Here is a 111,133-nt window from a genome sequence, read left to right on the forward strand (position 1 = left end):
AGCCGTTACTGTTACACTTCCGGTGCTTCCTGCAAAACAAGATACATTAGTAGTCGTGTTAGTAGACGCTAAAGCCGTTGCCGGTTGCGTGATGGTTACACTTACGTTTGAAGTACATCCATTAGCATCAGTGATAACCGCGGTATAAGTACCAGCAGCTAAATTATTAGCTGTAAATGTAGTACCGCCATTAGACCATAAAATGGTATAAGGAGCCGCTCCACCTGTAGCCGTTACTGTTACACTTCCGGTGCTTCCTGCAAAACAAGATACATTAGTAGTCGTGTTAGTAGACGCTAAAGCCGTTGCCGGTTGCGTGATGGTTACACTTACGTTTGATGTACATCCAGTAGCATCAGTGATAACCGCTGTATAAGTACCAGCAGCTAAATTGTTAGCCGTAAATGTAGTACCGCCATTAGACCATAAAATAGTATAAGGAGCCGTTCCGCCTGTAGCCGTTACTGTTACACTACCCGTAGTTCCTGCAAAACAAGATACGTTGGTAGTCGTGTTAGTAGACGCCAAAGCCGTTGCCGGTTGCGTGATGGTTACACTTACGTTTGAAGTACATCCATTAGCATCAGTGATAACCGCGGTATAAGTACCAGCAGCTAAATTGTTAGCTGTAAATGTAGTACCGCCATTAGACCATAAAATGGTATAAGGAGCCGCTCCACCTGTAGCCGTTACTGTTACACTTCCGGTGCTTCCTGCAAAACAAGAGACATTAGTAGTCGTGTTAGTAGACGCTAAAGCCGTTGCCGGTTGCGTGATGGTTACACTTACGTTTGAAGTACATCCATTAGCATCAGTGATAACCGCGGTATAAGTACCAGCAGCTAAATTATTAGCTGTAAATGTAGTACCGCCATTAGACCATAAAATAGTATAAGGAGCCGCTCCACCTGTAGCCGTTACTGTTACACTTCCGGTGCTTCCTGCAAAACAAGAGACGTTGGTTTGTGTAATAGTCGCTTCTGGAAGACTTATATTTCCAATGGTTACTGAGGTAGTCGTTTGACATCCGTTTGCATCGGTAACCACTGCAGTATAAGTTCCTGTGGCCAAGTTAGTCATTGCAAAATCGGTACTTCCATTAGACCATAAAATAGTGTAAGGTGCAGTTCCTCCTGAAGCAGCAATCGTGGCTGTTCCGGTTGGAACTTGGCACGATGCATCTGTAATGACACTTGTCAAAGACAATGCACTATCTGCTTGAGTAATGATAACCGTAGGATTACTAGAACCCGAATTCTCGTCACTGTCATTAACCAACACGGTATAAGTTCCTGCGGCTAAACCTGTAAAAGTATAAGACGGACTGTCTGTTGTTATAACTAATACATTATTCAGATAATAAGAATATGGTGCTGTTCCTCCTGAAGTTGACAATGTGATTGTTCCGGTATTTTCACCGAAACACAATAGATTGGTCGAAACAATAGTAAAATCAAATCGCTCACAATTTGGACATGTTTCACAGTTTAAAAAGCCGTTATCTATGTTTCCATTATCAAAGTTTTCATTGATAGCGCTTGCCGCAGCATTCACCGCAGAAAATGAATAACCGGTTTCTGTACCTCCAATAATAGCATTAGCCAAGACCAAAAATTCACTGACAGTCATTCCCTGAAAAGGACCGCTGACAATTTCCAAATCCCCTAATAAGATGGTATTGGATGCAAAATTAGCATCATAGGCATCAAAACCTACATTCAATGTTAACGCGACTAACTGGCCGGCCAATACATTTCTATAGGTATGACCCGGATCTACTAAAGCTCCGGCATTCAAAGCCCTGGCAGGAGTGGCTGAAGGTAAAAAATCCGCAACGGCCTGTGAGGACGTTAAGGTAATCGAATTGGTTTCGCTCCCAATTCTAATTCCATCAGGAAAGGCTGCTTCGAAATTTGCGTCTCGATAACAGCCTGGATTGCCACCATGGCATTGGGTTCCCCATCCACCTTGTGTAAAGGTGGTGAAACCCTCACAAACTTGAGCTGAACTTTGAAAAACCCCAAAAAACATGCTTATAAATAAGCAATAAATTAATTTTGTTTTCATAATTAAACATTTAGAATTAACAAAATATTGACTATCAATATTTCTAATTTGCAAGCTCTTTTTCAAAAGAAAACAACGTATTATCGTTTAAATACATCATAAATCCGTTAATCAACATGTTTTTGGAAAACTGGTAATTCAGTTTACATTTTACATGTTTTTAAGAAGATTACTTGACAAAATTATAGGGATAAACTTTTAGAATTATTTTAATATATTTTATAATTCACACATGCCAAAATTCTGAATATCAATTATTTATAAATTTAAAATTCTGTGAATTATACAATTAAAACATTTTTTTATACAATAGTTTATATCTAAAATTGACTCATATTTGCAAGTAAACTGTTTAACAATGTTTAATTATGAACCTTAAAAGAATTTTCGGTGCCATACTTACCTTACTCGGAATAGCCAGTCTTATTTTTGCAGCCCAAATGTTTCTTTTAGCAACCGGAACAGAACGAGACATCAAATCACTAATTATATATGGTGTTTTAGGTTTAATCTTTTTTGTTTCAGGGATCAGTTTGGTAAAAACCACAAAAGACGAATCATAGGTAAACGCTGTATTTATTTGCTTTAGTACTAATACAGATTAAATAAAAAAAATCATTTATCCGATTACTTGATGGTAACCATTTTAAAGAGACTACCTTTAACAGATATTATTTCATAATCAAACTATTTGTGAAATGCTTATTTACCAAATATTTACCTAAACAAAAATCATGGACATCATTGAACTCGAAAAATCGAAATCACATATTATAGTTGAAATTATTCAGTATATACCTAATGCTGTGGTGAGTAAAACCATCATTAGAAAAACAACGGGTAACATTACCGCTTCGTCTTTTGATGCCGGTGAAGAACTTCAAGAAAAAACATCACCTTATGATAATTATATTCAAATTATTGACGGTGCTGCGGAAATTACGATTAAAGACTTAAAACATAGACTTACCTTAGGTGAAGGAATTATCATTCCGGCACATGCCCGACACAGTTTTAACGCTAATGAACAATTTAAAATGATTTCAACCATTATTAAAAGTGGTTATGAAGATTAGAAAATAAGTTTTATTTGAAAGTAAAGCATCATTTTTAGCAAAGCATAACCTCAGTTGATGTACCAGTACAAGAAAAGTACTTTAAAAAAATGACCGTTTAAAATGAAACTATACATTAAATATATGGTCAGTTTGCGTTGCAAAATGCTAGTTAAAACAGAACTGAAGAGTTTAGGCCTGCATTACACTTCCGTAGAGCTTGGTACCGTTGAAATCATGGAGAATATCTCTGATGAAAAACGCGAAAAATTAAGAAAGGTATTATTAGAATCTGGGCTTGAATTAATGGATGACAAAAAAGCCATGCTCATTGAAAAAATAAAAATTGTCATCACTGAAATGATTCATTACAATGAAGAATTACCTAAAGTAAACTACTCTGAATACATAAGCAAAATTATGGGATATGATTACACCTATTTGGCTAATGTCTTCTCCGAAGTAAAAGGAATAACAATCGAACATTATATCATTGCTCATAAAATCGAAAAAGTAAAAGAACTCCTGCTTTACGATGAACTCAATCTTACCGAGATATCCTATCGCATGAACTACAGCAGTGTTTCTCACTTATCCACCCAATTTAAAAAGGTAACCGGACTGACGCCAACCTACTTCAAAAATCTCAAAGACAAAAAGCGAAAATCGCTTGACGATGTGTGAATTATAATATTTAATCCCATCATTATACAACAAAGATTTGTTCTAAAAACAAACCTTTGCCTAACTGTATAAACCACACATTTTGAAACTCTACATAAAATACATGGTCAGCAATCGTTGTAAAATGATGGTAAAAGACGAACTAAAAAAATTAGGGTTACATTTTATCATAGTCGATCTAGGTGTGGTTGAAATCATGGAAAACATTTCGGCTGAAAAAAGAGAACTTTTAAAAGCCAATTTAATGGATTCTGGTTTGGAGCTAATGGATGACAAAAGAGCTATCCTTATCGAAAAAGTGAAAAATGTTATTATAGAAATGATTCATCATGCCGATGAGCCAATCAAAGTAACCTTTTCCGAATATTTGAGCGAAAAACTGAATCAGAATTACACCTATTTAGCCAACCTTTTTTCTGAAGTACAAGGAATGACCATTGAGCAATTTATGATTCTACACAAAGTAGAACGCATCAAAGAATTAATCATTTACGACGAACTCAACATCACCGAAATCGCTTGGAAAATGAATTACAGCAGTGTAGCACATTTATCAACCCAATTTAAAAAAGTAACCGGTTTATCGCCTTCGCATTTCAAATTATTAAAAGACAAAAGACGCCATCCAATTGAAGAATTGGGCGTACAATCATAATACAAAACTCATGAGCCAAACCCAAATATCAGAAAATAAAAATATCACAGACAACAACTTGTTTTCGGATCTGTTTGAAAATAGTCCTATCGGCATGACTTTTATCGATATTGAAACTTCAAAATTTCAATATGTAAATAAATCATTTCTGAAATGCTTTGGCTATACTAAAAGTGAAATTGTGGGCAAAATCTCTACTGAACTAGGCATTATTGATATTGAATTTCAAGAAAAAATGAGCTTACAGTTGAAAAATGAAGAAGATAAAAATAGCCTTGAAATTATTGCTAAAAATAAAAAAGGTGAACCATTTTGGTTTTTAGTATCCACTCAAGCAATGAAATATCATGGAAGTGACTGCTCACTTATTTCATTTATTAATATTACAAAACAGAAGAAAATAACAGCCGAATTAGTCATTGCCAATAAAGAACTGGCTTTTCAGAATGAAGAAAAAGAAAAAAGAGATTTTGAGAACAAAGAACTCGAAGCTTATAATTACTCCTTGAAATTAGCCTCTCATTATTCTTTAAGTTTAATCGAGGCAAGTCGAGACCCATTATTTACCATTAGTCCGGAAGGCAAAATCACCGATACCAATCAAGCTTCAGTTCGAGTAACAGGTGTTTCAAAAGAAAAATTAATTGGTTCTGACTTTTTTAATTATTTTACCGAACCCAAGCAAGCCAAAAAAATATATGAAGAAGTTTTTAAAAAAGGATTCGTAATCGACTATCCTTTGGTAATTACTGATGGCGAATTGGTGGATGTATTGTTCAATGGTTCAGTCTACAAAGACCTAAATGATAATGTAATTGGAGCGGTAGTCGTAGCTCGTGATATTACCGAACAAAAAAAAGCAGAAAAAGAATTAATCGAAGCCAAAACCTTTGCCGAACAAACGTCTTTAATTGCAGAAGAAGCTAAAATGATAGCAGAAACAGCGTATACCGATGCTAATGAAGCTGTAAAATCAAAGCAACAGTTTTTATCCAATATGAGCCACGAAATCCGAACGCCGATGAATGCCATTATTGGGTTTACCAAAGTGGTGCTCAAAACCGAATTAACCGCCAAACAAAAAGAATACTTAACCGCCATAAAAATGAGTGGCGATGCGCTAATTGTACTCATCAACGACATACTTGATTTGGCCAAGGTAGATTCCGGAAAAATGACTTTTGAAAAAACGCCTTTCAAACTGAAATTGTCTATCAAAGCGATGCTGCATTTATTTGAAACCAAAATCCAAGAAAAAAATTTAAAATTAATATCAAATTATGACGCTTCAATTCCGGAAGTTTTAGTGGGAGATCCGGTTCGTTTGCATCAAATTATTTTGAATTTAGTGAGCAATGCCGTCAAATTTACGAAAAGCGGAAAAATAACGGTCAGTGTAAAATTGGTTTCCGAAACTGATCATGATGTCGCCATACAATTTTCAGTTACCGATACTGGGATTGGAATAAGCGATACCAAAACAGAAACCATCTTTGAAAACTTTCAACAAGCCACCAGCGGAACGTCGAGAATATTTGGTGGCACTGGTTTAGGTTTGGCCATAGTAAAACAACTGGTTCAAGCCCAAAATGGAACCATTGATATAAAAAGTATTATCGGAGAAGGCTCTACTTTTAGTTTCGTACTCTATTTTGACAAAACCAACGCTGAGGCGGTTTTAGAACCTGAAATTACCGAAATCGACACCGAGATAAAAGACACTAAAATCTTAGTCGTTGAAGACATGGAACTCAACCAACTGTTGATGAAAACAGTACTTGATGATTTTGGTTTTGAATGTGATATTGCAAGCAATGGTAAAATTGCCATTGAAAAACTGGAAAAAAACACTTATGATATTATTTTAATGGATTTACAAATGCCTGAAATGAATGGTTTTGAAGCCACAGAATACATCCGGGAAAAATTAAAATTAACCCTTCCGATTATAGCTTTAACTGCCGATGTCACAACGGTTGATGTAGCCAAATGCAAAGCCGTCGGAATGAATGACTATATTTCAAAACCGGTAGACGAACGCTTACTGTTTAGTAAACTAATCAGTTTTATCAAAAAGCCAATTGCCATCATTGAAAATGAAATAATGGGAAATAAGCAAGTTCAAACCATCAAATATGTCGATTTGAGTTATTTATCCAAACTTACCAAAGCCAATCCGAAATTAATGACCGAAATGATTAACGTTTACATCCAACAAACGCCACCATTAGTTACCTTAATGAGAAAAAGCTATCAAGACAAAGATTGGACGTTGTTAAAAGCGACCGCGCATAAACTGATTCCTTCTTTTGCCATCATGGGAATCAATACTGAGTTTACCGAGTTTGCACAAAAAATTCAGGAATATACCGAGAAATTAGAACTTTCAATAGAGTTGAATGAACTGGTGGAACAACTGGAAAAAGTGTGCCATCAATCGCTTATCGAATTAGAAAATGAATTACTAAAATTAAAAATTTAAGTTATGAATGCTGAAAATAAAATTAAACTCTTCCTGGTTGATGATGATGCTGTATTTTTAAAATCACTTGAAATACAATTCTTAGAACATGCTGATTTTGAAATAAAAACCTTTTCTACCGGAGAATTATGTATTCAAAACTTAGACAAAAAACCTGATGTTATCGTCTTAGATTATCACCTCGATGGTGTAGTTAAAAATGCCATTAACGGGATGCAAACCTTAGATCAAATCAAGGAAATTAATGGTGGAATTCCGGTAATCATGCTTTCCAGTCAAGATAAAATTGATGTTGCCGTAACTTGTATGCACCACAAAGCTTTTGATTATGTTGTAAAAAGCGAAACGGCTTTTATTCGCATACAAAAAGTAATTTCTACAATATTCAAATACCAAAAAATGGAGAAAGAACTCAGTTGGTATATGGACCGAATGTAAAAAGATCGACTCCATTGACAATGTGTGAATTATAAAAAAGAACACCACAATAATATAACAACCTTACTATCTTTTCTATGCAACTTTGTATTAATAATAGGGTTCACTAATAGGCAAGACGTCTAATTAACACAAAGCAACATGGCAGCTACAAGAAACAAAATAGGCATTTGGATGGATCATTCCATTGCTCATTTGATGGAACATTCTAACAACCCATTTGAAATAAAAACCATTGAATCAGATTTTACCCATCAGGAAAAAATCAACAGTTTACTTAAGGGCCAAGATCACCTTCACAACAAAGAGCAACACTTACAATCTAAGTATTATAAAAAACTGATGACAGTGGTTAAAAAATATAAAGAAGTTATTCTGTTTGGACCAACCGATGCTAAAGAAGAACTCTTCAACGCTATCTCATCTGATAATCGTTTTGAAAACATCAATATCCAAGTCAAACAAACAGATAAAATGAACGCACAACAAAAGCATGACTTTGTCAGGGAGTTTTTTGCCAATAAATAATGCAAACACAAAAGGAAAGGAAAATGAAGAACAAAGTGACCAATCATTTAACAAAGAGTTTAAATTATCAAATTAAAAGAATGGTTGTCAACAAAAGTTACAACAAAAACCTGCTCTTGTGTGAAAAGTCAATTGAAGAACTAAAAAAAATATATTGGTACGAAAGAGAACTTTTGATTGCTATTCCGATGTTAATCACAAACGCAACAACATTCGAATTAGTCGAAATATTAACCGTTCACATGGTCTATTTAAGAAAGCACGTAAAAGAATTAGAAACAAAGTTTCCTTTCATCAATAAATTAGAAGTCCTGAGTGGCACAAATACAAAATAAATAGAATAAAATAACTGCGTCGAATAAATCATTTCGAAAATACTAGTAAGTACAAACGCAGATTAAGATTGTTTTGGTTGGTTTAATAAATGTGAGACCATTTATTGGAGTCCTGTTGCTCATACTTGCAACAGGGCTTTTTTTTTATGCCTTTAAAAATGTGTGAATAACACAAACTATAATAATTTTTGTATAACTCCAAAGCTTAAAATGTACATGACCTTTGACCTAAATAATTAAACAATTATAATATGAAAAAATTACTACTATTATTCTGTATATGCTTAGCATCTACACTAACCACAAAAGCCCAAACTGAAGACAAGAAATGGAACTTCGGACTTCATGGTGGTATGATTCAATATCATGGAGATTTGGGCAGAGATTGGTACAAAACAGACAAAACTGCTTATGGTTTTGCCGGTTTAACGGTATCAAGGTATTTATGGAAATATTTAGATTTAAATTTTCTATATACTCGCGGAACTTTAGGCTACGATAGTAGTGTTACCGGTTTTAAAAGTGATTATAGTTCAGCATCCATTAATTTAAGATTAAATCTTATCGGACCTGAATTTGCCCTTAGACCTTATGTATTTGGTGGTTGGGGTGGTATCCTTTTTGACAGACAATTAAATTTCCACAAAGAAAAAATCGATACTACTTTCCCCGTAGTTGGTGGCGGAATCAATTTCAGATTGTCACCGGTGCTTACACTTAACCTTCAGGAAACTTTCATGTTTACCAATAACGACCGCAGAGATGGTGTTGTTTCCGGTAAAAAAGACGACTTCTTGATGCACATGGCAGGTTTGACTTTCAATTTCGGAGAGAAAAAAGATGTCGATGGAGATGGTGTTTCAGACAATAATGACAAATGTCCGGATACGCCTGTTGGCGTTGCGGTTGACAAAAAGGGTTGTCCACTTGATAAAGATGGAGATGGTGTAGCGGATTATTTAGACTCTTGCCCGGACGTAGCCGGAAATGCACTAATGAATGGTTGCCCAGATAGAGACAATGATGGTGTAACCGATTTACAAGATCGTTGCCCTGATACCAGAGGAACTATTGCCTTGAAAGGTTGTCCTGATGCCGATGGTGATGGTGTTGCCGATTTAGATGATAAATGTCCCAATTCTCCTTCGGGAAGTAAAGTGGATATTAATGGTTGTCCTATGGATGATGATAAAGATGGTGTGATGAATGACGTAGACCGATGTCCAAATGCTTTTGGCCCTGCAAGTTTAAAAGGTTGTCCTGATACCGATGGTGACGGTGTAGCCGATATTGATGACCGTTGTCCAAATACCAGAGGAACTTTTGAAAACAAGGGTTGTCCTGAAATAGCCAAACAAGATGCGGTTAGAATCACTTATATCGGAAGTAAAATTTTCTTTGAAAACGGTAGCGATAAATTAAAAGTAGCTTCGTTGTCTTTGCTTGACGAATTGTCAAAAATTCTAAACAAATACGAAGGTGCTACGCTTTTCATCGATGGCCATACCGACAGCAATGGTTCAGAAGAATTCAATCAAGAACTATCGCAAAAGCGTACCAATTCGGTTAGAACCTATTTAATTGGAAAAGGTATTGCTGATAGTAGAGTGACTGCCACAGGATATGGCGAAACCAAACCTATTGCAGATAACAAAACAACACTAGGTCGTTCAAAAAACAGAAGAGTTGAATTGAGAACATCGTACTAAATTAACCTTATTTGCCCAAACCAATTAAAGGCTGTCCAAACCGGACGGCCTTTTTTAAATCTATTCCAAATGAATTACAAATCATTGAAAGTGTGAATAATGTAATTTATTGACAGATTTGTATAACAACCTTTTACTTAAAAAAAAGGAAATTTATAATTATAAAAAAACCTTTTTCACTAACCAAAATAGAAAAGGGATTTCACTAAACCTTAAAAACAAATTATCATGAAAACAATTTCAAAATTTCAAGTTCTTTTGCTAACCCTTTCAATGGCTACTGTTGTTCCTACATTCGCCAACAACAACCCAAACGAAAAAGCGCCAATTACGAACACTGTGGATGAAAAAGCGAAAGTAGACGCTATGATTAATCGAATAAAAGAAATCAGAGACATGGACAAATCTGATTTATCCAGAGCCGAAAGAAAAGCACTTCGCAAGGAAGTTAAAGACATTAAAGCTACCTTAAAAGCCAGTAATAATGGTGTTTATCTTTCTGTTGGAGCCATCATCATTATCATCTTATTATTGATTTTAATCTTATAAAAAACACCAATACCTACCATGTTAAACATAGTCAAAGAAGGCATTGTTCTTGAAAAAACCAAATTAGGTTTTGAGACAGAAGGCGTACTCAATCCGGCGGTTATCTATTCAGGTGACTATATTCATATGTTTTACAGAGCGGTAGCCAAAGGAAATTATTCTTCTATCGGCTATTGTAAACTGAAAAATCATATGGTAGTCGAAGAGCGCTTTGATGTGCCTGTTTTGTTTCCGCAATGTGATTATGAAAGTCATGGTCTTGAAGATCCTCGCATCGTTAAGATTGACGAGTTGTTCTATTTAACTTATACCGCCTTTGATGGTGTAAATGCATTAGCGGCACTAGCCACTTCAACCGATTTGATTAGTTGGGAAAAGAAAGGGTTAATTGTGCCGCAAATTGCATTTAAAGAATTTTATCGATTGGCTCAAACCAAAGGCGAAATCAATGAAAAATACCTTCGCTATAACGAACACGAAAGTATCAAAGAAAAAAAAGGGAAACCAGTATTTGTTTGGGATAAAAACGTGATTCCATTCCCAAGAAGAATCAACGGGCAATTACACTTTTTACACCGAATCAAACCTGACATTCAAATAGTCGCCGTTGAGGAATTGGAAGATCTTACCGCTGAGTTTTGGCAAAATTATTTTCTCCAATTTAACGACAATGTGATTATGACTTCTAAACACAAACATGAAATCAGTTATCTCGGCGGAGGCTGTCCTCCTATTGAAACCGAACAAGGCTGGCTCATTATTTATCATAGTGTTTATGATACGGTTAAAGGTTATGTGTATTGTGCTTGTGCTGCCTTATTAGATTTAGGGAATCCGCAAAAAGAAATTGGACGACTGCCCTATCCTTTATTCAAACCCGAATATGATTGGGAACTAAAAGGAGAAGTAAATAATGTTTGTTTTCCCACCGGTGCCATTACAGAGAATGATACTTTATACGTTTATTATGGTGCTGCTGATAAAAGAATTGCCTGTGCTTCTATGAGCCTATCCGAACTACTAAAAGAACTAATTTTAAACAGTATTCCCAATGAACAATAAAAGCCTACATACTACAACTTTACCGGGAATCCTATGTATTACCTCCTATCCGCCACGCGAATGCGGTATCGCTACCTATTCACAGGATTTGGTTTGCGCTTTAAAAAACAAATTTGGACAATCGTTCCAAATCAACATTTGCGCTTTAGAATACAAAAAAGAAGAACTATTGTACCCAAGTGAAGTCAAATACATTTTGGAAACAGACAATGAAGCATCTTACGGTGAGACTGCCAAACAAATTAATGAAAACCAAATGATTCAAATGGTTTTGGTTCAACACGAATTTGGATTATTCAGAAACAACGAAGACCATTTTCTGCAATTTTTAAAACAACTCAACAAACCTATAATAATTGCTTTTCATACCGTTTTACCTAAACCAAACGAAAGTTTAAAACAATTGGTAAAAAATATTGAAGCGATAGTACAATCCATAATTGTAATGACCAAAACCTCAGCAAAAATTCTTGTGGAAGATTATGCTATAGAAAACACTCCAATCGAAGTCATTCCGCACGGAACACACTTAGTAGAACATTTAGACAAAGAAACTTTAAAAGAAAAACACAATTTAAGCGGCAGAAAAATATTGTCTACTTTTGGTTTGTTAAGCTCCGGAAAATGTATTGAAACCAGTATCAGTGCTTTGCGAATTATTGTAAAATGCTATCCTGAAGTACTTTTTTTGGTCATCGGAAAAACACATCCCAACGTAGTTAAAGAAGAAGGCGAACGCTATAGAAATTCGCTACAAGAGAAAATTGAAGAAATACATTTGCAAGACAATGTGAAATTTATCAACCAATACTTATCACTTACTCATTTACTCGAATATTTACAGTTGACCGACATCTATCTCTTCACTTCAAAAGACAGAAATCAGGCGGTTAGCGGCACTTTTTCGTATGCCTTGAGTTGTGGTTGCCCCATCATTTCTACACCATTTCCTCATGCCAATGAAGTATTGCAAAATGAAACCGGCATTATAGTCGATTTTGAAAACCCAAAACAATTGGCTCGAAATGTTATTAATTTAATAGAAGACAATGAATTATGCTCCAGAATTTCGGCCAACGGAATCCATAAAATAGCCCCAACCGTTTGGGAAAACTCAGCCATTGCGCATGCTTTGTTATTTGAAAACCAATCAAAAAGCAAACTCACATTAGACTTCAAGATTCCTGACATCAATCTCAAGCATATCAAAAAATTGACTACAGATTATGCTATGATTCAGTTTTCCGAAATCAACCAACCGGATATTGAATCGGGTTATACTTTAGATGACAATGCCAGAGCTTTAGTAGCCATGTGCCAACATTATGAAATTACAAATGAAAAATCTGATTTAGAGTACATTATTCTCTATTTTAACTTCATTAAAGATTGCTTGCATGAAGAGAATTACTTTTTAAACTATGTTGACAAACATAAAAAATTCACCAAACAAAACAATGAAACCAATTTGGCTGATTCTAATGGAAGAGCAATATGGGCTTTAGGTTATTTAATTTCCAACAGTGATATACTGCCCGAAGAATTGATTGACGATGCCAAAAACATAATGAAATTATCACTGTCAAATGTCTTAAATATTCATTCGCCCAGAGCAATGGCTTTTATAATCAAAGGGATATTCTACTGCAATACCAAAAACAACAAAGCATCACACTTATTACTAATCAAACATTTAGCCGACAAATTGGTCCAAATGTACAAGCATGAAGCCAAAGAAAAATGGCAATGGTATGAAAGCTATTTAACCTACGGCAATAGTATTTTACCTGAAGCCATGTTGTGTGCTTACCTAACATTAGGCAACAATATTTATAAAGAAATTGCCATCACTTCGTTTGACTTTTTAATGTCTAAAGTTTTTACAGAAAACGGCATCAAAGTCATTTCTAATAAAGGCTGGATGAACAACAACGAAACAACACGGGAAGAAAAAATCGGTGGCGAGCAACCTATTGATGTGGCTTATACCATTTTGGCTTTGAGCAAATTCTACGATGCTTTTCACGATGATGATGATTTACAGAAAATGAAAATTGCCTTCAATTGGTTTTTAGGTAAAAATCATTTGAACCAAATTGTTTATAATCCTTGTACCGGTGGTTGTTATGATGGTTTGGAAGAAGATTATATCAATCTAAATCAAGGAGCAGAATCTACAGTAAGTTACTTAATGGCACGATTAACCATCGAAAAATATTTTGGTTCACAAAACACAAAGGAAACAGCAACTCACAAAACATCCGAAAACAAATGGCCAAAAACCAATAGACAATCACAATATGTTTCACTCTAAAAATACAAACCGATGACATTCCTTAAGAAGCAAAAACCGGCACCCAAAAAGCCTACGGTAAATAAAAACTCACCTATTGCTGATACCAGTAATAAATCGCCCTACTCTAAACAAAACATTAAAAAGAAATTCAACGAGTTTGGTGACAATGATTCATTATAAATTGTATTCTAACTAGATTTTAAAATTTATGATTAAAGGACTCAAAAATACATTTGAAGATACAGGCAACATCTCTTTGTTTACCCTAAGGTTTTTTAAAGAAGTATTCAAGCCTCCATTTCAAATCAATGAATTTATCCGACAATGTTATGTTGTCGGATACAAGTCGTTGCCTCTTGTTACCATCACTGGGTTTATCATGGGCTTAGTTCTCACAATTCAATCGCGTCCGACAATGGCAAAGTTTGGCGCCGAGTCGTGGTTACCCAGTATGGTTTCACTTTCGCTGATAAGAGAAATTGCTCCGGTAATCACAGCCTTAATTTGTGCCGGAAAAATTGCTTCGGGAATTGGTGCCGAATTGGGCTCGATGAAAGTAACAGAGCAAATAGATGCTATGGAAGTTTCGGCCATCAATCCTTATAAATATTTAGTCGTTACCCGAATTTTAGCAACTACCTTAATGATTCCCATCTTGGTGATTTTTGCCGATTTTGTTGGAATATTTGGCGGTTACATTGGTTATAATATTCATGGCACTATGAGTATGCAACGCTATTTTGTAGGTGTTTTTGAACACTTAGAATTTCTGGATGTGGTTCCGGCAACGATTAAAACCTTTTTCTTCGGTTTCTTTATCGGATTAATTGGTTGTTACAAAGGGTTTAATGCTTCCAGCGGAACAGCCAGTGTTGGTGTTGCAGCCAACTCAGCCGTGGTAACTGCCTCTCTTTCTATTTTCATTATTGATATGTTGGCTGTACAAATAACTGATTTATTCTTTTAACTATGGAAAGCAACACACCAGTTATAGAAATTGATAATTTACACAAAGCCTTTGGTGAAAACGAAGTGCTCAAAGGTGTTACTATCTCGGTAAACAAAAGTGAAGACTTAGTTATATTGGGGCGTTCGGGAACAGGGAAATCGGTAACCATCAAATGTATTGTCGGATTAGAAAAAGCCGATCAAGGTGCTGTGAAAGTCTTTGGCACCGATATAACAACCCTAAACGATACCGAGTTGAATCAAATTAGAACTCGTATAGGTTTTATGTTTCAAAATGGTGCTTTATATGATTCGATGTCAGTGCGACAAAACCTGACTTTTACATTGAAACATCACGAAAAAAATATTTCAAAAGAAGAAATAGAAACCCGAATTACTGAAGCCCTAGACAATGTAGGCTTACTAGAAGCAATAGATAAAATGCCTTCGGAACTTTCCGGCGGTATGCGAAAACGGATTGGTATGGCACGGACTTTAATCATCAAACCGGAAATTATCTTGTATGACGAACCAACCTCGGGATTGGATACTATCACCGCAAGGGAAATTAGTGAATTGATGGTTTCTGTTCAAAAGAAATACAAAACCACTTCTATCATCATTACCCATGATATGGCTTGCGCCAAATTAACCGGGAACCGAATCATGATTCTGAATGAAGGCACCGTCCATGCTGAAGGCACTTATACAGAATTAGAAAAAAGCAAAGATGCATGGGTTAGATCATTTTTTATATAATTTAAAAACAGTAGTTATGATGAAGAAATCAGGATATACATTAAAATTAGGCATGTTTGTCATATTAGGTGTTTTACTTTTTATAATGGCCATTTATTTCATTGGCAAGAACAAAAACTTATTTGGTGAAACCTTCGAACTAAAATCCTACTTCAGTAATGTAAGTGGTTTGAAAGTAGGCAACAATGTTCGATTTTCGGGTATCAATGTTGGTTCAGTAAAATCGATTGAATTTGTCTCAGACACTTCAGTAGTGGTATTAGTGGCCATCAAAGAAGAAGTACACAAATACATCAAAACAGATGCTATGGCCAGCATTGGTTCCGATGGATTGATGGGCGATAAAGTCCTGACCATTTCACCCGGATCAGCCTCGAAAGTGGTGGTAAAAAACAATGGTACAATTGCTTCAACCAAAGCGGTTGAAATGGAAGACATCATGCAAAGCATCAAAGTCAGTGTCGATAATGCTCAAGTAATTACCTATGAATTAGCGGAATTCACCTCTAAAATGAACAATGAAAACAGCATGCTGTCTAAATTGGTAAACGATGACAAAATGGGCAAATCTCTTGATGCCACTTTGGTCAATATGCAAAATGCTTCTAAAGGATTAAATGAGAATATGGAAGCCGCCAAAAGCAACTTTCTGTTAAAAGGTTATTTCAACAAAAAGAAAAAAGCGGAAGAGAAAAAGCTTAAGGAATTGGAAGAAAAAAAGAAAAAAGAGTTAGAGGCTAAGAAGAAAAAAGAACTCGAAGCAAAGAAGCTTTTAGAAGAAAAAAAGTAGCAAAAAATGAAAATTATGAAACATTATCAAAATATTATATAACGTAATGTTAGGGTTAAAACTTGAACTTTGTAATGCTAATAATCTACAATTAACTAAATACTTTTTAAAATGAAAAAGATAATTCTAATAATGGCCATTGTTGTTACTGCTATTTCATTTAATGCTTGTAGCAACGACAGTTCAGGTTCTGGTAGTTATGACTATAAAGTTAGACTAACCGATGCTCCCGGACCTTTTAGTGAAGTAAATATTGATATTCAAGCCGTTGAAGTAAAAGGAAGCAACGGAGAATTGGTTTTACTGAATACCAATGCCGGTATCTACAATCTGTTAGACTTTACTAATGGTAATGACACGCTTATCGCAACAAGTACTTTGAGTGATTCAAGAGTAAGCCAAATCCGATTGATATTAGGACCAAATAATACCGTAGTGTTAGATGGAGTAACTTATCCTTTAAGCACACCAAGTGCGGAGCAATCAGGTTTAAAATTATTGGTAAATCAAGATTTGTATGCCGATATTGACAATAGCATTATATTAGATTTTGATGCCAATGCTTCTATAATTGAAACCGGAAACGGAACTTTTAAATTGAAACCGGTACTAAGACCAGTACTAACAGCTATATCCGGGAATATCATCGGAAGTATAACTCCGGTCGGTGCTCTGGCCATGGTAACCGTTACTTCTTCTACTTCCCTATTGGTTTATACCAGTAATGTGGATGCCGAAGGAAATTTCAAAGTAACTGGCTTACCACCGGGTAACTACACCGTAACCATTACACCGGTATTGCCGTTACTTCCTGTAACACAAACTGATGTTATAGTTACCGCAGGAGTCAATACTAATGTTGGTATTGTAAATTTAGAATAAGTAAAAAATAATTTTTGTTCTTGAATTTTGAAAAGAGGTTGTTCTTTTTAGTAGCTAGTTAAAAAGTCATCAGCAAGAAATATTGTCCTCAAGAATTTGTTATTGCAAAATGATTTTATTTGAGATTAGTCAAACAACTAACATAGTAACAATCTCTTTTCATGTTCAAATCAATTGTCAAAAAAACTGTTTGCCTCAAAAACAAATAACAGTTAAAAGCACCAATAATTTGGTGCTTTTTTTAAAATCAAAAAAATTATGCTCAAAAAGTACTTTTTTATTCATTACCTATTTAAAATTTTACGATTATGAAAAAATTGGGCATCTACATCGACCAATCATCGGCCAATTTAATTGAGCTGACGATTGATATTTTAGAAAAAAAATCTACAAACTCCTTTGAAGAAAAGCAAACTCAAGAAAACGATGAAAAGCATATTGAGTTTAGGGAATCACATCTTCAAAATTATTACTTCAAAAAAATAAGCGAATACATCTTGTATTACAATGAAGTATTGTTGTTTGGCACATCAAATGCCATTACAAAACTTTTTGATATGATTTCTTATGACAATCGATTTTACAATATAAACATCGCCATCAAACCTACAGACAGATTGACTTACCAGCAACAAAATGATTTTGTTTCCGACTTCTTTCTGTTAGAACAATTGTAAATCAGCAGACTTAGCTTAGGTCATTTTCAAAGTAAATTAGTTTTGTGGAACAAGTGTGAATCTTGCAACTCTTACAATGAATTCTGTAAGACATTTGATTTTTAAATGGATTACCTTTATTGTATTAAAAAATTAACTAAAAACTAAAACATCATGAGCAATTTACTTTACACCATAGCCGTTGTACTACTGATATTGTGGGCAATTGGCTTTTTTGCCTATAGTGCCGGAAACATTATACACATTCTATTAGTTATCGCTATCATAGCTGTTATTCTTAGAATAATACAAGGAAGAAGACTTTAAAATACAAACCTTTAAAAAAAACATTATGAGCACAAACAAGTTAATATTAGGAGTTTTAGGAGGCGTTGCCATTGGTGCCCTAGCAGGTATTTTATTAGCACCGGACAAAGGGACTAAAACCAGAAGAAAAATACTAAAAAAAGGAAATGATTATACCCAAGACCTAAAAAACAAATTTGAGGATTTGTATAACAAGACCTCTAAGAAATTTGATGCTGTTATTGATAAAGCCGAAGATTTGGCAACAGATCATTCAGTAAAATAAGCATTAAATACTTATGGAAAACAAGGCAACAACTTTAGAAAATTTATTTGAAAAAGTAGAGCAGTATGGCAAAACTTCATTTGAACTTTACAAACATAAAGCCATTTATGAAATAGCCGCACTTACTTCTACCTTATCGGTTAGATTTATCCTATCTATAGTTGTTGCTTTGGTTTCCTTATTCTTTTCTATTGGCATAGCGCTTTGGTTAGGCGATGTTTTACAAAAAAATTACTATGGTTTCTTTATCGTTGGTTTTGGTTATGTTCTTCTTTGGGTTATTATTTTAATCTTTAGAAAAACTTGGATTAGAACTCCAATAAGCAATATGGTCATTAAGAGCATGTTACAAACCAACAACAAGCTTCCCTAATCTCTCTAAAAAGTAGTCATGAAAACAATTACACAAGAACAACTTTTGATGGAGCATATTGAGCACTTGCAAAAGAAACAAGATTTAGAGTTGCTCGAACTCAAATCACAGGTTCATAATTTAACCCAATCTTTAAATCCGTTAACACTCATCAAATCATTCTTTTCTCCAAGCGATGATGACTCCTCTGATTTTAAAAGTGATTTAATAAATACGGCAGTCGGTATAACTTCAAGGTTTTTAACCCGAAATAATTTTTTAAATCAATTTCAAACACCTATAAAAACAATGCTTAGCAATATCCTGCAAAGGTTTGTTAAATAAATTACAAGAATGAAAAGGTTAGCCCATAATATAAAGCTTACTACAACTAAGGAAAAACAAAGTCCGATAAGACTTGCTTACAGTATTTTGTTTTTAATGTCCTATTTAGTGGTCAGGGGATTTATTGATTGCGGAAACCTGTTTATCATTTCGCCACACCATCAAAAACAATAAAACTCCTCATTGCTGAGGAGTTTTTTATTTAACGAAAATCTCTTTCAATTGACCGATGATGTTACCGCTTCCTGAAATGGTGATTTCACCAATTCTATCTGCAATTTTTTCAACATATTCCATCTCTTTCAACTTCCACAACATTTCGTTTTCTTCCATCAATTTAGCCGTGTTCAACATGCTTCTTACTGTTGCAGTTTCTTCACGTCTCATGATACTGTTGGCTTGTGCTTTCTTCTCAGCTACTAAAACCTGATTCATGATTTCTTTCATATCACCAGGTAAGATGACATCTCTAATACCGGCATCAGAAACACTCAAACCCAAATCTTTAATTTTGGCATCAGAATCTTCCAAGATGCTGTTGGCCATTGCATCTTTTCTTACCAACAATTCATCCAAAGTAAAAGCACCCACAAAGGCTCTTAAAGCCAACTGCATGGTAACATACAATTGTTTCTCAAAGTCTTTGTTGTCTACCAAAGCTTTCATTACATTAACTACTTGGTACTTCACAAAGAAGTTGATACGCAATGCAGCTTTGTCTTTGGTCAACAATTCCTGACCGGAGATTTCCATTTGTTGTTGTCTGATATCAACGTTCTTTACTTCTACGGTAATGGCGTTATTCCAAAAGTAATAAGTACCGGCAGTCAATTCTTTAACAAACAAACCGTTTACATACAACAAACCTTTTTCAAAGTTCAATACGGTAAAACGTCTCACATAGGTTCTCAACTTAATATTTTCTAACAATACCATTGGGATTTGCTCTGTGATGTATACTTTAGATAAGTCTACTCTGGTAAAAGCATTCCAGTTAACACCTTTCCAAAACGCATATCTACCTGCGGTCAAGACTTCTTTAAAGTTGGCGTTTACGAATTGTAAAACCATTTCGTTATCCGCTACCTCGACTACTTCAATCATCTCGGCAAAATCTTTGTTTTGCAACAAGATATTCAATTCTACCGGTGGATAAAAAGCTTGGTTGGTATTGTAGACCAATACATTTTTGTTGCCAAACAACCAATAAACACCTTCTTTCAATACAGTAATCAATTTATCTCTTTCAAATACCAAACCCACTTGGTAGGTATTGATTCTAATTCTTTTCAACATAATTATTTATTTTAATATTCAACATTTTTTAAGTAAGAAAACTATTGGTCTTCATCCTCCAACAATGACGGAAAATAAAGCGTTACCCAATCCTTTGGAAAGGTGATGTACTGTTTTTAGTCCTTAAAATCAGTAGGCGATTTTAAGGGTAATCAAATACAAAAGCCAACCAAAATTTCAAATAACCAACTTTGCTTTCAGGTCTTATTGTGAGTGTAAAATTTGAACACTGATTCATTTTCACCGACAAAGACCAAATCGTCTTCTTTTGTGTCATCATTTTTTTTAGAGTTGATGTTCTCTAACAGCTACATTAAAAGTGTAGTACTCTACCAACTGAGTTACCTCGTCTTGAGGACGAGAGAAGGACTCGAACCTTCGCATTAACTATTGCTCTATCCAACTGAGCTATCTCATTCTGAATTGAGAACGGGAATCGAACCCGCGACACATAGTACTTATGGTGGATAGTTTTTTGGGAAACTACCAAAACCTCCAAATCAAGTTGTATAGTAAAACATAATGCTTCTCAGCAACATTCACCACAATAGTGCTATACAGAAACACCCAACAAGACTTGTTTAGTATCGTTTTAATCAGCAATCCATTGAATAACCGTTTCTAAGTAAGTTTTTCTGACTTCTTCAAATCGGGTAATATTGGGAATGTGATTTACTTCTAATAAATATTTATTACCATCGTTACTTATGATATAATCATTTCCAATCATATCCATCTGTAATACTCTTTTTATATGAATTGTATCTGCTAACAAATCTTGGTCTATTTTCATAAATCCGGCATTGTTAGGATGTATTGATTTTAACCATGTTTCGCCTTCTAGTTTTATCTGCCAAACTTTATCGCCAACGATCATAATACGAACAGCATCGCCTTCAAAAAAGGGTTCTATAGTAGCGGCATAATCGCTTTCCCACTGTCCTAAAAACCGATGTTTATTCTCTCCACAATGCCAATTTCCCCATTTGGCAACAGTATCTTCCAATACTTCAACCTCTGCACCTGCAGCAACAAATCCTCTTGGAGAACTAAACCTGGAATATTTCATCGCTTTAATTAAACAGGGAATTTTTAATCGGCAATCCAACATAGCGCTTGCATTAGGAAAACAAGGTCCACCCCAAATGACCAAACCAGTTATAAAATCAAAATCATTATCATAGATTCCGTAATACACAACTTTATCAACAGGTAGCATTCCTACACCTGACTCTTTCTCCATATACAGCACACCATTCTTAACCACAATTTTTGGAATAGATTGATGCCAAATAATAAGACCTGTATAGCTAGATTTAATGACTTGGTATTCTTCCCATTCAATACCTACTAAAGCTATTCTGTTGTAAGTTGTCATAACATTTCATTTTTTAAATTAAACTTCATTTCTTGTGGAACAGACTCGAGTTGAACGAGTACCTTCGGTGCTTCAGACCGACGTGCATACCACATACACCACTATTCCTTTTTTCGATTTGCCAGCCCCGATAACTATCGGGGGAACCTGAACAACAAGAGTCAAAATCTTGTATGCTAGCCATTACATCACAAATCTCTATGGTGGAAACAGTAAGATTTGCACTTACTCAGTTTTAAACACTTGTTTTACAGACAAGCCCAACTCTCTCACTTTGGCGTGTTTCCTTTAGTCTGGAAAGCAGGACCCAAACCTGTAGCCTTCCCAGTCACTCTCTTTACTGCACACTGCTCACCGAACACTGAACACTAAAAAAGCGGCTCATGCGGGATTACTCACTTCGCTTCTATTGTTTTCAATAGGAGTTCGTGAATGCTAAAGCATTTCGAACCCGCATCTCTCGAGAGACAGTCGAGAATCCCGATAGCTATCGGGACCAATGAGCCTTGTTCCTTTCTACAGAACTTTGTGCGATTCTGGCAGGATTTGAACCTGCAACCCTTGGGTTAACAACCCACCGCTCTACCGTTGAGCTACAAAATCTTTGATATTTTAAAGAGCTTTAACTTGTTAACGCTTCACAAACAGTCATTATAAGACATAAAAAAAGCACCTCGTTAAAGGTGCTTCATATCATCATACAAGATACTATTATCCTATGACTTGCCTATGCACCTGTTTTTTCTTATACCCAAAATCTGCATTCGGGTAAGCCAGTTGTTGCTCATTATCTATAAATACTATATTCATAATACTATCTTTTCTTTGTGTCTCACTATATCGTAAAATTGTTGTTCTCATAATTTCATTTGTTAGATCTGCTTATTGCAGTCTGCTACCTGATGTCTTATTTTCTTCGGCAAAGATAATGTCAAAAAAAACTAACTTCCAAATCTTTTTTAAAATTATTTTACTGATTATCAATTGGTTAGCATCTATTTTAAATCAAAAGAATTCCTGTCCGCCACAAGGAGCAGAGTCTTAAAATTACCAAATGACTGTCTCTCATCGGATTACTTTTCAAGGCTATATTTCAATATTTGGTTTATGCATTAAACATTTATTCAAAACTTTTTTTATTTTTTTTTCTATTTGTTACTTATTGGCACAAAAAAAGCGCCCTTTTTCAAGGACGCTTCTGTTATATTTATCAATTGGAATAACCTAATTATTACTTACCAAACCTAAATACATACCACATCCCGATCGTTTCAAAGGATAAAATCCTTTTAAACTATCATTGATTAGTGCTCTCTGTGAGCGATTGATATGTATAAAGATGTTTTTCATTTCGAGGGCAAATATAAATGTTTTATTTAAAAATCTCATTTATAGTTTTAAAAGTTAAACTATACACACGCTTTTAAACCCATAATAGACTGAATTGATACAATTAAACCTCTACAACTTCCGTTTCGCTGTAAACTTTCCATTAGGCTGAATTAAAATCACATTTTTAATGGTTTTATCAGCTTCTTCTACAAACTCTACTTTAAATCCTTCAAGGGTTTTAAAGGAAAACTTATGCTTGTCGGTGGCTAACAATTCGTATTCCGGTTGTCCCGGTACAAACAAAAAAAGTTTATCCTCATTTTTAATATAAGTTTTAATCGTTATTCCTGCCAATTCATAATCGCCGACATATTGAGCCAAAACCTCTTTACTGACTTTTATAGTACTAGGTTTGTGCTTAAATTCAATTGGATCCAACATCGCTTCTAATTTTATTTTTACTGAAGCAATCTCACCACTTTCATTGGTAGCAAAATTAAAACGGGTATTACCACCACTATCTGTTGTATCAATCACTTTTTTATGCACTTCAAAAGGTTCAAAAATATCATAATGAGTATGTCTCAAATAAAGTTTTTTAAACTTAAAATTTGCAAATAACGAATCGTTTTCATTGGCTATGGTAAACTCACCATAACCCGGATTACTGTATTTTCCGGTATAATCTTGTAAAATGTGAGACGGTTTAGTATGGGCTACTTTTGAAGAAGTTGCTTTTTTCTTAGCCTCACTTTCTGCTTTTTTGGCCTTAGCCATATCTTCTGTATAAATTTTTACATAATCGGTTTTGTTCACTTTCAAGATATAATCTGAAATGGTATTCCTAACTAGGCCCGGAACAGCTGAACCATCTTGATTGGCCAATACTACTATCCCAATATTATCACTTGGAAACAAAGTAACATCGGCTGAAAAACCATCAATATTGCCACCATGACTTACTCGGTAATGTCCTTTATACGATTTTAAAGACCAGCCATAACCATAGTTAGCAAAATGAATATCCGGGTTTTCTTTATCTGGTAAGGCGGCGCTAACCACCATTTGAGAACTCATGGCTTCCTGAATATAACTCTCCGGAATAAGCTCTTGCCCTTTAAACTTTCCTTTGTTAAGCCAAGTAATCATCCAATTTGACAGGTCATTCACACTACTGTTAATACTTCCGGCCGGACTCATACCCGAAATATCATAATAATCCATTTTGCTGATAATAGTCTCTTTCTTTAATTGATAACCAAAAGCCGCATTGGTAGCGGTCTTCATTTCTCCAATTGACGTATTAGACCTGGTCATGCCCAGCGGTGTGAAGAAACGCTCTTTGATATTGTCTTCCCAACTTTTTCCGGTGATACGCTCGGCAATAACACCTTGGGTTAAAAACATAAAATTGTTGTACAACCATTTTTCTCTTACGCCGGCAAACGGCTCCTGATGCGCCAAGCGTTGTATCAAACTGTCTTTAGAGGTTGTGGGAAAAAAATACCACGAAAAATCATGACGCGACATGCCGGTTCTATGACACATCAAGTCTTTAATGATAATATTCTCATTCATCTTATCATTAAAAAATTTCAACTCAGGAACATATTTTCGTGGGCTGTCATCCAAAGACAACTTCTCTGCTGCACGTAATTGTCCTAAGATAGCCGAAGTAAACGCTTTTGTAGTAGAGCCAATGGCAAACAAAGTATTGGCATCTACCGGAATCTTATTTTCATAATCGCGATACCCAAAACCTTTTGCATAAATAATCTTATCACCTTCAACCACTGCCACTGCAAATCCGGCTGCTTTGGCCGTGACCAAAATCTTGTTTAGTTCAACCTCAATCCCTTTTAGTCGTTTGTCTTGTTGTGCCAATGCCATAGCCGAGTAGCCAATAGCAAATAAGAATAATAATTTTTTCATGTTTTGTTTGGTTTAGGTTTAAAGGCAATAGCGCTATAAGAGAGAGAAAAGCCTTAGAAATATCAAATATAGTTTTTTTATAGAGAATAGAAACTAGAAGTTAGAAGCAAGAGGCAAGAATCGAGAGGCAAGACGTAAGAGAAAAGGGTTTAGAAAATAGAAACGAGAAGTAAGAAAACAGGATGTAGCAAAAGTGTCTAGTTGAAGACCTACAAAAGTCTTGCTTCTCGTTTCTCGTCTCTCGATTCTTGCCTCTCGTCTCTCACATCTAGTTTCTTGCTTCTTGCTTCTCATTTCTATCCTCTATCCTATCGTCACCGCTCCCATATAAACACTAGTAGCATAACTTTTTCCATCGGCTGCTGCAAATGTTATCCAGCTTTGTACCTGTAAACCGTTAAAATAAGTTGGCATATCAAGATTAATTGTTCCATCAGATCGTACAGCTGCATTGAGCAAAGAATAATACAAGTTTTCTGTCGGAGCATAAATCACTACTACCAGTTGGTCAGTAGGTTTAGCGGTACCTTGCCCTGAGTTGTCTACCCAACTATAGGTAATTTTATCACCACCCGGGACTGCTACTGTGGGGTTTTGCACGCCCAGCAAATCGCCTTTACTAATTTGCACTTTGTTGTATACCATCACAAAGTTTGGATCAACATAGTTAACGGCTTCTTTCATGTGGTAAGACATGGCTTGGTTGCGGCGGGTGAGTTCTCCACTGCCCGACCCATAGTAACGGGTAATCACGTTGCTAATAGGGGTTAAAAACTCGCTTACGGTGGTAAACTTTAACCGTTGCAGCATTTGAGTTTCTGTTGGCGTGCGGTCTGTCTTTTTAGGTAGTGAGCGCAATATGTCTTTACCTCGCCAACTGGCACCTACCACGGTACCAACTTTTCCTGAAAACGGGCCTAGTATGCCCTTGTTGTATGTTCCCATAATGTTTTAGTTTTTTGGGATTAATAAATATTTCCTCAGCCCGGTTTGGTCACTGATTAAGAACAAAGCTATAGTGCGGTTTTAAGGCACACAAGTGGCTGACTACCAATGACCGGTTTTGACCGGTTTTGATGTTTGTTGACTACTCATGACTACTGATGACTAGTATTGACTAGTCAAATTGTTCCTTTTTAATGACCGGCTTCGGGTGTTGTTCGGGTAATGTTGGGGTTTTGTTCGCAAAACGGGTACTTTTTGCGAGGGAAGTGTGGAGGAAGTGTGGAGGAAACTCCCCTCACTATAAACATTTTTAGTTAATAACTTAACTAAAATCCTACTTATAAGGGTTGTTAACTCGTGCGAAATTTTGTAGGTTTGATTAACAATAGCAGATGTGATTTTGATTTTTATAATGTATATCTGTTAGTTGTGCGTAATACCTGAGACCATACAATTAAAATTCAACATTTATGAATGAAATAATAGATAAACTAGAAGATTTAATTATTCAGTTAGAAGATAGTGTTGCTACTAACAACAGCATGAAAATTGAAATTTTAATTGACACAAAAAACAAGTTAGGATTGTACGTACAAAAGTTTTTTAATTCAAAAGAAGAATATACTAAAATTTTAGCTGGAATTAATAGCAAACCGGCAAATGTGAATGATTATAGAACTTCTGTATCAGAATTAAAAAGTTTAGCATCAACATTAATACAAGATTTAGAATTTTCTAAAAATGACTTTTCATTGATGACAGAAAAGGAGAAGAATGAAATAATAAGTAAGACTAAAAAAGAATTTGAAGAAGAAAAAAGAAAAATTGACAATGAAGCTAATGAAATACGAAAGTTAAGAATAGAATTGCAAAATGAAAAAGAGAATTTAATAAATGAAGAGAAAAAATTTGATGAGTTTAAAACAAAATTGGAAATCGCTGACAAACAACTAGATTTTCAATTTGAGGCAGAAAAAAATAAAAAATCAGCGAATATGTGGGCTATAATTACAGGAGCTTTGATTGTTCTTCTTTTGGTCATTCTGTTTTTCAGTCTAGACTCTAATAAATGCTTTTCAGAAATAGCTATCAGTGTCAAAAAACAGATGCTTGGGAAAGGAGAAAAGATTGACTTACTAGTTTCAAATACTATTTACTTTACTTATTATAAATTTTTAATTACAAAGTTATTTTTATACTCAATTTTTATCTTCGGAATAGTATTTTGTATTAAAAACTATAATGCTCAAATGCATAATACAATAATAAATATGCACAAAGCAAATGCTATGAAATCAACTCTAAGTTTATTAAATACTGCAAAATCAGATGATGGAAATGATAAACTTTTAATGCAAGCAACTCAAGCAATCTTCTCTCATCAACAAACTGGGTATGGAGGAAAGGAGAACGAACCTACAAGTCCAAATCTAGTAACGAATGTTATTGACTCAGTTAGTAAAAAGTTATAGGTACTACGCACAACAGCAGTTTCGCGCTATTGCTAGTTTGCTTTGTTACCTTGACGTTTTTTCTTCACGAGAAATATTTATCTTTAACAGAAAATAATCAGGTCGCTGGCTTTGCCACTATTTCAAGACGTAAGACGTTAGGCACAATGTTATGAAACAACTGCTATCAATAACATATTTCATTTTTGCAACCGTAATTTGCTTTGGTCAGACCAATGATAAAAAATCAAAGTCAGAGGACAAAGTTAGATTTACGACAGATTCTTTAAATGGAATTTACATTCCAAAAGATTTAGAGGATAGCTTTAAACAAATAAACACATTTTGGCCAGACAGTACAAGAACCAAATTAAAGCAATTGTCAGAAGATGAATTTTCAGGAAGGGTACATCTAGGATTTGGAATGTGGTTGAGAAATAATTGGCAACTTTGGGCAGGTTCAAGACTTTCAAAGTTTTTTAATGATAAGGGAATTTTTCATCCCGATGATATGTCCGGAATTATTTTGCAAAGTTATCACCGACATTTGAATAACAAAGAAATCGATTTAGATAAGCAAATTCAATATTATAAAGATTACTGGGAAAATTCAAAAAAAATACAACTCTCTAGAAAAGAAGAAAAATTTGCCAAATATAAAATTGGCAACACAGTTGATTTTAGCTATCGAAAAGGATTTGTCAGCGATTTGCAAGAGAAAAAATATGATGATGATATCTGTAATGCAAAAGGAATAATTACTGAGTTAAATTTCAAAGATTTCCTCATTAAAGTGAAAATAATTGAAACTTGTGATAAAAAAGGAATTGTCTATTATGACAATGATGGTTACAGAATTTATAATCCTAAAACAAGAGAATGGAGTGACCCAAAAAAACGAATAATTAAGCGAGTTAAAAAAAATAAAGAGATTTGGTTTGATTATGAAGATTGGGAGCCAAAATAGGACACAACACTTTGCCTAACAGCAGTTTGTGATAATGGCTGGATTGCTTTGTTACCTTGACGTTTTTTCTTCACAAAAAATATTTATCTTTAACAGAAAATAATTAGTTCGCTGGCTTTGCCACTATTTCAAGCTGCAAGACGTTAGTGTGAATTTTACAGAAATCCGTTAAATGAGAACATCTCTAATATTTATTGCCTTGCTATTTCTGAGTTGCAGAAATTCAAAAAAAATGGAATCAACTCAGGAAATAAAAGAAATTCCAACCAAATCTGCTAAAAGAAATATTAACTCAGATGCAAAATTATTAGATAGCACTTACAGATGTGAAAACGACAAATTCATTTCAGTGCTTGAAGAAATACCAAATACAGAATCTAATGCCTATAAATTAACTATTTTCTCAAAACACTCAAACGACACAATAATCAAATTTTTAGACACAAGACCTCAAATGTCTAAGATTAGATATTGTAACGAATTTTATACTGTTGTTGGCTTTCCATGTGGTGGTCCATGTTATTCTAGAGTATTCATCTTTACAGATAAAAACAGACCAAGCGAACAATATGCTTATCCACAAGAAACAAAAAACAACGCAAATATCATTGCGCACATTGAAGATGAAAAGTTTGAAAATTTAATTATTCATAATTTTTTTACCGGTAAAGAATTAACTGTAAATATATCAGACAGTAATCCATGGAATTACGGTCAAATGGATTCTATGGTAGTAGAAAAAAACGATTTAATTCTTTATTATCAATCCAAAGGAGAAAAACAGATAATCAAAAAAGTTAACTTAAAAACTATATTCTAAAAAAACTACCACTAACAGCAGTTTCGCGCTATTGCTGGTTTTTCTTGAATTGAACTTCTTTCTTCACGAAAATATTTTATCTTAGCAGAAAGTACACAGTTGCGCTGGAATCGCAACTATCACAATCTGCGGCACGTTATAGCTCATTTAATAACCCTTATAAACAAAGAAATGAATTTTTTAAAGAAATTATTTGGCACGAAAGAAGCAAAAAAAGAATTTACAGATGAAGATTTTCAAAATCATTATGAAGAAAAATCAGTCGGATTGGAAAAAGTTCTTGGAAAATCACACGATATAGTTGGTCATGCAATCATTCCTTTTGAAATCGGTGGTGCGGTTGATATGTATTATTATCCAAATGGAATTCAAGGCACTGGCTTTGCAACAATGGAATTGATAAAACCTGATGGTAATGGACCAAAACCAAATCGATTGGGAACTTATGAATTAGTTGGATTCACCAAACATAATTACAATAGTGACGAAACAGAAACAACAGACTTCAATAAAATCGAAAGACGTTTATGTGGAATTTTTACTGGAATTGGTAACTATTCATTTATGGCAAAATTAGAACCCGGTGAAACTTGTGAATTTCCCGGAGAAGAAAACGAACCAAATAAATGTATTCTTTTCGACAATTATGAACCCGAAGGAAAACAATTTTATATCGGTAATAAAAAACATGGTTTACTTTTGACAATGGAAATACTTAAAGATGAAATGGAATTCGCAAGACAGAATGGTTCGGGTAAATTAATAGAAAAGCTCAAAGAAAAAGGTGTTTTTCCATATTCTGATTTGGATAGAAATTCAGTACTGAATTAAACGAGCTATAACAGCAGTTTCGCGCTATTGCTGGTTTTTATTTTTACGTATTCACTAAAAACGTTTATCTTTAACAGGAAATAATCAGTTCGCTGGCATCGACACTATCTCTAGTCGCAAGACGTTAGCGGCTATTTTGAGAACTCCAATCCATAACGAGAAATTCTAGTACCGATAAAAATTAAAACATGAAAATATTAATATGCAGATTTTTCGTTACTATCCTAATTATTTCGTTCGTTTCATGTAAAGACAATAAAAATGAAAAAGTAAAAAGCGTGAATAAAACAACAGTTTTAGAATATAAATCTCGCCTTGATGAGTATAGCAATGAAGAAAATAAGGCTCGTCCTTATTTATTATTTATAAAGAAAATCGTCTCACCAGAAAAAACTACATTTATTTATAGTTATAAAAATTACAATCGTGTTGATTCATTAGTTTTCTTTAAAGATTCTGTTATAATGAATAATGAAAAACTACAATTGTTAAGAACAAAGACTATAAATTTTAAAGCGAATGTTCAAAAAGTTAAAAAATACCAGTACATTGATCGTTCATCAAATATTTTTGTGATTGATTCTCTAGGACTTATTTTGCAGCATGGCCAAACGCACCCATACGGAACTGTTAGACGTGTATATAATCCCGAAGATAATAATACTTTGTACAATGAAATCATTGAAGATTCGTTATTTTTTAGTTTTGAGTTTGATTTCAAACAGTTGAAAGAATATTTACACTTAAAAAAATAAAAACAGCCACTAACAGCAGTTTCGCGCTATTGCTGGTTTTTATTTTTACGCATTCACTAAAAATATTTATCTTTAACAGAAAATAATCCGTTCGCTGGCATCGACACTATCTTTAGTCGCAAGACGTTATGATCAATTTATTAAACCATTCTGCTAAAAAAGAACATGCATATTAAAACTAAAATAGACACTAAAAAGTATCTAAAACTTATGTTTTACTTGACTTACAAAAAACCATTAATAATATTGATGCATTTAATTGGTGTCGTAACGTTTATTTATTCTTTATTGTATTTTTCAGGTATTATAATCTTGGAAGAAATGCCCTTAATTCCACTGATTTTTGGTTTTATAATGACTTTTATGATTCCGATTTCATTATATAAAAATTTTAAAAAGAATTTTTTATCAAATAAAAGAATTCAAGAAAATATAGAATATGAATTTACCAATGTAAAAATGAAAATCATTGGAGAAAGTTTTAATTCTGAGCTGGAATTAAACAAAGTCCATAAAATTGTTGAGTTGAAAAACTGGTTTTTAATATACCAAAGTGAGCAAGTAGCTAATCTAATTCCAACAGAAAATCTGAATGAGAATGAAGTGAAAGTTTTGCGTGAAATTTTTAGAAATCAATCAAACGTGAAATTAGAGCTAAAATAAACTGCTCATAACAGCGGTTTCGCGCTATTGCTGGTTTTTCTTGAATTGAACTTCTTTCTTCACGAAAATATTTTATCTTAGCCGAAAGTACGCAGTTCCGTAGTTCGCAACTAACGAGAAGCGGCGATACGTTATGAGAAATTTTCAGAACCTATGAATATAAAACACCTTTTATTGATTGTGTTAACACTTACATCAATAGACATCAATGCACAGAAAAAAATTAAATTCAAAGATTTAAATCTCAAAACTGCTCTTTTAGATTTAGGATATGATTTTAATAAAAATCAAGAAATTGAAATTTCAGAAATCGATACTGTCAAAAAATTAAACATTTCGAAGAGAAACATTAATCGCTTGGATGATTTGATTCATTTTAAAAGTCTAAGAATCCTAAATGCTATGACAAACAACATTCCTAATCTTGATGTTTTTTTCAATAATTCAGTAATTGAAGAGTTATATGTTGGAGAGAACAAACTAGGAAAAAAATTAGTTTTAAAAAACTTACCAAAATTAACTGGTTTATTCGCTTTTAGAAATAGTATAGAAAGCATTGAGTTAGTGAATACTGACAAAATTGAACAAATGTATCTACAAGGGAATTTTCTACAAACATTTGAATTCAAAAATCTTTCAAAACTAAGATCATTACAACTTGATGAAAACACTAAGCTAACTAAAATTGATGTTACTAAAAATGTTGAACTAAAACAGCTTTATTTGAGAGAAACATTAATAACCAAACTAGACATCACAAACAATTTGATTTTAAAAACTTTATACATTGAACAAAATGTTGAACTTATCAAAACCAAAGAGCAAGAAAATTTAAAAGCAATGCCGGTAATTCGATCATCAAATTAAAAAAACTACCACTAACAGCAGTTTGTGATACATTGTAGGTAATTTTACCGCAGACTCGGAGAATTCAATAACCGAACGCAATTTTAAAAAAAATGACTCATGAAAAAACTAATTTTATTATTTGGAATATTAATCGTAACAAATAATATTTCTTGTTCAAAAGATGATGATAAAACTCCTTGTTCTGAATTAAATATTCAAAGCCCAGCAGACCTAACTTGTGAAGAAATTGCTGAAGAATATGATTGTAGTTGTGAGTAAATAGAAAAAAGTTAATAAAATTAAAATCATGAGATTAAGAATTATAGTAATATTATTAATATTTTTTACTATAAAATCATTTTCACAAGATTCTAAATTTAGTATTGATGCTAATTATCCGATTGCGATTGGCGACAATTTTTTAGGGCAGAATTATAATGGATTAGTTGACTTAGGAGCCAAATATAAATTTTCGGACAATAAAATAGTAGATATAGGAGCTTCTATAAATTTTGGCATTTTTCAGAATACAAAATCCGGTGCCACTGCCATGAATCAACTTTTTGATGTCAAAATATTTCCAATACAACCTCGAATATTTGCAGAATTTAATATTCAGAATTTAAAAAAATTGCATCCTCAAATTGGATTAGGATATTCAATAATAATTTATGACGCAGTTTGGAGGGAAAATACAAATGCGGATTTACCTTCGGATATTAACAATAATGAGAATGGTTTTAATTTTAATATTGGATTATTCTATGATTTGACTCACAAATTATTCTTGCAAGCACAATATGACTTTATAAAGATTGGAGTTGAAGATGGAATTCCTGATAAAAGTTATAATACGAATATTAACATACTTAAATTTGGAATTGGATACCGAATCTAGAAAAACTACCTACAACAGCCGTTAACCGCTATTGCTGGGTTTTGTTGGCTTCTAGTCTATTTTTCACGTAAAACTATTATCTTAGCAGACAGTACACAGTTCGCTGGATTCGCTACAGTCGGATAGCGGCCAAACGTTGTGTGCAATTTACTCAAAACTGGAATCTAAACTTAAACAATGAAAAAACTAACCTTAATCATTTTCTTTATTGCATTCAATGTGTTTTCTCAAGCTAATGAAGCCCGTATCAATCAACTCCGAAGCGAAACAAAGATCGACAATCAAGATAAAGCAATTTTCAATTTATTAGATGAATTTTACACACAAGCCTTACAATCAGATTTGGGTGAATTAAGTCCTGATACACCAAAAAAAATTGATAAACTATATCAAAATAAAAAAACTAAAAATCGACATTTACTATTAATGTTTATGGCATACCAAAATCACATAAGTCAAACGGCAGCTGTTGGTAAAAAATCAAATACAAAATTTCAAGTAGAATTAATGACAGACTTAGCTTATGAGTTTAAAAATATTTTTAATAAAATACCTGTATTAATTTACATCTACAAATTTGAAGCTTTGGACACAAGTGGACAAAATGAGGAAGCTGCAAAAGTTCTTAATGAAGGGTTGACAGAATATCCAGATTCAATTCCTTTAAAAGTCTATAATTTTCTGATTTCTAAAGATGAAGCTATAAAAACTGATTTGATTACTAACCATTCTAATCATTGGATGGTGAAGCAATTTGAAATCAGATAAACTGCCCCCGCTACCGCACTAAACCGAAGGTTCGACGAAGACAATCCTTTCGTGTGGTTACACCTCCATCCATCTTTATAAGAGTTTTAATTTGATAAATTGCACAAAAAACATGTATTATTAAGGATTGATTCCTACCTTTAAATTAGGTAAATTTGAAAAAAAACTGACTCTGATATTGTTTATATGTTATGCTTATCAGGTAGTTAGCGGCAACCTTTGAAAAAAATTGCTTTAATCAACACTTTAATATAAAAATGAAACTGTATAAATTACTTTATAAATTTTCTCTATTCGTTGGTTTATTGCTATTAGTTGTCGGGATTATACAAAAATCATCCGACATTTCTGCAAGAGGAATAACCTTTAGTAAATATGGAAATATATCTTACGGAATTCTCGATGAAAATGGAACTTTATTTCTTTCTTTTGGATGTTTACTATTGAGCTTATGGAGCCGAAAAGTTTTTTTGGATTTAGAAAAGGAAAGACAACAAAAACTTAAGAATGAAAAGCAAGAATTTAGGCAGAATAAAAGAAAAAGATAAGGCAGCCGCTAACAGCCGTTTCTCGCAATTGCGAATTTTGTGGTAAGTTCACGTTCAGTTTTCGCAATAATATTTATCTTAGCCGAAAGTACGCAGTTCCGTAGTTCGCAACTGACGAGAAGTGGCGAAACGTTATAAGCCATTTTTTAACAAACCCGTAAATTCAACATGAAATTTAATTCTATTCTACTTTTCTTTCTAATATCATTTGCTTCCAACTCACAAAATAGCTTCGAGGGAGTAATTTCCTTTAAATTGAAATTCATATCAAAAGATACTCTTCAAAGTCTTAGAATTGATGAAGAAAATAAATTCAAATTAATGGAAGGTGACAGCATTAAAATGCTTTATTCAAAATTTGGCCATATCAAGCATCAATATTTAAATAGCGGAGAATCAGGAATTGACTATTACTTAATCCTTTCAAACGGTACTAGATACCGAAAGCTAAAATCTGGTAATAATGACAATCCATCAAACAAAGTAAAGTTTTTAGGTAAGTTTAAAGCGGAAAATCAAATTGTAATGGGAATGAACTGTGAATGTTACCAGTATCATTTTAAAACTCCTAAAACAAAATTATTGACAGAAACTTTCTGCTTTAGTAAAACATCTCCTATAATTGATTACAGATTATTTGGCTTAGAAAGTAATCTTGCTGACCGAGATTTTTTTGAAACTGCTGAGCGTCCATTTTTAAAACACACCATAGAATCTCCAAATCATATAATCGACTATACTGCTTATAAAATTGAGGTTAAAAATATTCCAACAGAAGAATTCAAATAAAAACGGCTTACAACAGCGGTTTCTCGCTATTGCCCGGCTACCGCACTAAACCGAAGGTTCAACGAAAGTCAATCCTTTCGTGTGTTAACCGCTACTGCACTGTTATACTGTGTTAATGTCATCAAACTGCTACAATGAGTCATCTCCGCTGCAATACAAAATTTAATTCGTCTAAGTTAAGGCAATCCAATAAAGCTAACTCTGCAGTAAAAAAAATCTATGTAATAAATATAATATGAAAATCTAATATGAAAACAAAAATCCTCATCCTTACTTTAACACTTTTTGTAAACACCGTTTCATTCTCTCAAAATGATTATTTTAAAGGAAAACGCCTTTATTGTGATATGCCAAAAGATAGTGAATCAAAAAAGAGGTTTAAGCTAGGGATAGAATGCATACAACGTAATTTGTATATAGGTGCTGCCAATAAAATCTTTCAGGAATTAATTGCTAAAGACAGCACGTTTTGTGATGCCTATTTTTTTGCGGGATATACTTTTAAAATTAGTAACATGCCAGAAGATGCTCTTTTCATGTATTATATGGCCGACAGCTTATCCAATAATAAGTCTATTGAGTTCAAACAAAACCTTGCAGCTTTAAGTCTGCAAATAGGTAATGACACCTTTGCCAGAAAAAAGTTTAAGGAAATGACCACCTATTTTCCCGGCAGCCCCGAAGGATTTTATGGGATAGCTTTATCAAGTACCACAATTGGAGATGTAGATTATGGGTTGATAAATATAAATCTTGCAGAAGCAAGATACCCTACAGAAAATAAAGATGCTCAATTCCTGAAAGCCATTTTACTCAATTTGAATGGAAAATACCAAGAATCTATAGTATACTTCGAAAAGGTACAATCTGAATTTTCCAAAGATGACCACTTTAACGGCAGCTACGCATTGAGCCTCTACGAAGTAGCCACGATCAACAATGATGAAAAAATGCTCAAAAAAGCAAGAAAGCATTATGACAAAGTAATAAACAAAAGCAATCTGACAGATTACATTAAAGCAAAATTTGAAAAGACATAAACATAAGATCAAACAAGAAGAAACAGCCCTATCTCTAGAGCTGTTGCACGTGGTATTTGATTATAAATTAATTGAATTCATTGGTCATCAAACCGTTTAGACTGGTCTTCGTGTTTTATAATGCTATTGAGCACTTCCTGTATGAAGAAGTTTTTAGGATACAGGTATTGCCTGCCCACCATAGTACAAGGTATTTGTCCATTTTTACGCAGGCGGTATAACTTAGACGGACTGCATTTGAGCAGCTTTTCCATTCGGTGGCTGTCTAAAAATTCTTCATCGGGCACCATAGTTCTTGGTGCTTCTATACAGGCTTTTAATTCAATTATTGCCTTTAACAATATCTTAAATTCTTTACTGCTCATAGGTTACAATATGGGTTAGGAATTAACAGCAACTTATAATTTGTAAGCTAATTTAGACATTCACGATTTATTATGCAAGAAAAAGTGTAATTTATTATAAGTTAGAGGTAAGGAGTTAGAAGCAAAAGGTAAGAGAAATAGATATAATAGAGTATAAAGTTGAATACATACGAAATCTAACTTCTCGTCTCTCATTAACTGTTAAATACTCCATTGCTAATACCAACTAGCCTACCTTGTGAAATACTCAAAAAAAAAAAATCTTAACCAATGCTGTCATCAGCTTTGAAAATACTAAGTTTAATTTTAATTATCTTTAAAGCAAACTTTTAAAAATCTCACTATTGATACCAAGCTGTGGCAAGCAATAGTATATTTTAAAACAACTTCACAATGGACAAATACAAAGAAACATTTGACACTTGGAACAACATTGCTTCTCTATACCAAGACAAGTTTATGCACCTAGACTTGTATAATGACTCTTATGACTATATCTGCAATACTGTGACTAAACAAAATGCAAAATTATTAGAAATTGGTTGCGGACCGGGAAATATTACCAAATACCTGCTGTCTAAAAGGGCCGATTTTGACATTTTCGGAATCGATATTGCTCCAAATATGATTGAATTGGCAAAAGCGAATAACCCTTCAGCCAATTTTGCAGTTATGGACAGCAGACAAATTAATAATCTTGATACCAAATATGACGGAATCATCTGTGGATTTTGCTTGCCGTATTTGTCGCCTACTGAAAGTAACGAACTGATTTCAAACGCTTACGACTTACTAAACGAAAACGGATTAATCTATTTAAGTTTTGTAGAAGGTAATCCCAATAAATCTGATTTTAAAGTGAGTAACGCAGGACGAGTTTACTTTCAGTTTCATAATTTAGAAGACTTAATAGCACAACTGAACCAAATGAAATTTGACGAAATAAAAACTTTCAAAGTCAAATACAAAACATCCGAAACAGAATTTGACATACACACAATACTGACAGCGAAAAAGAAAAGCATCCCATAAGATTGGTTTTATGCTATTATAATTAACAAAAAACACCAAAAAGAAAATTTTAGACAGAAAATAAACAAAAGCCAAATACGGGATAGCCGTTTGGAACAATTACGGACTTGAGATTTTCCCTGTTTTATCTTATCTTGAAGGTTTGGGACAAAAAAGAAGTTTTATCAATATTATATCGCCATAATTATTGCAAACCGAATTTTCTTTTGTAATATTAGTAACATATGTTAGCAACTTACAAGCTAACATGCATTTACAATCAATTATACTAAAAAATAGCTTTGTTTTTCAGATTCATTTCAACAATACGCCATTACTATCGGTAATTAACTTACCTTGTGACGTGCCATAATTCCTTAGCATTTAATAAATTAAAAATGAAACAGAAAATCTTAACCTACGCCGTCATCAGTTTTGCCATTATAAACGTTTGGACTTTATACATGTTCTTTGACTATTTTATCGAGAAGGATCAAATAATGCACAGTTTAGGCTTATTCCTTAACTTTGTGTATACCGCGGTAGCAGCTGTTGTGCATGGTAGTATTTTGGTCCTAATTAGGTTGGGATTCTATTCTCAAAAAAAAGCCAATCCTTTACAAGCCAATTTCTTGTATGTACTTAGTGGACTATTCAACCTAAACATCTTTATCATTTGGGCAGTAAGTTTATCACTAAACATTTTAGAACTGGGAAGCGGTAGATTACAAATAACCGCGATTGCTTCTTTATTACTCGGAATTGTTATACTTTTAGATATCTATAAATCAAATTTTAAATCAACAATTTAAATGTAGTATCGCCATGTTGAAGTATATTTTACTTTGGTTCCCCATGGTTGTTTTAGCTATCATCAACGGAACAGCAAGAGATTTGTGGTATAAAAAGCATATTAACGGTTTGGCAGCTCACCAAATCTCTACGGTATCGCTAATAGTACTTTTGGGTATATATATCTTCTTTGTTCTTAAAAAATATCCTCCTCAATCAGAAACTGAATCGTTACTCATAGGATTGTTATGGATGATAATGACATTAGCTTTTGAATTTGGTTTCGGGCTTTACAGAGGTAATTCATTAACACAATTATTAGATGCCTATAATATCATGAAAGGACAATTATGGTTGTTAATTCCCGTTTGGATTATTTTAGCACCCTATGTATTTTTTAAAATACAATAAAACCATTTTAGAGATATATAAAGACAACTGGCATCACTTCAATAACAATCGTTACACCAACAAAAACCCAAACATGCAAAAGCTACTCCTTGTATTCCTTATACTTCTCACAATCGGCTGCAAAGAAACCGAATTCAATACATCATGGACGAAAGAACAAGCACCAGAATCCTTCACTGCACGGTTTGAAACCACCAAAGGCGACTTTGAAATGGAAATTACCCGAAGTTGGTCACCTCAAGCAGCCGATAGACTTTACCAATTAATCAAACATGGTTATTATGACAATGCCATATTTTACCGAGTAGTACCCGATTTTGTGGCACAATTTGGCAACACTGACACTAAACAAATGCAAGAGTGGAAAAGCATCAAAATCCCCGACGAGCCTGTGTTACATAGCAACACCCGAGGCACTATCAGCTTTGCCCGTTTTGGGAAAGACTCGCGCGATTTAGAAGTTTTTATCAATCTAAAAGACAATAAAATTCTAGACACTTTAAATTTTGAAGGTGTAAAAGGTTTTACCCCTATCGGTAAGGTTAAAAAAGGCATGGAAACAGTAGACAAATTATATTCAGGCTATGCCGAAAAACCTATGAATGACTCCAACTTATACCAAAACCGCGACTTGTTTTACCAAACCTTCCCAAAGTTAGATTTGATTAGAAAAGCTTATCTCGTTGAGTGATTTGAATACAATTAATTAATTACTCCTCCAAATCAATCATAAAACTGTTCAAAAACGCTACCGAGTTTTCAATGTCGTAGTGTAGAATTCTGTCTTCTTTGACCAAAGGTACTTCTGCCCTATACGATTTCAAAAATGACTCAATAAATTCACTTGATTTCAAAGGTTGTCTGAAAGCAATCGCCTGAGAAGCATTCATCAGCTCAATGGCTAAAATGCGTTCCAAGTTTTCCATAATGCGAAGTGTTTTCGTAGCAGCATTCGCACCCATACTCACATGGTCTTCTTGTCCATTGGAAGAAACAATACTATCAACACTAGCCGGCGTTGCCAACTGCTTATTCTGACTGGCAATACTCGCCGCAGTATATTGCGGAATCATAAAGCCTGAGTTCAATCCGGGATTGTCAACCAAGAAAGCCGGTAAACCTCGCAATCCTGAGATTAATTGGTAAGTTCTTCTTTCAGATATACTTCCCAATTCGGCCAAAGCCAAGCCTAAAAAGTCTAAGGCCAAAGCCAATGGCTGTCCGTGGAAATTACCACCTGAAATGATTATATCTTCGTTTTTAAAGATATTGGGATTATCAGTAACCGAATTGATTTCAGTTTTGAATACTTTTTTTACATAATCAATCGTGTCCTTCGAAGCACCATGCACTTGAGGAATACAACGGAAAGAATAAGGATCTTGTACGTGTGCTTTAGGTTGGGCAATGATTTGACTGTCTTCCAATAATTCTCGCATGCGTTTAGCCGTTACGATTTGCCCTTTGTGCGGACGAACATAATGAATCAATTCGTCAAAAGGCTCAATTCTTCCGTCAAAACCTTCTAAAGATATAGCCGATATCACATCTGCTAAATACGAGTATTTCATTGCTTTCAATAAAATGTAACTGCCATAAGCACTCATAAATTGGGTTCCGTTCAATAGCGCCAAACCTTCCTTAGATTGCAAAACAATCGGTTGCCAACCCATTTTTTCTAATACTTTTTTCGAAGGCTGACGAAATCCGTCATAATATACTTCGCCTTCGCCTAACAATGGCAATGACAAATGAGCCAATGGCGCCAAATCACCACTTGCGCCAAGCGAACCTTGAGTATAAATAACAGGAAGTATATCATGGTTATAAAAATCCACCAAACGTTCCACCGTTTGCAATTGCACACCGGAATGGCCGTAACTCAAAGACTGTATTTTAAGCAACAACATCAACTTTACAATTTCCTGAGGCACTTCTTCTCCTGTCCCACAGGCATGTGATTTTACTAAATTTTCTTGAAGCTGAGATAAATTTTCATTCGATATTTTCACATTACATAACGAACCAAAGCCGGTATTAATCCCATAAATAGGTGCCTCATTTGAAGCCATTTTTTGGTCTAAATAATCACGACATTGTTGAATGTTGATTTTGGCTTCCTCTGAAAGGGCTAACGTTTTGTGCTCTGAAATGATCTCTTGTAAAGTCTCTAAAGTCAATACTTCCGTACTGATGTAATGCGAATGCTCCATTTTTAGTCAGGATTAAAAGCCCAAAATTCCGCAAACGATTGTTAAAAAACAACAATTTAACAGAGTATTTTTTGAGAATTCATTAAAAAAAGCAGCTTTAGAATATTGATACAAATAAAATCCTTTTGGTTAAACAAAATTATTGCGATATTCTTAAAAATTTAAGGAAACCTTTTTTAATTCCTAAAAAGTCATACATTTGAAATTCATGATGTCAACGTTAGCTAAATATCAATTCTCTTTTACAACCAACACTTTGGTTGTGGCTTTTGGCGCAACCACATCAACAACTACAACCCCGTTTGGGGTATAATTTTCACATATAATCCATTTGACATGTACTTTCGCAAGAGAGCAAATCATCATTCCTAACTCATAACTCAAACAAGTCATGATAGCATTAAAATTCGGCGGTACTTCAGTTGCTAATGCTGAGAATATTTCAAAAACCATAGCGATAGTCGCCAACAAAAGCAAAGAAAACCAACTCGCCGTAGTCGTTTCGGCCTTTAGTGGCGTAACTGATTTGTTAATTTTGGCCGGAAAAACCGCCGCTGAAAAAGACAAAGGATACAAAGATATCGTAAGTCAAATCGAGAAAAAACACAAAGACGCCATAGAGGAATTGATTTCTTTAAGCGAACAAAGCGAAATTATCGATACGATCAACAGTAATATCAACCATTTAAAAACATTATTAGACGGATGCTATCTCTTGGGCGAATTAACCAACAGAACGGCTGATATTGTGGCTGGTTTTGGCGAATTGTTGTCTTCACAAATCATCGCCGTAGCTCTGAAACAAAAGGTCAACAATTCAGCTTTTAAAGACAGTCGAGAAGTGATTAAAACCAATTCCAACTTCGGAAAAGCTGCGGTTGATTTTGACATTACCAATAAACTGATAACAGATTACTTCAAAAACAATTCAACTCAAGTAACCTTATTTCCCGGTTTTATTGCTTCATCACTTGACGGTAACACAACAACTTTAGGTCGTGGCGGTTCCGATTATACAGCTGCGATTATTGCGGCAGCCGTAAAAGCCGATGTTTTAGAAATCTGGACTGACGTAAACGGAATGTTCACAGCTAATCCAAAAAGCGTTAAGCAAGCCCAACCGATTGAAACAATTTCCTATCAGGAAGCGATGGAGTTGTCTCATTTTGGCGCCAAAGTATTGTATCCGCCAACGATTCAACCGGTATTAAAAGACAGTATTCCGATTTTCATTAAAAACACTTTTGAACCTGAAGTTTACGGAACCCTGATTTCCAATACACCTGAAGCGTCAAACAATCCGATTAAAGGAATTACCCATATCGATAATATTGCGTTATTAACGCTGGAAGGTTCAGGAATGGTTGGTGTTGCGGGCTCGTCTAAACGTTTATTCGAAGTGTTGTCCAATGAAAACATCAACGTCATTTTTATCACACAAGCTTCTTCTGAACATTCTATTTGTATCGGAATTTTAAATGCCGATGCTGATAAAGCCAAAACTGCCATCGACAAAGCTTTTGAAATGGAAATTGTGCAAGGTAAAGTTGATCCGTGTATCGTAGAAAAAGACCTGTGCATCGTTGCTCTCGTGGGCGAAAGCATGAAAAATCACCAAGGCATCAGCGGAAAAATGTTTAGCACTTTAGGCAAAAACAACGTTAATATTCGAGCCATTGCTCAAGGTGCTTCCGAAAGAAATATTTCTGTTGTCATCAATGAGAAAGACGTTAAAAAAGCTTTGAATACGCTACACGAACGCTTTTTTGAAGACAATACCAAGCAATTGAATTTGTTCGTTATGGGCGTAGGTAACGTTGGCGAAAAATTCATCGACCAAATCAGTCAGCAAAAGAAGTTCCTAAAAGAAAACCTAAAAATCAATGTGCGCGTCATCGCTTTGTCCAATTCTAGGAAAATGGTATTTGACGAGGATGGCATCAATTTAAAAGATTGGAAAGAAGTTTTAGACAATGGTGAAAAAGCGAATCCCAATAACTTTATTGCTCGCACCAAAGAGTTGAATTTACGCAACAGTATCTTTGTTGACATCACTGCCAATTATGACATTGCGAGTATTTATGACCAATTCTTAGGACAAAATATAGCCGTTGTTACCTGTAACAAAATTGCCTGTTCTTCGGAATACAACAACTATAAAAACCTCAAAAATTTATCCAGAAAATACAACGCGCCGTTTTTGTTTGAAACGAATGTCGGTGCCGGTTTACCCATCATCGATACGCTTAAACATTTAATTGCTTCTGGCGATAAAGTGAATAGAATCAATGCCGTTTTATCCGGAAGTTTGAACTTTATTTTTAACAATTTCAGCGACACTTATAATTTTCATGATGTAGTGAAAGAAGCAGGTGTTCAAGGATTTACAGAACCCGACCCGAAAATTGATTTAAGTGGTGTTGATGTGGCTCGCAAGATATTAATTCTCATTCGCGAAAGCGGTTACGAAATGGAAATGGATGACATTACCAACAATTCGTTCTTGCCTAAAGAATGTATGGAGACCACCAATAATGAGGATTTTTTCAAGTCCCTAACCAAACACGCCAGCCACTTTGATAATCTTTTGGCAGAAGCTAAAGCTAAAGACAGTCGATTGAAATTTGTAGCGTCTTTTGAGAACGGCAAAGCCAGCGTTGGGTTGCAATTTATTCCGGCTGACAGTCCGTTTTACAATTTGGAAGGAAAAGATAATATCGTGCAATTCTACACCGATCGCTATGTCGACCAACCTTTGTTAATCAAAGGCGCCGGTGCCGGAGCAGCAGTAACCGCTTCCGGTATTTTTGCAGATGTGGTTAGGATTGGAAATGTTTAAAAAATTGTTTCAAGTTTAAAGTTTCAAGTTAAACAACAAACCTGAAACCTGAAACCTGAAACCTGACACAAAAACAAATGATTGAAATTAAAGTTTTTTGCCCTGCCACCATCGCCAATCTCAATTGCGGTTTTGACGTATTGGGCTTATGTCTAGATGGCATTGGCGACGAAATGATTATCCGAAAGACAGCAGAAAAAGGCATTCGCATCACCAAAATAACCGGTGCCGATTTGCCTTTAGAAACCGAAAAAAATGTAGCCGGTGTTGCCGCTTTGGCTATAATCAATGCTACCAATCCTGATTTTGGCTTCGAAATTGAAATCCATAAAAAGATAAAAGCCGGCAGTGGTATCGGAAGTTCTTCTGCCAGTGCGGCCGGAGCAGTTTTTGGTATTAATGAATTATTAGGCAAACCGTTTACTCGTCATGAATTGGTTGATTTTGCCATGAAAGGCGAAGCTTTAGCCAGTGGTTGCGAACATGCAGACAATGTGGCGCCTTGTGTTTTAGGCGGATTTACTTTGGTTCGAGGTTACAATCCGTTGGATGTCATTAAAATTGAAAGTCCGAGCGAAATGTATGCGGTTGTACTTCATCCCCAAATCGAACTTAAAACTTCTGATTCAAGAGCCGTACTTTCCCCAACCATTTTATTAAAAGACGCTATTACCCAATGGGGAAATGTTGGCGGATTCATTGCCGGATTGTACACCAAAGATTATGAACTGATTGGACGTTCACTTCAAGATGTAATCATTGAACCATTGCGTAAACAATTAATTCCTAATTTTGAAGAAGTCAAGAATGCCGCATTACAAAATGGCGCACTCGGCTCAGGTATTTCAGGCGCCGGACCATCAATTTTCGCTTTGTGCAAAGGACAAGAAATCGCCGAAAAAGTAGCTTACGCGATGAGCAATAGCTATCTCGAAACCGGAATCGCTTTTGACATTCATATTTCAAAAGTGAATGATGAAGGAGTAAAAATAATTACGAATTAGGAATTACGAATTAATCCGTGTTCTAATTAAAATAAAAACAATGCAATACTTTAGCTTAAATAAAAATGCCCCAAGAGTCAGCTTCGAGCAAGCCGTCGTACAAGGTTTAGCACCAGACAGAGGTTTGTACTTTCCGGAGAGTATTACACCGCTTCCGCATTCTTTTTTTCAGAATATCGAAAACCTTACTCAGGAAGAAATTGCTTTTGAAGCTATTAAGCAATTCGTAGGCGATGAAATTCCGGAGACCGAACTCAAGCGCATTATAGCCGAAACTTTATGCTTTGACTTTCCTTGCGTTCCTGTTGAAAACGATGTGTTTTCTTTAGAACTATTTCACGGACCGACAATGGCGTTTAAAGATGTAGGCGCTCGATTCATGTCGAGATGCTTGGGCTATTTCAATCGCAATAACGATAAAAAAGTTACCGTTTTAGTAGCTACTTCCGGAGATACCGGCGGTGCGGTTGCTAGCGGATTTCTGGATGTTAAAGGTGTTGAAGTAATTATACTCTATCCTTCCGGTAAAGTGAGTGAAATACAAGAACGTCAATTGACTACGTTAGGAAAAAATATAAAAGCATTAGAAGTTGACGGTGTATTTGACGATTGTCAAGATATGGTTAAACAAGCTTTTTTAGACAATACTTTAAACCATAAAAATTTAACTTCGGCCAACTCCATTAACATTGCGCGATGGTTACCGCAAATGTTCTATATTTTCTTTGCTTACAAACAATTGAAAAAATACGACAAACCAATCATTCTTTCGTGTCCGAGTGGCAACTTTGGAAATATTTGTGCCGGAATTATGGCCAAAAAATTAGGCTTGCCTATCGCCCATTTTGTGGCTTCGACTAATGTTAATGATACGGTTCCGAGGTTTTTAGAAGAAGGTAACTATGAACCTAAACCTTCCATTGCTACAATTTCAAACGCTATGGATGTTGGAAATCCAAGTAACTTTATCCGCATTCAGGAATTGTATCATTATGATTTGAGTGAATTTGAAAAAGACTTCTCTTCTTATTCCTTCACCGATGCCGAAACCAAAATCGCAATAAAAGACCTTTACAACCGAACGCAATACATAGCCGAACCACATGGCGCCGTAGGCTATTTGGGACTAAAAAAAGAAATGGCAAAACAACCGCAAAGCATCGGTGTATTTTTGGAAACTGCCCATCCGATTAAATTCTTAGATGTCGTTGAACCTTTATTGGATTTAAAGTTATCTATTCCAACACAAATTGAAAGTGTGCTGGATAAAGAGAAAGTTTCGACTAAAATTAAAACTTATGAAGAGCTTAAATCATTTTTGGAAAATTAGTAATGCCTATGCTTAAAAAGAGAAAAACGTTTCGTAACCATAATCAAGAATTTGACAGCTCTATCCGAAAAGATTTTTATAAGCGTCTTATGTACATTGTCCTTTGTGCAATACCGCTCTGGATTCTGGCAGAAGAAAAGCCACCGTTGAGTTATATAGCGCTACTATTCTTTTTATTCGGAATGTATCAGATTATAATAATCGCATCCCTTTCCCAACAAATTATCGATTCTTTTTTTCCTCCGGTTACATTGATTGAAACGAAGACCAAACCATTTGACCGAATCCTATATTATTTTTCAAGTGCATTCTTTTTTATCGGTCTGGTTTTTCTGCTTTTTGAACTTCAACAGTTAGACAACACCATCGGTGGAACCAACTTATTTTGGAAAGCCGGATTTATAGGGATTGCAGTAGCTATCGTAATAACAATAATCCTCAAAAAAACAACTCCTTCAGTTTACTTTGAGAGCAAAAGACGATATACTGTTCACTTTGGTCTATTTATAGGTTGCTTTTTATGGTCGGCTTCCGCTGCTAGTTTTATCAACCATTTTTATGCTGAATCCGAAATAAGCACCAAAGAATTTGTTCTCAAACGAAAAAGTACAGGAGGTAAACGCAACGCAAGTCATTGGTTATTTCTCCAAACAAAGCCTTCATCAGAAGAACGATTTGAAGTAACCGAATCTTTTTTTGAAACTGTAGAAGAAAGACAAACCATACTATTGAATATTCAAAAAGGAAAACTGGGATATGATGTAATTGTCGGTTTTCGAAAAAAGGAAACCCATTAAAATTGACAATCGAAAATGAATCTTATTTGCAAAAACGAAAAGACTTCTCCTATCTTTGCTCTATAACAATTCCATTTATTTATGAAAAAAATTACTTCTCTATTAACCTTACTATTGATTGTTTCTGCTTGCGGCGTTCGCCAAACGCGTGATATGCTAACTTCCGGAGATTATGATGGAGCCATTCAAAATGCAGTCGATGGTTTACGTGGTGGCAATAAAAATGCTAAAGGCAAACAAGATTACGTTTACCTGCTCGAAGAAGCATTTGCCAAAGCCAAAGAACGCGATTTACGCAACATCAATATTTGGTTTAAAGACGCCAATCCACAGAATCTAGAGAAGATTTATGAAACTTATGTACAACTCAACAGCCGTCAGGAACGCATTCGCCCATTGCTACCATTAAAGTTGTTGAAAGAAGGTCGCGACGCCAAATTTCCTTTCGATGATTACTCTGATCAGATTGTGAGCAGCAAAAATGCTTTGGCCAAATATTTATATGACAACTCCAAAGCTTTACTGGTAACCAAAGACAAAATGACCATACGTCGTGCATATGATGATTTATTGTATTTAAGAAGTTTAAATCCCGGATTCAAAGACACCGATAAACTTATTGAAGAAGCCCAATTCAAAGGCACAGACTTTGTCAACGTATATACTAAAAACGAAACCAATATGGTCATTCCGGTGCGTTTAGAAAATGATTTACTCGATTTCAGCACATTGGGTTTAAACGACAAATGGACTGTTTACCACAGCAACCGTGTCAAAGGAATTGATTATGATTATGGTTTAGTGGTGAATTTCCGCCAGATTAACATTTCTCCTGAACAGATTAAAGAAAAAGAAATTCAAAAAGAAAAACTGATTAAAGTTGGACTCAAAAATTTATTAGACCGCAATGGTCAAGTCGTTAAAGACAGTTTGGGTAACCCAATTAAAGTAGATGATATGCGAACCGTAAGAGCCCGAGTATTTGAGTTTTCTCAGTTCAAAGCTTGTCAAGTGACTGCAAAAGTTGATTATATTGATTTCAGAAACAATCAGTTATTGCAAACTTTTCCGTTGTCTAGTGAGTTTACTTTCAATTATATGTATGCTAAGCTTCGTGGTGACAAACGTGCTTGCGAACAAGACTATTTCCAGTACTTCGACCGCAGGCCTATGCCATTTCCATCTAATGAGCAAATGGTTTACGACACCGGAAATGATTTAAAGAATAAACTAAAAGACATTATTACAAGAAATAAGTTCAGAAGATAAGAAATAGAAAACTATAAAAAACCGCATTTGGAATCCAGATGCGGTTTTCTTTTTTAAATATATCTTTTCAAATCGTCGGCATAAATATCACCGTGAGAAGCATCATAAATAGGCTCGCCGTTTTTGATTAGTATCAATTGAGGCGATTGGTGTTCAATTCCGAAACGCTGGGCTATTTCATTGGAAACATCCCTATTTTCAAGTAAGTCCAAAAAATAAGGCGCAACCAAATCATCCAAATCATACTCATTTTCAAACTGTTTTAACGTCATTCGGCTGATGCCACAACGTGTACTGTGTTTAAAAATAGCCACCGGTTTCTGGGTCGACTCTTGAATAATTTCATTCAATTGAGCCAAATCGGTCAACGGGCGCCAATTGACTTTTGAGTTATTTCCTTCCGGTTCGTTTGAGCCGAATATACTTTTGAATAGGTTCATTTTGACTTGATTTAGGACATTTTGACTGTTAATTTACATAAATCTACAACTAAAGCAGTCATTTTGTCTTATTAAACATTTTGGAATACATATTGTCGACTTCTTTCCAAAGTTAAATAAAATATATTTCTATAAAATTTGTTTTAACTTTTACACAACATTCAAATTAAAAAAATAACAAACAACACCCATAGCGCAGCCGAAATGATATGTAGCGCAACGGAATAATACAAACACAATGAACATAAACAACTTAACCATCAAATCACAAGAAGCAATTCAACAAGCGCAACAAATCGCCCAAAGCTTCGGTCACCAACAAATTGAAAACGAGCACCTTGTCAAAGGAATCCTCGAAGTTGATGAGAACGTGACACCTTTTATCTTAAAGAAACTCAACGTCAATGTTGATTTATTTAAGAAGATACTTGACAGCACTTTACAAAGCTTCCCGAAAGTTTCGGGTGGCGATATTATGCTGTCTCGTGAAGCCAATACGGCTTTAAATGAAGCGAATATCATCGCCAAAAAAATGAACGATGAATATGTATCTATCGAGCATTTGTTGTTGGCCATCTTCAAATCGAAAAGCAAAGTCGCTCAAATCTTAAAAGACCAAGGCGTGACCGAAAAAGGATTAGAAGCCGCCATTGCCGAAATCCGTAAAGGCGAAAGAGTAACCTCAACTTCTGCCGAAGAAACCTATAATGCGCTAAACAAATACGCCAAAAACCTTAACGAATTAGCTCGAAACGGCAAACTTGACCCGGTAATTGGTCGTGATGAAGAGATTCGACGTGTGTTACAAATCTTAACGCGTCGTACTAAAAACAATCCGATGTTGGTTGGAGAACCCGGTGTTGGTAAAACCGCCATTGCCGAAGGCTTAGCACACCGAATCGTTGACGGCGACGTACCCGAAAACCTAAAAGACAAAATCGTTTATTCGCTTGATATGGGTGCGCTGATTGCCGGTGCTAAATACAAGGGCGAATTTGAAGAGCGATTGAAATCAGTCGTAAAAGAAGTAACTTCTGCCGAAGGTGATATCGTCTTATTCATTGACGAAATCCACACGTTAGTTGGTGCCGGCGGTGGCGAAGGCGCTATGGATGCCGCTAATATTTTAAAACCGGCTTTGGCGCGTGGTGAACTTAGAGCTATCGGTGCTACGACTTTGGATGAGTACCAAAAATACTTCGAGAAAGATAAAGCTTTAGAACGCCGTTTTCAAAAAGTACTGGTTGATGAACCGGATACTGAAAGCGCAATTTCCATTCTGCGAGGCATCAAAGAGAAATACGAAACCCATCACAAGGTGCGTATCAAAGACGATGCTATTATAGCTGCGGTAGAATTATCGCAACGCTACATTACCAATCGTTTCTTGCCGGACAAAGCCATTGACTTAATGGACGAAGCAGCATCGAAATTGCGCATGGAAATCAATTCTAAACCCGAAGAACTTGATGTCTTAGATAGAAAGATCATGCAGTTGGAAATCGAGATTGAAGCTATTAAACGCGAAAACGATGAAACCAAATTGAAAGGTCTTGGTTTAGACTTGGCAAATCTAAAAGAAGAACGTAACGAAATCTTTACCCAATGGAAATCAGAGAAAGATGTAGTCGATAACATCCAAGCGGTCAAACAAGAAATTGAAGACTTTAAGCTCGATGCCGAACGTGCTGAACGCGATGGAGATTACGGTAAAGTAGCCGAAATCCGTTACGGAAAAATAAAAGATGCCCAAGAAAGATTAGACACTTTACAAACACAATTGGCCGAAAACCAAGCCGGAACTTCCTTAATTAAAGAAGAAGTGACTCGTGAAGACATAGCTGAAGTTGTTGCCAAATGGACAGGCGTTCCCGTAACCAAAATGCTCCAAGGCGAAAGAGAAAAACTCTTACGTTTAGAAGATGAATTGCACCACAGAGTTGTTGGTCAGGAAGAAGCTATTGAAGCGATAAGCGATGCCGTACGCAGAAGCCGTGCCGGGTTGCAAGACATGAAGAAACCCATCGGTACCTTTCTATTCTTGGGAACAACCGGTGTTGGTAAAACAGAGTTAGCGAAAGCCTTAGCTGAATATTTATTCGATGATGAAAATGCCATGACGCGTATTGATATGAGTGAATACCAAGAGCGCCACAGTGTGAGCCGATTGGTTGGTGCGCCTCCGGGCTACGTAGGTTATGATGAAGGCGGACAATTGACCGAAGCTGTTAGAAGAAAACCCTATTCTGTTATTTTATTAGACGAAATTGAAAAAGCACATCCTGATACGTTCAATATCTTACTACAAGTATTAGACGAAGGTAGATTGACCGATAACAAAGGACGTTTGGCCGATTTCAAAAATACGATTATCATTATGACTTCTAATATGGGAAGCGCTATTATACAGGAGAAGTTTGAAAACTTAAAAGGCGGTCCCGACGCTTCGGGAGAAGCCGCAACCGAAGCTGCCAAGGCGGAAGTACTCGGTTTGCTAAAACAAACGGTTCGTCCTGAGTTCATCAATCGTATTGACGAAATTGTAATGTTTACACCATTAACGGCTGCGAATATTAAGCAAATTGTTGGACTACAATTGCAAAGCGTGACCAAAATGCTCGCCCATCAAAACATCACCATGGATGCGACACCGGAAGCGATTGCTTATTTAGCCGAAAAAGGATACGATCCGCAATTTGGAGCAAGACCGGTAAAACGTGTCATTCAACGCGAAGTTTTGAACCAATTGTCTAAGGAAATATTAGCCGGTAAAGTCACTACGGATAGCATCATACTGTTGGATAGTTTTGACGGACAGTTGGTGTTTAGGAATCAGAGTGAGTTAGTGGAATGAATGATAAAAGATTAGGCATAAGCGATAAGTTTTACCCTTGCTAAAAACAAAAATACTTATCCCTTTTCCCTCTTCTCTTTTAACTTAAATATAAATTGGTTTTAGTTTGGATTGAAAACCTCAATAGTTGTAATTACTTTTGAGGTTTTCTGTTTTTTTAACAAAATTCGATTATAAAAAAATAGTAGTTTACTGCTTTTTTTATAATTAATACAATTATCTTAGTATTGAATTAAAACGACACCACATCAATAAGAAAGCGAGTTGAGAGATTTCAATAGTTTACACAAAAGTCAAAATATTAATTTATTACAAGCTCAAAACTAGTCAATTATATATTTTTTTATACTTTAGCGCCCCCCATAATCAAAAATCCTCATGGTAGTTAAAAAAACATACCCCAAGATAGTACTGCTGATATTTTCTTCAAGCGTTATCTTTATTATACTTTACTTTTCATTGTATTATTATACACTTCAGGTAGAAAAAGAAGTACATACAGATTCAACAAAACAATATCAAAGTCAAATTTCCCAACTTCTTGAATTGAATACCAAACCCATAACCGTTTACATTAATAATGACACCAATTGGGATGAGTTTTTGTCCTTTATTCAAAAAAAAGACACTGTTTGGTATAATCAAATTATTGCTAAAGAACTCAGTATTTATCAGGCAGACTATATGGTTGTCTATGATGCTAAAAAGCAATTTATCACTCATACTGTAACTCCTAAAATAAAATTCGATATCAACATTCCGCCACAAGCCATGACGATATTAGAAAAAAAAGGGCTTAGTCGGTTTTACCTGAAAACCCCTAATGGTCCTGCCGAAGTTTTTGGCGCTTCAGTACATCCATCATTTGATTTACTCAAAGATAAAACACCTTCATCCGGGTACTTTTTTGTGGTGCGACTAATAGATGAAAACTACATTCAAAAGTTGGAGAAACTAACCGGGTCAAACATTACCTTCCAAAATAAGTTTCAGTTATTGCCTCACAATAAAAATAAAATCACCACTGAAATACCACTCAAAGATCATGAAAATAAAACCATAGCAGGTTTTGCTTTTGAACGTAATTTTGAAGTCTATTTTGAAAATACAACTACTATTTTATACCTCATTATTTTAACCTTTTTTATCAACTTGCTGCTTAGTCTTTTCCTAACCCGAAATTGGGTGTATTATCCTTTACATTTAATTAGAAATGTGCTCGAAACCGGAAGCAAGGAATCAATTCGTGAACTCAAAAACACTACCGGAGAGTTTCGTTATATAGGCAATCTTTTTGATGAAAACAATGAACAAAAAAAAGAGTTAATCGATGCCAAGATCAAAGCTGAAGAAAGCGACCACCTCAAATCATCTTTTTTGGCCAATTTATCACACGAGATTAGAACGCCTATGAATGCCATCAATGGTTTTACCGACTTATTGTTAACCACAACCATTGATGATAAAGAAAGACAAGAATACCTAAAAATAATTGACAAAAGCGGTAAAAGCTTAGTTTCCATCATTGATGATTTAATCGAAATGTCAAAAATCGATTCTAATCAAATTACCCCTAATTTTACTAGCGTCAATTTGGAAACTTGTGTACACGAATTGTACGAAGCTATAGAAATTACCATTCCTAAAAGTAAAAATGTAATACTTCGCAAACAGCAAACTAAGACACTACCGAAAGGTAACATTATTATTGATGAAACCAAACTCAAGCAAATCTTAACTAATTTAATTACCAATGGAATCAAATATACAGAAATCGGTTATGTGAGTTTTGGTTATGAAATAGACGAAAACAACCAACATATTACCTTTAGTGTTAAAGATTCCGGACAAGGTATTACTCAAGAGAACCAAAAATACATATTTGACCGTTTCAAAAGAGTCGATTCTGATTTAGCCATCAGAGAAGGCGGATTAGGATTAGGACTCGCCATAACCAAAGCCTATGTCGAAATTCTTAAAGGCACTATCAGTCTTACTTCTGAACCTAACAAAGGCTCAGAATTCACCTTTACCATTCCGTTAGAATATGACATACTACCAGTTTTACCTACAGAACCAGTTACTGAGATAAAAGGAACACAAAGCGGTAGCACTGCAACTGTACTGATAGCCGAAGATGACAACATCAATTTTCTGTTATTACAAAAAATAATGAAATCCTATGATTTTAAAATTATCAGAGCGGTAAATGGTCAAGAAGCGGTAACCGCTTGCACAGAAAACCCATCCATTAATATTGTTCTTATGGATATTAAAATGCCATTGATGAATGGTTTTCAAGCTTTAGAAATTATTCGCTCTTTTCGCCCTAATTTACCAATAATTGCGCAAACAGCCTATGCATCTAAGGAAGATGAAGAGCGTATTTTTTCAGCCGGGTTTACAAGCTACATTACCAAACCATTAAACAAAGAGCGACTTTTTAGCATTATTGAAGAACATGTCAAGGCACCATAAAGTTCCTGCACTTTTCTGCTCATTAGTTTTATAGCGGATATGAAAAAGTAATTTTATCTTTTTATCATCAAAAAATCTTGGAAACTGAACAAATCCTCAAAACAGTACCGAAAATAACAAAACTAGCCGTGTAACAACTTTTGGCTAAAGACGACAAAAAGAGAAATACAATTTATATGAGACGTACAACCGCAATTCTGTTGCTTTCATTAACTTGTGTCATAGCATTGGCTCAAAATTCACAGAAAGAAGCATTTCAGAAAGACAGTTTAATTGTTATTGAAAAAAATCCTGCGAAAGGATTTTTGAATGATTACATTTTGTTCATTCCAAAAGGAACCCATCTAAACAAAAAAACATTCTTACTTGTAGAACCAAATAATACAGGTAAATTATCCGATAGTACAGAAATTCATAGAAGGCATGCTATAAGCTTAGCATCGGTTAGTTCTGTAGGAAATAATATTTCCACCGAATTAAAAATACCTTTGCTTGTTCCTATTTTTCCACGACCAAAATCAAAACCGTTAACTTATACGCACGCTTTGGACAGAGATGTAATGTTAGAGAAATCTGCAGAACTCAAACGTCTTGACTTGCAGTTGTTAGCAATGATAAACGATTCCAAAAGTGTTTTAAAAACATTGAAAATTGAAGTAGAAGATAAAATTTTTATGAGTGGTTTTTCAGCCTCTGCCACTTTCACAAATCGGTTTTCATTTTTACACCCTAACAAAATACAAGCATTAGCTATAGGTGGATTTAACGGAGAATTGATGTTTCCACAAAATGAATTCAACGGTGTAAAACTAAACTATCCAATTGGAACTAACGATTTTGAAAAATTGTTCCATCAAAAATTTGATTTTCAAAATTATAAATCAATTCCTCAGTTTATCTATATGGGCGAGTTAGATGACAACGATGCTGTTCAGTTTGACGATGCTTACAGTAAAAAAGAACGAAAAATCATCAATGACAACATCGGAGCAACTGTGCAAAAAAGGTATTTGGAATGTCAAAAAAATTATTTGAAGTCAAACATCAAGGCAACTTTTAAAACATTTGAAAATGTTGGACACTGGACTACCGCAAACATGAATTTAGAAGTCATTAAGTTTTTCTTGGGCCAAATGAATAAAAAATAGAAAAACAACAGCCCGAAATACAATCTAAAAAAACCAAACTTAAAAATCTCATTAGTGATTTAAATTGATGAAATCCACCTGTTATATTTAACAAAAAACCAACTGAGAATATTAAAAAAACACAATCAAAAGTTCAAAAGTTTAAAAATATTTTAATTATTTTATGTAAATGTTGAAAAATCAATAATATAGACTATCTTTACGCCTTTATTAATACATTTTTTATTATGAACGAAGGAACTATTAAATTTTTCAATGAAGCTAAAGGCTTCGGATTCATCACTCCTAATGGTGGTGGTCAAGATGTGTTTGTTCATGCAACAGGCTTAACAGGTCAAGTGCGTGAGAACGATCAAGTGTCTTATTCCGTTGAAAACGGACAAAAAGGACCAACTGCAGTCGATGTAAAAGTTATCTAAGATATAATTTACCTGTACATTAAAAGCCAATCTTTACCGATTGGCTTTTTTTATGACTATAATTTTTGAATTGATGGTAATCTGTGTAAAATCTCCCTCAACCTCAACCTACTTATATTTAATATTAACACTAAAAATATCCGAAGTCAAAGGAGTCGTTCTAGTATAGTGACCGTATCTCAATTCAATGGTATTAAAATGCTTTAAACCAAAGACACCTCTTGGCGGCGTAAACTTCAATCCCATTCCTATAAAGTTACTATTGAATTTAGACAAGTCATAATTACTCGTATAAAATTCTTCGGTATCAGTATGCTCTTGGTAACCCTTAAAATACTTAATAGCACTTTGCGAATAATAACGGTAAAACGGACTCAATGATAAAAATGGTGTTATTTTTACCGGTACTTCAAGTTCAGCCGTGTGTGCCGTTAAGTTCCAGTCATCAGTATAATAACGATAATAGGCCCTGATGATTACATTATCGCCTGCAAAATAACTTGCCCTAACCGCCAAAGGTATTTTCAATCGAGTATCGGGCAACTTCTCCTGATGTACACTACCATCATTAAAATACACACGGTGAAACGGCAAACTCAAATAACCACTTTGACTAATAATATCGGCTAAAAAAGCAAGCTGGAAATTCCGATTCACTATTTGAGAATAGCCCAACGAACCCGCAAAAGTGTTCCTCGAAGCATTGCCACCACTACCGGCCGTTCTCAACTCAATTGGCAGAATCAATTTAACCTGATCTAAAAAAGTTTGAAACTTAGCGGTAAACTCACCGTTTCTATCTTTAGTCTTTTTCGAAAAGCTCACATTCCCTCCGAAGGATTGATAGTCATATTCAGTAGAAGATGACAATCCCATGCTCAAAGTAGTCCCTTTCGCTTCATTCTCTCTCGTATAAGTAACCGAAGGATAAAATCGTATATCACCCGAGGAAGCCGAAGAATTAGCCTGCAGGTCAATCATATCAGAGGAAGCCGAAGTATAATGGTCTACACCTACCTCCACATCAAAAGTATGTTTCAAACCGTTCTTGCCATATTTGAATAGTTTAACATCAACCGTATTGGCAATATCGGTCAACTTCTCGGTACCAATACCTCCAGTCACCGAAGAGTTATTCCCATCTTGTTTATAATAGCTTGATACTAAATTGATTTCTTCTATTTTGAGTTTAGTGCTCTTGTATCCGGTAGAATCCGTTGGGGTATTTTGTGCCGATAAACGAAAAAGACTCAGCAAAGCAAAACCTGTAATAAATATTCTTTTCATTGTTTTTTTGAGATTAATTACAACCGCAGCCGCCACCGCTTTTTCCTGCATTAGCTCCGGAAGCGCCTTCGCGGTAGGATTGAAAACTTAGTTCCGTCTTCTCTATTTTTCGGTTTGACAAAACCATTTCGGCATCGTTTATTTTTACTTTTTGGTATTCTTTAACCGATTCGCAGGAAGCAGTTAAAAAACCGACAACAGCCATACTGCATAACATCAGCTGGCTTTTTAAGGTTACTTTTTTCATTGTAAATTAATATTTTTAGAGGTGTATAATTTATTGTTATCGTCAATGATAATGCAATGCAAATCGGGTATTTGATTAATGAGAAACAAACCGGCATTGATACCCATAACCGATATAGGAGTCGCCATAGCATCGGCAAACTCTGCATTGTCACTAATAATTGTTACGCTTTTAATTCCTGTAATTGGCAGGCCTGTTTTCGGATCAATAGTGTGTGAATATTTCTTTCCACCTATCATCACATACTTTTCATAATTCCCGGAGGTCGCCACTGCTTTATTAGATATTTCCAAATAAGAAAAAGCTTCTTGCGGAAAATCAGGATTGGCTATTCCTATCGTCCATGGCTTTCCGTCGGGTTGTGAGCCCCATGCGGTTAAGTCGCCACTGGCATTAATAATACCACTTTTTATTCCGTTCTGGAGTAAAACTTTCTTTGCCATTTCGGCGGCATAACCTTTACCTATTCCACCAAAACCAATGCGCATTCCCTTTTCTTTTAAAAAAACAGTTCCGGCTTCTTTGTTGAGGACTATATTTCGGTAATCAATAAGATGTACTATCTTTTTGGCTTCTTCCAAACTAGGCAATTGTGTCATTTCCTTATCAAAATTCCACAAGCTTTTATCAATGCTACCATATGAAATATCAAATGCCCCTTGAGTAATTTTAGATATTCCGACACTTCTTTCAATTAAAGCAAAGACTTCATTATCAACAACAACCGGTTTAATCCCTGCATTGTCATTAATAAGATTAGTTTGACTATCAGGTTTATAAGTGGTAAATACTTGCTCTATTCTTTTCATTTCGGTTATCGCCAGATCAATATTGGCTTTGGCAACACGGGTGTTAGCTGCCACTACCGTAATAGCAAAATTGTTGCCCATCAGTTTAACTGACTCACTGTACTTCTTCATCAGCTTACATTATTTGTTGGCCTCACAAATGGCTTTGATTTGGGTAGTCCATTCCTCAGGAGAAACATCAGGTTTGCCTCGCCAAGTTTTGAGTACTTTACCCTCGGCGTTAAGTAATAAGGTAAAAGGAAAATTGCCTTCTTTATTATACAACTCGGCTAAGGCTTCATTACTTTTGATTATTTTAGGGTTTAAGCTGTTCTTTTTCTTCCTGGGAAAATCAGCATTAACCAAGACTAAGTTATCCTTTGCCATTTGGGTAAATGTTTCACTTTCCAAATACTCCTTGCGCAGCATAATACAAGGGCCACACCAGTCAGACCCCGAAAAGTTTAACAGAATTAATTGGTACTTTTCTTTGGCTGTTTTTTTGGCATTCTCAAAGCTAGGTTCCCATTGTATTGGAAGGGTAAAAAGCAGGAGTAACATAACTAATTTCATTGTATTGCTATTTAAAGTTCATGTATATAACAGCTACAAATGCTTTTACCCTTTCTTGTTTTATTAAGATTAGCTTAATTCCTTGTAAAACTTATAATTGACTAGCTATTCAATCCGAAAACAATGCCTCAAACATGTGAATCTTAAAAGATTATCCGAAAGTTTTGCAACAGTCAAAGCTCGAAATAGACTTAACTTTGTTAAACAATGCATTATAAATTAATAACCATTTAAATAAAAAAATTATGAGTACAGGAAAAGTAGTATTAGGAGCAGTGGCAGGTCTTGCCGTAGGTGCTATATTAGGAGTATTGTTTGCACCAGAAAAAGGTTCAGTAACCCGTAAACAAATTGCGGATAAAGGTCATGATTTAGCCGATGGCGTAAAATCAAAATACAAAGAATTTGCTGATTCTGTAGCAGAAAAATTTCAAAGTGTCAAACATGACGCACAGGAATTTGCTGAAAATGGAAAAGAAAAATATGAAGAAATTAAAAAAGATGCCGCTAACGCAATCCGATCATAAATCATAAACAAGCCAATTATGATTGACAATGCAACTCCCATAGAAACACTTTTTGAGCGCGCAAAAGATTATAGCAAATCTACCATCGAATTGTTTAAGCTTAATGCCATAGACAAGTCGGCAGATGTTGTCTCTTCACTTTTGGCTCGTCTTGCTGTTATTATGACAGTTGTATTGTCGGTCGTAATTATTAATATCGGGATATCCATCTGGGTAGGCAAACTCCTTGGCGAAGTATTCTACGGATTTTTAATCATTGGCGGGTTCTATGCCTTTATTGCCTTATTACTGCACATCTTTAGACACCAATGGATTAAACATCCTATCAGCAATTCGATTGTTAAAAAAATGATGAAAGAAAAAATGCCATGAAAACCAACAATGCAACCGAAGAATTAAACCAACTAATCCTTGTCGTTCAACAGCAAAATGAAAACGACTTGAGACTGCTTAAAGAACAATTTCAACTTACGTATGATAGTTTCAAACCTGTCAACATCCTTAAAAGTGTTTTTCGCAATATCACCACCACACCCGACATCAAAGACAATATGTTGAGCAGTGCTATTGGGCTAAGTTCCGGTATTATGGGCAAAAAACTTATAACAGGCAACTCAAGCAGCCCTGTTAGAAATGCAATAGGAACCGCAGTGCAATTTGCTGTGACCAATGTGGTTTCCAAATATACTTTAGGCGTTTCAGCCATAGCGAGCCATCTGTTTAAAAGCCTATTCAACAAAAAAAAGCAGCAAAAACTATAACAAAGAGATGACCACTCGTTTTAAAAATTTCTTTGCTATATTAAAATCTACCGCTAAAAAATGGTGGGACAGAGATCCGTTTAAAGAAAGCGCCGTCATAGCCTATTATGCTATTTTTGCCTTACCCGGATTATTGGTTGTCATCATTACCTTGGCAGGCTATTTTTTTGGACAAGAAGCTGTTAACGGACAAATCACAGGACAATTCACAGCTGTAATGGGTGCTGAAACTGCCCTGCAAATTCAAGATATTATTGCCAAAGCCACCCAATCAAGAAACTCGGTTTGGGCAACTATCATTGGAATCACAACTATACTGGTAGGTGCTACCGGTGTTTTTGTAGAGTTTCAAAAATCACTAAACAACATTTGGAACGTTCAAGCCGATGTTTCTAAATCGGGGATACTGAGCTTTCTTAAAACTAGATTATTTTCCTTCGGAGTAATCATTGCCATGGCTTTTATCCTTATACTATCATTAGTGATCTCTGCGGCGCTAGCTGCTTTGAGTAACTTGATAACCTATTACTTCTCTACCCTATTTTTGGTAGTACTTCAGTTCTTTAATTTCTTAGTCTCTTTAGGCATATTGGCTTTACTGTTTGCCATAATGTTCAAATACTTTCCCGATGCCAAAATAAAATGGAGACACGTTTGGGTAGGCTCATTCGTTACGGCTCTTTTGTTTGAAATAGGCAAGTTTGGTTTGGGTTTATACTTTGGTCAAGCCAATCCCGGCTCCGGTTATGGTGCTGCCGGTTCTATTATCTTAATCTTGCTTTGGGCTTCCTACTCGTCTATGATTGTCTTCTTCGGAGCCGAATTCACCCACATCTACGCTGAAGAAACAGATGGCAATGTTCCTCCCGACGAACATGCCGTTAAGGTGGTGGAAGTTAAAACAAAAGTGGTGAAAGAATGAGGAGTTTGGGTTCTAAGGCGCTGAGATGCTAGGGTCTTTAGTATAAAACCGAAACCATATAGTTATAATTTCACTCCAGTCATCTAACTTCTTGCTTCTGTTTTCTCCTATCTCTACTGTAACATTTCTGTTTCTTCTTCTACTAATCCCGAAAATCATCAACAATCAAAAATCACAATCACATGAAAAACTATCTTTCATTAGCAGCGCTATGCGTCATCGTTATGAGCTGCACTCCTTTCAAACCCGCTATTAGCAATACCGACATCAATACCCTAACCGAATATAAAGTGAAAGGCAGGCAAGGCATTCTAATCAATCAAAAGCTTAGTTTTGGCGAGTATAAAACTTCTAAAGTAAAACGCTCTTGGACCAAAGGCGGTAATACTCGTGTACCTGTATCTGTTTCACCTGTAGTTGATTTTCTTTATCCCGAGGTTCTTACTGTTGAAAACAGCAACCGCTACCAAACTTTTGGGTTTCAAATGCAAGATGGCTTGCAAAACTATACTGATGTTTATGCTGCTACCGACTTTGCTTCAGAACGCCTTTTAGTTGGCAACAACCCTAACAGCATTGTCAATATTATTAAAGATATTACCGGAAAAGGCATTGACCAATCGTATATGTTTTATGCCCAAGTATTTGTAAACCAAGACAACAAACCTTGGGAATTGGTACTTGACAATAGTGCCTCACAAAGAAATGCTAAAGAATATGTAGGCTACTTTGGCTATGACCAAACCCGATACTACACCTTAAAACCTATTACCGAGTTGCAAACCAGCAAAGGTCCAAAACCCATTTGGATGGGTGCTGTAGGCTTTGAGGTAAGCAACCCGGCCAACCAAACCGTTGCTGCTGTTTCGCTCATGGATAACGGACTGGTTTATCTTGCGGTTACCAACCCTGAAGAGCGTTTTTTATTGGCTAACCTTTGCGCAACATTGTTATTGCAGCAGGATATAGCGGAGTAAGCAGGTGAAAAAGAAAATAGAAATTAGAAAATAGAAAAAGAAACCGAAGATAAATTACTTGTTTTAAACAGATGAACTTATCCCTATTCTCTTTTCCTTCTTTTCTAATCATATATGTACTAAAATTTAAGTCTATAATAACTTTTTGTACTTTGTTAGGGTACCACAAGTATAAGGCTGATACGACGTTGGTATGACGTTAATACGACGTTAATACGACGCAGTAGATTTTTATGAGTGTTTTGACTGGCTCATGAGAATGTGTATAGAATTGTTAAACTGCTGAAGTTTTTAGTTCTGATTATACACAAAAAAATGGTGTTGGAAAACCATAGTGAATTTAGTATTTAATCAAAAAATATTTTTGTTGGTTGATGCAATAGAATGACATGGCATGGGTTTAAAATGTTTTTGGTATATTGGCTTAATAATATTTTATTATACTTATTAGAAAGTTATAAGCCATTTTAAATTCTGCATTTCATGAAATATATTTTAAAGTTCACTTTTTTGATTTTAATAGGTTGTGGAAATTCAGCTGACAAAAATGAACTGAATAAAAGTTTAGTTGTAACTGATAAAGATATTTATGAAGTTGTGAATTTTGTACTAAATGAACAAGATAAAGACTGGGCAAACACTGGAATAAAAAACAATCCATATAAATATATTATTGATAAAGATTCCGAAATTCATTTTGAGGAATGTGAGTTAACAAACGCAAAAAAAATAGACACTATTTTTACAAAAGAAGATTTAAAATTCATACAGCAACAAATTCAAAACAGAAAGGATTTTAAATTTAAAGGTAAATTCATAAAATCTAAAAAAGTTATCTCGGCAAACGTCATTCAAGAAATATTTAGAGAGATAGAGTATAATCCAAAAAAAGATTTTTATGAAATTTATAAAAAAGAATTTGGAAATGACCTTTATTCTTCAATAGGCTTACCAGTTTTTTCAAAAGACAAAAAAACAGTCTACGTTAAAGTTGAAAGACTAATGTTTGGAGGATTTTCAGCTATTTACAAAAAGGAGAATGACAAATGGAAGTTCCATTGTTATCTTTGTGCTTGGAGTTAAAAAACAGCGGCTAACAGCAGTCTGAATCAACTGCCAGTCTTAGGTTTATAACACGTTCTTCCAACCACGAACCTTTGTGGCAAAAAAGAGTTTTTATATTTAGAATCATCAGTAATAAATCGTCGTAACTTTAGTAATCTGCGACATGTTCAGCAATCATTTTCAGAACCAAACCATCTTAATTATGTCTTTTGGAGAAATCGTATTTTATTTAGCAATCACCGGAATTATTATTGTTATAATAAATAAATCGTTTTTTGGAAAATCTGATAGGGATTATAAAGTGTATCAAGAAAATTTAAAATCTAGATTGAACGACGATATGATTTATGATCCTGAAACTGGTGTAAAAATGACACTGGAACAAGCTGAAAAAGGAGCTTGGATTGAGAATGATAATTTATCTAGAATTAAATCTAAAGAAGAAATTGAAAAATATTTTGATGGCAGTGAAAGAGTTATTGAAGATATTGCAAATATTTTAAAAACTGAAGAATTTAAATCTATAAAACTTTCAAACAAACAGGTCGAAGTTTTAGAACTTACTCAAATATTATCAAAATATGATGACTGGAGTTATAGCAGTGCGTTTAAAATCAATGAAAATGATATTATTATATTCCCTGAGGTTCATATTCACAGTCGTGGAAAAGGGACAATAAGTTTTACAGGTAATCAAATTATGTTTTGGCTTAAAATCCATAATACTTTTGGGCATTATTTTTTAAGAGAAAAAGAAACTCACGAAAAAATATTTGATTTCTTTAGAAACGATGACGATTTTAAACTCAGTAATTTTGAAGTTTTTTCAATAGTTCAAAGCAAAAATATTCTATCAGTTCTCACCATTTTAGAACGATTTTCGCACTTAAAAAATATTGAGATTGAACTTCAAAATGATAATCTTTTCATAAAAACAACCAACGAACCTAGTATTTTAGAGTTCAATAGTTTATTTGATCTTATAAAAAGAGACTGCTAACAGCCATTTGCATCAACTGCCTGTCTTAGGTTTATACCATGTTTCACGAACCCCGAACCTTTGTGGCAAAAAGGAGTTTTGTATTTACTATTAATTATAAATATCGCAACTACCACAAGTAAAAAACATAGCAATCCTATAATAAGTACAACCCAAAACCATAAACACAACCGACAAATTTTTCTCCAATCCTTCTCACAACCGTCAATCGGTGAAAATCAGTCAAATCTATGCTATCCGTGTGCTAATCTTTACACATCAAACTCTTCACAAAAGAGTATCTTTTTTGCATTCCCTCAACCTCAACCTCAACCTCAACCTCAACCTTAACCTAATAATCCTTACTCCTTTCCCCTTGAATAAACATCTTCAAACTATTAAAGTGAATTGTAAACGGCACTGCCTTCCAATGCTTTTCCTCTTCGGTTTCCGGATTGGTGTATTGGTACCAAAGCGTATATGCTGCGTTGTCGAAACCTTTCTTAAAAATAGGCCTTCCGGCTTCATCACACTCAATGCCCCAAGTCACTGCTTTTTTAGGTTGTTCGTGCAATTGGTAAAAACCCGAACCGTTCCCGTTTAATTCGACCGTAGGTTCGGTTCCCTTAAAAAAATAAGTCCCAATTATCGGATAATCAATGTTAGTAGTAAGATAATGAATCCCATCTTTGGCCTCAATTTTAGTCTGCGCAAAAGTGCCAAATGCCAGAAGCAACAGCGTAACAAGGAGTAAATTATTTGACTTCATAAGTTTGAGTTTTACATTAAAATAAAAATAAAAACAATTCGAAGCCGTTCATCGAAGCCATACAATTAGTTATAAACAGTTTAAATGCACAAATGTTGATTTCTTAAGTGGCTAAACAAAAAGCAAAAATGATGTCAATTAAAATTTAGACCATTACCATCAATTCGTTAATAATAAAAAATATAGCTAACAAGTTCTATTTTTTAACTATCTTAGAAAAAACTTAAAAAACAAAAAGATGAACACAACAAAAATTATTGGAACCATATTAATCATACTTGGGATTGGTCTTGGCTACTTAGGCTTTAACAAAATATCTGAAAGCACTAATTCAGTCAATGTTTTAGGAGTAAAAATAGAAGCTTCAAACGAATCAGGAAAGCAAGAAGGTTACCTTTACATTGGGTTAGCTATAGTACTTTTTGTTGGTGGTGTTTACAGTTTAAACAGATCAAAATAGTGAAACAATTTAAGGTAAAAGAATCTTCTTATCTTTACGGTCAACACCATAACCTATGAAAAATTCACTTCCTTATTTTGTTTTGTTGCTCTCCATTTTGGTCTTTCAAAGTTGTAAAAAAACTGAAGAACCCGAAATTCCAGCAGAAGAAATTGTTGCAATCGATAGTCTTGTCACTGAAAAGCCCGGCGGATTATACGGAACCATTTACAGAAATATTTCCGAAGTGCCCGGATTGAATGACTACGAAAAGCAAAGAGGTGCTGTTATTGACAAAAACAAAGACAGCAACGGCGACTTTAAATATGGTTTGTCCCAATATGGCAATGACAAGAACTATGTGATTGTTTTAGAGGAATTGGTTAGAGAACCTAACAATCCGAAGTCAAAATACAAAATATTAGACACGCTGAATATCAACAAACTAAACATTGATGAGTTTATTACGTTTTATAACTGCAGACTAAATCAAGAAACCGATTCTGAAATTATAGCCATTGTTAAAAGCCAAGGTAATGATGGTATTGAATACTTTAACAACATCATCAAAGCATGGCGCGCCGACACCAAAACCCAAAGAATAGTGCCAATAAAAGATCTAAAAGGAATAGATTGCATCAATGAAGGCTATGGAATTTAATCAGGAAAATAATTGCTGTAAAATGAAATATTTGAAGAAATCCTTACTACTCCTACTTTTGTTTAATCATTTTTGGATGATATCCCAACCAAGGGAATTTTATTTCGATAAAAGCAAAATGGTGGGTTTTCCATCACTAGTTAAAAACATCAAGCCTTACTCGGCAGTAAATGAAGGGTTTGCGTTTTTTAGTTTTGACGAAAAACAATACAATGGTTTGTTTTACCGAAACTACATCCACGAAAGTGGTGCCACAAAAGCAGCTTGGTTTAGCAAAATGAACCTGGTATTTACGAAACCATTTATTATGAAATGGACTCAATTTCCCGGTTATCAAGTTACTATAAATCCTAACATTAAAGACAACCAATACAGTCAACACGGTTTAGCTATTACTAAAACCGACGAGAAAATAGTTAGTAATTTTCAAACTGATGCCGTCAAATTTAGTTTTCCAAAAGGCGCACTTATTCCGTTAAATGAAAAAGATTCGACTGCCTTGCTAATTAAAACTTCCTTTGGCATTGAGCACCATAACCAAAAAGGGTTTAAGGTAAAAGACATTACAGGTTTTGAAATGGCGCCTTTCATGATTAGCGGCACGCCTATTACCATAACCGGATTCAAGAATTGTACCTTTGACTTTGCTGTAAAAGAAGAGTATGACATTGTTTTTGAAAGCAACGATTTGGCTAATTTTATCAATACTTATTTCAAATTGGGTTACGGTAAAAAGCCAAGTGATTATGCCAATGCCTTGCAATTCTCCGGTGCCGATGCTTCTATAAAACTCAACGAAACAGTGTATAAAGGTCATTTGGCTGAGTTGTATTTTTCTGAAAACCTCACCGCCGGTGTTCTTGATATTACTGTAAAGAATAAAGATAAGTTTGCTAATGACGTAGCTTTCTTCTATAAAAACAAACCCAATCCACACATCAAAGCCAACTTTAAAGAGGTAAAAGGTGTTTATGGTTCAATGTATTACTGGATAAAACAAGATTATAAGTCAACTTCTCTTTATTTTTTTATGCTACGATAAATGCTTATTTAGTTCCTTATATTTGTCGAACTTATTCTACAATCAACATTCAAATGTATTACAGACAAATAACTGAAAGAGGTCTATTTTTGTCTAAGAATTAAATTAAAAAATTATTTTTGCCGCCCCAAGTCTTTAACATTTGTTTCAACCTACAACAAACAAATAGTAAAAAGCTCCATATTGAACTCAATCTATCTTAAAAAGCTAAAGTTTCAAGATCGAAAAGTTGTGCACTATACCTTGTTGGTGTGCATCATTCTTTTACAAATTCTTGCTATTCTCATTTGGTACAACGAAACGGCTAATGAAAACAAGATTAACCAGTCGTTTGATACAATAGACCAAGCTAGTCGGGTAAGTCAATTTACCGTTGGTATCAATAATGCCATTATCAAATCGCAGGAACATTTTAATAATTACATCACTAACAACGACCAATCATCGTTAAACAATTATTTAAGTTCATTAAAGGAAACCGGTGCGTTAGTTGACAGCCTTACTGCTGCTACAAAAAACCATGTGGAATTCAAAAACCTTTTGGCAAAGAAAAACAAAGCCGCTACCGAAATACTTTTGATAAAATCATCCATTGACTCTATCATTAACAGCCAACTTTATCCAAAACAGCATGAAGTAGCAGCACCTTATAAATTTGAAAGACTTAACTACAATAAAGTTTTGGACAGCGTTGATACTAATACTTCTATTAAAATTGACAGTGTTTCAAGAAAAGGATTGTTGACCCGTTTAGTGGACGCTTTTTCGGGGAAGATTGAAATTCAGAAAGAACAATTGAGTACAGTTGTCACCATGAAATACAAGGACAAAGTCATCACCGGAACGCTCGAAGAACAAATGAAGTATTTGATTTTGGCCACGAACAAATACTATACAGCAGAATTTAACAAATTAAAATCGGCGTTCTTAAACCTAAGAAAAAAAGACCTTGAACTAGTGAAATTCAATAGCGAATTACTTTTATTGAGTCAAGCTACTTTGCCCGATTTCACCAATGCCGCCAATGATTTAAAATGGAACAGCCAACAAAACTTAAAAAAGCAATTTGAAACCAACAAAGCCATTCGGAATTATTCGATAGTAGCGATTATTATTTTAATGTTTGTGGTATCACTTATTTTGTTCGGATTCACGCGTTTGGCATTTGAATATGAAAAAAGGTTGACTACTGCGCAGGAAAAAATCCGACAAAGCTTGAATTTTAAGAACAGAATCATGGGAATGATAAGCCATGAAATCCGTTCACCGCTGAGTTTGATTTCTATTTACAGTAAAAAAATAAGTACTTCAGTTAAAGATGAGGAAATTAAAGAAACTTTTAAATCAGTAGAATTTACCACGAATTCTTTGCTATTGATGTCCAATCAGATTTTGGAGTACTCAAAAGACGAAAATCACCAACCGGAATTAAAACACAAGCACTTTTTCTTAAAATCGGAAATCAGTCAAATCATGACAGCGATGACTTCCTTGGTTGAAAGCAAAGGCAACCAACTATCTTTAAATTCTGATTTGAAAACCGATTATGAAGTGTATTCCGATGCGACTAAGATTCACCAGCTTTTCTACAATATCATTGGCAACGCTAATAAATTTACTGATAAAGGACAAATCAAGGTAAACATTCAGGAAGACAATCTTTCAGATTATGAAGTGAATTTAAAAGTCACCATTGAAGATAACGGCATAGGTATTGCAGAAAGCGATTTAGAAAGTATTTTCGAATCCTATTACCAAGGAACTGTTTCTGCCAAAGTAAATGATTTAGGGGTTGGTTTAGGGTTAAATCTTTGCAAAGAAATCATCGAACTTTTTGAAGGAGAAATTAAAGTAGAAAGTAAAGTTGGCAAAGGAACTACAGTGATGTTTAATTTGATTTTAAGTAAGGCTTAGAAGGAATTATTTAATACGTAACGCAGAATTATAAATGAAACCAACACAGAATTATACCTTTTTAATTGCCGATGATCACAGCATTGTCAGACAAGGCGTTTCTTTATTGATTAAAGAGTTGTTTTTTAGTGCCAAAATTCATCAGGCAGGAAATTTCAAAGAAACACTGAAAGTGCTCAGAGAAACTCCAATCGATTTGTTGGTTCTCGACATTAATTTTCCTGATGGCAACAGCCTAAATATCATTGCAGACATTAAAGCCATTCAACCCGATTTAAAAATATTGATATTATCGGCCTATGACGAAGATATTTATGCGCTTCGTTATCTCAATGCCGGTGCGTCGGGCTACTTGAATAAAGGCAGCAATGAAGAAGAAATGAAGCAAGCTTTAAAAAGCATGATGCTATCAGGGAAATACATTACGCAAAACATTAAAGACCGAATTTTGGATTCCTATATTTCTAAAAAACCCATCAATCCTTTAGAACTTTTGTCAAATAGAGAAGTTGAAGTCGCCAGACTATTAATCAAAGGCTATGGCAATATGGAAATTGCAGAACAATTGCAAGTAAAGAAATCCACTGTAAGTACTTTTAAAAACAGAATATTTGAAAAATTGGAAATCAATAACTTAGCCGATTTGATAGATTTGTTCCAATTGTATAATTAAAAAGAACCTAATTTTTGATACCGAAAATTAATTTACTAATCTAACCCATTAGTACGAAAGGCAACCCCAAAAGGTTGCTTTTTTTTGTAGAAGCAATTCTACAAAAAACCCTTGTCAATTCTACAAATAACTCCTTTTTACTGTTTTAGTTTTGTTTCTGCGAAATCATGGATGGTATAGTAGTTAAACCATGATGTAGTAAGTAGTTTTAAACCATGATTGTGGGGAATCCTTAAAATCCCATTGGCGAGCCAAAATAGCTCACTCTATTTAGCCAGTGGGATTTAAAAGGGTTAACAAAGTGGAAAATAAACAAAAGCCAAATCTTCAAATTTTACGTATGTAGACCAATGATGCACAAAAAAACCATATCAGTAATCAGCTATATTACCTTAATCGGTTGGATTATTGCTTACAGAGCATATGAAAATGGCGCAAAATCTTCTTTGGCTAAATTCCATTTGGAACAGTCGTTTGGATTGGCTGTTATTGTGCTTGTTTCCAATATCATTATGATTATACCCGTTTTTTTTGACACGTTCTTCATCCTTTTATTAATTATCAACAACATGGGATTGGTTATACTTTGGATTGCCGGATTAATAAGTGCCTATCATGGTGTGAGACTGCCATTGCCATTTATTGGATCTTATTTCAAAGATAAGTTTCGATTTATCCAATAACAACCGTCCCATTTTTTTCAATAACTTAAGTCTCAAAATTATGATTGATCAAATTAACAAACTAATCGCCATTAACCTGTTTCTTCTTTTTACCTCTGAAAATGATTTGCTATCCTTAAAAGATTTTAAAAATGAACAAGGAAATCAACTTCCGGGCGCAAAAATGTTAGCCGAAATTATGGAACAAAAGCAATTGATAAAAAGCGTAACTGAAAATGAATTCAAATATGAATTAACAGAATTTGGAAAACAAATTGCTCAAAATGGTGGTTGGCTTGTTTATGTAGCAAATCAAAAAAAATCAAAAAAACACACTGAATTTGATAGATTCCCTAAAACTAAAACAAGAAAGCCGAGCATAGAATTAATCATTGCCGGTATAATCATTATCGCATTAAGCTGCTTGATTGTCTCTTGTATTTAAATCCTGTTTGCCTCATTATTAGAAACTATAAAAGCGCTGATTATATAAACAATCAGGGCTTTTTTAGCATAAGAATATGAGGTAAATATTTTTGGAGTCTAACATTTTTCAAGATTTCCCTATCTTAGCTATATCAAAATCATAATGCATGAAAACCCCATTCCTACTTTTAGTCTTTCTGTTTGTTTTTACAACAGCGCAAAGCCAAACCATTGATGAAGCGTTCATCACCGGAAAGTGGAAAGTCAAAAAAGCTACAGCACTAAAAGAGGGTGACAAACCCGAAACCAAAGAACTAGTTGCCGGATTTCAAAAAGCGACTTATACTTTCAATACCGACCACAGCTTTAATTTTGAAACCAAAAGTTCGGCTAAAATGATGGAACAACTCGAAAAATTGTTCAAAAACAACCAATGGATCTTTGATAAAAAGAAAAAGCAAATCAGAGTCGGGCTCAAAAAGGAAGGTTATGCTAACATGACTTTTTTGGTCAGCTTGAAAGAAAAGAAAATTATCTTTGTAATTGAAGACGCACAGATTGAAATGGTGATGAAAAAACAATAAAAATGAAACGTACACTTCTGATTTTGGTGATTTTTATAATGACTTCTTGTGGCTCGATGGACAAGAAAGACAGCATAGTGCGACGTCATGACTTTTTCAATCAGTTTTCAAAAACCGAATTAAAAGCAACCTCCAACTGGAAAATAGGTGATGATATTTTAATTCTGAGAAAAAACCATACATTCCGTTATTATTCAAAAGTAATGGGCATTATCAATTCAGGGTATTACTCAGGTACTTACAAAGTTTTTAATGATAGTATTTCCTTTGTCTTTCTAAAAAACCACAAACCAGCATTCTTTGAAAATGACACACTAACCTTTGGTATCAGTAATGATTTCAAGGTATTGAAAACCAAAAAAGGAAATTATATGATGGTATTAAAAGACAATCGCTAAAGTTGTTTCTAATAATCTCATAACATTTTTCAAAAATTATATAACACTTTACCTAAAAGATTAATTGAATTTTACAACTATGAAAAAGTATATCTTAGTTGTAATTTTCGGTCTATCATTGTTAGCTTGTAAACAAGAGCCAAAAACGGTTGTTGTCAAAAAAACAGCACCCGAAAGACACCAGCCAAAAAATGTAGCTTACCAATGGCAAAACGCCAAAGAATGGTTAGCCTCAACCACAGACAGTAGTGCAATTAGAATAGCATTAGCTGTTAATCGAACAGACAAAATCCATTTCGTCAAAATGGATTCGGTTATCGTTCCTACTGATTTTTCGGGTGATATTGAATATTATCTTCCCTTTCCATTTAAAGTCAAAGCTTTAGAAAACGTAAATAAGATTATATTCTTCTCTTATCCTTCGCAGACTTTTGCGACTTATGAAAATGGGGAACTGACCTACACCGGACCAACCAACATGGGTAGAAAAGCTGACCAAACACCAACCGGACTATTCTTCACCAACTGGAAAGCAGAAGAAACTACCAGTACTTTCAACGATGAATGGGATTTAAAATGGAATTTCAACATCGCCAATAAATTAGGTGTCGGATGGCATCAATATGAATTACCGGGTTATCCGGCCTCGCATTCTTGTTTGAGACTACAGGAAAAAGACGCTCGCTATCTTTATGAATGGGCAGACCAATGGATATTGTTAGACAACAATACAATTTCTGTTAAAGGAACGCCTGTTATTGTTTTTGGCGCTTATGATTTTGAAGCAGCCAAGCCTTGGTCACAACTGGTCGCAAATCCCAAAGCTCTAGACATATCCGAGGAAGAAATCACAAAACACGTTAGCCCTTTTTTAAAAACTATTATGACTGAACAACAAAAAAGAATCAAATACCAAGGAAAAAAATAAGTCCAAAATAAGATACCACAATTTCGAAAGAGGCATTCCGAAAGGGATGTCTTTTTTAATATGATAATATTTTACTTATTTTTGGATAAATAAACTTCATTTTTTCTTTTTAATGATTGAAATTTTACGTCAACATATTATAAATCGATTAGGGGAAAACACAAACCACTTGGATACTGTGCTCGATTGTTTCAAACCTATGCACGTTAAGAGAAATGAGTTTTTGGTTCGAAAAGGCGAAGTTTGTAAAACGGTCTATTTTATTGCCAAAGGTTGTTTGCAAGTTTTTGTATACGATAATGATATGAATGAAACTACCAGAGACATCGTCACCGAAGGCACTTGGTGTTCGGAATTGATTAGTTTTGGAAGCGGAACTCCGGCTACTGAAAATATCAGAACGGTAGAACCATGTGAACTATTAGCGATTGATAAAACTGATTTTCAAAACTTAATGCAAAACATTCCTGAGTTTAGCAAAGTGTACAAACAAATCTTAGAAACCTCCTACTCCAATTCAGTATACAGAATCAATACATTTGTGTCTCTTAATGCCTTGGAAAGAATCAAATGGCTCATGGAGAAAAGACCTTTGTTAATGAGCAGAGTATCGAGTAAACTAATTGCCTCTTATTTAGGCATTAATAAAGATGTCTTTAGCAGATTAAAAGCCAAACTGTAAAACATAGACTTTTGTCATCGTTCAACGAAATTTTAAAAGTGAATTTTGTTTCATTATTAATCATTAAAATTTCAAAGAATGAAAGAGTATCTATTATTGTTTAGAAATGCCAGTGCCGAAAACGGATATTTATCCACCGCAAAAGACATGGCAGAAGACATGCCTAAATGGCAAGCTTGGATTGGTCGTATTGCAATGTTGGGCAAATTGGTTCACACTGCTCCTATTGAATACCATGGAATTGTAATCAGCGACAGTACAAATCAAAATCCATATAAAGAAGCCAGCAGTGTCTTGGTTTCAGGATTTTTAATCTGTAAATCCGATCAACTTGAAGAGGTAAAAGAATGGAGCCATGCTTGCCCTATTTTAAAATATCCTAATAGCTCTGTTGAAATTCGTCCCTTAATTCCATTTCCCACAAACTAATCATAGCATCATGGATAAAATTTTAAACTTAGGAAAGTATCTTTTTCCTTTATCGTTCTTGTTGTATGTTGGACTTCATTTAGGAAAACCAGAAGTAGGTGCCGATTTTGTTCCGGACTATTTACCATTTCCCTTTTTCTGGAATTACTTTACGCTTCTTTGCCTACTTGCCTTTATCGTTAGTGCCGTAATAGGTAAATATGATAAGTTAGCTTATACGATAATGGCTTTATATGTTATACTAATGGCACTTTTGGTTCACTTACCTAGGGCTATGGGACAAGAAATAAATATTGATCATATGATGACCGATACAACAAGGGAAAAAGAATTGGAAATGGTAAACTTTTTCAGAAACATTATGATAGCAGGAGCATTACTGGGATTTGCAAAATTTGTAGCAAAAGACCAAAGAGTGGTTGGGTAAATTTTCAAGAAAATTAATCAAAATGAAGGCATTCCGAAAGGGATGCCTTTTTTTTATGCCCTAAAATTATTTTCCCTATTTTTGAGAAACCAATACCATCATTTTGATTAAACTAAAACCATACAAAGAAATCATCAGCTATGCTATAGCCATGGGTTTGTTACTTTTGTTATTGCGATGGTTGGAGTTTCGCTTTTTGATTTTAGAACATCAATATGAAATCTACATCGGAATAATCTCTGTGCTCTTTTTGTTTTTCGGTATTTGGCTGTCCAACAAAATCACCAAACCTAAAGTCAAAACCATAGTAGTCGAAAAAGAAATTCGCATACCCATAGAAAACTTCATTCTAAACGAAACCGAATTACAACAAAGAAACATCAGCAAACGAGAACTAGAAGTCTTAACGCTAATGGCAAAAGGAATGAGCAACCAAGAAATCGCCGAACAATTGTTTGTTTCACTCAATACCGTAAAGACTCATAGTGCTAAACTCTTTGAAAAATTGGAAGTAAAACGAAGAACCCAAGCCATAGAAACCGCCAAAAAATTGCAACTCTTGCCTCCTACTTTAGGATGATTTTTCAAAAATCACCCAAAAGGATGAGTGAAGAAACTTCACAAAAACTAACCTTTGCAACCTAATCAAAACTTAAAAAAATGAAAAAAATTATTATTACTAACGGACTTATCGCCGGTGCTATCGTAGCCGCTTTTATGGTGTATGGCACTATGCAAATGAACAAACCCGACTTTCAACCAAGCATGGTTCTGGGCTATGCCGGAATGCTTATTGCGTATGTCTTTGTCTTTTTAGGCATTAAAAATTACCGTGACAATCACAATAACGGTGTGATCACTTTTGGACAAGGTTTTAAAATTGGAATGCTTATTTCATTAATTGCTTCTACTATTTATGTCGGCGTGTGGTTAATTGAATATTACTGTTTCTTTCCCGATTTTATGGAAAAATTCACTGCGATGAGCATCAAAAATCTTGACAAAACCACCATGACGGCTGCTGAAATAAAAGCCAAAACCGATGAAATCAACATGTTTAAGGAATGGTATAAAAACCCGATTATGGTCATCTTACTGACTTATGCTGAAATATTGATTCCTATTGGAATATTGGTGCCAATTATCAGCGCCTTAATCTTAAAACGAAAAACAGCAACGACTGAGACAATATAGGTCTAGCCAATTTTTTAAAATCAAAATCATCCTCAAAACTTCTTGGGGATTTTTTTATATATTTATAAAACCAAAAATTCAAAACATGAATCCTGATATTCAAAACTACCATAACGCCCAAGAGCCGGAATACAAAGTCATTTGCGACAAACTAGCTGAAGTAATTCTTAAAAATTTACCCGAAGCCGAAAACAAAGTTTGGCACGCGCATCCCGTTTGGTTTTTAGATGGTAATCCGATTGTAGGTTATGACAAATTGAAAAATGGTTTACGCCTAATGTTTTGGAGTGGCGTTACCTTTGATGAAAAAGACTTAAAACCGGGAACCGGAAAGTTCAAAGATGCTTCAATCACCTATACTTCAATTGATCAGGTCAATGTTCAACATTTGGAACGTTGGCTTCAAAAAGCAAAAGACATTCAATGGGATTATAAAAACATTGTCAAAAGAAAAGGTGTTTTAGAACGATTGAAATAAAATGATTGGTATACCAATTGTCTCTACTATCTTTAAAAGAATTTTACCAAACTATGAAATTGAAATATACCTTCTTATGTCTTCTTTGTACTACAACGCTTTTGGCACAAAAAAAACTAAACTATAACCACAAAGGGGAATTGTCTAAGCAAGAGTATCAAAAACTATTAGCTGCCAAAAAGTACCAAGCGCTTTCTGCCTTTGATACAGTTTCAACTAAGCCCTTATTGGTCTACGCTATTTTTCTCAAAAACAACAAATTCGGTATTATCGATGATACTGCAAAAGAGATAACTCCGGCCATCTATGACGGTATTGAAGGGATGAATATTAGTTATACTACAGTAATGTTCGGATTTCATGAAAATTTTCCGGTCAAAATTGGCAAAAAATACGGTTTGATTTCCAATAAAGGAAAATCGATATTGCCGGTAGAATACGACTATATTTATTGTGAGCAAAAAAGAAGTGTAAAAAGAAAACACAAAAAAGAGGTTGTTATCGATTCTGTAGTGGTAGCGGATAAAGGAAATGAAAAATATTTTTTTTCACCACAAGGAAAATTACTAAAAAAAATTGTGGAAGAACCAAATCAAAGCCAAGAAACGGTAGAAGAATACAGAGAATATAACTATCCAAGTCGGGCTTATACAGAAAAAAATACAACCCCAAAAGAAACTACCTCACACGGCAATATCATCAAAAAATTAGACAATGGCTATGTCATCGTAGAAGCCAAGGTAGAAAACAAATATTATTATCAAGGTCTAGTTGAATTAGCCAGTAACAAGTTGGTTTTACCGGTTGTACACAGTTCATTAATTGTTAGTCAAAAAGACAGACTAATTGCCGTAAAAGACAAAAAATACAATCTTTACAACACAAAAGGCGAACTGATTTTAAAAGAAACTTATGAAGGTATTGAAAGCTTTAATAAAATTTACAGAATCAAAAAAGAAGGTAAAACGGCTATTTTTGACTTAGACTTGAACCAGAAAACCGATTTCATTTATGATTACTTCAGCTCTTCGGGACCTGATTTTATGGTGGCAAAAAAAGGAGAAGCCTATGGTGTAATTGACACTTACGGTAACGAAACAATCCCTTTTATTTATAATGGAATTGAAGCCTATTTTAACCGATACGGCTCTGGCATGGCATTTTTTAAAGTGATTAAAAGAAATAAACAAGGTATTATTTCTACCAAAGGCGAACCGCTGACTGAAATTATTTATGATGAAATCATCCCGGAGTGCACCATTGATGAACCTAGTTTCCATTCTGAACCTACTATGCCGATAGACCATGATTATGACGAGAAAAACAACCAATTTTTTATTATAAAAAAAGACAACTTATTTGGCTTATTAGATAATAGTTTCAAGCCCTTAATCCCTATTGAACACGATATATTAAAGAAAAGTTTTCATAAAGATTTTGTAATCACAGGAAAGAAAGCCACAAACCGTAATAGTCCAACCTTAAGTCTTTTAAAAATCAAAAACAATACTGCCATTCTTCCTTATGAATATGACTATTTTAAATATTTAGGTGGTACTTATTTTATGATTTACCAAAAATCATTGATGGGTGTTTGCGACTTTGAAGGAAAGCTGATTATTCCTATGGGCAATTGCAGAGATTTGTCTGATCGCTATTATTTCAACTATATTTATTATGGATTAAATAAAATTGATGGCAGAAAAAGCAATTATATCATAGATTATCAAGGCACTATGATTGATCTTTCAAATAAATAAGAGGAGTATACTTATTTATAAAACAGAATTTGTAACCTTTTAATAATTTGTGCGTATAATCAGCATAATCTCAAAAAAAACTTCCATGAACTTTTTAGAAAACTACGAACCCTTGCTTAGAGCTTTTTGGTACATTGCACTTCCGGTGAGTTTGTTTTTTGTATTGCAAACCATAATGACCTTTATGGGCGTTGGCGGTGAAGATATAGAAACCGAATTAGAAACCGAAGGTCACGACAGTACCGACGCACCTTTCGAATTATTCACCCTTAGAAACCTGATCAATTTCCTTTTAGGATTTAGCTGGACCGGAATTTCTTTCTACAATTCAATTGCGAATAAAACCATTTTAATTGTAGTAGCGGTTTTAGTTGGTGTTGCCTTTGTAGCCTTGTTCTTTTTTACTATCAAGCAAATGATGCGACTAAACGAAAACAATTCCTTCTCTTTAGACAAAACCATTAACCAAACCGGAACGGTGTACTTATCAATTCCTGAAAATAAATCAGGCAAAGGTAAAATCCAAATCAGTATTAACGGTTCTTTTCACGAGTTAGATGCCTTAACTGAAAATGACCGCATCGAAACCGGAACCATGGTTAAAGTAATCAAAGTAGAAAACAACGCAGTCCTTATTGTAGAAAAAATCTAATCCTTTTATATATGTCACAAATCATTATTATTGTTGTCTTAGTTGTAGTGCTTTTTGTAACCATTACAACCTTAATTTCTCGTTACAAACGTTGTCCTTCCGACAAAATATTAGTCATCTATGGTAAAACCGGCGGTACTTCTGCCAAATGTGTTCACGGTGGTGGTTCATTTATTTGGCCGGTGATTCAGGACTATGCTTTCTTAGATTTAAAACCCATTTCTATTGAAGCCAACTTAACCAATGCGCTGTCCAGACAAAACATCCGTGTTGATGTTCCGTGTCGATTTACGATTGCTATTTCAACCGAAACCGATAGTATGAATACGGCTGCCGAGCGTTTGTTAGGATTAGCACCGGAACAAATTCAGGAATTAGCCAAAGACATCCTTTTTGGACAATTGCGTTTGGTGATTGCAACCATGACTATTGAAGAAATCAACTCTGACCGTGATAAATTCTTGGATAACATTTCTAAAAACGTCGATTCTGAATTGAAAAAAATCGGTTTGAAATTGATTAACGTAAACGTAACCGACATCAAAGACGAATCAGGTTATATCGAAGCACTTGGTAAAGAAGCTGCTGCTAAAGCTATCAACGAAGCTAAAATTTCCGTTGCCGAGCAAGAAAAAATCGGGGAAACCGGTAAAGCGATGGCCGATAGAGAAAAAGACGTTCAAATTGCGGAAACCCACAGAGATCGTGATGTTAAAATTGCGATTACCAATAAAGACCGTGAAGTAAGTATTGCGTCTGCTTTTAAAGATGAAAGTATTGGTAAGGCTGAAGCCGAAAGAGATACGCGTGTAGCGACTTCCGAAGCCAATGCCATCGCCATTCAAGGAGAAAACGAAGCCAAAATTGCCATTGCACAATCTGAAGCAGCGCGTCGTGAAAAAGAAGCCGAAGCTTTGCGTATTGCCTTAGCGTCTGAAAAAGTACAACAAGCCAAAGCGTTAGAAGAATCTTATTTGGCCGAACAAAAAGCAGAAGATGCGCGTGCCGATAGAGAACGTGCTACGCAAAATGCCAACATTGTAATTCCGGCCGAGATTGCCAAGCAAAAAGCCATCATCGATGCGCAAGCAGAAGCCGAAAGAATTCGTGAACAAGCCAAAGGTGAAGCCGACGCGATTTTCGCCAAAATGGAAGCCGAAGCTAAAGGTTTATACGAAATCTTAACCAAGCAAGCCGAAGGTTACAAAGAAGTAGTAGAAGCTGCCGGTGGCGATCCAACGAAAGCATTCCAATTATTGTTGATTGAAAAATTACCGGAATTGGTTAAAACCCAAGTGGAAGCCGTTAAAAATATCAAAATTGATAAAATTACCGTTTGGGATTCAGGCAATAATGGCGACAACGGAAACGGTTCTACCGCCAATTTTGTTTCGGGCATGATGAAAACCGTTCCGCCATTGAATGACTTATTTAACATGGCCGGATTGAATCTTCCTAATTATTTAAAAGGAGAAGATATGGTTGAAGTAAAGCCTGTAGTGGATGAAAAACCAAAACCAGATACTGAAGAAAAATAATAATCTATAATTCTCCTAGTAAAAAACGCCGGTTCAATTGAATCGGCGTTTTGTTTTTTTTATAGAAAACTAAACTGATTTTCAATCTTTTTCAAATAAGCAATTCGGGCAAATCTACCATGATGTGTGATGGATGCCGGATGCAATTTGCCTTCTATAAAATCAAACCAATTGGGAATACCGTTTTTCTTGTGAACCGCATCCCGACTTTCCAAATGCTGAATCGCTTCAAATTTGTCTCTTGAGGTAACTGCTATGGTGTAAATAAAATCGGGACTGATTTGTGTTTCGGTGTAATAATGATTCGTTCCAAAAATGACTTCATCCCCTTCACAAACAAACCGTTTCGGATTAAAAAATCGTTCGCCACTTTGACGATTATAGATTTTATACGCTGCCTCTTTCCTACTCCATAAAGTCCAAACCATCGCTTCAGGATTTTCAGCAGACAGAATAAGTTCTTGTTCTGCAGCAGTGAAAAGTTTGTCTAAAAAACCTCTGCGTTGCCAATTACTGTCTTTTTTGGCTTTCGCCAAATCTACGATGTCGTTCCCAATCATTTTTCGGCTAGTTTGGTTTCAATAATTTCAATCGTTGCTTTGATACTGATCATTTTTTCCATCGCCAGATTATCAATATCAATCCCGAAAACATCTTCAACATCCAAAACGATATCGACCAAGTTTGCTGAATTGATTTGTAAATCGGTAATAAAATCGGTGTCTTCCGTCAGATTATCAAACGCTTCCTGATTGTTTACAAAAGGCTTTACAATATTTTTTAATCTTTCGATGATTTCTTCTTTAGTCATAGTGGTATTTTTTAAACAGTACACAGGCGTTTACATCGCCAAAACCAAAACTCGCTTTGGCTATTATATTCAATTCTTTTTTAATCAGTTGTTGCGGAATGCGGCTTTCGCCAATAATAGCCGTAATTTCAGGAAGCAAATCTTCACAGTTGCTATTCGGGAAAATAAAACCGTGGTGCAATTGCAAGACCGAAGCGACACTTTCCACACTTCCTGAAGCCGACAAGCAATGCCCAACCATTGATTTCAACGAATTGATGTATGGAAAATAATCTCCGCTTAACTGCAAAGCTTCACTCCAATTTTGAATTTCCAAACCGTCTTTGGCAGTTGCAGTCAAATGTCCGTTAATGGAATCAATTTCAACAGCTTTTACACCAGAATTTTTCAAAGCTTCAGCAATACACCTTTTTACCGCTGTGGCATTCGGAGCAGTCATCGTTCCACCACCGCGTTGTCCGCCCGAATTAATGTTCCCACCCAAAACTTCAGCGTAAATCTTAGCACCTCGAGCTAAAGCACTTTCCAAATCTTCTAAAACCAAAGCTCCGGCACCGCTTCCGGGAACAAATCCTGAGGCTGAAGCCGACATTGGTCTCGAACCTTTTTCGGGCATATCGTTGTGTTTAAAGGTACAAACTTTCATGGCATCAAATCCACCCCAAATATAAGGTCCGGAATCGCTGGTACTTCCAGCTAAAATGCGTTTGACTTGGCCTGTCTTTATTCGTTCATAAGCCATCAAAATACTTTCAGTTCCTGTTGTGCAGGCGGATGAATTGGTTGTGACTTGATTGCCTAAACCCAATTTCCCACCGAGATAAGCACTTACGCCACTATTCATGGTTTGCGCTACGGCTGTACTGCCTAATCTTCTGGTTTGTAACTCATCAATCTTATAAATGCTTTCACGAAATTTATCAATCCCCGAAGTTCCGGTTCCGAAAATCGTGCCGCTGTCCCAATCGGGTTCGTCGTTGATTTCCATAGACAAACCGGCGTCTTTCCAAGCGTCAATTCCGGCGATAACTCCATATAATATACCGGACGAATTGAAATTACGAAGTTCTAATTCTGTGAAATATTGTAATGAAAGTTCAGTAGAGATTTCGGGTTTTCCGGCGATTTGACAAGAGAATTGCAAGCGTTCCAACTCAGCATCATGTTTAATTCCCGAAATTCCGTTTTGAATCGCATGAGTAAACGCGGGAAGTCCAACTCCGTTTGGAGCGACTATGCCTAGACCGGTGATTACGACTCTTTTGTTCATGGTTAAATTAATTTCAATGGCAATTTCAATAGCAATGAAAAACTATTTAATAATGCCTGCTATTTTGCCTTGGCAGACTAGTTCCTTTTTTTCGTTTAGCATTCTTACTTCGCATTTTAATTTGCCGAAACGGAAATAGATTCTCTTTGAAATGACCGTTACTTTCTCATTGGGATAAACCGGTTTTAAAAAATCTATTTCACTTGAAGTTAAGGCGATTATGCCATCTTTAGTAAATTCATTATTCAATAAATAAATTCCCAAACACACTACGCCAAGTTGTGCCATGACTTCGGTTAAAATCACGCCGGGTGTTACCGGATTGTCTTTGAAATGACCTTTGTAAAAATCTAAATTTTCGTCAAACGTATAACTTCCTTCTACTCCATTTTCATCAATATGAATAATATCATCCACAAATAAAAACGGTTTAGCGTAGGGCAAGCTCGATAGGATTTCTTCTTTCGTCATACTTTAAAATGCTAATAAAATGCGTTGCGCCGAAAATCCGGGACCGAAACTCAGCATAAGTCCTTTTTCTCCTTTTGCAGGTTGGTTGTTCATAATTCGTTCTAAAACGTATAACACCGTTGCGCTCGACATGTTGCCGTATAATCGCAACACTTCTTTGGTATCGTCTATATTTTTACCTAAATCCCCGAATAAATCTTCCACCGTTTGCACTATCTTTTTGCCACCGGGATGAAAGATTAAATGGTCGATGTCTTTTATTTTTAAATTGTTTTTAGCCAAAAAAGGATGAATGATATCCGGAAAATGAGCCGAAATTGTTTCAGGCACTTCGATATCTAACACCATTTGTAAACCCATATTAGTGAGTTTAAAACCCATCATGTGGATATTGTCATAGAAATGATACATCGATTCATCAAGGATTTCCGGGCCTTCATCTTCTTCGTGTGATGACAGTAGCACACAAGCCGCGCCGTCTCCAAAAATTGCGGCACTAACTACATTTGCCATAGAATAATCATTGAGCTGAAAAGTCGCGGTTGGACTTTCAACTGCAATTACGGCTGCTCTTTTCCCCGGATTGGCTTTGAGGAATTCTTTGGCATAAATCATTCCCGAGATTCCGGCAGCGCAACCCATTTCGGTTACGGGTAAACGCACGATGTCTTGGCGTAATTTTACTTGATTAATCAAATAAGCATCTAGTGATGGAATCATGATTCCGGTGCAACTGACCGTGATGATATAATCTAAATCAGTTGGTTGCCAATTGGCTTTTGCTAAGGCGCTGACCAAAACTTTTTCGCCTAAATCAATCACTTCTCGAACGTAAATATTGTTTCTCGATTCGAAAGACGTATTGGTAAAAACTTCAATCGGATCCATGATAGAATAGCGTTTGTCGACCATGGCGCCTTCGAATATCTTTTTCACTTTTCGGATAAAGCGCTCGTCCTGACCAAAAAGCCAAGCGTCAAGATACGGCAGAATTTCGGCTGTCGTTCTTGAAAATTTCGGCAATTCTTTGGCGACTGTTTTGATTTTTACACTCATTATTTTAGGGCTTTAGGCAATAGGCATTATGCTTTAGGCGATTCTGCTTTTTGAATAATCCATTGGTAGCGGAACGCCCATTTCCATTGGATGGTATATTTTTTTAGTTGTAATTGTTTTGAATAATTTTCTAATTCGTTTTTTTTAAAACCACGTAAGATGGAAACCAAACCATCTTCTCTTGACATGTCATTCAACTGAAAAACGGAGCATAAAGTTTGGAATAATCTATAAGCAATCGCACTTCGGTGTAAATCATTAATTACGATTCCGATACTTGCATTTTGATACAAAACTTTCATTAAGCTCAAAATTTCTTCGTCTTTGAAATGGTGTAAAGTCAGTGTGCACAAAACAATATCATATGGCAACGATTTGAATTCGGCGTCAAAAATATCTTCACAGCGGTAACTGATATTTTCATACGCTTTTGACAAGGTTTCTGCATGATTAACGGTAAACGCATTGGCATCAATTCCGATTAAATTGAACTTATAATTATTCTTTTTTCCATAATCTGCCAGAGCTCGCAACATATCGCCATTGCCACAACCAATATCAACAATCGTTATCGTTTTGCTTTTTGAAACGCCTTTCAGCAATTGTTGAACGCCTTGTAAAGTTAGTTGGTTACCTCCTAAAAACCGATTAATCTTGGCAATTTTATCCAATGCATCACGCAAGATTTCGCCTTCTAAGGCAAAGTCGTCCATGATTTCGGGTTCGTTGGTTCGGTTTTTAGTGTTAATCCTCATTTAGGCAGAAATAGTTATCGGTTTACCATGTGTTTTTTTGATAATCATGGGCAACAAAAAAGGCGCTATCATCACTATACGAAATGCGATATTGGAAAGTTTAGGTTTCAAGAGTATATTGGCTAATAATCTACCGGTTCTTAATCTATTTTTGAAATTTTTATTCCACTGTTGGGTATAAATTTGTTCCAATGTTGCTCTGCTTTTTATCTTTTCTTTTGAAAAATTATTGATTACTTCAGCGGCTATTTTGGCACTGTGAATCGCCATTGCCATTCCATTTCCACACAACGGATGAATTAAACCGGCGGTGTCGCCTATCATTAAAATGTGGTTTTCTACCGGTTGTTTTTGTTCAAATGAAATTTGGCTGATGGTTAACGGTTTATCGAAAAGCAGTTGCGTATTTTGAAAAATGTGTTTTAAGTGCAGATTTTGCTCTATAACTTCCCTTTGGTACACTGCACTATCCTTGTGTTTTTTGAAGGTTTCATAGCTAGCCAAATAACAAATATTGATTCGGTTATTTTCCACTTTAGAAACGCCGCAATAACCACCATTGAAATTGTACAAACCCACAACATCATCAGGAAAATTTCCCTCGTAATGCGCTTTAATCGCTAACCAAGGTGATTTTTTTTGGATAAAATTTCGGTTCAATTGGATGTCGATATTGGACCGTTTGCCAAAAGCACCAAGAACAATTTTAGATTTAATAATTGTTTCTTTTGAAGTAGTAACAGTGAAAACATCATCGGTAAAATTTATGTTTTCTACACTTTCTTGAATCATTTCACAACCATCAGCTGTTGCTCTTTGGAACAAGAAATAATCTAAAGCATATCGGCTTACGCCAAATCCGCCTAAAGGCAAATCAGTATTTATTGTTTTTCCGGAAATAGTGGAGAATTGTAGTTTGTTGATGTGTGTTGGTTTCAAATCTTCCACAGCAATGTTTAACCATTGAAAATAAGGCAAGACTTCGTTAGAAATGTATTCACCGCAGACTTTGTGCTTCGGATAGCTGTTTTTCTCAATCAAAATAACCGGAATATCCAGCTTTCTCAAGTGAATTGCCGCCGTTAAGCCTGCCAAACCTCCGCCAATAATAACTACTTTATTCTCATTCATAACAAAGTAAATTTAGCGAAATGATTGCAAGTATTGTTATATAATTCTGTTAAAGTGTTTTGGATTGAAAGAGAATAAAAAAACGCCAACTCGATTTGAATTGGCGTCTTACTTTTATAGTTTTCCTTCTTTAATCTCTTCGACTATTTCCGGATTCAAGAGCGTTGATATATCGCCAAAGTTAGCATAATCACCTTCGGCTATTTTTCTTAAAATACGACGCATTATTTTTCCTGAACGTGTTTTAGGCAAGCCCGAAACGAATTGGATTTTGTCTAATTTGGCAATCGGTCCAATTTGGTTAGAGATTAACTCATTGATTTCTCTACTCAAATTGTCTTGGTTACGGCTTTCCCCTGATTCTTTTAAGATTACAAAACCGTAAAGTGCATTGCCTTTAATATCATGAGGGAAACCAACGATTGCACTTTCTGCTACAGCCGGATGCTCGTTGATAGCATCTTCAATTGGTGCGGTTCCTAAGTTGTGTCCTGAAACGATAATCACATCATCAACTCTTCCGGTAATTCTGTAATACCCAACCTCATCTCGCAAAGCACCATCGCCTGTAAAATATTTACCTGGAAAAGCGGTAAAATAAGTTTCTTTATAACGTTGGTGATCGCCCCAAATGGTTCTCGCAATGGATGGCCATGGGAATTTGATACACAAACTTCCGGTGACTTGGTTGCCTTCGATTTCGTTGCGCAATTCATCCATCAAAACGGGTTGGATTCCCGGTAATGGTAGCGAAGCATATGTTGGTTTTGTTGGAGTTACAAAGGGTATCGGCGAAATCATAATGCCACCGGTTTCAGTTTGCCACCAAGTATCTACCAGTGGACAACGTTTTCCGCCCACGTGATCATTGTACCAATGCCAAGCTTCTTCATTGATAGGTTCACCAACAGAACCAATGACTTTTAGGGAACTCAAAGGATATTTCTGAACGTAATCCAAACTCTCTTTCGCTAAAGCTCTAATGGCGGTTGGAGCCGTATAGAATTGAGTTACTTTGTGTTTTTCAATCACTTCCCAAAAACGACTGAAGTTAGGATAAGATGGAACACCTTCAAAAATTACGGTAGTAGCTCCGTTTAATAATGGTCCGTAAAGGATATACGAATGTCCTGTAATCCAACCGATATCGGCGGTACACCAATAGACATCGTTTTCTTCGTAGTTGAAAATATTTTTAAAAGTATAGGCGGTATACACCATATAACCTGCGGTGGTATGAACCATTCCTTTAGGTTTTCCGGTCGAGCCCGAAGTATAAAGGATAAACAACGGATCTTCGGCATCCATGATTTCGGCTACGTTATTCGGAATGGCTTCATCTAAAAGCGGTTGCAACCAATAGTCACGACCTTCTTTCATAGTCACGGCTGTGTTGGTTCTTTTCACTACGAATACTTTTTCAACAGTTGGGCATTTTTCCAAAGCTTCATCAACAATACCTTTCAAATCAATCGACTTGTTGCCACGATAACTTCCGTCTGAGGTAATAACTATTTTACATTCGCAGTCATTGATACGAGCGGCCACTGCCGAAGCGGAAAAACCGGCAAAAACAACCGAGTGAATCGCACCGATTCGGGCACAAGCTAAAACGGCAACGGCTAATTCAGGAATCATTGGTAAATAAATACAAACTCTATCGCCTTTTTGCACGCCTTGTTCTCGCAAAACGTTGGCTAACTTGGCTACGCGGGCATACAATTCGTTATAAGAAATGTGCTGAGCTTCTTCATCCGGATTATTGGGTTCAAAAATGATAGCGGTTTTATCGCCTCTTCGGGCTAAATGTCTGTCGATACAGTTTTTAGTGATATTGACTTTGGCATCCACAAACCATTTGAACTTGGCCTGTTGGAAATCAAATTCGAAAACTTTCTCCCATTTTTGGTACCAAGTAAAATGTTCATCGGCAATCTTATCCCAGAACTTACGTGGTTCCCGGATAGATTTTTTATACATTTTGAAATAGTGCTCCAGATTATCTATTTTGTAATAACTCATTGTAAATCTACTTTATTATCGTTTTGTTTTGTAAATATAAATATTCTATTGGTGTAGTGTGCAATTTTCTTGCTAAATAAGTATAGGTAAGAATATTGAATAAAGAGAATAGAATATAGACAGGACATGTTGAAAGAAAAAGCCTCTATTTTCTTTGTTCTATACTCTATTTTCTTTTACTTAAAACTCCCAATCTTGGCCAATTCCAAGACTTCTCTCACCTCGTCAATAATCGCTTCATCGTCGATGGTTGACGGAATTTGGAAATTTTCTCCGTCGGCTATGCTTCTCAATAGTTTTCGAAGAATTTTGCCCGACCGGGTTTTGGGCAAACGATTCACCACAACCACATCTCTCAAAGAAGCGACAGCTCCGATTTGTTCCCGAACTAATTTCACTACTTCGTGTTGTAACTGAAAATGTTCAATTTCTTCACCCAATTTAGTTACGACCAATGCCAACGGAATTTGTCCTTTTAATTCATCATTTATTCCAATGACAGCGCATTCGGCTACGGAATGATGGGAAGCAACAATTTCTTCCATTTCGGCGGTGGACAAACGGTGACCGGCTACGTTAATTACATCGTCAACTCGACCCGTGATGTAGATATAATCATTTTCGTCTTTATAACCGCCATCACCTGAGAAATAATAGCCGGGAAACTTGTTCAAATAGCCGGCCTGAAAACGCTCATTGTCATTCCAGATGTCTAATAAAGTTCCCGGTGGCAATGGCAATTTGATAACGACATAACCTTCTTCATTTGGCCCTAACTCTAGACCATTCTCGCCTAAAATCATAATGTTATAACCTGAAACCGCTTTACCTGAAGAACCCGGTTTAATTGGTAAATATTCAACACCCATCATATTGGCAATCATTGGCCAACCCGACTCGGTTTGCCACCAATGGTCGATGGCCGGAATCGGAATATGCTCACGATACCATTCTAAGGTTGCCACATCGCAACGTTCGCCGGCTAAGAATTGAGTTCGCAAACTCGACAAATCGTATTGTTTAATGAATTCGCCGTTCGGATCTTCTTTTTTGATGGCTCGAATGGCGGTTGGCGCGGTAAACATCACACTAACTTTATGCTCAGCAATCACACGCCAAAAAGTACTCGCATCAGGTGTTTTGATGGGTTTGCCTTCGAAAACTATCGTAGTATTTCTGTTGAATAATGGTCCGTAAACTATAAAGCTGTGACCCACAACCCAACCCACATCCGAAGCAGCCCAAAACACTTCTCCGGGTTTCACGCCGTAGATTTTTTGCATCGAAAATTTAAGTGCCACGGCATAACCACCCGTATCGCGAACGATTCCTTTTGGTTTTCCTGTCGTGCCCGAAGTATATAAAACATACAACGGATGCGTAGTTTCTACCGGAACGCAATCAGCTTCTTCTGAACCATATACTAAAGCATCGTAATCGACGTCGTATTTCTTAAACGGAATTCTGGCGCCTAACTTCCGGTTGAGCACTACTACCTTTTTGGGTTTATGCTCGGCCAATTCGATGGCTTCATCTACTAAGGGTTTATAGGCGATTAATCTATCGATTTCAATTCCCGAAGATGCGGTAATGATTACTCTGGGTTTACAATCATCAATTCTGATAGCCAATTCATGTGGCGCGAAACCTCCAAAAACTACAGAATGTGTTACTCCTATTCGGGCGCAAGCTAACATAGCGAATGTCGCTTGTGGAATCATAGGCATGTAAATGATAGCGGTATGTCCTTTTTTCAATCCTAAAGACAATAAACCACCGGCCAATCTTGCCACTTCTGATTTGACTTCGTTATAAGTATATTTTTTTACGGTTTGGGTTACCGGCGAATCGTAAATGATGGCAATTTGGTCACCAAAACCATCAATAATGTGTTTGTCTAAAGCCAAATAACAAGCGTTCAGGCTGCCGTCTTTGTACCACAGCGGATAACCGGTTTCGTCTTGAGAAAGAATGCTTTGCGGTTTGGTAAACCAATCGATTTCATTGGCTTGTTCGGCCCAGAATTGTTCCGAATTTTGGATACTTTGGTTGTATAATTCTTGGTATTTCATGGTTGGTTATAAATGTAGTTATGGTATCCTTTTCGTTTGAAAAAGACAAAATTTTGTTCAATAAAAAGTGATTAAGTTTTTTAGCTTTCCAGTAATTCGTTGACTTGTTCGACTACTTTTTTAATGGAAAAAGGCTTGGTTAAATAGGCATCGGCACCGAGTGCCATTCCTTTTTCGATATCGCTTTCTTTGTTTTTGGCGGAGAGAAAAATCACTTTGCAGTGGTTGAGTTGGTCGTTTTTCTTAATCTGTTCCAAAGTTTCAAATCCGTCTACCAAAGGCATCATGATATCGAGGATGATAATATCGGGAAACTGGTTTTTTAAAATATCCAAAGCTTCCTGACCGTCGCGGGCAATAAACACTTCAAAGTTGTTCTTTTTGAAGGTGTATTCCAACGACATTACTATGTTGGGTTCGTCGTCTACAATTAAAATCTTTTTCATGGATGCTGTTTTTTGGGTAATGTAAAAGTCAAACACGCGCCGCCGGTGGCATTATTGGTGGCCCAAATTTTCCCTTTATGGTGTTCGATAATTTGTTTGCAAATCGCCAATCCTAATCCGCTACCAATAGGCTTTTTGAAATTCTGATTGGTCGATTGATAGAACTTGTCAAATATATTTTCAAAATCATTCGGTGCAATGCCTTTGCCGTTATCGCTTACTTCCACTTGAACATAATCGTGTTTGTCATAAACCGCTAAAGTAATTAACCCATTGTTTTCCGGACAAAACTTAATCGCATTTGAAACTAAATTAGTCACCACTTGCACCATTCGGTCTTCATCAAAATCGGCTTTCAAGTTACTGTTGCCTTCTACGTGGACATGAATATACTTGTTGTTGATGAGTTGTTGCAAAGGTTCAATCGCATTTTCAATCGTTTCCAAAACCTTGTGTGTAGCAAAGTTAACTTTTTGTCGACCGGTTTCAAACTTTTCTAAGTCGAGAATTTTATCAATCAAACGGTTCAATCTATCGGATTCGGAAATGATGTTTTGCAAAAACTGTTTGCGCAGTTCTTCCGGAATTTCGTCATCGTCGTATAAAATCTCGCTCGAAGCTCTGATGGCTGTAATTGGTGTTCGCAATTCGTGGGTTACTGTATCGAGAAACTCATCTTTTTGCTTGTCTTTTTCCATCAAAGAAACGTTGGCTTCATGAAGTTTGGCCGAAATTTCTTTGAGTTCATTGGAGGTTTCGGTCAGCTTTTTATTGATAATAATATTCTCTTTGGATTCTTCTAAAATCTTCAATACTTCGGGTAAAGTTATCTTCTCTTCTTTGACTACGCTTGAGATTAAGATTTTGGCGGAAGCCGTACCGATATGTCCGGTCAAAAGGTTTTCGGAGAATTTAATCAAACGCGCATCGGCTAACTCTTCATCTTTATCAACGTTGTATTTTAGGTTGAAGATGTTCATGGCGCGCTTGGTTCGTTCTTCGCCTAAGAATTTAATCAAGACTTTCTCGATATCAGTTCGGTAGGCCGTTCCTTTCCATACGAATGCATTTTCGTGCATGGTGATGTATTTGTTGATATCGAGGAACATTTCGGCATAGTTTCGTTCGCGGTAATTGCCTTTGAAACTCACTGAAACAGCGATGTAAATCATGAAGTTGAACAACAAACTCCAGAACAAAGCATGTGGCACGGGTTGCAAATAATTGAGACCGAAAAGTTGTAAAGGTTTTAGCAATTCAATACCAAATAAACCTTCGGTAATAAAAGAAGTATCTGATGAAGTTATGCCCAAAGCGTAAGGCACCAACAATGTGTACAAGCAAATGATAAAGCCTACAATTAAGCCTGAAACCGCTCCGGTACGTGAACCTCTTCGCCAAAATAAAGCGCCGAAAAACGAAGGTGCCAATTGGGCTATAATCACAAAAGCCACTAAACCGATGGAGAACAAACTGTAATCTAAAGCGAAATAGCGATAGAGAAAATAGGCAATGATGATCAGCGAGAAAATCCCAATTTTACGAATGTTGACAATCTTTTTGTTGATGGTAGATTGCTCGTTGTTTTTAAGTCTTCCTAACAAACCATAAGGAATGATTAAGTTGTTACTCACCATGGTTGACAATCCGATAGAAGAAACGACTATCATCGAAATCGCTGCGGAAAATCCACCCAAGAAAACCATTACTGTTAGCGTCTTATTATTAAAAAACTGCGGAATTAGTAACGAATACGTATCTGAATTCACACTTTGCCCATCGAATAAAATATTGCCACCCCAAGCGATCGGATACACGAAAATATTGAACAACAACAAATACAACGGAAACAACCAAACAGCAGTGTTCACGTGATTTTCTCTGGTATTTTCAATCACCGAAACCTGAAACTGTCGCGGTAGCAAAAAGATAGCAAACAAAGAAAGGATACAAAGAAAAAACCAGTTGATGGCTTGTGGCAATCCGCCGATGGTATTCTTTTCACGGAAGTTTTCTAACAGCGAAGCTTTAGCATAAATATCATCAAAACCATCGAAAACAAAGAACGTCACATATACGCCGATGATGATGAAAAACACCAATTTCAATACGCTTTCCAATGCAACTGCGGTTACTATTCCTTTTCGCTTTTCGGAAGCATCTACATATCGCGTACCGTAAATTGAGGCAAATATCGCCAAAGCAAAAGCGACGTAAGTTGTGCTGTCATCAAAGATGTTTGAGCTCGATTCGGTTTGGGTAACGATGTGAAAAGTTTCTGAAATTGCTTTGAGTTGTAAACCGATGTAAGGCAAAATGCCAAACAAGCAAACGATAGTCACGACAGCACCTAAAAAACGGCTGTTGCCATAACGAAGTGAAATAAAATCGGCTATACTGGAGACTTTATTGACTCTTGAAATGCGGATAATTTTCTTCAAAATAATCATCCACGCCGGAATGATGATAATTGGTCCGAGATACACCGGAAGGTAATTTAGTCCGGAATTAGCAGCCACACCAATACTGCCGTAATACGTCCATGCCGTACAATAAACTGCCAAAGAAAGCGAGTAGATATAGGGATTGTTTGTCCATTTAGAGCTTCCTTTTTTCTCTGCCCAATGGGCAATGAAGAAAAGAATCCCTAAGTAAAGGGCTAATATGATTAATAATACTATACTATTCATGGTAGCGCTTTATGATGAGAAACGACAACAAAATGGAAAACAACCACACCGAAAAAATATAAATATAGATAACGGGAAAACCCAGAAAACTATCGGCACTATCAAACAGCAACAATATCGGAAGATTCAATCCGATAAGTAGTATCATGGAGATGATGACTAATTTTTGTTGGTGACGTTGTTTCATTTGTTTTTTGATAATATAAAAAGCCAAAAGCCCTTAACGAATTAAGAGCTTGAGGCAACCAATTAACTATTTAATTTTAATCTTCATATTCATCAGTTAAGGCATACCAACCGAAGATGGTTAACCCGGTTACAATCAAAGGTAATAATATGAAAAATATAATTATCCCGAAAACTAAATCGTCTTGTTTTCCTGAGGTTAATTTCCCTCCGAAAATACCAATTGCGTAGTAAGCCACAGCCACGGCTAAGGCTATCCAAACTATTCCTAAAAATTTCTTTATTGTATTCATAGTCTTTAATTTTAGTCGTGAAGTGTATTAATTTTTCTGTCGATGTAAATCATTCCGATGACAAAACATACGGCAGCGATTCCAATTGGATACCACAAACCTTCGAGGTAAAACTCGACATCACCTGCTTCTTTGGATTGGGTTACAAAGTAAGTTGAAATGGCCGGCAGCAATCCACCAAATATACCATTTCCAACGTGATAAGGCAACGACATCGATGTATATCTGATCTTTACCGGGAACATTTCTACTAAGAAAGCCGCGATTGGACCGTAAACCATCGTTACAAATATTACTTGGATAAATACCATGAAGATTAAGAACCAGCGGTCGGAACTGTTGATGGTTTTGGTGACTTTGGTTTCGATTCTGTCTTTGCCTTTGTCATCTACCATTAGTTTACCTGCTTCGAAATGTAGGGTTTTGATTTCCTCTACTTTGGTACCGTCGGTGTATTCTTTTGTAGTGGTATACACTGAGTCTATTTTAGTGGCATCGATTTCTTTTAAGGATGGAACTACTTTAGTATTGGCAGCAATTTCTGTTTTCTTAGTCAAATCGGTGCTGTTGTACATCGCTCTGTATATTGGTCGGTACAAGAAAATAGCTAATAACATACCCGCCATCATGATAGATTTTCTACCCCATTTGTCACTCAGCCAACCAAAGAACACGAAAAATGGCGTGCCCAAAATTAAGGCAACTCCTAACAACATATCCACTTGTGAAGAATCAATGCTTTGTACGGTTTTCAAGAAGTTCATCGCATAGAATTGTCCGGTATACCAAACAACTCCTTGTCCCATCGTGGCTCCGAATAAAGCCAATAAGACAAATTTTAAGTTGTATTTGTTTCCGAAACTTTCTTTAAGCGGATTGGTTGATGTTTTTCCTTCCGATTTGGCTTTCGCAAAAACGGGTGATTCATCCATGTTTTTACGAATAAGGTAAGACACATAAACCATTAGGATAGAAACCCAAAACGGCACTCTCCAACCCCATTCGTCAAAGGCTTCTTTAGACAATAAGCTTTTGGTGATTAAAATTACCATTAACGAAATGAATAAACCTACAGTGGCTGTGGTTTGAATCCATGATGTCCAATAGCCTTTTTCTCCTTTAGGAGCGTGTTCTGCTACGTAAGTTGCGGCACCGCCATATTCTCCTCCAAGAGCTAATCCTTGAAGTAAACGAAGAATTAAGACTAAAATTGGTGCGGCAAAACCAATGGTTTCATAACTAGGAATACATCCGATTACGAAAGTGGCGCCACCCATTAACATTAAAGTCACCATGAAAGTGTACTTTCTTCCGATAAGGTCACCTAAACGTCCGAAGAATAAAGCTCCGAACGGACGTACTACAAAACCGGCGGCAAAAGTAGCTAATGTTGATAAGAACGCTGCGGTTGGGTTGTCGGTTGGGAAGAACTTGGTAGATAATACTACGGCTAAACTACCGAAGATGTAAAAGTCGTACCATTCGATCATGGTTCCCATGGAAGAAGCGGAAATCACTTTCCAAATTCCTTTTGTTTTTTTATTGCTCATATAATAGTTGGTTTAGATTATAAATAAATTTGAAGTTGCAACAAGAATTCTCCTTTGTAACCGTCAACTTTGTCAGCGGCGGTATAAACAGGACGTGTTGAGTATTGCGCGGTAACTTTGGCGTGATGCCCATCAATAAAGAAGTTACTTCCGATATCAAACTGGTTGCTGGCTTTTTCTAAGGCGTCAAAATTCTTGTAGGTATAAGCTGCGAATGGTTGGATGCGCACCTTTGGTTTCTCGGCTGCATTAGGCAATAACACTCCGGCTTGGGTATACCAAATGGTTCCTGTACCAATCATAGGTTGAAGGTTTCCGGCACCGGCTAAAGCTCTGTCACCTGTAAAATTGGTGTCAGCAACCCCTTCGTTCATTATTCCTAAGTTTCTTAGGTAGTTTGGTCCAAAGTCGTAATCATATAAAACACTATAGGCTGTCACGGCCATTTTATTTTCTTTCTTTCCGACAGGCATGTCTAAAAACACATCGCCTGCAAAGAGATTGGCGGCATGGGTATCAACTGATCCGTTGACAGAAGTTTTGGTAGCACTTGGCGCTGTGTAGAAACCGGCTCCTATATTGAATACTTTTTTGGTTCCCAAATAGGTTCCCACTTTGTAAGGTAATAAATTAGATTCTTTATCAAAGAGTTGGTATTCAAAATAACCTGCTTTTGACCATCTTGCATTGTTGTTATTGTCAACTGCTACAGCGTTATTAGTGTTTGTAGCATCAACCGGAACTTGGTTAGTTACAAATGGTTTGTTGATACTTAAACGGTATTCAAAACGATTGTACTTTCCTTTGGCGAATAGGCCCATTTGGCGGGCGAACTGATCGCTGTTTTCAATGGTTGGCCAGTTGAAAATTGGGGCATCAATGGCTAAATAATTTAAGGTTGAAGACATGGTCATACGAGACAAGCCCATGTAATAATGCAACCCTGCTCCTATTGACAAGCTGAAAGGCTTCTTTTCTTGCGGAAGCACTACGGCATATTCGTTCCATGCGTCGTGGAAGAAGATACCCGGTTTTTTTCCGGCACCGTAGCCACCGGTTCCTGATGAGCCTGAAGCACCACCGTTGATAAAGGTTTGGTTGTTAATACCAATGTGGGTTACGATCATGTAACGAGGGGAAATTTGGGCATAAGCTAATAAACGCAGACGACGAAGACCGATATCTTCTTGTTTAGTCACTCCCTGATCGCCTATCATTGTTCCGGGATTCATTTCGGAGGAGCGCATCCAAATTTGATTCCAAGTGATGAATCGCATGTATTTGGTTCCTTCGGGGTTCAGGTTGAATTTCATTCCTCCGCCGTAGTCTAATGACCCTTGGGAGAAAGCAAAAGCTGAACAGAGCAGAGCACTCAAAATAAAACTTTTTTTCATAATTCTTATTATTGGTTTTGGTTATGTTTTGTTCGACCAAATTCTAACAATTTGTGAATGAAAAAAATTATGATATATATTATTGTAAATAACTATAGCTAATCTTTGAAACGCTCCCATTTTATAAGCATAAACTTGTCGCCTAACTCGGTAATAATCATACCGGCACCTTTTAAAACTTCTTTGTTTTTGAGGAATTCTACTAGTTCTAAGTGGTTGTATATCTTATAGGTTGGGTGGTAATCGGTATGATTGGGTTTGGTTATCTTAAACTCCTTTACCCAATTGCTTACGGTGACGTGTGAAACGCCTATAATACGCTCAATTTCTCGGTAACTTAAGCCTTCTAGGTATAATTGCAATGCCTTGGTGACATAGTAACTGTCTATTTTTTTACCTAGTTTATTGACGGTAAAGTAATAGTTACACTTTTTACACAAAAACCTTTGTCTGTCTTTGATGACGCCGCTTTTGACTATGGCGTCGCTTTGGCATTTGGGACATGCTAAAATCTCCATATATATAAATTTTGCATAAATATACTTATTTAGCAACTATACAAAAGTGTTTTTGCTATTTTTTTTAGTGAAAAATTACACACCCTTTAATTTTATTGGGTTTTTATTGTGGAATATTTAAAATAGTTGGGAGTTGGAAGTTGGGAGTTGGGAGTTTGCTTATTGCACTTTGATAGGACGTTGATAGGATGCAGCACCTTTTAGTATTCTTTGCTATGGCTTTGCATGGCTTATCTATGACGTATATATGACGTATACATGACGCATCTATGACGCATCTATGGAGTAAGTATGGCTTTAACTGTTGGAAGTTGTGCATTAGTCTGATTTCACAAAAGACCTTTCCTAACTAGCCCCGATTGTAGAGGCTACCGTGTAGCCCGGAAAGCGGGAATAGGGATGGCAAGAATGCGCATGCCTTTCGCTTCTGATGATTTTAATTGTTTGTAAAAATTGTACGTTTTATTAGATAAATATTATTAAGTAAATGTATTTTAATCAATATTTTTCTTACTTTTATATTTTAAAAGCCAAAAAGATGGAATGGACTGCCAAAATTATTACGCATAGAGGTGAAAAGCGAATAGCGGTATTTTTTGATAGAAATGATGCTTTGATGGAGCGGATTAGAGGGATTGATGGGACAAAATGGAGCCAAACGAAAAAGGTTTGGCATTTGCCTGACCATGATGAAAATAGAAAAATGTTTGGTTTGCCGTTGCTTATTGATTCGCTTCCGAGTGAGGAAGGTGCGCGAAGTTTGGAGAATTTTAGGCGTTGGTTGCGATCGAAGCGCTATAGTGATAGTACTGTTAAGACTTATATGGAAGCGGCGCGGTCGTTTTTGGTCTTTTTTAAGCACAAATCGAGTAATAGCATTTCGAATGAGGATGTGATTTTGTATAACAATGAGTATATTTTGAAGCATGATTTATCGGCTTCTTATCAGAATCAGATTGTGAGTGCGATAAAGCTGTATTTTTCGACGGTTCAGGACAGGAAGGTTGAGATTGAGAGTATTCATAGGCCGAAACGCGAGAAGGTTTTGCCGAATGTTTTGAGTAAAGAGGAAGTGAAATTGATTTTGGAATCGCAAAATAATATGAAGCATAAGGCGATGTTGTGTTTGATTTACAGTTGTGGATTGAGACGTAGCGAATTGTTGCATTTGAAACTTTCGGATATTGATTCGAAGCGGAATATTGTGTTTATAAGACAGGCGAAGGGTAAGAAAGATAGGATTGCGCCTTTGAGTCCGAAAATTTTGGAGTTATTGCGTGATTATTACAAAGGTTATAAGCCGAAGGTTTGGCTTTTTGAAGGTCAGGTAAAAGGCGAACAGTATTCGGAGCAAACTTTGCAGACTGTTTTAAAGCAAGCGGTGCGTAAAGCCGGGATTACTAAACCGGTTACGTTGCACTGGTTGCGTCATAGTTATGCCACGCATTTGTTGGAAAGTGGTACTGATTTGAGGTATATTCAAGAGTTGTTGGGTCACAGCCGAAGTAGAACTACTGAGATATACACGCATGTGAGTACAAATAGTTTGCAACAAATAAGAAGTCCGTTTGATGATTTGTAATAATTTTAATATATTAGCCATAGTAAATAAATATTACTTCAATCATACTTATCACGCCGGAAATTGAGAGATGAATATGATTTTGTAATACATATAGACTAGTTATATGCTAGCTTTAAGGAAATTATACGATGAAGTACACATTTGTAAAATTGAAAAACGGAAATGTTGAAATTGAGCATATTCGTGAAATGGTCGCAGAAGTTGAAAAGGAAAAATTTATCTTTAAAAATTGGTTTCCGCGTCCAGGTTTAAAAGAAAAAAATACAGATTTTGTATCGAGGTTATATATTGGTCAATCATATGATAAAAATCAATTTGACCTTGTAGAAGATGGTTGGATAAATGATCATTGCGAAATTTGTATTAAAACGCTTGGAGAAGAAGAAAATGAATATGTTGAATCTTCTGGTTATTTTGATGGAGTCGATTGGATATGTAAATCATGTTTTGAAGAATTAGTTTTAGCGGAAAATTTGGAAAGCAAATTAAATGCTTTAGGGAAAGTAAAGGAATAAAAGCCAGCATATAACAGCAGTTTGTGATTATGGCTGGTTTTGGTCGTATCAGAAATGTCTCGGCTGACTGAAATTTTAGTTATATTTGAAAACGCAAGTGAGTGAAGAACGCCACAATCACAATCTGCGGCACGTTACCGCTCAGTTTTCAGCCTGTGCTAAAAAGACAAATCGAAAATCGAAGAACTAAACATTATGAAAAAAATTTTAGTGGAAATTGGAATGGAATTCCTGAATATGATATTTGGAAATGTTTACACCAAAACTGGATTGAGTTTAATGCTTTTACTTATAAGTTCAGTGCTCATTTTTGCTCCAATAACAAATGAACCGGAGAAACCTAAATGGTTTTATATAGTTGGCGCAATATTAGCTTTGATTTCGATCTTTTTAATAATTAAAAGATATTTCGAGTTAAACCAAAAATTAAAAAACAAAGAAAAAAATGTTGCCGAAAGACACGCTGAATTTATCTCCGAGAATACAGAAAATTGAATATTGAATCGGAAAAAGTTTGTGGTAAATGTTGCGTGACTTTGAAACTTAAAAAACCGAAGCGGTAACAGCCGTTTCACACAATTGCGAGTTTTGTTTAAAGTTCACGTTCACATTTCGCAATAATTTTTATCTTTAACAGAAAATAAGCTGTTCCGAAGTTCGCAACTGTGGGAATCGGCAGGACGTTGTATGCTATTTTCAGAGAAATTGTGCTAAAAAGAACGAACTTATGGAAACTAAAAACATTGAATTTACGCCGCAGAACAAAATTCATATAACTCTTAACTCTTTGATTGTTTTCGTTGAAGTTGCGATGTTAATTTCAATTCTAATTTTTTCTTTTTTTATCTTAAAAGGATTCATAATTCTTGGACATATTCCATTTTATGGAGATAAAGAAGTTATATCATACAATGGTTTCGAAAGAATTGTTGCAATGATAATGCTCTATCCAATGTTTTATGGAATATTATCATGGACATTTCTAACAGTTTGTGGATTTTTATCAAGTTACAGAAGAAAAAATAAAGAGTTACTAATTGGCCTAATTTTATGTTTATTGAATGTGTTAATTATGTTCAGTTCTCAATTTGAATGGATAATTGATTAAAAACAGCATACAACAGCGGTTTCGCGCTATTGCTAGTTTTTCTTGAATTGAACTTCTTTCTTCACGAAAATATTTTATCTTAGCAGAAAGTACGCAGTTCGCTGGAATCGCAACAGACGCGAAGCCGCGGCACGTTAGCACACATTGTATGAGAAAGTACAAAGACGACATAAAGACCATTCTTCAAGTATTAGTGTTCGGAATTATCTATCTAAGCATTTCGACCATAGACAATCCAATTGTTTCAATAATGTTTTTGGGTCTTTGGATAGGATATTTGATATATAATCTTTATTCTAAATTTCAGTATAGAAAGGGAAATGCCAACTACATTCTTTTTCCAACGGTAAACGACCAATATTCAAAAGTAACTTCAGTGATATTAGGACTCATTGTTTGTGTGTTAAGTGTCGTTGCTATCGTTTGGACAGACAATTTTAGGCACTACGCAGCATTAGGAATCTTAGTAGGTATGTTAGTCTTTTGTAATGGAATATTTGACTTACCGAAGGGAATGCTGAAAATTGAAGGCAACGAAATGACCATTGCGGGTTTAGATGGAAAGATTGACATCCGACAAGTAAAAGAACTCAATATCTACAACGACCGAATTGTAATAACCAATATCTATAATGAAAATCAACGGCTTGGAAATTTAGAAATTGACGTAGTTTCAGCCCAACGTATTGACAATTATATATTAAATAATAAGAAAGAAAACGACTTGAAAACCATAAACAACGTGTGCTAACACGGGTTTTGCGTCAGGCGGGGTGACGTGCAAACTTGAAGCTATGTGCTTCTATTCAAGTTTTGTGCAGGTTGACAGTTTTGTACTCCGAAACCCGCCCGAACGCAAAGCCCGAAAACGTTAGCACCAATTTTCCCGGACGTACGGAGAATTCAAGAAGTAATCAAAACCGAAATAAATATGAAAAAATCAATTTTACTTTTAATTGTTATATCGCTTTCGCTTTTTTCTTGTGAACAAAAGAAAACATTTACTGAACCGAATGATTTAGGAAAAGAAGTTTTTAGCTTGATTAAGGATGTAAACTCAAAATCATTTGAAGAATATAAAAAGCAAGTGATTAGTTTCGAAGAAATAAAAAGTTTGGTTAATGACGCTAATGTTCCAATTAGTGAATCATTTCGGAATGATTTAAAATCTGTAACATCTGAAAAATATGAAGAAGTAATTTTTAAAGATTATAACAGAACAAAAACTGAAGGTTTAGATTATGGAATTGACTGGAGTAAAATTACATACAGAGATTTCACATATGAATTACAGGAAGTTGATGGTGGAAAAGGACTTATTGGACGAATGTATTTCCAAAGTCAAGATGACAAAACATATTCAATTAAATGTGAAGCCTTTTTTGACGGTAAAGGTTATAGAATAATAAGAATTTTTGGAATTCAACCAAAAGAAAACGCAAATGAATAATGAATTTATCAGCTATATTATCTATTTAATTATTGCTTGGTATTTATTGGATTGGATAATCACTTTTAGTGTATATGGAAACAAAAAGAACGAAAAATATAAAGACCAGAATTTTAAAGAGTACAATATTGCCAGACATATTGTATGCGGAATTGTATTAGTTATATTTTTGATTAATTTGTTTAAGCTAAATTAAAAAAAAACTGGTGCTAACAGCAGTTTGCAACAATTGCAAGGTTTGGGCTTTCACCGAATTTTCTCTGAAAATTCAAAAAGTAGTTTTATATTTGGAATCGGCGGTGATTAATTTTGCAACTGTTGCAAGCCGCAAGACGTTATAGGCAACCCTTTTTCACGTTCAGCTTAAAAAAGACGTAACCAAAAAAACGCATTAGAAAACAGAATAATTATCTTTGTGCTATGAAAAACTTTTGGTTCCTATTTTCAATATTCTTCTTATCACTCTCGGTTTATCCCTGTAGTGAAAATGACGACTGCGAAAAAACCACAAAATCAGAAGTTGCCCAAGAGAGCAATCAAAAAAGTCAAGAAGAACAAGCCGAACATTGCACACCTTTCTGTAACTGTTCACACTGTCCAACATCTGTCTATTATATCAATATTGTTTCTCCTATTTTAAAAAAGAAAGAAATTCTATTCCAAGAAAAAAAACTTTTAAGTTTTTACACTTTCATCTACACCCAAAAAATTGCCGATAAGATTTGGCAACCGCCAAAAATTAGTTAATAAAAAAATGTGCTTCGCACAAAAACATTTACGGTGCTTCGCACCGCAAGTGTTCATCTATTTTATTCAACTAATATTTATCAAAATGACAAAATACATATTGACATTATTGATGCTATTCAGCATTAGTATTACCGCACAAGTCAAAAACGACACCATAAAAAAAGAAAAAGAACCCGAAGAACTGGAAGAAGTAAGAATCCAATCAACAAGAACAAGCAGAACAATTCGCAACACGCCCACAAGAATTGAAACCATTGATGCCGAAGAGTTAGAAGAGAAATCAAACATGAGACCATCAAATGTTTCAATGCTTCTCCATGAAAGCACAGGTTTACAAGTTCAGCAAACTTCCGCCACAAGCGGAAACGCTAGTATTCGAGTGCAAGGATTAGACGGTCGATATACCCAATTATTAAAAGACGGCTATCCAAACTTTGGCAACTTTGCAAGCGGTTTGAGCATACTCGAAATTCCACCGCTCGACCTAAAACAAGTCGAAGTAATCAAAGGTCCCGCTTCCACTCTATTTGGTGGCGGTGCAATCGCCGGTGTGGTCAACTTCGTTTCCAAAACCCCAAAAGAAGAAGCCGAATACAATTTCCTAATTAACCAATCCAACATTGGGCAAACTAACTTTGGTAGTTACGCTTCTAAGCGCAATGAAAAATTTGGTTACGCCATTTTAGGCTTATTAAATCTTCAAAAATCGTATGATGTAGACAATGACGATTTCTCCGAAATTCCAAAGGCAAACAATTTCACCATAAACCCTCGTATTTTTTATTACCCTAACGAAACAACGACCTTTATGTTAGGCAACAGTTTCACAAAAGGCACTATGAAAGGTGGTGATATGAACGTTATTGATGGAAATGCAGACTCTTTCCACACCTATTTCGAGAAAAACGAAACCCTAAGAAACACAACCACGTTTGAATTTGACAAGAAATTTGCAAAAGAAAATAGCTTTAAACTAAAGCAAAGTTTAAGTTTCTTTGATAGAAAAATCAACATCCCAAGTTATGAATTTGAAGGTTTCAACACCAATCTTTTTACCGATGCATCCTACCTTTGGAACACAAAAAACCAAACAATCATAACAGGAGTCAACATTCTATATGACAATTTCAAACAGCGCAACACCAATACACTCAATGCAAAATCATTCACATCGGGCGCATACATTCAACAAACTTGGGATATTTCAGAAAAGGTCAAACTTGAAAACGGATTAAGGATTGACAACGTCAACTATTCAAACCCTAACTTTTCAAAAAATCAAGCCTTCGTTTTACCAAAAGTTTCGGCATTATTCACATTTAACCACAAATGGAGTTCAAGAATCGGTGGCGGTTTAGGATACAAAATCCCAACAATTTTTACCGAACAAACCGAAACAATCCAATATCAAAACGTCCTTTCACTCAATAACGTTCAAGCCGAAAAAAGTATCGGAGGAACAACCGATGTTAATTTCAAAACAAACCTTTCAGACGATTTTGTTTTTAGCATCAACCAAATGTTTTTTGTAACACAAATCAACAAACCCTTGGTGCTTCAATCAGATGGCACAAACACCTTTTTTCAAAACGCAACAAAACCCGTAATCAGTAACGGATTTGAAACCAACATAAAATTTATCTTCAAAGAAGATTTAAAGTATTTCATTGGCTACACTTTTACAAATGCCAAAGCAAAATACCTCACAGCCAATCAGTTTTTGCCACTCTTACCAAAAAACAAATTGAATATGGCGTTAATTTTCGAGAAAGAACACAATTTTAAACTAGGCTTAGAAGGCTTCTTTTCCGACAATCAATTCTTATATAATGGCACAAAAACCCCAACGTTTTGGGAGTTTGGCTTTATGGCAGAAAAGACGCTTTGGAAAAATTATTCGTTCTTTATCAACTTCGAAAACTTCACAGACACTCGCCAAAGTAAATACAAACCAGTCGTAAATGGTTCACACAATAACCCAACATTTGACGACATTTGGACACATACCGAAGGATTTACAATCAACGGTGGAATAAAACTAAAACTGTAAGAATAGTTCAACCCTCTAACCTTTATAAAAATTTAAAATTTCAGGAATAAGTTTTTTCTTATTCTTGAAATTTTTTTTTATTTTTATAAGATATTAACCATAAAAACATTTTAAACTATGCCATCTACATCAGAAACAGGACACGCAAAAAACGTTGCAAATTTCCAAGATTTAATTGCATTCGTAACTGGTTATGGAGCCATCTACAACCCATCAAAAAATGCTTTAAAGTTACCACAACTCATCGCCCTTCACACATCAGCACAAGCAAACCTTGCCGATGTAGTTACAAAAAACACAACCTATAACAATACTGTTAACGAGCGCTTAAACGCTTTCAGTAATCTAAAATCATTATCAACACGTTTAGTAAACGCACTTGAAACCACAGACGCAACTCCCGAAACAATTTCAGATGCAAAAGGTTTTAATCGCAAATTACAAGGTAAAAGAGCCTCATCTACTACTGAGCCTACAGACCCAAACGCACCAGCACCAAATACAATTAGTGCAAGTCAGCAATCATACGACCAACAAATACAACATTTAGCAGGCTTAATCTCCGTTTTAAATTCAGAAGCTAGTTATTCGCCCAACGAAAACGACCTTAAAATAGCAACCCTCACCGCAAAACAAGCCGACCTAACAGCCAAAAACAATGCAGTTGCAACTTCCTATACAGGTGTGAGTAATTCAAGAATTAATAGAAACAAAACGTTATACGATGTAAACACAGGATTAGTAGACATCGCCACCGAAGTAAAGAAATACATCAAGTCATTATTTGGCGCAACAAGTCCCGAATTCGCTCAAGTAAAAGGAATAGAATTCAAGAAAGCAAAAGCATAACATCACCGCAAAAAGAATAATTGCTCCCACAAATAGACTTATTGCTTCCGCAATCATGTTTATTGTTTCTGCAATTAGATTTATTGCATCCGCAGTTAGACATATTGCTTCCGCAATTAGATTTATCCTTTCCGCGAAAAGATATATTGCTTCCGCAGTTAGATTTATTGCATCCGCAACTAGATATATAGCTTCCGAAGACAGAAATATTGAAACCGCGGAAAGGATTATGGCTACCGCGGCTTGAATATGTTAACTAATACAATAAGGGCAGCCTATAACAGCAGTTTGCAACAATTGCGTGGCTTGGGATTATCCCGAGTTTTCTTTGAAAACTCAAAAAGGAATTCTATATTTGGTATCAACAGTAATAAATCATCGCAACTGTCGCAAGCCGCAGCACGTTAGCAACAATATTAACAACCCTAACAATAAAAGACAAATGTCAGAAGAATTAAACAATAATGAAGAAATTGAAAACGTTGAGTTCATAAATGAAGATGCAGATTCTGATTATTCAAATGACGATTTATTTAATATAACCTCATGGGGCGCAGATTTATCGTTCAGAGAATTAATAAATATGTATGATGATGATGAATTATTAAAACCAGAGTTGCAAAGAAAATATGTATGGGAAAGACCTGAAGCTAGTAGATTTATAGAATCTATACTTTTAGGATTACCTATACCTTCTATCTTCTTGGCTAACACTTCTGAGAATAACAAATTGATAATTGATGGTTATCAAAGAATTATGACTGTTTATGACTTTGTGAAAAAAGGTGTTTTCTCAAAAGATAATAAAGTTTTTAAACTGACAAATAATAAAAAAATCAATCATCGTTGGAGAGGTAAATCTTATAATGAATTGACAGAATTAGACCAAAAGAAAATAAGACAAACAACAATTCATGCAATAATATTTGAGCAAAAGCATCCAAAAGAAAACGATTCAAGTTTATTCCAAATTTTTGAAAGAATTAATACAAGTGGAAAAATTCTTAAATCACAAGAGATTAGAAATTGTGTTTATCAAGGTAATCTTAACAAGCTTTTATTTAAGTTAAACACAAATGAAACATGGAGAACTCTTTATGGTACAGTTGAAGAAGATTCGCGAATGTCTGATTTAGAATTTATTTTAAGATTTTTTGCCTTAGCTCAAGATGAAATAAAAAACAAAAATGAAGGTCAGATTTCTTTAAAATTATTCTTGAATGATTTTATGGGTAACAAAGACAATAATAAAAAAAACAAAATAGAAGCTTTAGAAAGTGATTTTGTAAACACCATTAATCAAATACATACTTTTATTGGAATAAATGCATTCAAGAATATAAATAATGAAAATACCTATTTGAGTAGATTTCATCCAACAATTTTTGATTCTATATCAATAGCAACGAGTTATGCAATTAAAAAAGGAATAGACATTTCAAGAATTGAAAATCTTGCTCAAAAGCATATTGAATTATTAAATAATCCAAATTTTAAAGAGTACTCATCAAATAGAACAACAAATCTTGAAAACATTAATGGCAGAATAAATTTAGCTAGTCAAATACTTTTTGGTTTAAATTATGAATAATCAATCAGCACTTACATTCATAGAAGAATGCGAATTTGATTTAGATAGAATTGAACTCATAATCCAAGCATTAGGTAGTACTAATAACGCTGTTCCATATCTCACAAAATACTCAATAATAAAAGTATGTGGTACATTAGAACAGTGTTTTAAAACTATAATATCTGATTTCTGCACTCATAATCAAAGTCAGCAAGCAGTAAAATTTATTGACATTTCATTTCGTGAAAGTTCAATTAATCCAAACATTCAAAATATACACAAATCGTTATCAAAATTTGATGAAGAATGGAACAAAGAGTTTAAAAGACAATTGAAAGCCAATGCAAATAGATTAAGAATTCAAGACTCTATTAAATCTCTAAATAATGCGAGAAATCAATTTGCGCATGGAGGAAATCCAACTGTAACATTTAATGACGTAAAAAATTATTATGTTGACGCAAAAATAATTATCGAAATGTTGGATAATATAATAGTCTAAAATACTGTTGCTAACAGCAGTTTGTGATAATTGCGAGGTTTGGGATTATCCCGAGTTTTCTCCAAAAACTCAAAAAGGAATTTTATATTTGTAATCATCAGTAATAAATCGTCGCAACTATCACAATCTGCGGCACGTTACCAGCAATTTTCAGACGAATCTGCTAAAAATAAATTTATGAAAGTAAACAAACCAACATGGAGGAACGGAAACGTTGTCGGAGCATTTTATAATGGTATGTTATGGAATAATAATATTTTCCAAATACATGTAGCCATTTATAATAAAAACAAGATTATTAATGAGGAAACTTTTGAAGCTGCAATAGAATTTAAATTTAATGACAATTTAAAATTAATTGCTTCTTTAAAAACAAGAAACGCGCTATTAAAATCTGAAGAAAAAATTCTAGATAGATTTTCAATTGATTATCAAATATTAGATGATGGTAATTCATTTATTATGTTGAAAATATCTTTTGACATTTCTAGTAATGAAGCTGAAATCAAAACTGGAAATCATTATTTTATTATACTTTTTGAAAATAATAAGACGCTAGTTTCTACGTTAAATGAAAGTGGAATCGTTATTGAAAAAATATAAAACTGCTGGTAACAGCAGTTTGTGATAATGGCTGGTTTTGGTTTTATCGGAAGTGTATTCGCCAATAGAAATTTTAGTTATATTTAGAATGGAAAGTGATTGAATTCCGCCACTATCACAATCTGCAATACGTTATGAATCAGTGCTTTCCTAACAACAACCTTTTGTTTAAACTTCACTCCTTTTTGCCAATTTTGCGGAAAAAGAAGTAGAAATTTTCACGTTGAAAAGTTGCGCTAGAAACTTGAAAGTTGAAAAAGATTGCGTGAAAATTAAAATTCAAAGTTTGCACAAAAGAAAACCAAAATGATGCGTGAAAAGTTAACACCGAAATAGAAAATGGAAAAGAAACTGGAAGAAAACGGAAAATGATTATGGTTATGTTGCGTGAAAATCAAACTCAAAGCACCGAATTCATAACAGCAGTTTGAAACAATTGTTGGTTTGGCTGAAAAAGGAAATTTACTTTTCACGAAAAACGTTTATCTTTAACAGAAAATAATCAGTTCGCTGGCTTCACAACTGTTTCAAGCCGCGGCACGTTAGCTGCAAGCTGCCAGAAAATTCTAAAATGAGGAAAACATATTACATATTTGCATTACTTCTCGCCTTAATAAGTTGTCGAACAACCGACAGAGAACAAGTTGGGGAATGTTGTGACAAAACTTATGACAATCCTAATGAGGCTATAAAATGCTTTTCACAGACAAGTAATGGAAATCATGATGAAAGACTTTTATTAATAGCATTTGTAGACAAAGATTTGGAAGTAAATCAAAAGTTAGGTTGGAACATAATCAAAGATTCTGAAATTGTGAAAGTTGCAAAAAGAAATTATGCTTTAGTAATTACAGATGTAAATGAATATAAAATACCAACTGAAGATTGCGGTAATTCTATTCAAGATTGCATTAAAAAGAATTCAGGAAAAACCTTTTTTATAATTACCAACAAAGCACAATGCTTGTTTAGCGATTGGACAATTGAAGATAGTAAACAGAATATTATAGATAAACTGGAAGTTGGAAATGGTCCTTAATTGGAAAAATGTGCAAAGCAGCCAGCAGCTAACAGCCGTTTCTCGCAATTGCGAATTTTGCTTAAGCCGGTTGTTGATTTTCCGCGGGAAAATCTTATTTTAGCGGAAAGTACGCAGTTCCGCAGTTCGCAACTGACGAGAAGCGGCGAAACGTTATGTGCTATAGCTCAAAATCTGCAAACATGAAACAACTATTTATAATAATTCTTGTAGTTATTTGTACAGCATGTACTAAAAAAACTGAAGAGCGAACTCTTTTATACAATCAGTTAATAAATTACAGAGATGACTTAAAAATGTCTGTTAAGTCTCAAGAAATATATCTTTCTGAAACAACTCGAGATAATGAGTTTTACAGAAAAAGATTTGATAGTTTGAATAGAATTAATACCGAACTTGATAAATCATTTGAACGGTTAAGGTATGGTGATAGAAAAGCATTATTAAAGCTTCGTGATAATTATAATGAGAAATATAAATTAGATATAAAATTTGGTTCGTCGAAAGATTATGAAAATATTGTAGACAGCATTTTTAACAGACTTATAGAAACTGATATTTTGAAATTGAGGAAAAAATTTCAAGATAGATATATGTTTCCGCATAGTGTTGAATAACGCTACAGCACATAACAGCCGTTTGGCTTCATGGCTGGTTTATCTTTCTTAGAAAATAATCAGCTAATTCAAATTTTGATTATCTTTCGACTTATTTATTAAATTGTCGCCACGAAAGCCAAGCGGCAATACGTTAGCCATCAGTTTCCCAGAAACGAAGAAATTTATGCTTATGGAAGAATCAAAAGATTATAGTTCAACCCAAGTTTTAAAAGTTATTGGACAATATATTGTTAGTGGACTTTTAATTGTGTTGTCTATTCAAACATACTTTGCCGAAAAGAAAATGTTGTCGGCATTTTTTTTCCTAGTTTGCGCAATATATATTTTGCCATTGTTAGCGTCAAAATGGAAAGAGTTAATTCCATTCTTAAATGATTGGCTTTGGAGAAGAATAATCTTTGTTGTTTTATTTTTTATTGCTCTTTATTTCAAACTGTAACCGAAAGCAGAATAGAAAATATGGAAGGGCAAATGTTGGCGGATTAATGTTAATAATAAAGTTTAAGATAGAAAGTATTCTTTAAGTAAACCGAATGGCTAACAGCCGTTTCAAACAATTGCGAATTTTGTAGTAAATTCAAGTTTACGTTTCGCAAGAATTTTTATCTTTAACAGAAAATAATCAGTTCCGCAATTCGCAACTGTGTGAATCGGCAGAACGTTAGCATTCAGTGCTTTCCAAACAACAACGTTTTGTTTAAACTTCACTCCTATTTGCCAAGTTTGCGGAAATAGAAATAGAAATTTTCAGGTTGAAAAGTTGCGCTAGAAACTTGAATGTTGAAAAAGATTGCTTGAAAAGTTTGTGGCAAAGTTAGCGTGAAAAGTTTCCGAATAAAACGTTGAAATCGTTTGCTTAAATTGAAAAAGTTTGCGTCGAATAGAGAATCCGAAATTGAAACCGGAAAAAGAAAATGGTTACGTTGCGTGAAAATCAAACTCAAAGCACCGAAATGCTAACAGCCGTTTCAAACAATTGCGAGTTTTGTAGTAAATTGAGGTTTGCGTTTCACAATAATTTTTATCTTTAACAGAAAATAATCTGTTCCGTAGTTCGCAACTGTGTGAATCGGCAGAACGTTATATGCTAGCGTTCAACGAATCTGCAATTCAAGAACTTATTATCACAAAATCAAGTTGAAATTTTCAGTACAAGTTTTTAAAAGTTTGTGGAAATGAAACTGAAAAGTTTATGTTTTGTAATGCGTGAAAAGTTTGCCCGAAATAGAAAACCGAAAAAGTTTGTGGCAAAGTTTGCGTGAAAAGTTTCCGAATAAAACGTTGAAATTGTTTGAGTAAAATGAAAAAGTTTGCGCCGAATGTAAAATCCGAAGTTGAAACCGGAAAAAGATAATGGTTACTTTGCGTGCTCAAGTTAGTATGAACGCCAGCACATAACAGCCGTTTGGCTTCATGGCTAGTTGCTTAGTTACCTTGATGTTTTTTCTTCACGAAAAAACTTTATCTTTAGCAGAAATTAATCAGTTCGCTGGCATCGCCACGAAAGCCAAGCGGCAATACGTTGTGAGCAATTTAACCAAAACTGCATAAATAGAATGAATCCATTTCAGAAGACAACAAGAAAAATATTGGTTTCAGCAAGTATCTTCTTGATCTTTATTATTTCGCTATTCTACATTTTTTACAATAATAGTGAACCGAAAAAATTTGTTTGTAAAATTGGAGCGAATTTACCAGTTTGCGGTACAAAAAATCTATCTCCAGAAGCTGAACAAGGAAAACAACTTTTTAATAGTACATGTGCGGCTTGTCATAAATTAGACGCAAAGTCAATTGGTCCAGCATTGCGAAATACAGATTCAATAGTTTTTGAAAAATGGTTAAATTACAAGAACCTTAAAATTGATAGCTTAAAGTTTGACAAGCTCAAAATTGATTATCACAGAAATTTATCTAAAAAAAACTTCACAGAATCGGAATTGAAAAAAATCTATGCGTATATCTCAGGTTCGTGAGTTAAACTGCTCACAACAGCCGTTTGGCTTCATGGCTGGTTTATCTTTCTTAGAAAATAATCTGGTAAGTCAAATTTTGCTTATCTTTCGACTTAATTAGTAAATTGCCGCCACGAAAGCCAAGCGGCGATACGTTAGTGGCTATTTTCAGAACGCATTCGTATATGAACACATTACAAAACATAGAAGATATTTTTTCAGGATTTCATGACGGAACAATTGAGTCTCACTTTGGAAATAAAAACAGATT

At 35.1% G+C, this 111,133-nt stretch carries 119 protein-coding genes and 4 tRNA genes; 90 read left to right on the forward strand and 33 right to left on the reverse strand.

All coding sequences use genetic code 11. The features are described 5' to 3' along the window. Window positions 1-2,067: beta strand repeat-containing protein (locus ACK4R1_RS13730; protein ID WP_409688201.1), on the reverse strand; the 2,067-nt coding region annotated here is incomplete at its 3' end. A gap of 368 nt (window positions 2,068-2,435) precedes the next feature. Between ACK4R1_RS13730 and ACK4R1_RS13735 the strand changes: the two genes are divergently transcribed. The 22 genes from ACK4R1_RS13735 (at window position 2,436) to ACK4R1_RS13840 (ending at window position 19,184) form a co-directional block, all read left to right on the forward strand. Beyond that, window positions 2,436-2,630, forward strand: a complete 195-nt coding sequence (locus ACK4R1_RS13735; protein WP_409688204.1) for a hypothetical protein — start codon at window positions 2,436-2,438, stop codon at window positions 2,628-2,630. 171 nt (window positions 2,631-2,801) lie between these two features. Next, window positions 2,802-3,143, forward strand: a complete 342-nt coding sequence (locus ACK4R1_RS13740) for a cupin domain-containing protein (RefSeq protein ID WP_409688207.1) — start codon at window positions 2,802-2,804, stop codon at window positions 3,141-3,143. A 102-nt stretch (window positions 3,144-3,245) separates the two neighbouring features. Further along, on the forward strand, window positions 3,246-3,806 hold the full coding sequence (locus tag ACK4R1_RS13745) for a helix-turn-helix domain-containing protein (RefSeq protein ID WP_409688210.1): 561 nt from the start codon (window positions 3,246-3,248) through the stop codon (window positions 3,804-3,806). A gap of 103 nt (window positions 3,807-3,909) precedes the next feature. Then, window positions 3,910-4,461 carry a helix-turn-helix domain-containing protein gene (locus ACK4R1_RS13750; RefSeq protein ID WP_409688542.1) on the forward strand — a complete coding sequence of 184 codons (552 nt, stop codon included), beginning with the start codon at window positions 3,910-3,912 and terminating at the stop codon, window positions 4,459-4,461. A gap of 10 nt (window positions 4,462-4,471) precedes the next feature. Continuing rightward, window positions 4,472-6,943: a PAS domain S-box protein gene (locus tag ACK4R1_RS13755; protein WP_409688213.1), complete on the forward strand. Its 2,472-nt coding sequence runs from the start codon at window positions 4,472-4,474 to the stop codon at window positions 6,941-6,943. A gap of 3 nt (window positions 6,944-6,946) precedes the next feature. After that, the gene (locus ACK4R1_RS13760; RefSeq protein ID WP_409688215.1) at window positions 6,947-7,381 is read left to right on the forward strand and encodes a response regulator; all 435 of its coding nucleotides are present in this window, start codon (window positions 6,947-6,949) and stop codon (window positions 7,379-7,381) included. Between the two features lie 141 nt (window positions 7,382-7,522). Then, the gene (locus tag ACK4R1_RS13765) at window positions 7,523-7,909 is read left to right on the forward strand and encodes a hypothetical protein (protein ID WP_409688218.1); all 387 of its coding nucleotides are present in this window, start codon (window positions 7,523-7,525) and stop codon (window positions 7,907-7,909) included. A 23-nt stretch (window positions 7,910-7,932) separates the two neighbouring features. Beyond that, complete coding sequence (locus ACK4R1_RS13770; protein ID WP_409688221.1) at window positions 7,933-8,244, forward strand: hypothetical protein; 312 nt, start codon at window positions 7,933-7,935, stop codon at window positions 8,242-8,244. Window positions 8,245-8,495: 251 nt separating this feature from the next. Beyond that, entirely contained in the window at window positions 8,496-9,953 is a 1,458-nt protein-coding gene (locus tag ACK4R1_RS13775) for an OmpA family protein (RefSeq protein WP_409688224.1), read from the forward strand. Between the two features lie 228 nt (window positions 9,954-10,181). Further along, a complete protein-coding gene (locus tag ACK4R1_RS13780) occupies window positions 10,182-10,502 on the forward strand; it encodes a hypothetical protein (RefSeq protein WP_409688227.1) in 321 nt (106 codons plus the stop codon). An 18-nt stretch (window positions 10,503-10,520) separates the two neighbouring features. Further along, window positions 10,521-11,564, forward strand: a complete 1,044-nt coding sequence (locus ACK4R1_RS13785) for a pesticidal protein Cry7Aa (protein WP_409688230.1) — start codon at window positions 10,521-10,523, stop codon at window positions 11,562-11,564. After that, window positions 11,554-13,878 carry a glycosyltransferase gene (locus tag ACK4R1_RS13790; protein WP_409688233.1) on the forward strand — a complete coding sequence of 775 codons (2,325 nt, stop codon included), beginning with the start codon at window positions 11,554-11,556 and terminating at the stop codon, window positions 13,876-13,878. Before ACK4R1_RS13785 ends, ACK4R1_RS13790 begins: the two co-directional genes overlap by 11 nt. Before the next feature lie 12 nt (window positions 13,879-13,890). Then, complete coding sequence (locus ACK4R1_RS13795; RefSeq protein WP_409688236.1) at window positions 13,891-14,040, forward strand: hypothetical protein; 150 nt, start codon at window positions 13,891-13,893, stop codon at window positions 14,038-14,040. Window positions 14,041-14,068: 28 nt separating this feature from the next. Beyond that, a complete protein-coding gene (locus ACK4R1_RS13800) occupies window positions 14,069-14,827 on the forward strand; it encodes an MlaE family ABC transporter permease (protein WP_409688239.1) in 759 nt (252 codons plus the stop codon). Window positions 14,828-14,829: 2 nt separating this feature from the next. After that, complete coding sequence (locus ACK4R1_RS13805; protein ID WP_409688242.1) at window positions 14,830-15,567, forward strand: ABC transporter ATP-binding protein; 738 nt, start codon at window positions 14,830-14,832, stop codon at window positions 15,565-15,567. Window positions 15,568-15,583: 16 nt separating this feature from the next. Then, a complete protein-coding gene (locus tag ACK4R1_RS13810) occupies window positions 15,584-16,357 on the forward strand; it encodes an MlaD family protein (protein ID WP_409688245.1) in 774 nt (257 codons plus the stop codon). 111 nt (window positions 16,358-16,468) lie between these two features. After that, on the forward strand, window positions 16,469-17,239 hold the full coding sequence (locus ACK4R1_RS13815; RefSeq protein WP_409688248.1) for a DUF4382 domain-containing protein: 771 nt from the start codon (window positions 16,469-16,471) through the stop codon (window positions 17,237-17,239). 308 nt (window positions 17,240-17,547) lie between these two features. Next, window positions 17,548-17,916, forward strand: a complete 369-nt coding sequence (locus ACK4R1_RS13820) for a hypothetical protein (RefSeq protein ID WP_409688251.1) — start codon at window positions 17,548-17,550, stop codon at window positions 17,914-17,916. Window positions 17,917-18,069: 153 nt separating this feature from the next. Next, entirely contained in the window at window positions 18,070-18,222 is a 153-nt protein-coding gene (locus ACK4R1_RS13825) for a lmo0937 family membrane protein (protein WP_409688254.1), read from the forward strand. Window positions 18,223-18,247: 25 nt separating this feature from the next. Beyond that, entirely contained in the window at window positions 18,248-18,487 is a 240-nt protein-coding gene (locus tag ACK4R1_RS13830) for a YtxH domain-containing protein (protein WP_409688257.1), read from the forward strand. A gap of 13 nt (window positions 18,488-18,500) precedes the next feature. Continuing rightward, complete coding sequence (locus ACK4R1_RS13835) at window positions 18,501-18,860, forward strand: hypothetical protein (RefSeq protein WP_409688259.1); 360 nt, start codon at window positions 18,501-18,503, stop codon at window positions 18,858-18,860. An 18-nt stretch (window positions 18,861-18,878) separates the two neighbouring features. Continuing rightward, the gene (locus ACK4R1_RS13840; protein ID WP_409688262.1) at window positions 18,879-19,184 is read left to right on the forward strand and encodes a hypothetical protein; all 306 of its coding nucleotides are present in this window, start codon (window positions 18,879-18,881) and stop codon (window positions 19,182-19,184) included. A gap of 198 nt (window positions 19,185-19,382) precedes the next feature. Here the strand turns inward: ACK4R1_RS13840 and ACK4R1_RS13845 are convergent, their stop codons facing one another. The 8 genes from ACK4R1_RS13845 to ACK4R1_RS13880 form a co-directional block, all read right to left on the reverse strand. Then, entirely contained in the window at window positions 19,383-20,480 is a 1,098-nt protein-coding gene (locus ACK4R1_RS13845; RefSeq protein ID WP_409688265.1) for a slipin family protein, read from the reverse strand. A gap of 354 nt (window positions 20,481-20,834) precedes the next feature. Beyond that, a tRNA-OTHER gene (locus tag ACK4R1_RS13850) sits at window positions 20,835-20,899 on the reverse strand. A 173-nt stretch (window positions 20,900-21,072) separates the two neighbouring features. After that, entirely contained in the window at window positions 21,073-21,858 is a 786-nt protein-coding gene (locus tag ACK4R1_RS13855) for a hypothetical protein (RefSeq protein WP_409688268.1), read from the reverse strand. A gap of 35 nt (window positions 21,859-21,893) precedes the next feature. Further along, a tRNA-Phe gene (locus ACK4R1_RS13860) sits at window positions 21,894-21,966 on the reverse strand. A 93-nt stretch (window positions 21,967-22,059) separates the two neighbouring features. Continuing rightward, window positions 22,060-22,145: transfer RNA gene (locus ACK4R1_RS13865), tRNA-Tyr, on the reverse strand. Window positions 22,146-22,389: 244 nt separating this feature from the next. After that, window positions 22,390-22,461 (reverse strand) — tRNA-Asn (locus tag ACK4R1_RS13870). An 858-nt stretch (window positions 22,462-23,319) separates the two neighbouring features. Further along, entirely contained in the window at window positions 23,320-25,122 is a 1,803-nt protein-coding gene (locus ACK4R1_RS13875) for a serine hydrolase (RefSeq protein WP_409688271.1), read from the reverse strand. Between the two features lie 303 nt (window positions 25,123-25,425). Continuing rightward, complete coding sequence (locus ACK4R1_RS13880; RefSeq protein ID WP_409688274.1) at window positions 25,426-26,067, reverse strand: DUF6266 family protein; 642 nt, start codon at window positions 26,065-26,067, stop codon at window positions 25,426-25,428. A gap of 470 nt (window positions 26,068-26,537) precedes the next feature. On the opposite strand from ACK4R1_RS13880, the gene ACK4R1_RS13885 reads away from it, so the two are divergent. From ACK4R1_RS13885 to ACK4R1_RS13945, 13 genes are all read left to right on the forward strand, one after another. Continuing rightward, entirely contained in the window at window positions 26,538-27,539 is a 1,002-nt protein-coding gene (locus ACK4R1_RS13885; RefSeq protein WP_409688277.1) for a hypothetical protein, read from the forward strand. Window positions 27,540-27,690: 151 nt separating this feature from the next. Then, the gene (locus ACK4R1_RS13890; RefSeq protein ID WP_409688280.1) at window positions 27,691-28,485 is read left to right on the forward strand and encodes a DUF6794 domain-containing protein; all 795 of its coding nucleotides are present in this window, start codon (window positions 27,691-27,693) and stop codon (window positions 28,483-28,485) included. Between the two features lie 232 nt (window positions 28,486-28,717). After that, window positions 28,718-29,305 carry a hypothetical protein gene (locus ACK4R1_RS13895; protein WP_409688283.1) on the forward strand — a complete coding sequence of 196 codons (588 nt, stop codon included), beginning with the start codon at window positions 28,718-28,720 and terminating at the stop codon, window positions 29,303-29,305. 171 nt (window positions 29,306-29,476) lie between these two features. After that, window positions 29,477-30,136, forward strand: a complete 660-nt coding sequence (locus ACK4R1_RS13900; RefSeq protein ID WP_409688286.1) for a hypothetical protein — start codon at window positions 29,477-29,479, stop codon at window positions 30,134-30,136. A gap of 188 nt (window positions 30,137-30,324) precedes the next feature. Continuing rightward, complete coding sequence (locus tag ACK4R1_RS13905; RefSeq protein ID WP_409688289.1) at window positions 30,325-30,891, forward strand: hypothetical protein; 567 nt, start codon at window positions 30,325-30,327, stop codon at window positions 30,889-30,891. Window positions 30,892-31,056: 165 nt separating this feature from the next. Beyond that, window positions 31,057-31,554, forward strand: coding sequence for a YcxB family protein (locus tag ACK4R1_RS13910; protein WP_409688292.1), 498 nt, complete (start codon window positions 31,057-31,059; stop codon window positions 31,552-31,554). A gap of 153 nt (window positions 31,555-31,707) precedes the next feature. Beyond that, window positions 31,708-32,421: a hypothetical protein gene (locus ACK4R1_RS13915; RefSeq protein ID WP_409688295.1), complete on the forward strand. Its 714-nt coding sequence runs from the start codon at window positions 31,708-31,710 to the stop codon at window positions 32,419-32,421. A 99-nt stretch (window positions 32,422-32,520) separates the two neighbouring features. Beyond that, a complete protein-coding gene (locus tag ACK4R1_RS13920) occupies window positions 32,521-32,682 on the forward strand; it encodes a hypothetical protein (RefSeq protein ID WP_409688298.1) in 162 nt (53 codons plus the stop codon). Window positions 32,683-32,710: 28 nt separating this feature from the next. Beyond that, window positions 32,711-33,301 (forward strand): outer membrane beta-barrel protein, encoded by a 591-nt coding sequence (locus ACK4R1_RS13925; RefSeq protein WP_409688301.1) that lies wholly within the window; start codon window positions 32,711-32,713, stop codon window positions 33,299-33,301. Window positions 33,302-33,478: 177 nt separating this feature from the next. Beyond that, complete coding sequence (locus ACK4R1_RS13930; protein WP_409688304.1) at window positions 33,479-34,069, forward strand: hypothetical protein; 591 nt, start codon at window positions 33,479-33,481, stop codon at window positions 34,067-34,069. Window positions 34,070-34,326: 257 nt separating this feature from the next. Further along, window positions 34,327-34,617 carry a hypothetical protein gene (locus tag ACK4R1_RS13935; protein ID WP_409688306.1) on the forward strand — a complete coding sequence of 97 codons (291 nt, stop codon included), beginning with the start codon at window positions 34,327-34,329 and terminating at the stop codon, window positions 34,615-34,617. A gap of 255 nt (window positions 34,618-34,872) precedes the next feature. Beyond that, window positions 34,873-35,406: a hypothetical protein gene (locus ACK4R1_RS13940; RefSeq protein WP_409688309.1), complete on the forward strand. Its 534-nt coding sequence runs from the start codon at window positions 34,873-34,875 to the stop codon at window positions 35,404-35,406. Window positions 35,407-35,654: 248 nt separating this feature from the next. Beyond that, the gene (locus tag ACK4R1_RS13945; RefSeq protein ID WP_409688312.1) at window positions 35,655-36,446 is read left to right on the forward strand and encodes a tetratricopeptide repeat protein; all 792 of its coding nucleotides are present in this window, start codon (window positions 35,655-35,657) and stop codon (window positions 36,444-36,446) included. A gap of 77 nt (window positions 36,447-36,523) precedes the next feature. Here the strand turns inward: ACK4R1_RS13945 and ACK4R1_RS13950 are convergent, their stop codons facing one another. Then, complete coding sequence (locus ACK4R1_RS13950) at window positions 36,524-36,787, reverse strand: helix-turn-helix domain-containing protein (RefSeq protein WP_409688315.1); 264 nt, start codon at window positions 36,785-36,787, stop codon at window positions 36,524-36,526. 417 nt (window positions 36,788-37,204) lie between these two features. Here ACK4R1_RS13950 and ACK4R1_RS13955 point away from each other — a divergent pair, with 417 nt between their 5' ends. From ACK4R1_RS13955 to ACK4R1_RS13970, 4 genes are all read left to right on the forward strand, one after another. After that, the gene (locus ACK4R1_RS13955) at window positions 37,205-37,843 is read left to right on the forward strand and encodes a class I SAM-dependent methyltransferase (RefSeq protein WP_409688318.1); all 639 of its coding nucleotides are present in this window, start codon (window positions 37,205-37,207) and stop codon (window positions 37,841-37,843) included. A 377-nt stretch (window positions 37,844-38,220) separates the two neighbouring features. Then, the gene (locus ACK4R1_RS13960) at window positions 38,221-38,634 is read left to right on the forward strand and encodes a hypothetical protein (RefSeq protein WP_409688320.1); all 414 of its coding nucleotides are present in this window, start codon (window positions 38,221-38,223) and stop codon (window positions 38,632-38,634) included. A 13-nt stretch (window positions 38,635-38,647) separates the two neighbouring features. Beyond that, window positions 38,648-39,025: a hypothetical protein gene (locus tag ACK4R1_RS13965; RefSeq protein ID WP_409688323.1), complete on the forward strand. Its 378-nt coding sequence runs from the start codon at window positions 38,648-38,650 to the stop codon at window positions 39,023-39,025. Further along, a complete protein-coding gene (locus tag ACK4R1_RS13970) occupies window positions 39,003-39,716 on the forward strand; it encodes a peptidylprolyl isomerase (RefSeq protein WP_409688326.1) in 714 nt (237 codons plus the stop codon). The genes ACK4R1_RS13965 and ACK4R1_RS13970 overlap by 23 nt, the downstream gene beginning before the upstream one ends. A 19-nt stretch (window positions 39,717-39,735) precedes the next feature. On the opposite strand, the gene hutH is transcribed toward ACK4R1_RS13970, so the two are convergent. Both hutH and ACK4R1_RS13980 read right to left on the reverse strand, forming a co-directional pair. Beyond that, window positions 39,736-41,238 carry a histidine ammonia-lyase gene (gene hutH, locus ACK4R1_RS13975; RefSeq protein WP_409688329.1) on the reverse strand — a complete coding sequence of 501 codons (1,503 nt, stop codon included), beginning with the start codon at window positions 41,236-41,238 and terminating at the stop codon, window positions 39,736-39,738. 231 nt (window positions 41,239-41,469) lie between these two features. Next, window positions 41,470-41,631, reverse strand: coding sequence for a hypothetical protein (locus ACK4R1_RS13980; protein WP_409688332.1), 162 nt, complete (start codon window positions 41,629-41,631; stop codon window positions 41,470-41,472). On the opposite strand from ACK4R1_RS13980, the gene thrA reads away from it, so the two are divergent. The 5 genes from thrA to ACK4R1_RS14005 all read left to right on the forward strand — a co-directional run bounded on the left by thrA (window position 41,630) and on the right by ACK4R1_RS14005 (window position 48,477). Further along, window positions 41,630-44,077: a bifunctional aspartate kinase/homoserine dehydrogenase I gene (thrA, locus tag ACK4R1_RS13985; protein WP_409688335.1), complete on the forward strand. Its 2,448-nt coding sequence runs from the start codon at window positions 41,630-41,632 to the stop codon at window positions 44,075-44,077. The genes ACK4R1_RS13980 and thrA overlap by 2 nt on opposite strands. A 77-nt stretch (window positions 44,078-44,154) precedes the next feature. Continuing rightward, entirely contained in the window at window positions 44,155-45,081 is a 927-nt protein-coding gene (locus tag ACK4R1_RS13990; protein WP_409688338.1) for a homoserine kinase, read from the forward strand. Window positions 45,082-45,121: 40 nt separating this feature from the next. Beyond that, complete coding sequence (gene thrC / locus ACK4R1_RS13995) at window positions 45,122-46,411, forward strand: threonine synthase (RefSeq protein WP_409688341.1); 1,290 nt, start codon at window positions 45,122-45,124, stop codon at window positions 46,409-46,411. Between the two features lie 89 nt (window positions 46,412-46,500). Further along, window positions 46,501-47,208 (forward strand): hypothetical protein, encoded by a 708-nt coding sequence (locus ACK4R1_RS14000; protein WP_409688344.1) that lies wholly within the window; start codon window positions 46,501-46,503, stop codon window positions 47,206-47,208. Between the two features lie 81 nt (window positions 47,209-47,289). Next, window positions 47,290-48,477, forward strand: a complete 1,188-nt coding sequence (locus tag ACK4R1_RS14005) for a hypothetical protein (RefSeq protein WP_409688347.1) — start codon at window positions 47,290-47,292, stop codon at window positions 48,475-48,477. A gap of 53 nt (window positions 48,478-48,530) precedes the next feature. Here ACK4R1_RS14005 and ytxJ read toward each other — a convergent pair whose 3' ends face one another. Further along, a complete protein-coding gene (ytxJ, locus tag ACK4R1_RS14010) occupies window positions 48,531-48,917 on the reverse strand; it encodes a bacillithiol system redox-active protein YtxJ (protein ID WP_409688349.1) in 387 nt (128 codons plus the stop codon). 238 nt (window positions 48,918-49,155) lie between these two features. Between ytxJ and clpB the strand changes: the two genes are divergently transcribed. The 4 genes from clpB to ACK4R1_RS14030 all read left to right on the forward strand — a co-directional run bounded on the left by clpB (window position 49,156) and on the right by ACK4R1_RS14030 (window position 55,816). Beyond that, window positions 49,156-51,771 (forward strand): ATP-dependent chaperone ClpB, encoded by a 2,616-nt coding sequence (clpB, locus tag ACK4R1_RS14015; RefSeq protein ID WP_409688352.1) that lies wholly within the window; start codon window positions 49,156-49,158, stop codon window positions 51,769-51,771. Between the two features lie 546 nt (window positions 51,772-52,317). Next, window positions 52,318-54,249 carry an ATP-binding protein gene (locus tag ACK4R1_RS14020; protein ID WP_409688355.1) on the forward strand — a complete coding sequence of 644 codons (1,932 nt, stop codon included), beginning with the start codon at window positions 52,318-52,320 and terminating at the stop codon, window positions 54,247-54,249. Window positions 54,250-54,425: 176 nt separating this feature from the next. Continuing rightward, the gene (locus ACK4R1_RS14025; RefSeq protein WP_409688358.1) at window positions 54,426-55,397 is read left to right on the forward strand and encodes a hypothetical protein; all 972 of its coding nucleotides are present in this window, start codon (window positions 54,426-54,428) and stop codon (window positions 55,395-55,397) included. Between the two features lie 227 nt (window positions 55,398-55,624). Continuing rightward, window positions 55,625-55,816 carry a cold-shock protein gene (locus tag ACK4R1_RS14030; RefSeq protein ID WP_409688361.1) on the forward strand — a complete coding sequence of 64 codons (192 nt, stop codon included), beginning with the start codon at window positions 55,625-55,627 and terminating at the stop codon, window positions 55,814-55,816. Between the two features lie 108 nt (window positions 55,817-55,924). Here the strand turns inward: ACK4R1_RS14030 and ACK4R1_RS14035 are convergent, their stop codons facing one another. From ACK4R1_RS14035 to ACK4R1_RS14050, 4 genes are read right to left on the reverse strand one after another with little or no spacing between them, the layout of a single operon-like run. After that, window positions 55,925-57,103 (reverse strand): DUF3570 domain-containing protein, encoded by a 1,179-nt coding sequence (locus ACK4R1_RS14035; protein ID WP_409688364.1) that lies wholly within the window; start codon window positions 57,101-57,103, stop codon window positions 55,925-55,927. A 13-nt stretch (window positions 57,104-57,116) separates the two neighbouring features. Further along, entirely contained in the window at window positions 57,117-57,320 is a 204-nt protein-coding gene (locus tag ACK4R1_RS14040) for a DUF4266 domain-containing protein (protein ID WP_409688545.1), read from the reverse strand. A 26-nt stretch (window positions 57,321-57,346) separates the two neighbouring features. Next, the gene (locus ACK4R1_RS14045; protein WP_409688367.1) at window positions 57,347-58,270 is read right to left on the reverse strand and encodes an FAD:protein FMN transferase; all 924 of its coding nucleotides are present in this window, start codon (window positions 58,268-58,270) and stop codon (window positions 57,347-57,349) included. Between the two features lie 9 nt (window positions 58,271-58,279). Continuing rightward, window positions 58,280-58,711, reverse strand: a complete 432-nt coding sequence (locus ACK4R1_RS14050) for a thioredoxin family protein (RefSeq protein ID WP_409688370.1) — start codon at window positions 58,709-58,711, stop codon at window positions 58,280-58,282. A 245-nt stretch (window positions 58,712-58,956) separates the two neighbouring features. Between ACK4R1_RS14050 and ACK4R1_RS14055 the strand changes: the two genes are divergently transcribed. The 7 genes from ACK4R1_RS14055 to ACK4R1_RS14085 all read left to right on the forward strand — a co-directional run bounded on the left by ACK4R1_RS14055 (window position 58,957) and on the right by ACK4R1_RS14085 (window position 63,963). Further along, window positions 58,957-59,238 carry a YtxH domain-containing protein gene (locus ACK4R1_RS14055; protein ID WP_409688373.1) on the forward strand — a complete coding sequence of 94 codons (282 nt, stop codon included), beginning with the start codon at window positions 58,957-58,959 and terminating at the stop codon, window positions 59,236-59,238. Between the two features lie 18 nt (window positions 59,239-59,256). Continuing rightward, complete coding sequence (locus tag ACK4R1_RS14060) at window positions 59,257-59,610, forward strand: hypothetical protein (protein WP_409688376.1); 354 nt, start codon at window positions 59,257-59,259, stop codon at window positions 59,608-59,610. Then, the gene (locus ACK4R1_RS14065) at window positions 59,607-59,999 is read left to right on the forward strand and encodes a hypothetical protein (RefSeq protein ID WP_409688378.1); all 393 of its coding nucleotides are present in this window, start codon (window positions 59,607-59,609) and stop codon (window positions 59,997-59,999) included. The genes ACK4R1_RS14060 and ACK4R1_RS14065 overlap by 4 nt, the downstream gene beginning before the upstream one ends. 7 nt (window positions 60,000-60,006) lie before the next feature. After that, window positions 60,007-60,921, forward strand: coding sequence for a YihY/virulence factor BrkB family protein (locus ACK4R1_RS14070; RefSeq protein ID WP_409688381.1), 915 nt, complete (start codon window positions 60,007-60,009; stop codon window positions 60,919-60,921). 182 nt (window positions 60,922-61,103) lie between these two features. After that, a complete protein-coding gene (locus ACK4R1_RS14075; protein WP_409688383.1) occupies window positions 61,104-61,898 on the forward strand; it encodes a hypothetical protein in 795 nt (264 codons plus the stop codon). Window positions 61,899-62,381: 483 nt separating this feature from the next. Next, a complete protein-coding gene (locus ACK4R1_RS14080; protein WP_409688386.1) occupies window positions 62,382-62,981 on the forward strand; it encodes a hypothetical protein in 600 nt (199 codons plus the stop codon). 184 nt (window positions 62,982-63,165) lie between these two features. Further along, entirely contained in the window at window positions 63,166-63,963 is a 798-nt protein-coding gene (locus ACK4R1_RS14085; RefSeq protein WP_409688389.1) for a hypothetical protein, read from the forward strand. 331 nt (window positions 63,964-64,294) lie between these two features. Here ACK4R1_RS14085 and ACK4R1_RS14090 read toward each other — a convergent pair whose 3' ends face one another. Further along, entirely contained in the window at window positions 64,295-64,711 is a 417-nt protein-coding gene (locus tag ACK4R1_RS14090) for a hypothetical protein (RefSeq protein ID WP_409688392.1), read from the reverse strand. Between the two features lie 238 nt (window positions 64,712-64,949). Here ACK4R1_RS14090 and ACK4R1_RS14095 point away from each other — a divergent pair, with 238 nt between their 5' ends. The 19 genes from ACK4R1_RS14095 (at window position 64,950) to ACK4R1_RS14185 (ending at window position 79,598) form a co-directional block, all read left to right on the forward strand. Then, complete coding sequence (locus tag ACK4R1_RS14095; protein ID WP_409688394.1) at window positions 64,950-65,171, forward strand: hypothetical protein; 222 nt, start codon at window positions 64,950-64,952, stop codon at window positions 65,169-65,171. Window positions 65,172-65,226: 55 nt separating this feature from the next. Next, the gene (locus ACK4R1_RS14100; RefSeq protein WP_409688397.1) at window positions 65,227-65,811 is read left to right on the forward strand and encodes a hypothetical protein; all 585 of its coding nucleotides are present in this window, start codon (window positions 65,227-65,229) and stop codon (window positions 65,809-65,811) included. A gap of 76 nt (window positions 65,812-65,887) precedes the next feature. Then, window positions 65,888-66,853 carry a hypothetical protein gene (locus ACK4R1_RS14105; protein WP_409688400.1) on the forward strand — a complete coding sequence of 322 codons (966 nt, stop codon included), beginning with the start codon at window positions 65,888-65,890 and terminating at the stop codon, window positions 66,851-66,853. A 183-nt stretch (window positions 66,854-67,036) separates the two neighbouring features. Continuing rightward, window positions 67,037-68,767 carry a sensor histidine kinase gene (locus ACK4R1_RS14110; protein ID WP_409688403.1) on the forward strand — a complete coding sequence of 577 codons (1,731 nt, stop codon included), beginning with the start codon at window positions 67,037-67,039 and terminating at the stop codon, window positions 68,765-68,767. 34 nt (window positions 68,768-68,801) lie between these two features. Then, window positions 68,802-69,440: a response regulator transcription factor gene (locus tag ACK4R1_RS14115; protein WP_409688405.1), complete on the forward strand. Its 639-nt coding sequence runs from the start codon at window positions 68,802-68,804 to the stop codon at window positions 69,438-69,440. Window positions 69,441-69,790: 350 nt separating this feature from the next. Beyond that, a complete protein-coding gene (locus ACK4R1_RS14120) occupies window positions 69,791-70,123 on the forward strand; it encodes a DUF4870 domain-containing protein (protein ID WP_409688408.1) in 333 nt (110 codons plus the stop codon). 40 nt (window positions 70,124-70,163) lie between these two features. Next, window positions 70,164-70,547 (forward strand): hypothetical protein, encoded by a 384-nt coding sequence (locus ACK4R1_RS14125; protein WP_409688411.1) that lies wholly within the window; start codon window positions 70,164-70,166, stop codon window positions 70,545-70,547. A gap of 148 nt (window positions 70,548-70,695) precedes the next feature. Then, a complete protein-coding gene (locus ACK4R1_RS14130; RefSeq protein ID WP_409688414.1) occupies window positions 70,696-71,112 on the forward strand; it encodes a DUF5004 domain-containing protein in 417 nt (138 codons plus the stop codon). Between the two features lie 2 nt (window positions 71,113-71,114). Next, window positions 71,115-71,510: a hypothetical protein gene (locus tag ACK4R1_RS14135; RefSeq protein WP_409688417.1), complete on the forward strand. Its 396-nt coding sequence runs from the start codon at window positions 71,115-71,117 to the stop codon at window positions 71,508-71,510. Window positions 71,511-71,589: 79 nt separating this feature from the next. Further along, the gene (locus tag ACK4R1_RS14140; protein ID WP_409688420.1) at window positions 71,590-72,438 is read left to right on the forward strand and encodes a L,D-transpeptidase; all 849 of its coding nucleotides are present in this window, start codon (window positions 71,590-71,592) and stop codon (window positions 72,436-72,438) included. Window positions 72,439-72,637: 199 nt separating this feature from the next. Beyond that, entirely contained in the window at window positions 72,638-73,120 is a 483-nt protein-coding gene (locus tag ACK4R1_RS14145; RefSeq protein WP_409688423.1) for a Crp/Fnr family transcriptional regulator, read from the forward strand. A 78-nt stretch (window positions 73,121-73,198) separates the two neighbouring features. Continuing rightward, complete coding sequence (locus ACK4R1_RS14150; protein WP_409688426.1) at window positions 73,199-73,549, forward strand: hypothetical protein; 351 nt, start codon at window positions 73,199-73,201, stop codon at window positions 73,547-73,549. A gap of 10 nt (window positions 73,550-73,559) precedes the next feature. Then, window positions 73,560-73,976, forward strand: a complete 417-nt coding sequence (locus ACK4R1_RS14155; RefSeq protein WP_409688429.1) for a hypothetical protein — start codon at window positions 73,560-73,562, stop codon at window positions 73,974-73,976. A 103-nt stretch (window positions 73,977-74,079) separates the two neighbouring features. After that, window positions 74,080-74,556, forward strand: coding sequence for a response regulator transcription factor (locus ACK4R1_RS14160; RefSeq protein ID WP_409688432.1), 477 nt, complete (start codon window positions 74,080-74,082; stop codon window positions 74,554-74,556). A gap of 80 nt (window positions 74,557-74,636) precedes the next feature. Then, entirely contained in the window at window positions 74,637-75,170 is a 534-nt protein-coding gene (locus tag ACK4R1_RS14165; RefSeq protein WP_409688435.1) for a DUF4199 domain-containing protein, read from the forward strand. An 85-nt stretch (window positions 75,171-75,255) separates the two neighbouring features. Then, a complete protein-coding gene (locus ACK4R1_RS14170; RefSeq protein WP_409688438.1) occupies window positions 75,256-75,648 on the forward strand; it encodes a DUF1801 domain-containing protein in 393 nt (130 codons plus the stop codon). A 53-nt stretch (window positions 75,649-75,701) separates the two neighbouring features. Next, window positions 75,702-77,408, forward strand: coding sequence for a WG repeat-containing protein (locus ACK4R1_RS14175; protein WP_409688441.1), 1,707 nt, complete (start codon window positions 75,702-75,704; stop codon window positions 77,406-77,408). An 85-nt stretch (window positions 77,409-77,493) separates the two neighbouring features. Beyond that, window positions 77,494-78,060 (forward strand): NfeD family protein, encoded by a 567-nt coding sequence (locus ACK4R1_RS14180; RefSeq protein ID WP_409688444.1) that lies wholly within the window; start codon window positions 77,494-77,496, stop codon window positions 78,058-78,060. A gap of 11 nt (window positions 78,061-78,071) precedes the next feature. Then, window positions 78,072-79,598 carry a flotillin family protein gene (locus ACK4R1_RS14185; protein WP_409688447.1) on the forward strand — a complete coding sequence of 509 codons (1,527 nt, stop codon included), beginning with the start codon at window positions 78,072-78,074 and terminating at the stop codon, window positions 79,596-79,598. 59 nt (window positions 79,599-79,657) lie between these two features. Here ACK4R1_RS14185 and ACK4R1_RS14190 read toward each other — a convergent pair whose 3' ends face one another. From ACK4R1_RS14190 to ACK4R1_RS14260, 15 genes are all read right to left on the reverse strand, one after another. Further along, on the reverse strand, window positions 79,658-80,158 hold the full coding sequence (locus tag ACK4R1_RS14190; protein WP_409688450.1) for a 4'-phosphopantetheinyl transferase superfamily protein: 501 nt from the start codon (window positions 80,156-80,158) through the stop codon (window positions 79,658-79,660). Next, window positions 80,155-80,409: an acyl carrier protein gene (locus ACK4R1_RS14195; protein ID WP_409688453.1), complete on the reverse strand. Its 255-nt coding sequence runs from the start codon at window positions 80,407-80,409 to the stop codon at window positions 80,155-80,157. The genes ACK4R1_RS14190 and ACK4R1_RS14195 overlap by 4 nt, the downstream gene beginning before the upstream one ends. Beyond that, window positions 80,402-81,679, reverse strand: coding sequence for a beta-ketoacyl-[acyl-carrier-protein] synthase family protein (locus ACK4R1_RS14200; protein WP_409688456.1), 1,278 nt, complete (start codon window positions 81,677-81,679; stop codon window positions 80,402-80,404). The genes ACK4R1_RS14195 and ACK4R1_RS14200 overlap by 8 nt, the downstream gene beginning before the upstream one ends. Window positions 81,680-81,721: 42 nt before the next feature. Beyond that, window positions 81,722-82,150 (reverse strand): 3-hydroxyacyl-ACP dehydratase FabZ family protein, encoded by a 429-nt coding sequence (locus ACK4R1_RS14205; protein WP_409688459.1) that lies wholly within the window; start codon window positions 82,148-82,150, stop codon window positions 81,722-81,724. Between the two features lie 3 nt (window positions 82,151-82,153). Beyond that, window positions 82,154-83,206 (reverse strand): type III polyketide synthase, encoded by a 1,053-nt coding sequence (locus ACK4R1_RS14210; RefSeq protein ID WP_409688462.1) that lies wholly within the window; start codon window positions 83,204-83,206, stop codon window positions 82,154-82,156. A 26-nt stretch (window positions 83,207-83,232) separates the two neighbouring features. Further along, window positions 83,233-83,961, reverse strand: a complete 729-nt coding sequence (locus ACK4R1_RS14215; protein ID WP_409688465.1) for a methyltransferase domain-containing protein — start codon at window positions 83,959-83,961, stop codon at window positions 83,233-83,235. Then, window positions 83,962-85,092 carry an NAD(P)/FAD-dependent oxidoreductase gene (locus ACK4R1_RS14220; RefSeq protein WP_409688468.1) on the reverse strand — a complete coding sequence of 377 codons (1,131 nt, stop codon included), beginning with the start codon at window positions 85,090-85,092 and terminating at the stop codon, window positions 83,962-83,964. It abuts the gene before it with no gap. A gap of 114 nt (window positions 85,093-85,206) precedes the next feature. Beyond that, on the reverse strand, window positions 85,207-87,114 hold the full coding sequence (gene acs, locus ACK4R1_RS14225; RefSeq protein ID WP_409688471.1) for an acetate--CoA ligase: 1,908 nt from the start codon (window positions 87,112-87,114) through the stop codon (window positions 85,207-85,209). A 176-nt stretch (window positions 87,115-87,290) separates the two neighbouring features. Next, window positions 87,291-89,186: an acetate--CoA ligase gene (locus ACK4R1_RS14230; RefSeq protein WP_409688475.1), complete on the reverse strand. Its 1,896-nt coding sequence runs from the start codon at window positions 89,184-89,186 to the stop codon at window positions 87,291-87,293. Window positions 89,187-89,266: 80 nt separating this feature from the next. Beyond that, the gene (locus tag ACK4R1_RS14235; RefSeq protein WP_409688478.1) at window positions 89,267-89,632 is read right to left on the reverse strand and encodes a response regulator transcription factor; all 366 of its coding nucleotides are present in this window, start codon (window positions 89,630-89,632) and stop codon (window positions 89,267-89,269) included. Further along, complete coding sequence (locus ACK4R1_RS14240) at window positions 89,629-92,322, reverse strand: ATP-binding protein (protein ID WP_409688481.1); 2,694 nt, start codon at window positions 92,320-92,322, stop codon at window positions 89,629-89,631. The genes ACK4R1_RS14235 and ACK4R1_RS14240 overlap by 4 nt, the downstream gene beginning before the upstream one ends. Window positions 92,323-92,585: 263 nt before the next feature. Then, complete coding sequence (locus tag ACK4R1_RS14245; protein ID WP_409688484.1) at window positions 92,586-92,801, reverse strand: DUF6814 family protein; 216 nt, start codon at window positions 92,799-92,801, stop codon at window positions 92,586-92,588. 11 nt (window positions 92,802-92,812) lie between these two features. Continuing rightward, on the reverse strand, window positions 92,813-94,351 hold the full coding sequence (locus ACK4R1_RS14250) for an MFS transporter (protein WP_409688487.1): 1,539 nt from the start codon (window positions 94,349-94,351) through the stop codon (window positions 92,813-92,815). Window positions 94,352-94,368: 17 nt separating this feature from the next. Next, window positions 94,369-95,745 (reverse strand): porin, encoded by a 1,377-nt coding sequence (locus ACK4R1_RS14255; protein WP_409688490.1) that lies wholly within the window; start codon window positions 95,743-95,745, stop codon window positions 94,369-94,371. 98 nt (window positions 95,746-95,843) lie between these two features. Beyond that, window positions 95,844-96,263, reverse strand: a complete 420-nt coding sequence (locus ACK4R1_RS14260; protein ID WP_409688493.1) for a helix-turn-helix domain-containing protein — start codon at window positions 96,261-96,263, stop codon at window positions 95,844-95,846. 538 nt (window positions 96,264-96,801) lie between these two features. Here ACK4R1_RS14260 and xerA point away from each other — a divergent pair. The 16 genes from xerA (at window position 96,802) to ACK4R1_RS14340 (ending at window position 110,883) form a co-directional block, all read left to right on the forward strand. Beyond that, window positions 96,802-97,845: a site-specific tyrosine recombinase/integron integrase gene (xerA, locus tag ACK4R1_RS14265; protein WP_409688496.1), complete on the forward strand. Its 1,044-nt coding sequence runs from the start codon at window positions 96,802-96,804 to the stop codon at window positions 97,843-97,845. A gap of 152 nt (window positions 97,846-97,997) precedes the next feature. Beyond that, window positions 97,998-98,363, forward strand: a complete 366-nt coding sequence (locus tag ACK4R1_RS14270) for a hypothetical protein (protein ID WP_409688499.1) — start codon at window positions 97,998-98,000, stop codon at window positions 98,361-98,363. A gap of 195 nt (window positions 98,364-98,558) precedes the next feature. Continuing rightward, window positions 98,559-98,858 carry a hypothetical protein gene (locus tag ACK4R1_RS14275; protein ID WP_409688502.1) on the forward strand — a complete coding sequence of 100 codons (300 nt, stop codon included), beginning with the start codon at window positions 98,559-98,561 and terminating at the stop codon, window positions 98,856-98,858. Between the two features lie 232 nt (window positions 98,859-99,090). Beyond that, the gene (locus ACK4R1_RS14280) at window positions 99,091-99,471 is read left to right on the forward strand and encodes a hypothetical protein (protein WP_409688505.1); all 381 of its coding nucleotides are present in this window, start codon (window positions 99,091-99,093) and stop codon (window positions 99,469-99,471) included. Window positions 99,472-99,619: 148 nt separating this feature from the next. Further along, window positions 99,620-100,222, forward strand: a complete 603-nt coding sequence (locus ACK4R1_RS14285; RefSeq protein ID WP_409688508.1) for a hypothetical protein — start codon at window positions 99,620-99,622, stop codon at window positions 100,220-100,222. Window positions 100,223-100,402: 180 nt separating this feature from the next. After that, on the forward strand, window positions 100,403-100,921 hold the full coding sequence (locus ACK4R1_RS14290) for a hypothetical protein (protein WP_409688510.1): 519 nt from the start codon (window positions 100,403-100,405) through the stop codon (window positions 100,919-100,921). Window positions 100,922-101,341: 420 nt separating this feature from the next. Beyond that, window positions 101,342-101,668, forward strand: coding sequence for a DUF6660 family protein (locus ACK4R1_RS14295; RefSeq protein WP_409688512.1), 327 nt, complete (start codon window positions 101,342-101,344; stop codon window positions 101,666-101,668). 85 nt (window positions 101,669-101,753) lie between these two features. Beyond that, window positions 101,754-103,721 carry a TonB-dependent receptor plug domain-containing protein gene (locus tag ACK4R1_RS14300; protein ID WP_409688515.1) on the forward strand — a complete coding sequence of 656 codons (1,968 nt, stop codon included), beginning with the start codon at window positions 101,754-101,756 and terminating at the stop codon, window positions 103,719-103,721. Between the two features lie 117 nt (window positions 103,722-103,838). Then, window positions 103,839-104,570, forward strand: coding sequence for a hypothetical protein (locus tag ACK4R1_RS14305; RefSeq protein WP_409688518.1), 732 nt, complete (start codon window positions 103,839-103,841; stop codon window positions 104,568-104,570). A 442-nt stretch (window positions 104,571-105,012) separates the two neighbouring features. After that, entirely contained in the window at window positions 105,013-106,161 is a 1,149-nt protein-coding gene (locus tag ACK4R1_RS14310; RefSeq protein ID WP_409688521.1) for a DUF262 domain-containing protein, read from the forward strand. Next, window positions 106,154-106,645, forward strand: a complete 492-nt coding sequence (locus ACK4R1_RS14315; protein ID WP_409688524.1) for a HEPN domain-containing protein — start codon at window positions 106,154-106,156, stop codon at window positions 106,643-106,645. Before ACK4R1_RS14310 ends, ACK4R1_RS14315 begins: the two co-directional genes overlap by 8 nt. A 177-nt stretch (window positions 106,646-106,822) precedes the next feature. Continuing rightward, window positions 106,823-107,248: a hypothetical protein gene (locus ACK4R1_RS14320; protein ID WP_409688527.1), complete on the forward strand. Its 426-nt coding sequence runs from the start codon at window positions 106,823-106,825 to the stop codon at window positions 107,246-107,248. Window positions 107,249-107,819: 571 nt separating this feature from the next. After that, complete coding sequence (locus tag ACK4R1_RS14325) at window positions 107,820-108,287, forward strand: hypothetical protein (RefSeq protein ID WP_409688530.1); 468 nt, start codon at window positions 107,820-107,822, stop codon at window positions 108,285-108,287. Between the two features lie 182 nt (window positions 108,288-108,469). Beyond that, window positions 108,470-108,904 (forward strand): hypothetical protein, encoded by a 435-nt coding sequence (locus ACK4R1_RS14330; RefSeq protein ID WP_409688533.1) that lies wholly within the window; start codon window positions 108,470-108,472, stop codon window positions 108,902-108,904. A gap of 172 nt (window positions 108,905-109,076) precedes the next feature. Next, on the forward strand, window positions 109,077-109,346 hold the full coding sequence (locus tag ACK4R1_RS14335; RefSeq protein WP_409688536.1) for a hypothetical protein: 270 nt from the start codon (window positions 109,077-109,079) through the stop codon (window positions 109,344-109,346). 1,117 nt (window positions 109,347-110,463) lie between these two features. Then, complete coding sequence (locus ACK4R1_RS14340) at window positions 110,464-110,883, forward strand: cytochrome c (RefSeq protein WP_409688539.1); 420 nt, start codon at window positions 110,464-110,466, stop codon at window positions 110,881-110,883. Window positions 110,884-111,133: the final 250 nt, after the last annotated feature.

The organism is Flavobacterium sp. (genome assembly GCF_046293665.1).
Taxonomy (GTDB): domain Bacteria; phylum Bacteroidota; class Bacteroidia; order Flavobacteriales; family Flavobacteriaceae; genus Flavobacterium.

Bases quoted from the DNA above. Each gene is read 5' to 3' on its own strand.
- ACK4R1_RS13735 (WP_409688204.1), top strand. From the start codon at position 2,436: ATGAACCTTAAAAGAATTTTCGGTGCCATACTTACCTTACTCGGAATA.
- ACK4R1_RS13740 (WP_409688207.1), top strand. From the start codon at position 2,802: ATGGACATCATTGAACTCGAAAAATCGAAATCACATATTATAGTTGAA.
- ACK4R1_RS13745 (WP_409688210.1), top strand. From the start codon at position 3,246: ATGAAACTATACATTAAATATATGGTCAGTTTGCGTTGCAAAATGCTA.
- ACK4R1_RS13750 (WP_409688542.1), top strand. From the start codon at position 3,910: ATGGTCAGCAATCGTTGTAAAATGATGGTAAAAGACGAACTAAAAAAA.
- ACK4R1_RS13755 (WP_409688213.1), top strand. From the start codon at position 4,472: ATGAGCCAAACCCAAATATCAGAAAATAAAAATATCACAGACAACAAC.
- ACK4R1_RS13760 (WP_409688215.1), top strand. From the start codon at position 6,947: ATGAATGCTGAAAATAAAATTAAACTCTTCCTGGTTGATGATGATGCT.
- ACK4R1_RS13765 (WP_409688218.1), top strand. From the start codon at position 7,523: ATGGCAGCTACAAGAAACAAAATAGGCATTTGGATGGATCATTCCATT.
- ACK4R1_RS13770 (WP_409688221.1), top strand. From the start codon at position 7,933: ATGAAGAACAAAGTGACCAATCATTTAACAAAGAGTTTAAATTATCAA.
- ACK4R1_RS13775 (WP_409688224.1), top strand. From the start codon at position 8,496: ATGAAAAAATTACTACTATTATTCTGTATATGCTTAGCATCTACACTA.
- ACK4R1_RS13780 (WP_409688227.1), top strand. From the start codon at position 10,182: ATGAAAACAATTTCAAAATTTCAAGTTCTTTTGCTAACCCTTTCAATG.
- ACK4R1_RS13785 (WP_409688230.1), top strand. From the start codon at position 10,521: ATGTTAAACATAGTCAAAGAAGGCATTGTTCTTGAAAAAACCAAATTA.
- ACK4R1_RS13790 (WP_409688233.1), top strand. From the start codon at position 11,554: ATGAACAATAAAAGCCTACATACTACAACTTTACCGGGAATCCTATGT.
- ACK4R1_RS13795 (WP_409688236.1), top strand. From the start codon at position 13,891: ATGACATTCCTTAAGAAGCAAAAACCGGCACCCAAAAAGCCTACGGTA.
- ACK4R1_RS13800 (WP_409688239.1), top strand. From the start codon at position 14,069: ATGATTAAAGGACTCAAAAATACATTTGAAGATACAGGCAACATCTCT.
- ACK4R1_RS13805 (WP_409688242.1), top strand. From the start codon at position 14,830: ATGGAAAGCAACACACCAGTTATAGAAATTGATAATTTACACAAAGCC.
- ACK4R1_RS13810 (WP_409688245.1), top strand. From the start codon at position 15,584: ATGATGAAGAAATCAGGATATACATTAAAATTAGGCATGTTTGTCATA.
- ACK4R1_RS13815 (WP_409688248.1), top strand. From the start codon at position 16,469: ATGAAAAAGATAATTCTAATAATGGCCATTGTTGTTACTGCTATTTCA.
- ACK4R1_RS13820 (WP_409688251.1), top strand. From the start codon at position 17,548: ATGAAAAAATTGGGCATCTACATCGACCAATCATCGGCCAATTTAATT.
- ACK4R1_RS13825 (WP_409688254.1), top strand. From the start codon at position 18,070: ATGAGCAATTTACTTTACACCATAGCCGTTGTACTACTGATATTGTGG.
- ACK4R1_RS13830 (WP_409688257.1), top strand. From the start codon at position 18,248: ATGAGCACAAACAAGTTAATATTAGGAGTTTTAGGAGGCGTTGCCATT.
- ACK4R1_RS13835 (WP_409688259.1), top strand. From the start codon at position 18,501: ATGGAAAACAAGGCAACAACTTTAGAAAATTTATTTGAAAAAGTAGAG.
- ACK4R1_RS13840 (WP_409688262.1), top strand. From the start codon at position 18,879: ATGAAAACAATTACACAAGAACAACTTTTGATGGAGCATATTGAGCAC.
- ACK4R1_RS13845 (WP_409688265.1), bottom strand. From the start codon at position 20,480: ATGTTGAAAAGAATTAGAATCAATACCTACCAAGTGGGTTTGGTATTT.
- ACK4R1_RS13855 (WP_409688268.1), bottom strand. From the start codon at position 21,858: ATGACAACTTACAACAGAATAGCTTTAGTAGGTATTGAATGGGAAGAA.
- ACK4R1_RS13875 (WP_409688271.1), bottom strand. From the start codon at position 25,122: ATGAAAAAATTATTATTCTTATTTGCTATTGGCTACTCGGCTATGGCA.
- ACK4R1_RS13880 (WP_409688274.1), bottom strand. From the start codon at position 26,067: ATGGGAACATACAACAAGGGCATACTAGGCCCGTTTTCAGGAAAAGTT.
- ACK4R1_RS13885 (WP_409688277.1), top strand. From the start codon at position 26,538: ATGAATGAAATAATAGATAAACTAGAAGATTTAATTATTCAGTTAGAA.
- ACK4R1_RS13890 (WP_409688280.1), top strand. From the start codon at position 27,691: ATGAAACAACTGCTATCAATAACATATTTCATTTTTGCAACCGTAATT.
- ACK4R1_RS13895 (WP_409688283.1), top strand. From the start codon at position 28,718: ATGGAATCAACTCAGGAAATAAAAGAAATTCCAACCAAATCTGCTAAA.
- ACK4R1_RS13900 (WP_409688286.1), top strand. From the start codon at position 29,477: ATGAATTTTTTAAAGAAATTATTTGGCACGAAAGAAGCAAAAAAAGAA.
- ACK4R1_RS13905 (WP_409688289.1), top strand. From the start codon at position 30,325: ATGAAAATATTAATATGCAGATTTTTCGTTACTATCCTAATTATTTCG.
- ACK4R1_RS13910 (WP_409688292.1), top strand. From the start codon at position 31,057: ATGCATATTAAAACTAAAATAGACACTAAAAAGTATCTAAAACTTATG.
- ACK4R1_RS13915 (WP_409688295.1), top strand. From the start codon at position 31,708: ATGAATATAAAACACCTTTTATTGATTGTGTTAACACTTACATCAATA.
- ACK4R1_RS13920 (WP_409688298.1), top strand. From the start codon at position 32,521: ATGAAAAAACTAATTTTATTATTTGGAATATTAATCGTAACAAATAAT.
- ACK4R1_RS13925 (WP_409688301.1), top strand. From the start codon at position 32,711: ATGAGATTAAGAATTATAGTAATATTATTAATATTTTTTACTATAAAA.
- ACK4R1_RS13930 (WP_409688304.1), top strand. From the start codon at position 33,479: ATGAAAAAACTAACCTTAATCATTTTCTTTATTGCATTCAATGTGTTT.
- ACK4R1_RS13935 (WP_409688306.1), top strand. From the start codon at position 34,327: ATGAAACTGTATAAATTACTTTATAAATTTTCTCTATTCGTTGGTTTA.
- ACK4R1_RS13945 (WP_409688312.1), top strand. From the start codon at position 35,655: ATGAAAACAAAAATCCTCATCCTTACTTTAACACTTTTTGTAAACACC.
- ACK4R1_RS13955 (WP_409688318.1), top strand. From the start codon at position 37,205: ATGGACAAATACAAAGAAACATTTGACACTTGGAACAACATTGCTTCT.
- ACK4R1_RS13960 (WP_409688320.1), top strand. From the start codon at position 38,221: ATGAAACAGAAAATCTTAACCTACGCCGTCATCAGTTTTGCCATTATA.
- ACK4R1_RS13965 (WP_409688323.1), top strand. From the start codon at position 38,648: ATGTTGAAGTATATTTTACTTTGGTTCCCCATGGTTGTTTTAGCTATC.
- ACK4R1_RS13970 (WP_409688326.1), top strand. From the start codon at position 39,003: ATGTATTTTTTAAAATACAATAAAACCATTTTAGAGATATATAAAGAC.
- hutH (WP_409688329.1), bottom strand. From the start codon at position 41,238: ATGGAGCATTCGCATTACATCAGTACGGAAGTATTGACTTTAGAGACT.
- thrA (WP_409688335.1), top strand. From the start codon at position 41,630: ATGATAGCATTAAAATTCGGCGGTACTTCAGTTGCTAATGCTGAGAAT.
- ACK4R1_RS13980 (WP_409688332.1), bottom strand. From the start codon at position 41,631: ATGACTTGTTTGAGTTATGAGTTAGGAATGATGATTTGCTCTCTTGCG.
- ACK4R1_RS13990 (WP_409688338.1), top strand. From the start codon at position 44,155: ATGATTGAAATTAAAGTTTTTTGCCCTGCCACCATCGCCAATCTCAAT.
- thrC (WP_409688341.1), top strand. From the start codon at position 45,122: ATGCAATACTTTAGCTTAAATAAAAATGCCCCAAGAGTCAGCTTCGAG.
- ACK4R1_RS14000 (WP_409688344.1), top strand. From the start codon at position 46,501: ATGTACATTGTCCTTTGTGCAATACCGCTCTGGATTCTGGCAGAAGAA.
- ACK4R1_RS14005 (WP_409688347.1), top strand. From the start codon at position 47,290: ATGAAAAAAATTACTTCTCTATTAACCTTACTATTGATTGTTTCTGCT.
- ytxJ (WP_409688349.1), bottom strand. From the start codon at position 48,917: ATGAACCTATTCAAAAGTATATTCGGCTCAAACGAACCGGAAGGAAAT.
- clpB (WP_409688352.1), top strand. From the start codon at position 49,156: ATGAACATAAACAACTTAACCATCAAATCACAAGAAGCAATTCAACAA.
- ACK4R1_RS14025 (WP_409688358.1), top strand. From the start codon at position 54,426: ATGAGACGTACAACCGCAATTCTGTTGCTTTCATTAACTTGTGTCATA.
- ACK4R1_RS14030 (WP_409688361.1), top strand. From the start codon at position 55,625: ATGAACGAAGGAACTATTAAATTTTTCAATGAAGCTAAAGGCTTCGGA.
- ACK4R1_RS14035 (WP_409688364.1), bottom strand. From the start codon at position 57,103: ATGAAAAGAATATTTATTACAGGTTTTGCTTTGCTGAGTCTTTTTCGT.
- ACK4R1_RS14040 (WP_409688545.1), bottom strand. From the start codon at position 57,320: ATGTTATGCAGTATGGCTGTTGTCGGTTTTTTAACTGCTTCCTGCGAA.
- ACK4R1_RS14045 (WP_409688367.1), bottom strand. From the start codon at position 58,270: ATGAAGAAGTACAGTGAGTCAGTTAAACTGATGGGCAACAATTTTGCT.
- ACK4R1_RS14050 (WP_409688370.1), bottom strand. From the start codon at position 58,711: ATGAAATTAGTTATGTTACTCCTGCTTTTTACCCTTCCAATACAATGG.
- ACK4R1_RS14055 (WP_409688373.1), top strand. From the start codon at position 58,957: ATGAGTACAGGAAAAGTAGTATTAGGAGCAGTGGCAGGTCTTGCCGTA.
- ACK4R1_RS14060 (WP_409688376.1), top strand. From the start codon at position 59,257: ATGATTGACAATGCAACTCCCATAGAAACACTTTTTGAGCGCGCAAAA.
- ACK4R1_RS14065 (WP_409688378.1), top strand. From the start codon at position 59,607: ATGAAAACCAACAATGCAACCGAAGAATTAAACCAACTAATCCTTGTC.
- ACK4R1_RS14070 (WP_409688381.1), top strand. From the start codon at position 60,007: ATGACCACTCGTTTTAAAAATTTCTTTGCTATATTAAAATCTACCGCT.
- ACK4R1_RS14075 (WP_409688383.1), top strand. From the start codon at position 61,104: ATGAAAAACTATCTTTCATTAGCAGCGCTATGCGTCATCGTTATGAGC.
- ACK4R1_RS14080 (WP_409688386.1), top strand. From the start codon at position 62,382: ATGAAATATATTTTAAAGTTCACTTTTTTGATTTTAATAGGTTGTGGA.
- ACK4R1_RS14085 (WP_409688389.1), top strand. From the start codon at position 63,166: ATGTCTTTTGGAGAAATCGTATTTTATTTAGCAATCACCGGAATTATT.
- ACK4R1_RS14090 (WP_409688392.1), bottom strand. From the start codon at position 64,711: ATGAAGTCAAATAATTTACTCCTTGTTACGCTGTTGCTTCTGGCATTT.
- ACK4R1_RS14095 (WP_409688394.1), top strand. From the start codon at position 64,950: ATGAACACAACAAAAATTATTGGAACCATATTAATCATACTTGGGATT.
- ACK4R1_RS14100 (WP_409688397.1), top strand. From the start codon at position 65,227: ATGAAAAATTCACTTCCTTATTTTGTTTTGTTGCTCTCCATTTTGGTC.
- ACK4R1_RS14105 (WP_409688400.1), top strand. From the start codon at position 65,888: ATGATATCCCAACCAAGGGAATTTTATTTCGATAAAAGCAAAATGGTG.
- ACK4R1_RS14115 (WP_409688405.1), top strand. From the start codon at position 68,802: ATGAAACCAACACAGAATTATACCTTTTTAATTGCCGATGATCACAGC.
- ACK4R1_RS14120 (WP_409688408.1), top strand. From the start codon at position 69,791: ATGATGCACAAAAAAACCATATCAGTAATCAGCTATATTACCTTAATC.
- ACK4R1_RS14125 (WP_409688411.1), top strand. From the start codon at position 70,164: ATGATTGATCAAATTAACAAACTAATCGCCATTAACCTGTTTCTTCTT.
- ACK4R1_RS14130 (WP_409688414.1), top strand. From the start codon at position 70,696: ATGAAAACCCCATTCCTACTTTTAGTCTTTCTGTTTGTTTTTACAACA.
- ACK4R1_RS14135 (WP_409688417.1), top strand. From the start codon at position 71,115: ATGAAACGTACACTTCTGATTTTGGTGATTTTTATAATGACTTCTTGT.
- ACK4R1_RS14140 (WP_409688420.1), top strand. From the start codon at position 71,590: ATGAAAAAGTATATCTTAGTTGTAATTTTCGGTCTATCATTGTTAGCT.
- ACK4R1_RS14145 (WP_409688423.1), top strand. From the start codon at position 72,638: ATGCACGTTAAGAGAAATGAGTTTTTGGTTCGAAAAGGCGAAGTTTGT.
- ACK4R1_RS14150 (WP_409688426.1), top strand. From the start codon at position 73,199: ATGAAAGAGTATCTATTATTGTTTAGAAATGCCAGTGCCGAAAACGGA.
- ACK4R1_RS14155 (WP_409688429.1), top strand. From the start codon at position 73,560: ATGGATAAAATTTTAAACTTAGGAAAGTATCTTTTTCCTTTATCGTTC.
- ACK4R1_RS14165 (WP_409688435.1), top strand. From the start codon at position 74,637: ATGAAAAAAATTATTATTACTAACGGACTTATCGCCGGTGCTATCGTA.
- ACK4R1_RS14170 (WP_409688438.1), top strand. From the start codon at position 75,256: ATGAATCCTGATATTCAAAACTACCATAACGCCCAAGAGCCGGAATAC.
- ACK4R1_RS14175 (WP_409688441.1), top strand. From the start codon at position 75,702: ATGAAATTGAAATATACCTTCTTATGTCTTCTTTGTACTACAACGCTT.
- ACK4R1_RS14180 (WP_409688444.1), top strand. From the start codon at position 77,494: ATGAACTTTTTAGAAAACTACGAACCCTTGCTTAGAGCTTTTTGGTAC.
- ACK4R1_RS14185 (WP_409688447.1), top strand. From the start codon at position 78,072: ATGTCACAAATCATTATTATTGTTGTCTTAGTTGTAGTGCTTTTTGTA.
- ACK4R1_RS14190 (WP_409688450.1), bottom strand. From the start codon at position 80,158: ATGATTGGGAACGACATCGTAGATTTGGCGAAAGCCAAAAAAGACAGT.
- ACK4R1_RS14195 (WP_409688453.1), bottom strand. From the start codon at position 80,409: ATGACTAAAGAAGAAATCATCGAAAGATTAAAAAATATTGTAAAGCCT.
- ACK4R1_RS14200 (WP_409688456.1), bottom strand. From the start codon at position 81,679: ATGAACAAAAGAGTCGTAATCACCGGTCTAGGCATAGTCGCTCCAAAC.
- ACK4R1_RS14205 (WP_409688459.1), bottom strand. From the start codon at position 82,150: ATGACGAAAGAAGAAATCCTATCGAGCTTGCCCTACGCTAAACCGTTT.
- ACK4R1_RS14210 (WP_409688462.1), bottom strand. From the start codon at position 83,206: ATGAGTGTAAAAATCAAAACAGTCGCCAAAGAATTGCCGAAATTTTCA.
- ACK4R1_RS14215 (WP_409688465.1), bottom strand. From the start codon at position 83,961: ATGAGGATTAACACTAAAAACCGAACCAACGAACCCGAAATCATGGAC.
- ACK4R1_RS14220 (WP_409688468.1), bottom strand. From the start codon at position 85,092: ATGAATGAGAATAAAGTAGTTATTATTGGCGGAGGTTTGGCAGGCTTA.
- acs (WP_409688471.1), bottom strand. From the start codon at position 87,114: ATGAGTTATTACAAAATAGATAATCTGGAGCACTATTTCAAAATGTAT.
- ACK4R1_RS14230 (WP_409688475.1), bottom strand. From the start codon at position 89,186: ATGAAATACCAAGAATTATACAACCAAAGTATCCAAAATTCGGAACAA.
- ACK4R1_RS14235 (WP_409688478.1), bottom strand. From the start codon at position 89,632: ATGAAAAAGATTTTAATTGTAGACGACGAACCCAACATAGTAATGTCG.
- ACK4R1_RS14240 (WP_409688481.1), bottom strand. From the start codon at position 92,322: ATGAATAGTATAGTATTATTAATCATATTAGCCCTTTACTTAGGGATT.
- ACK4R1_RS14245 (WP_409688484.1), bottom strand. From the start codon at position 92,801: ATGAATACAATAAAGAAATTTTTAGGAATAGTTTGGATAGCCTTAGCC.
- ACK4R1_RS14250 (WP_409688487.1), bottom strand. From the start codon at position 94,351: ATGAGCAATAAAAAAACAAAAGGAATTTGGAAAGTGATTTCCGCTTCT.
- ACK4R1_RS14255 (WP_409688490.1), bottom strand. From the start codon at position 95,745: ATGAAAAAAAGTTTTATTTTGAGTGCTCTGCTCTGTTCAGCTTTTGCT.
- ACK4R1_RS14260 (WP_409688493.1), bottom strand. From the start codon at position 96,263: ATGGAGATTTTAGCATGTCCCAAATGCCAAAGCGACGCCATAGTCAAA.
- xerA (WP_409688496.1), top strand. From the start codon at position 96,802: ATGGAATGGACTGCCAAAATTATTACGCATAGAGGTGAAAAGCGAATA.
- ACK4R1_RS14275 (WP_409688502.1), top strand. From the start codon at position 98,559: ATGAAAAAAATTTTAGTGGAAATTGGAATGGAATTCCTGAATATGATA.
- ACK4R1_RS14280 (WP_409688505.1), top strand. From the start codon at position 99,091: ATGGAAACTAAAAACATTGAATTTACGCCGCAGAACAAAATTCATATA.
- ACK4R1_RS14285 (WP_409688508.1), top strand. From the start codon at position 99,620: ATGAGAAAGTACAAAGACGACATAAAGACCATTCTTCAAGTATTAGTG.
- ACK4R1_RS14290 (WP_409688510.1), top strand. From the start codon at position 100,403: ATGAAAAAATCAATTTTACTTTTAATTGTTATATCGCTTTCGCTTTTT.
- ACK4R1_RS14295 (WP_409688512.1), top strand. From the start codon at position 101,342: ATGAAAAACTTTTGGTTCCTATTTTCAATATTCTTCTTATCACTCTCG.
- ACK4R1_RS14300 (WP_409688515.1), top strand. From the start codon at position 101,754: ATGACAAAATACATATTGACATTATTGATGCTATTCAGCATTAGTATT.
- ACK4R1_RS14305 (WP_409688518.1), top strand. From the start codon at position 103,839: ATGCCATCTACATCAGAAACAGGACACGCAAAAAACGTTGCAAATTTC.
- ACK4R1_RS14310 (WP_409688521.1), top strand. From the start codon at position 105,013: ATGTCAGAAGAATTAAACAATAATGAAGAAATTGAAAACGTTGAGTTC.
- ACK4R1_RS14315 (WP_409688524.1), top strand. From the start codon at position 106,154: ATGAATAATCAATCAGCACTTACATTCATAGAAGAATGCGAATTTGAT.
- ACK4R1_RS14320 (WP_409688527.1), top strand. From the start codon at position 106,823: ATGAAAGTAAACAAACCAACATGGAGGAACGGAAACGTTGTCGGAGCA.
- ACK4R1_RS14325 (WP_409688530.1), top strand. From the start codon at position 107,820: ATGAGGAAAACATATTACATATTTGCATTACTTCTCGCCTTAATAAGT.
- ACK4R1_RS14330 (WP_409688533.1), top strand. From the start codon at position 108,470: ATGAAACAACTATTTATAATAATTCTTGTAGTTATTTGTACAGCATGT.
- ACK4R1_RS14335 (WP_409688536.1), top strand. From the start codon at position 109,077: ATGGAAGAATCAAAAGATTATAGTTCAACCCAAGTTTTAAAAGTTATT.
- ACK4R1_RS14340 (WP_409688539.1), top strand. From the start codon at position 110,464: ATGAATCCATTTCAGAAGACAACAAGAAAAATATTGGTTTCAGCAAGT.